The organism is Alicyclobacillus acidiphilus NBRC 100859, assembly GCF_001544355.1.
GTDB classification, from domain to species: Bacteria; Bacillota; Bacilli; order Alicyclobacillales; family Alicyclobacillaceae; genus Alicyclobacillus; species Alicyclobacillus acidiphilus.
The window spans coordinates 1-113404 of the sequence record NZ_BCQI01000002.1; the positions used below are offsets into that span (position 1 = coordinate 1).

The following is a 113404-nucleotide window of genomic DNA, read 5'->3' on the forward strand; positions in this document are numbered from 1 at the left end:
TGGGGTGGCGGCGCCAGCGGCCGGGTGCTCGCGCGGGCGTAAGGGAACTTTTGTCCGCTATGGTGGGGTGGCGGCGCCAGCAGCCGGGCGCTTTTGCGGGCGTAAGGGAACTTTTGTCCGCTACGCCGCCAAAGCCGCGCTTCTGCCCTCATAACGCCATAATGCCAGGAATCGGAAGATTCTGAACTCATCTTCCCATCCATCTTCTATCCGCTTTCCATCCATTTGCAGTCGGCGATTTGCAAATAAAAAAGGGATTTCGAGAAACCTCGAAATCCCTCATCTTGTACGCCCGGCATGGGCGGAATCTTTAGGGTGTAAGTCCCGAACGGGGGGTGGCGACATACCTACCGTTAGCCAAGAGCAAGGGTGTCCACCGTGAGGTGGAATCTGAAGGAAGCTGGAGGCAAACCCTCGACCTGAGGTACACGAATCGCATTTGAGGCTGTCATAGTCGGACGAGTTGCCAAGTCACAACGAAGTCCGAAGTCGCCAAGGGTTATGGCAGTAAACTGCGGCAGGTGCATGAGGGGAAAGAGTCCGTTCTTATCCGGGGAGACCTGTCCGATACGCTAGTAAAGCGAGCAACCGTCGATGAGAATCGGCGCTGAACGGGCAGGAGTCAGCAGACGCCATAGTACATAAGTGAGTACACACCTATGGAAGGGCTGAACATGAAGTGAGGTTGGACTGTATGCGTTCGTATGACGAACAACGACAGCAGAAAACTCCGCAAGGAGCCTCGAATCAGGAAGTAGCGGTGAAGCCGCAAGGGACTGACATGCGAGGGCTTAGTTCGTCGTCGGCACAAATAGAGACCCCAACCTGCGAAGGCACGACCTCATTGTTGGAGAGAGTGCTTGAGCGTGGAAACATGATACAAGCGCTGGACCGAGTCGAATCAAACAAGGGAGCGCCGGGTGTAGATGGCGTAGACGTAAAATCCTTACGAACCTACGTCATGGAACACTGGGTTGGTATACGCCAACAGCTGCTCACGGGAACCTACAAACCGCAACCGGTCAGACGGGTCGAAATCCCGAAACCCGGAGGCGGGAAGCGGGGACTGGGTATCCCAACCGTGATTGACCGACTCATCCAACAAGCATTACTCCAAGTACTGACACCCATCTTCGACCCGACATCCAGCGAATACAGTTATGGGTTTCGACCCGGGCGTAAAGCCCACGATGCCGTACTCCAAGCACAGATCTACATCCAAGCGGGATATCGATGGACAGTAGATATGGACTTGGAGAAGTTCTTTGACCGCGTGAACCACGACATGTTGATGTCGAGGGTGGCGCGCAAGGTGAAAGACAAGCGAGTGTTAAAGCTGATTCGAGCATACCTAAATGCCGGTGTCATGGTGAATGGAATTTCAACGAGGACGGAGCTTGGGACACCACAAGGTGGACCATTAAGTCCACTACTCGCGAATGTCCTGCTCGATGACTTTGACAAGGAATTGGTGCGACGCGGACATAAATTTGTCCGTTACGCCGATGATTGCAATATCTACGTCAAGAGTGGCCGTGCGGGAGAACGAGTAAAAGCGTCCCTAACGAAGTACTTGGAGAACAATCTGAAACTCAAGGTGAATCGGGACAAGAGTGCGGTGGATAGACCATGGAAACGAAAGTTTCTAGGGTACAGCTTTCTGTCACAGAAACGTGCACCAATACGACTTGCCGACAAGACCATTGAACGGTTCAAAGACCGCGTGAGAGAAATCACGAATCGAACACGAAGCATGTCCGTGCAAGAGAGAATACGACAACTCAATGCCTATCTGATGGGATGGGTTGCGTACTTTCGACTTGCGGAGATGAAAGGGCATTGCGAACGGTTTGATGAGTGGATTCGGCGACGCCTTCGTATGTGCATCTGGAAACAGTGGAAGAGGGCACGGACACGAATACGTGAATTGCGTGCGCTCAAACAGCCCGACTGGATAGCGTTTATGATGGCAAACTCACGGCGTGGATATTGGGAAATGGCGAAGAATCTGAACAACGCCATGAACAAAGTGTACTTTGAACAACTGGGTCTAAGGAGTATACAGGAGAGGTACTTGCAACTTCGTAGTGCTTCATGAACCGCCGTATGCGGACCCGCATGTACGGTGGTGTGAGAGGTCGGGGGCTAGCCGCCCCCTCCTACTCGATTTGTGGTGCGGCCAAGAGGACTTGAACCTCCACGGGGTTGCCCCCACTAGAACCTGAATCTAGCGCGTCTGCCAATTCCGCCATGGCCGCATGTCTTAACCGAATTTCGGCAACGAATGAATTATACAAGGAATCGCGAAGTAATGCAACGAATATTTTAGTAAGAGTGAACCTCAACTTTGCAGATGGTCGAGGAGGCCCCCTCATGAAGTTTACCAAGATGCATGGGTTAGGCAACAACTATATATATGTGTCGACAGCGGAGACGAAGTTGCCGGATATCGAATTGAGCGTATTGGCGCGCATGGTGAGTGATGTTCGTCGTGGTGTCGGATCGGACGGCCTTATTCTGATTGAGCCTTCGAGGGAAGCGGACGTGAAGATGCGCATTTTTAACGCCGACGGCTCGGAAGCCGAATCGTGCGGGAACGGCCTGCGCTGTGTCGCGAAATACGCGTATGAACATCGGTTGGTCCATGCTGGTACATTCCAAATCGAGACGAAGGCGGGTATTGTGGAAGCGCGTGTGCATATCGGTCCGGATGAAGTGGTTCGATCCGTCACGGTCGACATGGGGCCGCCGGCGTTCGGACCTGGGGCGGTTGCGTATGCGGGATCGTCTCGCGTGCCAGGGCGTGAGGCTGACGTGATTGTGGAGACGCCGTACGGGCCTGTGGAGGGGACGTTGGTCAGCATGGGCAATCCTCACTTCGTCTCGCACGTGGAGGCGGTCGACGACGCCTATGTCGAAAAAGTTGGGCCGACTATCGAGTCGCACAGCGACTTTCCGGAGCGGATCAATGCCGAGTTCGTGTCTGTCCTGTCGCCGACCGAGATCGACTTTCGCGTGTACGAGCGAGGCTCTGGGGTGACGTTTGCCTGCGGGACCGGCGCGTGTGCCAGTGTGGCCGCGCTGGCGAGCAAGGGACTCGTGTCGAAACGGGTGACTGTGCATCTGCTGGGAGGCGATCTCGATATCGAGATCGGGGAAGACGGGCATATTCTCATGACCGGTGAAGCCGTGACGGTTGCAAACGGGGAATTCGTGGTGTGAGTGGGTTTCTGGCGATGTGAGCGATCCGGTCCACATACCGGCCGCATCCGCCCGCACTAACATCCGCCGCGCGATGGGCAGCCGCCTTATCTGGCGGCCACCAGCGAGACTCCGACGAGGATGACGCCGACACCGACCCAGCGCAGCGGCGGAATGTGTTCATGGAATACGAAGAGAGAGACCAGGATGGCCCCGATGTACGCGAGACTCTGCAACGGGTAGAGCAGGCTCAGCGACATTTTGTTCAGCAGATAAATCCAGATGACCGTCGCGATGACGTAGAGGACTAGGCCCGCGATGACCCATGGCGTGAACATCGCGAAGATGATGCTTTTGACGTTGGTCAAATCGCGGTGCTGCAGGCCGTACTTCCACAGCGTCTGCCCTGCGACCAGAAGACAGACGTTCGACAAAATCATGATGACATACAACATCGAGACGCTTCCCTTCGCACTTTCGGTGCTCGCTTTTCCCATCTTCAATCCCTGTACGAATTCTGCAGCAGTTCATAGTTGTCGCGGTGATTGCGGACGATGGTATCCAAGATGACTCCGCACGTGATGGCGTTGGTCGCAAGCACCATCAGGCCCACCGCGAGAATGGCGGACGGCATCTTGGCGATCCGGCCCGTCGCGAAAAACTCCGTGATGACCGGGATGCCGACGGCAAGTCCGGCGAGAAACAGAATCAGCGCGATGGTGCCGAAGAACGCAAGCGGCTTGTAATCTTTGAAGATCCAGAAGACCGTCTTCAACACGCGCATGCCATCGCTGATGGTGTTTAACTTCGACTCGCTGCCCGGCGGCCGATCCCGGTATCGAATCGGGATTTCAACGATGCGAAACCGCTTGTCCAACGCGTGCAGCGTCATTTCCGTCTCAATTTCAAACCCTTCGCTCTTGATCGGCATAGTTTTCGCGAATCGCCGCGTGAAGACGCGATAGCCAGTCATGATGTCGCGAAGGCGCGATCGGAACAGGCGGTTGATCAGCCCTTTGACGAATTGATTGCCGAGATTGTGGAAGGGACGTTTGTTTTCGCTCTCGTACGATCCGTCCGAATGGCGATCGCCAATCGCCATGTCGGCCTCGCCGCGTTCGATGGGCCGAATCAGGTCGTGGACGAACTCGGCGGGGTACGTGTCGTCCCCATCGATCATCACGTACACATCCGCGTCGATGTCGCGGAACATGGAACGCACGACGTTGCCCTTGCCTTGGCGGTACTCCTTGCGGACGATGGCGCCGGCCGCTTCTGCGATCTCGGCCGTCTTGTCGCGCGAATTGTTGTCGTACACGTAAATGTCCGCGTCTGGCAACTGTTCGCGAAAATCCCGAACGACTTTGCCAATCGTCAATTCTTCGTTATAGCACGGAATCAACACTGCAATTCTCATCCAATACGAACCCCCGTCTATTCAAGTCACCATGCCGTTTCACGCAGTTCATCCGGACAAGGCCGATTTCCCGGTACGATCCTGAACGTATCGGTACCCTTCAACGACGAGAACCATGATGCCGAGGAAGAAGAAGGGCATGAGCGGAAAGACGTACCGATTGATTGGAATGAATGGCAACTGAACAATCACCAGGACTGCGACCAATGCGCTGATCCAGCGGAAATACGGGAGCCACGCCGAGATCAGGAGGCCAATCGCGCCGAGGATGACCCATGCGATGTGAACGTGCGCGAACGCGAACATGACTCTCGTCAGCAGCCCCGCGTTCTTGCTGAGAACCGGATCATACCAGGGAGAACCAAACAGCCAGCCAATTTTGTCGATGGTGTACCACTTCAGGTACATCCATGGATGGTTGTGAAATCCTTCGTGAATCCGCTGCAGCGCCAGTGCCTTCTGCTGGGCCTGGCTCAACCCTTTGCTCAGGTTCGTGTCGTGCGCAAAGTTGGGGTCAGAGCCGAACAAAAGCGGGTTGGCGGAATCGAGATCGGTCAAGATCAGTTGGTGCATCGCGACTAGGTTGCGGATCCACCAAGGGAGCATGACGACGACAAAGACGGCGAGATAGCTGAGCCAATTGACGATGTGCCGGCGCACCGCTTCCCGCGTCTGTCTCTGGAACAGCAGCAACAGCGGCGCAAACACCAGCGGCAACACGCTCGGTCGAACCAGCGTCATCAAGCCGAGCAACAAGCCGGCCAAGATGAATGACCGAACGGTCTTCAACCGAAGCGCGCGAAGAAACGACCAGGTAAACAGCATGAGGAAAAAGACGTACAAGGTTTCGGTCAGCAATTGATCCGCGCCGTAAATGACCGGTGGATAAATCATCCACAGCACGCAGCCCACTAGACTCGCCCAGACGGGAAGCCGGAATCGCATGATGTAGTAGAGAACGACCACCGTGATCGCGGCGACGATGTGCTGGATGAAGACTGCGACATGCATCTCGGTTTGGCGGTTGCTGGTGAAGAACATGGCGATCCGATAGGCGAACATCAGGAACACGGGATAACTTGGCGTCACCTGCGCCGCGGGTCCCCAGCTCCAATAGGTGTAGCGATGAAGCGCAATCAGCAGTGTCGCCGAGTGATCGTAATACACCGCGTCGCCAATCAGCAGTACGGGCGACTGCCATGCGCGGATTGCGAAGTAGATGTTGTACAGGAGCGCGACAATCAAAAGCCCCCATACCCATTTTTGTTCGGAGTAGCGTCGGTTCTCTGTGATCAAGTGAGGGATTCCTCCTCAAGGATTCGGTGGTACCTTGTCCGTAAATCGGGCGCGACGGTGCTCCGCCCAACGCTTCCTTGCTCTGATAGATGCTCCAAATGCGCGAAGATGGTTCGTTTCGCGAATTCGAGCGCGGGACCGAGTTCGCGTCCACGATACACGATGTCCACCAGTTCGTCGACTGTCAATGGGCCGTCGGCGAGCGCATCGACGATCTGCCGCTCGCGAAGCAGCCGCCGTTCCAGCAAGGCGCGGCTGGCCTGGGCAGGGTCGGAAATCGCGTCGCCATGTCCGGGCAGCGCGATTTCCGGCGCAAGCTCTTCCACCCGCTTCAACGAGGCGTAGTAATCGCCCATATGGCCGTCCGGCGGGCCAATCCAGACGCTGCCCGTGCCTGCCAGATGATCGCCGACCACAAGCGCGTTGTCCGGGAGCACCCAGACGTGCAGGTGGCCGCGGGTATGTCCAGGGCAGTGGAGCAGACGAATTTCGACGCCGCTGAGCTGGATGGCCGTCGGCGCCACACGTAAATCGACGGTGCCGTCCCGAACATGTTGCCTGGCGGCAGCGTGATCGAGCGGATGAATGTAAATGGGCGCAGGCATCGACGCGGATAAGAGACCGAGGCCGCGCGTATGATCGACATGATGATGCGTCGCGACATAGGCCGCGACGGATTGGATGCCAAGCCGCTGCAGTTCCGCAAGGACGTCGGCCGCCGCCTCCGGCGTTTCGGCGCCGCAGTCGATCACGACGGCCCGCCCACCGTCACAGACGACATATGTATTGGTTTCTCCAAATGGCGGGAGCGTCGGCGTTGGCACCGCCAGCTTCAGCACATTCGGGCTGACGCGCTTTGCGTGTAGAAGGCCCGGCAAGTCATCACATCCTCGATACGACGGCAATCCGCAAGATTCGCTAGCCTACGACCCGCCTGCGACTGTTGGACGGATAGTTTCATGTTAAGAGTTTCGCCAAGTATGGTCAATTTGTTTCTGAGCCGCGGCCCCATGTCGAACCGATTCGGCGTTGGACAGGGACTGGTGACCGATTCTCCTTCGCTGACATATGGATGTCAAAAAGCATTCGATGGAGGAAGTTTGCAATGGCGGAACATCCGAGCCCTACCGAGTACAACGCGCAAGTGGATCAGGCCTGGGACCTTCCGTTGCGGTATATTCGAAGATCGGTCTACGCAGATCAGGTCTGCGCCTCATTTGTCGAAGAGTGGAGCCAGCATTCGGGACTTCGCGAGTACGTCGCGCGCACGTCGCTCGGTCAGGCGCAGCGCGACGCGAATTTCTATCGGAACCTTGTCCTCGGCTATTGCATCCGACTGCATTTTATTCCTGATGACGGCACGCCGGAACGCGTCTCCATTTATCGATCGCTGATTCCATCGCTGTATTTGGCGCGCAACGCCGACGAACGCGCGCAAGAGGCGTTGTCGCACATGGCCGAATCCGCGCATTGGAACGAAGCTTGGTCCGATCCGACCGCGTTTTGGCACCGCGAGCGCATGCGCTGGCTGGCAAGGACGGCCTGGGCGGTTCGGCGCAACGTGCCAACCGAACTGTGGACCGAATTTCGCCGGTATGGGTTGAAGGCGCGGTAAGTACGACGCACCCATGGTACACTGAGGAATGCGGCAGGACCGCGATGGTATGAGAGGTGACGATGGGTGCAATCAAACGATACGAATCAGCGAGATAAACGAGATCCGGGGGCAGCTCAAGACGTTTCGCAGCCACGCGGGCGATATCGGCTGGCCTTGCTCGATCTCGATGGCACGCTCTGGCGGGGAACCGACGTGATACAGGGCGCTCCGGAGTTCGTCGAACGCCTTCGCGATGAGGGAATACGCCCCGTGTATTTCACCAACAACGCGTCGCGAACGCCGGAGCACGTCGCAGAGTTGCTGCGCGGGATGGGGTTTTCCGCCGAGCCCGACGAAGTCTGCACATCCGCCCAGGCCGCGGCGCACCTGCTGAAAAAGCGGGTCCCCGAGGCTGGCGTCGTCGCCTATGTCGGTGCTGAAGGTCTGCGCGAGGCGTTGCTCAGCGAAGGATTCGACGCGCGTCGGGCAGATGGCGAACAACTCCGCGAACCGTGGGTGAATGAGACCGTCGCCGCTGTCGTTGGCCTGGACCAAAAGGTGAACTACATGGATCTCGCCCTGGTCTCGCGCGTCGCCCGGCGCCTCGGCTGGTTTGTCCTCACCAACCCGGACGTTCGACTGCCTGTCGAAGACGGATTTTTGCCTGGCAACGGATCGATTGGCGCGTTCGTTGCAACCGCGAGCGGCACGGAGCCATTGGTGACCGGCAAGCCGGACCCGTCGTTTGTCGCGTATGCGCTGGAACGGTACGGCGTGCCTGCGGACTTTGCGGTGATTATCGGTGACAATCTCCAGACGGATATCCTGGCAGGCAAGCATGCAGGCATTCATTCGATTTTGGTGCGAACCGGGATCACGCCGGATCCTGGAGTCGGCGATCCGACGCCGGACGAAATCGTGGATTCGGTAGAAAATCTTTTTCGACATTGACCGTTGATTTTCGCGAAAAGCCCGCCGCGGTGGGCTTTTTCCTGTCTTTCCAGCTTCTTGTCACAAGTACATATAGCGTGTATAATGACCGTCGTGTACCGTTCGACACCACATATATGGATGGTTGTGGTGTGTCGTTGTGGACAAGCTGTCCTGGGTGAGGGGGGAGTTTCTATGAAATGTCCCTACTGCGATACGGAGAATACGCGCGTCGTTGAATCCCGTCCCGGTGAGGACGGAAATACGATTCGCCGCCGCCGCGAATGTGTCAACGAGTCGTGCGGACGGCGTTTTACGACGTACGAGCGGATGGAGCAACGGCCCTTGATGGTCGTGAAGAAAGATCAGGAGCGTGAGGAGTTTTCGGCTGAAAAACTCTATCGGGGATTGATGCGGGCGTGTGAGAAACGCCCCATCTCCGTGGAGCAGCTGGAAGCTGTGTGCAACGACATCGAGCGCGCCCTTCGCATGGAATACGAGCGGGAAGTGCCTTCGTCGGTGATCGGTGAGCGGGTGATGGACGCCCTTCGCGAGTTGGATGGCGTCGCATACGTGCGATTCGCTAGCGTGTATCGCGAATTTCGCGATGTCGAAACGTTGGCGAAGGAAGTTTTGACACTGCTCGGTGACAAGAAGAACTGACCGAATAGAGTCCTGAAGTTTGGATTTGAAGTTTTGGATGGGGGATAACAATGTCAAATATCACAGGCGAACACATGCTGCAATTCACCGCGGAGGACGTACTGAGTTCGACGGGCGAGAAAATTGTGGCGGATCGGTACTTGCAGAAGGATGTGCGCAAGGAAACGCTCAATGTGGGTTCGCTCGTCGTGGCGGTACTGGACAAGAAGCGGGCGTATCATGAATTGGCGCGTGTTGTCGAGATCGATCGCGATCACGGACAGGTGACCGTCGAGTTGCGCGACGGCGCGAGGGAGACGCTGCCGCTGCAACAGATCGACGTGCTGTTGGAAACGACGCCGCGCGAAATGTGGCGTCGCGTCGCGAAAGGTGCGGCGCAAGTGACGAACGATCCCGCGCGTTGGGAAGAGGCGTTTTACCAGTTGCAGAGCCGTTGGCGCTACGTGCCTGGCGGACGGATCAACGCGTCGATGGGCACGGGGATGCAAACGACGAGTTACAACTGCTTCGTCATTCCGAGTGTCGGCCCGACGCTTCGCGATTACGCCGTGTCGTTTGGCCAAACGCTGGAGATCCAGGCGCGCAGCGGCGGCGTTGGGATGAATCTGTCCAGGATTCCTCCACAGGGAACGCTTGTTCCGGTGTCGGACGCGGATCGGACGACGGAATTGTGTCTCGTTTTGGATGTCTGGCACAGCGACATCTTCGATTTCCTCGAAGCGAGTTATCCCCATGCGACCAAAGTCGTGCGGTTGAATACGGCGTTCATGCGCGCGGTCGACGAAGACGCGGAGTGGACGTTCCAATTCCCCGACACTTCGATAGACGGATACGATGAACTGTGGAACGGCAGACTCGAAGATTGGATTGCGGACGGCAGACCGACCGTGGAGTCGGAGTCTGTATCCGCAAGCGAACTGTACGACCGGATTTTGCAGAGCGACGCGAAAGTCTTGCCGGATCTCGTGGGTTCTGTGCTTTATCCGGGTGATCAGCGCAGCACCATCGCCTCGACGCTCGGCGATATGTGGGAACTGATGTATGAAGGCAAGCGCGTCAACATCGTTCTGTCGTCGCTGCGGCCGCGTTACAGCTATGTTCGGGGGGTCAACGGCCGCTCCTCCGGCGCGTACTCGTGGGGACAACTGTACGATAAGGGCAATCAGGTGTTCGGCGACGGCTTCGGTCCGGTGGGTGTGGGAGAAATCATGAGCGTCGGCTGCCAACTGACCCTGCAAGGCGGTTCTCGCCGCGGTGCCTTGATGTTGATTCTGAACGATCGCCATGCAGATATCCTGCGTTTTATCCGAGCCAAGCAAGTGGACGGCGTGATCACCGGGGCAAACATCAGCGTGGGCGTGTCCGAGCGTTTCATGGAAGCGAAAGCGGCCGATGAGATGTGGTCGATTGGCTTCGTCGGCGAGACGGATGTCGATTCGTTCGATGGCAACTTTGAACAGTGGATCGAAGCGGGGAATCGCTTCATCGCGACGGAGACGCTGCCGGCGAGGGAACTTTGGGATGAACTCTGCCTGTCGGCCTGGAAGTCGGCTGAACCAGGCGTCGTCTTCTTGGGACGGGCGAATCGGATGAGCAACTCGTGGTATTTCAATCCGCTGGTGGCGACCAACCCGTGCGGTGAACAACCGCTGCCTGCGAACGGCATTTGTAATTTGGGCGCCGTGGTGTTGAGTCGATTTGCGGTGGGATTTGAGGATTCGCCGGAACGAGTCGAGTTTCAGGACAAGGGCAAGGAAGAAGTGATCCGCGGCTGGCTTTCCAAACACTTCGACGTGGAGAAGACGGAATTTCTGCTCCACCACATCAAGTGGGAAGAACTCGAGGAGACGACGAGGAGCGGAATTCGCTTCCAGGACGCCGTGATTGACGCGACCTATTATCCGTTCGAGGAAAACCGCGTCAACCAGATGTCGGAACGGCGTGTCGGCCTCGGCATCATGGGCCTTCACGATCTGCTGCTGTACTGCGGCATTCGCTACGGTTCGGAAGAGTCCGTGAAGTTGATTGACGTACTCATCGGGATGATGGCGGAGTGGTCGTATCTGGAGTCCGTGGAATTGGCGAAGGAGAACGGCCCGTTCCCGAAATTCGACGCGAACTTGTTCCTGCAATCCGGATTTATGCAGCAGATGGCCAAGGAGCGCCCGCATGTGGTTGAGGCGATTCGCCAGCACGGCGTGCGCAACGTGACCACGATGACCATTGCGCCGACGGGAACCACGGGGACGATGGTCGGCTGCTCGACAGGATGCGAACCGTATTACGCGTGGACGTATTTCCGCAATTCCCGGCTGGGCATGTTTGAAGAGCACGCGGCCATCGTCGACGAGTACTTGCAGAAGCACGGCGCAAAGGCGGAGCTGCCAAGTTATTTTGTCACTGCGATGGAATTGAGCCCGGAAGAGCACGTGCGTGTGCAAGGGGCTTTGCAAAAGTGGATCGACAGTTCCATCTCGAAGACGTGCAACGCGCCAAACAACTACACCGTCGAAGACACGAAACAACTGTATGATCTCGCTTACGCCCTCGGTTGCAAGGGCATCACGATTTACCGGGATGGATCGAGATCGGAACAGGTCCTTTCGCTGAAGCAGGAGAAGAGCGACGACGGCGATTCGGCGGCGGACAGCGCAGACAAGGCGCCAGTTGTGGAAGCGACGTCACCGCAAGCCTCGGCAAGCACGGTTCCAACCGCGCCGGCGGCGAGCGCGCCTGCTGCTGGGTACGTCAAACGCAAGCGTCCTGAAGTGCTGTACGGTGCGACCTATCGCAAGGATACGCCGCTCGGGAAGGCGTTCATCACCATCAACGACGATCCGGAGACGCACGTAGCGACGGAAGTGTTTGTGAACATCGGCAAGGCGGGATCGGATGTGTACGCTGCGAACGAAGCCTTGGGCCGCGCAATCACGCTGTACCTCCGCGACTCGAACAATCCGAACCGCGAGGCCGAGCTTGTGAAGCATTTCTCCGGCATCGGCGGCTCCAATGCGGTCGGCTTTGGCACAAGGCGCATCACGTCGGTGCCCGATGCGATTGCGAAGGCGTTGATCGAGCATGCGGAAACGTTCCCGATGCGCCAAGTGGCGTATCGGGAATGGGCGAGTGGCCAGGAAACGGCATCGGTGGAATCGACGCCGACGCCTGAGCAGAATACGCTTCGTTCGTATTCCATCGCGAAGGACTGGTGTCCGGAATGTCACCAACATTCGCTGATCCGCACCGGCGGCTGCTACGAGTGCGAAGCGTGCGGATACAGCAAGTGTTAACGGTATAGCGCGTAGGTGGATCGACCGTGGTGGGAACTCGGTTGTGTCATGTGGAAGGGGCTGCCCATGCGAGTGCATTGCACTTGCGGGGCAGCCCCAGTTTGTTGTCCGTCAATTGCCGATTTCCAGATGGTCGCGTATCATTTTCCCAAAATGACGAAGTATTTTGGCACAAAGGGGCGTGTGGGCCATGGACATAGTGGTTGCAGCCAAGGCGACGTTGGGCGAAGGCCCGCACTGGGACGAGGGCAGCCAATACCTCTATTGGATGGATATCGAACAGGGCATCGTGCATCGGTACAAACCTGAGTCGAACACGGATGAGGCCGTTCGTCTAGGCGGATACGTCAGCTGTGTGGTTCCTCGGATCGCCGGGGGACTGGTGATCACGTTGCAGCATGGGATCTTCCGTTTCGATTGGAATGAAGCGCAGCTTGTGTCTCTCGCCGAAACGGAAGCGGATCCGCGATTGCGGTTCAATGATGGAAAATGCGATGCGCACGGACGCTTCTGGGCAGGTACAATGAGGTTGGCGGATGATGGGCCAACCGGGGCCTTGTATTGTCTGGATCCGGATGGCTCGCTTCGAACGGTGCTTCAAGGCATTTCGATTTCGAATGGCCTTGGCTGGAGTCCTGATCATCAAACGATGTATTTTATCGATACGCCGACGCGAACGGTGATGGCGTTCGATTACGATCTCGATTCGGGAACACCGTCCAATCCCCGCGTGTTCGCCACCATCGACGATGGTTCTCCCGATGGCATGTGCGTCGACAGCGACGGCTGTCTCTGGATAGCGCACTGGGGAGGGGCGAAGATTTCGCGGTGGCATCCGAGGTCTGGACAGCGTATCGAGGAATGGAAGCTGCCTGTTTCTCTCGTCACTTCTTGCGCGTTTGGTGGAGCCAATAGAGACGAACTATACGTGACGACGGCCCGTTCAGGGCTCTCTCCTCAGCAGCTGCGGAATGAGCCGGATGCTGGTTCATTGTTCGTCACCCGCGTCCCTGCGCAAGGACAGCCGAGTTACGCGTTTCAGGGATAGGTGGGTACAAGCGGACACTGTCAGACATTGCGATTGGAGGACGACGTGTTGAATGCCAAATGGACGGCGATCGCGGTGGGCAGCGCGGCAGTTGTATGCTCCGTGCTGTCTCCCAAGGTTACCGTAAATGCTGCAAACTTTGCGATGCAAACGAAGTCGATTCAACTGAACGGCGAGGTGCTGTCTCGGCCATCCGGATTCGTCTATCAAGGCACGACGTATCTTCCTGTGTTTTACGTGCAGCAATTGCTGAACTCTCTCAAATTGCAGAACAAGTGGAACGGCAGTGTGTGGCAGATCGCGACGCCGTTTGCCAATCAGCCTTCGTCGACGCTGAAGACCAAGAGCGGTTCCGTTGTGATTGAGATCAACCAGAAAGTATTTGCAGCCCATGTGCAGAAAGTGGTTACGGCTGACCCGTCGTCGCACAAGAACACGACGTTCATCCCGATTTGGTACATCATTCAGACGCTGCAGGCGATTGGGCTGCAGAGCACGTGGAACGGGGCGGCGTGGAACGTGAAAGTGAGCGATAGCGATTATACGAAGACGGGTACCTTGCTGGGATCGTTCTCCACCTTGGCCGACGCAAAGGCGGCCCTCGCACAGTATCCTGGGGGAACCGTGCGCGATGTGAACGGTCAGACGGTGTGGACGGAGCCTTCGTTTGTCGACGTCGACCTTCGTTATCCGGCTCCGTCCGATGTGACGGCCGCCGCGATCGACAAATATTTAACCGCGCACAATTCTCTGATGGCGGGCTTGGGATCGGTCTTCATGGAGGCCCAGGCGAAGTACGACGTGGACGCCAATTACCTGGTGTCGCACGCGCTCGAGGAGACGGGCAGCGGAGGCAGCGTGAGCGAGATTGCGCTGAAGAAAAACAATCTCTTTGGCTATGGCGCCTTCGACGCAAATGCGACGGCCGACGCGGGAACCTTTCCCAGCGAGGCGTACGCGATCCTGTTCCAAGCCTGGGAAGTCCGGAATGATTATTTGAATCCCGATTCGTCGCATTATACCAAGCCGACCTTGGCGGGCATGGCCGCGAATTACGCGTCGGATCCAGAATGGGCGAACAAGATCAACAATCTCATGGACCAGTTCGCCATCGACGTCGGCGATACGGTACAAAGCTATCATCCATACGATCCGTCCAATCAACCGCCTGTGCCCATTGGTGTCACGAGCCCGCCAGTGTATATCTTGAGCGGCATGTCGGCGACCGTGAAGGTGGATCCGTTCTACGGCGACCATGTTCCGGTTTACTCGAGTGCGGGTCTCGGCCACCAGCACATGTTTGGCCGCGTCCTGAAGCAGGGAGATCAAGGCGACGACGTGCAGACCTTGCAGCAGGCCTTGGGGATCACAGCGGATGGCCAGTTCGGCGCCCAAACGGCACAAGCGGTCGAGAGCTATCAATCGGCGCACAACCTGGGCGGCACGCCTGGACAGGTGGATCTTGCGATGTGGAACAGTCTCAACCTGACGCAGGCGCAGGCGACGGTCCAATCGGGGACGACTGTAGGGCCTGACGAGATCGTTCAAGGCATGGTCGGGGGGCAGGTCACCGAGTGGTACCACGTTCCGAGTCTCAACGCGTGGGTGAACGCCAACGACATCGTGCTGAACAACGTGTATCGGGTCGCTGTGAGCGGAACGCCGAAGGCGGCGAACGCGTCCATACCAGTGTTGAACGCGCAGGGGAAGAACATTGGCAGTCTTCATGTCGGCGACTACGTCGTGTCGGATGATCAATTCACCAGTGGGCGCGTCGCGGTTCAGTGGAACAATCAAGCGACTGGGGCGGCGGAAACAGGGTACATTTCCGCAGAGATCGCGAATTTGGTCAAAGTCGATGAGTGATTGGGTGGGGTAACCTTCGGAACGGATCTCATCACGGGGCCTTACACAAAATTGGATTTGGTATCGTGGCGCATGACGGCCACGATACCTGAGTGGTTTCTCTTCTCATCTGGGAACAGGAGTGGCGAAAAGGTGGAGGTCACTGTGTCGCCTTGGCGACAGCGTGATCCCATGAGGGAAAGTAATACAATGCGCGCCGGAGCAGTTCTGGGTAGTGTTTCTTGACGTGCTTTTTGTTCAACGTTCCGCCGTTTTGGGCGCACAATGCGCGGATTTCATCGAGTACACTGTCCGGGCTCGCAATCGGTTCTTCCACATCCATCTCACCTTTCGTCGAGCGCGGTGCGAGGTCAGCACGCCGGATGGCGCAGTTGACCGCGCCCGCCATTTGATCGTAATAGTTGTATTGTTTCCTTATCCTGCGATTTCAAACAGCAATCGCTACGCCAAGCGCGGAAGTAGGGTACAATTCGAATAGCCTGATGACTCCGGCGTCGGGACAATTCAAGGTAAGGGATGTCGCGGACATGTGGATTGTTCATTTGCTGTTTTACATCGTGTTTGCCATCGATGTTCTGACGGCGTCGGTTATCATCTTTGTCGAGCGCGAGAACGCGGCTGTTACTTGGGCATGGTTGATGGTGCTGTTGTTTGTGCCGATCGGCGGCTTTATTCTTTATCTGTTGTTTGGTCAACACGTGAGCCGATTTCGCTTATATCGTTTGCACTCCCGCAACTCCGATTTGGCGAGACAATTGGTAGAGGTACAGCGGGAGCGGCTCGAACAAGGGCACTTAAATTATCGCGATCCGGTGACAAAGGAATACGAAAATCTCATCCACATGAACTTGACGGCCGCCTCCTCCATCTACACGCAAGATAACGACGTTTCGGTCTACACGGATGGCAAGATGAAGTTTGAGGCGTTGCTGGCGGCCATCCGCGAGGCGGTTGACCACATTCACCTGGAGTACTACATTATTCGGGCGGATCGACTCGGCCAGCGGTTGATGGACGCTTTGGTTGAACGGGCGAAGGCAGGCGTTACGGTTCGCTTGTTGTACGATACCGTCGGTTGTGCTTGGACGCCGAGATCGTTCTTTCGTCAATTGGAAGACGCTGGAGGCGAAGTGGCGGCGTTCTTCCCTTCTCGGATCCCGTATGTCAATTTTCGGATGAATAACCGGAATCACCGCAAGGTCGTGATCATCGACGGCAAAATCGCGTTTATTGGCGGTTTCAACATTGGCGACGAATACTTGGGTGAGGTTGAGCGCTTCGGCTATTGGCGAGACACCCATTTGCGGATCGAGGGCAGCGCTGTCTTGGAATTGCAGGCTATTTTTCTCATCGACTGGAATTCCGCTTCGACGCGGCCGTTTGAACCCGACGAACGCTATTTCGCCTTACGGCGGCACTCCGGAAGCGTCGGCATGCAAGTGGTTTCGAGCGGGCCGGACAGCGACTGGGAACAGATTCGGAACACGTATATCCGCATGATCTATGCGGCAAAGCGCACCGTGTACATCCAAACGCCGTACTTCATTCCCGACGAGAGCCTGTTGACGGCACTGAAGACGGCGGTGTTGTCCGGTGTCGACGTTCACGTGATGCTGCCAGAGAAGCCGGATCATAGGTGGGTCTTTTGGGCGTCGCGATTTTACCTGGGTGAACTGCTGCGCATCGGAGTCAAGTGTTATCTCTACCGCAATGGGTTTCTCCACGCGAAAACCGTGGTGGTGGATCGCGCCATCGCGTCTGTGGGAACTGCCAATATCGACATTCGCAGCTTTAAGTTAAACTTTGAAGTGAACGCGATTTTGTACGATCAAGGCATAGCAGGTGAACTGGCGCGTGCGTTCGAACGAGATCTGGCGGTGTGCGACGTCATGACGTGGGACAAGTATCGCCGCCGATCTCGGATGACCAAGATCGCCGAATCCTGCGCGAGACTGCTATCGCCGATTCTGTAGCGAAGTCGGTGACAGCGCAAGAAACGAGGAGTGGCAGATAGATGGATAAAAAACAACTTGCGGGCGAAGCTGCGGTGAAGTATGTCGAAGACGGTATGGTCATTGGACTCGGCACGGGATCGACCGTGTATTACGCCTTGCTGAAGTTGGGCGAACGGGTCGCTGAGGGGTTGCGCATTCAAGGCATTCCAACGTCGGAGGCGACGGCGGAGCTGGCGAATCGACTGCACATTCCGCTGACGACATTCGCGCAGAATCCGAGGCTGGATTTGACGATCGACGGCGCCGACTCGGTCACCCCGGACTTCCATCTGATCAAGGGCGGCGGCGGCGCGCTGCTTCGTGAGAAACTGGTTGCGGCGGCATCGGATCGGCTGATTGTGATTGTGGACGACAGCAAATTGGCGCAGACGTTCGAGGGCGTCTCAATCCCGGTCGAAGTGGTTCCATTCGCATGGGAAACGACTGCCGCGCGACTGGCCGAGATCGGAGGCCGTTGGACGCTTCGGATGAAGGATGGGAAGCCGTTCGTGACAGACAACCACAATTACATTCTCGATACGGTGTTCGATCGCATTCCGTCGGTGCCGGATTTGGAGTCGACGTTGAAGCGCATGATTGGCGTGGTTGAATCGGGACTGTTCATCGGGATGACCAGCACTCTGATTGTTGGCTATGTGGATGGTGCTCGTATCGTCGAAGTACCGACGGCCTGACAAGCTGGGCTGAGGCTGGCCAATCCGCAGCCGGCCCGTGGGTATCGGACAGCCTCAGTTCCAACTAGATTCGCAGACTGGTTTGGTCTTGGTATCTTGCAACGACCTGGCGAACTTCCTCGATACCCTCGAGGGGCAGATGTTTGACGGCTTCCCCAAGTTGAACGGCTTCGCGCAACTGTTCCGCGGTCATCTGTCCGTTCATAAGGTTCATCAGGCGCCGCTTTTGATTGACCGTGTTGGCTGTCACGCCGTACATTTGGGCGATTTCCGCGTCTGACTTGCCGAGATCCTGCACGAGGTGGCGCAAGGTTTCCCGGCTGATGAGTGCAAACGATTCCGTCTGATGCACAGGGAATGCTCCTCCTTTACGGCAAACACATACGTGATCGTGTTTAGCATGTTCGTGTATAGCATGGAAGATCCGACCACCTCTTATTCGTTTTACTGCATACATAGGCCGCCGACAGCGGGGGACGGTAATGTCGACGAGGAGGGATGACTGATGCAAGGTCAGACGCATCGCAAACCGGGTCCGCCCATGCGCAACATCGACGAAGATCAGCTGCAAGCTTGGGACAAAGAGAACGTCGAGAAACTTGCCGTTCACCGCGACGCGTTGGATCGCAAACGCACACCGACGGCCGCGGATGCTGCGGACATCGGAGAGAAGCGGAACAGCCCGTTGCATTGACACAGGACAGGGAGAAGCGGGTTTGTCCGCAAGCAAATCCGCACGCACATGTGTTTGCCAACTCGGCGAAAACAGGCAGCTTGCCCCGGCTCCATGAGTTGGGGCGGCTTCTTGTGCGCAAGGTGCGGCTATCAGGAGTTTTGCTACGAAACGTTTGAAGCTTTACGTATAGTTTGATACTGTGAAGACAGAGTGGCAATGTGAGCGAGGAGTTAATGGCGTGACCGCATTTATGAAACAGGTACTCACCGACTGGCGGACCATCACCATGGTCGTTCTGGGCGCCGTCATGGTTGGTGTTGTATTGTACCTGGATAGAAATCACCGGATTTCGGACATTATCCAGTCCTGGGGCGTCCTCGGTGTCGCATGTGGCATTCTGATGATGGTCATCTGGTGTTTGACACCAATTCCCTCGGAAGGCTTGCTGATTATTTTCCTCAGGGTGTTCGGTCTTGTGGCTGGCACCGCGTACGCTTGGATTGGATCGACCATCAGCGCTATCATCATTTTTTACATCGCGCGCCACTTTACTCGAATCATGTTGCGACGCGTCACTTCGCACGAGCGGTTCGATCAAGTCAACACATGGGTCTTGAAGTGGGGAAGCGGCGGGCTGTTGCTTGCACGGCTCCTGCCCGTACCTGCGTTTATTGTGAACTACGTCGCGGGTATGATACCTGCAACGAGCCTCTGGTCCTACACCTGGACAGCGGTCGTGGCGATGACTCCGTACTATGTGGGCGTAGCCTTGGTCTATGCGGGTGTATTTGGCAACTGGATCTACGTCCTGATTGGGTGCATACCACTCGGGGCGATGGTCTGCGTAGGAGCCTTGCTTCGCAGGAAAAACGTTCGACCCGGCTCTATCGAAGAGCGCCATCGCATGACTAGGTGAGGGAAGTTGACGACGGCCGTTCGCCGCATGCTGGAATCGAGTAACCCGTTGGAGTGGATTGTTGTGAATGTGGATCGCCTTGATATCGTGCAGAGGCTGGACACCATCATGGAGCGTTTCGTGCGAGGAATGCGGGCGCATTTCTCGCACAACCAGTCGTTCGGACTCACGACGACACAGATTTTTGTCATGCGTTACCTGAGTTACGTGGAGCAGGCCAAGTCCTCCGAGATCGCGCGGATTGCCGGTCTGAGTCCTGGCGCCATCACGCAAGTGTGCGACGAGTTGGTGCGGCTGAACTATGTCGATCGCGTTCGATCCAGTGAGGATCGGCGAGTGGTCAACGTCGTGTTGACCGAGGCCGGGCGCCAAAAGCTGAAAGAACTGTCGATTGATCGGGCCCAAAAGCTTGGTGCCATCATGGACAAACTCGGTGCGGAAGACGCCCGGACATTCTTGACCTTGCTGGAACGGCTCGTGGAAATTCTCGATGACGACGCAAGTGCTTCTGGGTGGGGGTGCAAACATTGAATATTGGGTGGATCGGGCTAGGCAATATGGGTGTGCCGATGCTGTGCCACGTTGCACGGGAACATCGAGTGGACGCATACAACCGTACGCCGAAGCCGTTCAAGTTTGAGGATGGAGTCGACGTTTGCGTCGTTTCCGACATCCGACAGGCGGTAGCGGGCAAAGTGTGCGTATTCATCATGGTGTCGGACGCTTCTGCCGTGGAAGACGTCCTGTTTACATCGGGGGCTGCGGACGCGATGGACCGTGGCACGCTGATTGTCAACGCTAGCACCATTGGCGTCGATGAAACGCTCGAGTTCGCGAAGCGAGCGGCGGCGTTGGGACTGCGTTACATGGATGCTCCGGTGCTTGGATCGGTCAAACCAGCCAACGATGGAACGCTTGTCGTCGTTGCCGGCGGTGACCGCTCGGATTTCGATCGCGTAGAACCTGTTTTTGCCACGTTCTCCAAGCGCGCGTTCCATCTGGGGCCGATTGGACAGGGAGCGGCTATGAAGCTGCTGGTCAACGCGTATTTGGGGATGGCGGTGGAGGCGATGGCGGAGACGGTCAGCTTCGGCAACCGATGTGGGTTTGGAACAGAGGTCATCTTCGACGTCCTTGAAACAAGCGCAGTTTGGTCGCCGATGCTGGCAGGCAAGCGGCAATTGGTCATCGACAACGAGTACGCGGCGCAATTTGCCTTGAAACATCTGGACAAAGACCTTGGATTGACGCTGCGGCACGCTGCGGCGACCGGCGTATCGACCCCGGCCATTGCCGCAACCAAAGAGGCGTTTGCGAACGCGGTGCAAGAAGGTTTCGGCGATCTCGACATGTCCGCGATGGTGAAATTCCTGGTGTCGCAAACCAACGGGTGAGACTGGGCATACGTTGTAGGAGTCTTGTGCATTGGAGGACTTCTGCGATGAAAAGCAAGTCTTGCGCGAATCGCGCAGAGTGGTACCATTGGTACGAAATCACGGAGGAACCGCTTTGGTTTCAATCGACTTCCGGCTACGAAGATCTGTCCTGGTGGCTGCGGCGCGTGTCTGCCGAAGAAGTTCAGTGGTTCGTTCAGGCGTATCCCGCACTTGCACCGTACTATCCGGTAACTTCACTGGGAGAAGCGAACTGGCTGGATTCATATTATACGTATTGGTGGCCTTGATATCGAATCGTGGCAGTCCATTTAAAGGCATAGACACGTCTCGGTGTCGTCCATGGTGACCGAAGGAGTTGTCAGTTTGGACCTGAGCATCATCATCCCATCGTTCAACGAAAGAGAAAATATTCGACCTATCGTAAAGCGTATCCACGAGGCCGTTTCTCCGGTGGGAATCGACTATGAAATTTGGTTCGTCGACGACAGCAACGACGATACGGTCGAAGTATTAAACGAAGTAGCCGAATCGGACGAGCGGGTACATGTTCACCACCGGGTGAACGCGCGCGGGTTGGCGAGCGCCGTCGTGCAAGGATTTGAACTTGCAAGCGGACGGTATCTCGTCGTCATGGACGCCGATTTGCAGCATCCGCCCGAACTGCTTCCTGAGATTTACGATCGGCTCCAAAACGGGATCGATCTCGTCATTCCCAGCCGTTTCGTCGAAGGCGGCTCCGATGGCGGCTTGGGCCCGCTGCGCAAGTTCATCTCGTGGACCGCGCGGGTGATCGGCCAACTTGCCCTCCATCGGCTGCGAAAGATTTCGGACTGCACCAGCGGCTTTTTTGGGTTGCGCAGAGACGTTCTGCGAGGGGCGGACTTAAACCCGATTGGGTGGAAAATCCTCATTGAGATTCTTGTGAAGGGGAACTACCGAACGGTTCACGAATTGGGTTACGCGTTTCTTGCGAGGGATGCGGGCGAATCGAAAATGAGTTTGAAGGAACAGTGGAATTATTTTCGTCACCTTGTGCGACTGGTTTCGCAGAGTCCATTGGATCGGCGGTTTTTCCTGTTTTGTCTGATTGGGCTGAGTGGTGTGGTCGTCAACGAGATCGTTCTCATGATCCTTCTCTACGGTGTGCATTTGTCCGATATGAGAGCATCCGTCATCGCATCGTTGGTGGCGATGTTGAGCAACTACATTTGGAATGATCAGATCACCTGGCGCTCCAAAGGCGAAGGGCATAAGTGGAATGTGAAGTTGCCTTTGTTCGTCGGCATCTCGCTTGTCGGAATCGCCATTACGACGCTCGTCATGCACGTGCTGAAATTGGCGGGTGTGTCCGTGCCGATAGGACAGGCTGTTGGCATCCTGGTTTCGACGGTCTGGTCGTACTTGATGAACAACCGCGTGACGTGGCGCGAAGTCGACAAGGCCAAGCGATACGATATCGTCGTCACGCGGGAAGAGACATCCGCTTCAAGAGTCCGCTCCTGAGTTCAGGCTCACATCCGACGGTGCTTGCCACGTTTTTGTCACGATGGGATCCTGAATGGGGTTCTTCGGAACGATCCCGTCGACAAAAAATTGTTTGGCGACATATCGAGCTTCTTTGGGATTGACGATCCAATAGCTCAAATCGCCTGGGCTGTCTGACTGCGGGTCGTGGAACGAGCCGGGCAGCGTGGCGTGAATGGTCTGATACGCTTTGAGTCGATGCGACTGCGCAATCAACATGCCGAGATACAACGGCGGCGCGTCCGTATTGACGCTGTGGATGATGTCCATCGCGATGGCCGGCAACTTGGGCAAGGATTCCGGACGGAGCAACTGATCTTTGAGGGCGACCAGGAACGCTTGTTGGCGTTCGGTTCGTCCGATATCCCCCAGCGCGTCGTGGCGAAAACGAACGAAGCCCAGGGCTTGTTCGCCATTGACGTGCTGTTTGCCTTTGTGAAGCCGAATCACCCCGTGCACTTTGTCGCCTGTCCGATAGTACATGTTGCGCGGAACGTCGAGATCGAGTCCGCCCAATCGATTCACAATGTGAACCAAGCCGTCGAATTCCGTGACGGCGTAGTGATCGATGGGAATGCCGATCAGAGACTCGACGATTCGACAGGTCAAACTTGGACCGCCTGCCGCCAAGGCGTCGTTGATCTTGTGGTATCTGCCATCTGGAAACGCGACTTGTGTGTCGCGCGGGATGGACAACATTTCGATTCGCTTGTGCTCATGGTCCAGACTGACGACGCACAGGACGTCCGAATTGCCGCCTGCGGATTGAACCCGTTCGTCGCTTCCGATTAAAAGGAAGGTTTGGCGTCCTGGCAGCGTGGTTGGTACCTGTGTACGCACCGTTTCGGTCCTGTCGAATGGCGGGACGGTTTGCGCAGTCGCTTCGCGTCTTGGGAACAGTTTCGACTCGGTATGACTTTGGGAAAGAATGATGCCGGTGATGGTCGCGCCTGCTCCGAACAGGCATGCGGCGATTCGGAGCGCTTTGCTGCGTACCGTGGGTTTGGTCGTCCGTTTGGACATTGATGACACTCCCATCTCCTCGGTATCCTGCGTCCAATGTACAAGCCATTGTATTGTCTGAGGAGATGGGTGAATTTATACAGGGAGAATGGATGCAGCGGCTTATTTGTGCTCCAAGACCTGATTGCAGTTGACGCACACGTATTGATAGCGTTCCGACAAGGTGCGGGCGGCAAGAGGCAAGTCCTCGCGGATCACAACACTCGAGTCCAACTGAACTTGGCGTTCTTCGCGAAACCACGTATGATCACAATGAGGGCAGCGAATTGCGTGTTGGTTGTTTGCCATTGGGTTCACTCCAATATGGTAGGATTGTATGTGCAAGTGACAACCGTATTATAGCGACGAACCGAGATGTGGGTCAAAATTCGGCAGCCGCGTCTGCGGTTGGCGGTATGCAATACAGCGTCGAGGAGGACTGGCATTGGGCATGCGGATACGGGCGGGAACTTGCGCATTTGCAGATCACGAGTCCTTCTATCCGAAATCCCTTCCTCCACAGGAGCGACTCCGGTATTATGCCAGGTATTTTTCGGTCGTCGAGATCGACAGCACGTTTTACGGGTTCTTAAAAGAAGGAACCTGGCAGCGCTGGCTTGACATGGTGGACGAATCGTTCCTGTTTCATGTGAAGGCGCATGGAGCTATGACGATGCACGTACGGGGCCTGTCGCGCGATGAACGGCATCGGATGGCTTCGACATTTTTAGACAGTTTGCGACCCGTGTGCGAGCGAGGGCAATTGGCCGCCGTCCTGCTTCAGTTTCCGCCGTGGTTTGACGCGACGAGGCGCAACAGGGCCATCGTGGAACGCCTCGTCGAATTTTGCCGCGATATTCCTGTCGCGGTGGAGTTTCGCGAGCGCAGTTGGTTTGACGGCCCGGAACGCCAATCGAAGACGTTGAGCTGGCTTCGATCCATGCGCGCGACACACGTGGTGTGCGACGAACCAAACAAGGGGAACGGTTGTGTGCCTCTGGTGCCAGCCGTGACGAACGAGGCCCTCGGAATTCTGCGCATGCATGGAAGAAATGCCGAGACGTGGGACAAGCCGGGGCTGAAATCGTCAAAGGAACGTTTTGACTATCGATATTCGAAACACGAGATTCTGGACCTGCTGCCGACGGTCACCAAACTGGCCAGTGACGCCGCCGAGTTTCACGTGTTGATGAACAACAATTCAAACAATGACGCGGTCTGGAACGCGTTCGACTGGGCGGAACTGCTCGGGGTGTCGCGATTGGCCCGGCCGAATCTCGTTCATTCGACGCAACTGTCGCTCTTGGGTGAATTGGATGATTCGAATATCGCTTCACGGAGGTCACCATGAGATATGGTTTTCCAGATTGGATGTTTGCCGCCATCGCCATCGCGGCGTACGAATTGGCTTCCTGGCTGAATTCGAAGTTGCACATTTCGCAGTTGATGATCGGCGCATACTGCGTCGTCGCCGCGTGTGCCGTGATCGTCGGACTGCGGTGGATCGTGCGGAGAATTCGAGCGAGGCGTCGGCGCGATCACTCGCTCGACGAGGACGATTGGCGGAACTATTGACGCTTTTGGCGTCATTGGATAGGCGCCTTGCCGGCGGCGAGAATCGATTCCAGTTGCTTGGCAAAACTCGCGGACAGTCTGGTGTAGAAGGACACATGCGTCTGTTCGATCACGCCGTTGTCCGTCACATGATGCAGCAGGCTCGCGACAATTTTGTAGGCCCGTCCGAAACGGTCCGGCTCATATCCTATGCCTGGAGCCAAGTGCCGGGAAAATTCGCTGTCACTGCATTCAATGAAGCCGAGAATATTGTCGATGGCGATTCGATACGTGGTGCGTCCACGTTGCTGAATAAATTCTTTCGTCGTAAGCTGGTATCGAACACGATTGCGGATTTCAGTTCGTTTTAATTCGCCCCGCAAAGATTTGACTTTCGGAAATTGATACATTGGCGAGTGCCTCCCGTCGCAGCCGCTCGTGGATAGAATGGTTTCTGGTCATTGTACCACACTACGTAGGTGCACGATGATGATGATGGTGAGAATTCAGGCGAATTCTGTTAGCATCGTGGTACGATTGAAAAAGAGTAGGTGTCGGCCCGTTGAATCGCGTAATGACGATAGTCGCTGTCATTTTTGTAGCGTGCAGCATCGTGGTTCGATCCGCCACGGACAACGCGCTCCTTCAATTCTTTGCCGCTGCCGTTGCCATCATTCCACTGGCCGCGATGATGGGGCGTTCGACCGAAACCATCGCAGCCCACGCGGGTGCTCGTTTAGGTGGTCTTCTGTCGGCGACGTTCGGCAACGCAGTGGAGTTAATCATCGGCATCTTCTCGTTGCGCGAGGGGCTCACGACGCTCGTCAAGGCGTCGATCACGGGCTCCGTGATTGGAAACCTGCTGTTCGTCCTTGGATTGAGTTTTTTTATCGGCGGCATTCGCCATCCGATTCAGGAGTTCAATATTCGGGTCGCGCGCAGCAACTCGGGCATGCTGATGCTCGGCGTTGGTGTGGCGTTTGTGATTCCGACCATTTTTGCGCGTACGTCGCCGCACTCGTCGTCCATGACGCTTTCCTTCGGCGTGGCGACGGTGTCGTTGGTGATCTATTTGCTGGGCCTGTATTTCAGCCTGTTTACGCATCGCGATGTGCTGGCGTCCGTCCCCCCGCCGGAAGAGGGTGAGACAGACGCTCATGGCCGTCTGTGGTCATCGTTGCTGATGCTGTTGGCGGCGACGGTCATGGTCAGTTTGGAAAGCGACTGGTTGGTGGACAACGTCAGGGAGATTGCGACTCGCTTGGGCTGGAGCGAGGTGTTTATCGGTGTCGTTGTGGTCGCCATCATCGGCAATGCCGCCGAGCACGCGTCGTCTGTGTGGATGGCGTGGAAAGACCGCCTGGACCTGTCATTGGAGATTGCCGTGGGCAGCACGCTTCAAGTGGCGATGTTCATCGCGCCCGTGCTGTTCTTCCTCGGACTCGTCTTTGCCACACCGATGACCTTCGTCTTTTCGTGGCCCGAAGTGATCAGCATGGTCGTGGCCGTCATGCTGGTCATCGTCCTCATGTTGGACGGGGAATCGAATTGGTTGGAAGGCGCTATGGCAGTTGGCGCGTATGCCGTGCTCGCGGTCGGTTTTTACAGTCTGCCATGAAGGAGTGAATCCGATGAGATGGCTTGTTCGCGTGATTGGTCGGCATTTTGGGATCGGTTTGGCAACTGTCCTGCCATTCGCTTTCGCGATTTGGGTTGTTGTATTTGTCGTCAATCAAGTGGATGGGTTGGTTAGCTGGTACATTCCGTGGGTCTATTTGCACATCCCAGGCTTAGGTTTTGCCATCGTGCTGGTCGCCATTGTCTTTTTCGGATTTCTCTCGCGAATCTACATCAGCCGCGTGCTGTTCTCATGGGCGGATAAACTGTTCATGCGGATTCCCGTCATCAGCACCCTGTACACGACTGCCAAGGAATTGATCGACAATTTATTCAATCGCAAAAACGCGTTTCAAACGCCGGTGATCGTCGAATGGCCGGATGAGCGGGCGAGGGTTTTGGGATTTATCACATCCGAGCAATTGCCTGAGTCCATCGATCCCGATGGAACACATGTGTCCGTCTATTTGCCGAACGCGTTTCAGTTCGCTGGAACCACGGTGATTGTGCCGCGCGACAAAGTGAAGCGCTCAGGATTGACCGTCGAACAGACGTGGAAGTTTGCCTTGTCCGCTGGTTTGGGCCAGACAACCAAGTCCGGTGGGGACGCGCCCCCAAAGGCGGCGACGCCTCCGCAGCAGCCGTCGATTCGCGCGTGATCGAACGGAAACTTGGACTAGTCGAGGGGCGGCTGGTCATCTACAATAGATGGATAGGTTTTTGTGGGGGTGCGTTGGATTGTTCAACACGGGTCAGCAAGTTCGTCAAAATTTGAAAGACATCGAGCCATACAAGCCTGGTCTCAGCGACGAACAGTTGCGCAGGGAACTCGGCAATCGGCCGCTTGTGAAGCTGAATTCGAACGAAAATACGTTGGGACCGTCGCCGCTTGCCGTTCAAGCCATGCAGGCGGAATTGCCGAAATTGCATCTATATCCTGATGGTGGGAGCGATTTGGTTCGCGAAGCCATCGCGGCACACCACGGCGTGGCGCCTTCCAATGTGTTCGTTGGCAACGGATCGGACGATATTATCAAGCTGATCTCCGAGACATTTTTGGATGATTCGGATGAAATCGTGATGCCGTTTCCGTCGTTTTCGCAGTACGCGTTTGGTGCGCACATCATGAAGGCGAAGGTCGTTTCCGTGCCGTTGAAGGCCGATTTCACGTACGATGTCGAACGCATGCTGGCGGCGGTGACGCCGCGGACGAAACTGTTGTACCTGTGTACGCCGAACAACCCGACAGGCACGGTTTTGCGGCAGGCGGAGTTTTCGTGGTTGATGGAGCGTTTGCCGGAACACGTATTCGTCGTTGTCGACATGGCCTACGACAACTATGCGACGTCGGCTGATCGGTTTCAATTCGAGCCGAGGCTGCTGTCCCGACCGAATCTATGTTGTCTATATACGTTTTCGAAGCTGTATGGACTGGCTGGGCTGCGCGTTGGTTACGCCTTGGGCAACCCGGAAGTGTTTTCGTTCATGCATCGAGTGCGGGAGCCGTTTAACGTCAATCGAATCGCGCAGGTTGGGGCCATCGCCGCTTTGCAAGATGTCGAGCACGTGAAACGTTCAAAGCAGTTGGCCATGCAGAGCAGGAAGCAATATGAAGTTCTCAACGAGTATGGCATGCGCTGCGTGCCCACGGAGGCAAACTTCGTGTTGGTCGACGTCGGCGACGGTGTTCGCGTGTTCGAGGCCCTGCGTAAAGAGGGCATCTTGCTGCGCGCGGGTTACCCGGGACTCGACGCGTATGTGCGTATCACATTTGGCACGGAAGCGGAAAATGACCTATGTATCGAAGGGTTGAGGCGCACCGTTTGAGTGTATGCTCGGGTCATCTCGAGCGCATGATGGGAAGAAGCACGACGGCCCCCTTGGTAAACCAACCGGATTAGGGGGCCGCGCGCAATAAAGAATTGACTGTTCGTGTTATTATGTTACCTAGCCTGGTTATATCGGACAATAGGAGGTTGTTGGCAATGGTGTGAGCCATGATCCAGCAGCCATCCGTTGTTGTGAGCGGCTGAACCAGGCCGTCTCGCTGGCTCGAGGCTGGCGAGTTTTAGTTTTCGCTCTCCAGCGTGTTCTCTGGCGCATCGGATTCGGGTTCATGCAACGCGACATGTCGATCCGAGCGAATCATGTTGGCGTCGCGGTAACGCCCGGACACGGCTTGCCCTGGCAGCCAGTCCGAGCTCTTGCCTAAGCGGCTGGCGTTGGTCGCTGCTCCGTAAGGGCCGTCCGGAAATTCTTCGACGGCGAGATCGTATGTGGCGGATTGGGCTTCCCACAATTCGGCGGTGGGGTAGTCTGTTTCGCCTTCTTCGATTGGACCTGGGTCGTAGCTTCCCGAATTTGGGCTGTCTATGTCTCGATTTTGAACATCGGCGTCGCGCTTCAGACGTTTGGTCATTGGTTTCACCTCATTCGTATTGTGCGCTCACGATGACAGGGTATCCATGCAGGAGGTTTTGACGGGATGGGAAAGCAGATCAGAGTGCGTTTTGCGCCTAGCCCAACTGGCGCTTTGCATATTGGTGGGGCTCGGACTGCGTACTTCAATTGGTTGTTTGCTCGGCAGCAAAAAGGGACGTTTGTGTTGAGAATCGACGATACAGACCGTGCGAGATCGACAGAAGCGTCGTATCAACAGATTCTCGATTCGCTTCGTTGGCTCGGCATCGGTTGGGACGAGGGTCCCGATGTCGGCGGGACGTTTGGACCCTATCGGCAATCCGAGCGAATCGACGTGTACCGTACATACTTGGAGCAGCTCAAGGCGACCGATCACATCTACCCTTGCTTTTGTACGGCTGAACAGCTCCAGGCGGAGCGGGAGGAAGCGCAACGGAAGGGAAGGGCGCCTCGCTATTCGGGGCGTTGTCGGCATATTCCTCGGGAAGAGGCGGACCGCCGGATCGAAGCGGGAGAAGCGCACGTGTATCGCCTTCGTGTCTCGGAGGCGGGTGAGACCACGGTGCGCGATCTGATTCGCGGCGATGTTGTGTTTCAGAATTCCGAGATCGACGATTTTATCATCTGGAAGGCGGATGGCACGCCAACCTATCACTTTGCGTCGTGTGTAGACGACGCTGCGATGGAGATCTCGCACGTCATTCGGGCGGAGGAGCATCTGTCGAACACGCCGCGGCACGTCGCGCTGTTTCAAGCATTTGGTGTGGAAGTGCCGTTGTTTGCCCATGTGCCCATGATTCTGGCGCCGGATCGCAGCAAATTGAGCAAGCGGCATGGCGCCACGTCGGTTTCCGAATACCGCGAAGCGGGCATTTTACCCGAGGCTTTGGTCAATTATCTGCTGCTGCTGGGATTTTCGCCGGGAGAGGACAAGGAGATCGTCAGCCGGGATGAGGCCGTTCAACTGTTTCAGTTGGATCGCGTCACCAAGCACGCCGCGATTTACGATGTGAAGAAGCTGGAGTGGCTGAACGCGCACTATTTTCGATCCCAGTCGCCCGATGCGGTCGTGGCGAAACTCTGGCCGACATGGGTGGAGTCGGGGTATGTCCGGGCTGACGAGGTCGATCGATCAACCATCGCCTGGATTCGCACGGTGACGGAGTTCGTCCTGTCGCGCAGCCGCAATTGGACCGATGTGATGGATGGCGTCCGTCCTTATTTCGCAAAGGTCAACACGTACGACGCGAAGGGTGTTCAAAAGCAATTCAGCGGGCAGGACGTTCCGCATCGTTTGCGCTTGGTAGCCGACAGACTGCAGACTGTGGCGCCCTTTACGACGGTCGTGATCGAACGCGCGTTTCGCGAGTTGATTGAGGAGTTGCAGGTCAAGGGCGGGGAGTTAATTCATCCGACGCGCCTCGCGCTGACGGGTATGACCGTTGGTCCGGGATTGTTCGACGTGATGGCGCTGCTGGGCCGCGAAGCATCGGTGCAGCGGTTGAATGCGGCAGCGGATTTGATTGAGCGGGGCGAATTGGTCAACCTGCAAAAATAGATTCTCCGCGTGTTGACAAATGGGCTAAGGGCGAGTATATTTTAAGGCGTTGACACTCGTTCTGATGCCGAATGGTGTAATGGTAGCACGACTGACTCTGACTCAGTTAGTCTAGGTTCGAGTCCTAGTTCGGCAGCCATCAGGCCCTATCGTCTAATGGTTCAGGACGCCGCCCTCTCACGGCGGTAATAGGGGTTCGAATCCCCTTAGGGTCACCACCATGGATGATGAGGGTCATTAGCTCAATTGGTAGAGCATCCGACTCTTAATCGGCAGGTTGAAGGTTCGAGTCCTTCATGACCCACCAATGAATGATACGAAGTGACAGGGCTGCGCCAGACGCTGAAGCGGTTGGCCAGCCTTTTTTGCGGTCCAATGCTGCCCGATGCGGATCATCCCAGACTGGGAATCGGCCTGCGACTCCGTTATCATGATACAGAGATCTATTGACATGTGATGACATGTACATGCACGAAAGAGGCGGCGCGAATGCGCAAGAACCTGTCGGGTGGCGAGCGTAGAAACCTTGTCGACAAACTGTTGGAACGCTACGCCGCAGACGTGTGGAAGGCTGTACTGCGTCGGCACGACGACGCGTTGGAGGCGGAAGAGGCTTTTCTTCAGGTCTTTGTCGTTGCAATCCTCAAACTGACAAGGCCAGAAGCAGTCATTCTTTCGGACGGGTTTATCCAGAGTTGTATCGAGCAAGTGGAGAGCTCCTCGATACCGCATCGCTTGTTGGAAGGGCCGATTGAGGATGAGGTCGTGCCCATCGAGGAATTCGTCCGGAAAACTGCATCGGATGGCGATCCGTCTGCGGACGGAACGAGTGACGGCGCGATCGAGGGCGATGATGGTGCCGGTGGCGATCCGGAGAGTGACGAAGCGGAGCAGGTGCAAATTCCGGTTTCTCTGCTGTCGCGGACGGTTCAGGTGATGCGAGCCAATATCGCGATGCAGGAGGCCATGCGGCACCATCGTGGGCCAACATGGGCTCGAGTTGGTGTCGTCGCGCTCGCCATAGTGGGTGTAGGCGCGGCCATCTACGGCGGCAGTTCGGAACTCGCGTCCTACATGCATCCGAAGTTGCCGCAGAGTTCCTCCAAACAGTCGCAAGGGCCGAACTTGCCCCGCGACGTCGGCGATTTGCCGGTGACGCAAGCGGCCATTTATCAACTTCCCAAGGGAGAAAACGTCGATCTCGACCATGTCGCGATCGACGAAGGCGACGTGTATTTCGGCGTCTTACAGGAACCTGCCAACAGTTGGCCGCGAATCAGCGTGTATCACCACAGTTTTGCCATGGGCAGCTCCCTTCGCGTCGAGGACGGAAACGCGTACTCGTTTGAACTGGTGCCGCCCACAGCGCGCACGGGCTCCACGGACGACGCGTCGTGGTCGATTGCGCAATGGTCCATTTCCGCGATGCGTCAGTGGTTGGTTACAGTGGTCACTTGGACAGACCAAGGTCCTGGCCAAGATCAGATCGTCCAAATCTATGCGATGAATCGTTCAAACGGCAAGTACAGTATTGTCGACACGATCGCGCCGGAAAAAGGCGTTTCGAATCGTGCCGTCGTCGCCGTCGGCGACGGGGAGATCGCGGTGCAGCGAGGTTTGTCCACGGTTGCCGGCGAAGCGCCGCTCGGGTTGCCGATACAGCTGTATTCCCTGTCTGGCACGGATCCGTTGCGGGCATTGACGTACGAAAAATCGATTCCGGCGTCGTTTGGGTTGATGCAGTCGCCCATCGTGATTTCGAATGGTTTGATGTTCCAAGGCATTGCCGGAAAGGACACGACGTCCGACAACAATACGGCCGTTTGGTACTCGCTCTCGCAGGACGGATCACTCAACCGCTACTACGGACCTCCGGTCGATGGACAGGCGCACTGGGCGGTTGAAGGGGTTTCTGGATCATTGTGGTGGGTGGAAACGACGCCGGATTCGAGCGACAATGAAGAGATGCAGTTATTGATGGCTCCGCTCGCGACCACGAAGGCGTCGGTGGCGGCTGACAACCTGAACACGCCGATTGACGCGTTCGGCGTCAGCGGATCGTATTTGGCCTGGGTTGAACGCGTCGGCGGAGGCAGTGATTTGGTCATTGCAAGGGTTCAGTAGTGATGAGGTGAGCGACCGTGAATCAAATGCTTCAAGATAAGCTCGCTCTGCTTCCGACGAAGCCCGGTGTCTACCTGATGAAAGGAAGCGCCGGGGAGATTCTGTACGTCGGCAAGGCGAAAGTCCTTCGTAATCGGGTGAGGTCGTACTTTACGGGATCGCACGATCGCAAGACACAAGCGCTCGTCTCGAATATCTGCGACTTCGAATATATCGTCACCGATACGGTGGCGGAGGCGCTGGTGTTGGAGTGCAACCTGATCAAGCAGCACACGCCGCCTTACAACATCATGCTGCGAGATGACAAGACGTACCCGTACATCAAATTGACGCGCGAGCGCCATCCGCGGTTGCAGATTGTGCGGCGCGTGAAGAAGGACGGCGCGAAGTATTTTGGCCCTTATCCGAGCGCCTTCTCCGCGCAAGCGACGAAGCGCCTGCTGGATCGCCTGTACCCGCTGCGCAAGTGCAAGACGCTCAAGAAGCAAGTCTGTCTTTACTACCACATTCATCAGTGTTTGGCTCCGTGTGAATTTGAGGTGCCGGACGAAACGTATCAGCAAATGACCAAGGAAATCACCAGCTTCTTGAACGGCGGACATCGCGAGGTCGTGCGCGATTTGACCGCGAAGATGACGGAAGCCGCTGACGCGCTTGAGTTCGAACGCGCGTCGGAGTTGCGGGATCAAATTCGTCATATCGAACAGGTGATGGAAGATCAGAAGATGACGACGCCGGACGGGATCGATCGCGACGTGTTCGGCTTCGCCGAAGACAAAGGACTGCTCAGCATTCAGGTGTTCTATGTGCGCAGCGGCAAACTGATTGAACGCTCCGTCGTGATCATGCCGCATTACGACGATCCCGTCGTCGATTTCATGTCCTACGTCGAACAGTTCTACCACGAGCGCGCCGACGTGCCGAGCGAGATTCTGCTGCCTGAGGGCGTGCCGAGCGAAGCGTTGGAGATGGTGCTGGATGCGAAAGTGCTTCAGCCGAAGCGTGGACAGAAGCGGGATTTCGTCGCGTTGGCGACGGAAAACGCCCGGCAGGCACTCGAGGAAAAACTGCGGCTGATTGAGAAGAATATGGATCGTACGCTGGGGGCGATCATGGAACTCGGCGACGTCCTGGCGATCGCCCCGCCAAGGCGCATCGAGTCGTTCGACAACTCGAATATCCAAGGGGCCGACGCGGTGGCGGCGATGGTCGTCTTTATCGACGGAAAGCCGGCGAGATCGGAATACCGAAAGTACAAGATCAAATCGGTCACTGGGCCGGACGACTACAATTCGATGCGAGAGGTGATCCGGCGTCGCTACAGTCGTCTGCAGCGCGAGGGCAAAGCGTTGCCCGACCTCGTCGTGATCGACGGCGGCAAGGGCCAGTTGGCGGCGGCGCTCGAAGTGATTGAAGGTGAACTGGGACTCGACATTCCCGTCTGTGGTCTCGCCAAGGACGATCGACATCGGACGAGTCAGTTGTTCTTTATGGACGAGGACGCGCCTGTCCAAATTGGACGGCACTCGCAGGCTTTCTACTTGCTCGAGCGCATTCAGGACGAGGTTCACCGCTTCGCCGTCGACTTTCACAGGCAGACGCGCAAACGCACTGGGCTGACGTCGATCCTCGACGAGATACCCGGCGTTGGCCCTGAGCGGCGAAAGGCGTTGCTTCGTCATTTTGGCTCCGTGAAGGCGATCGCGGAGGCTTCCATGGACGATTTTCGCGGTCTCGGCATCGGCGACAAGCTGGCGTCATCGGTTCTCGATCACGTCCGGAGTTCGCTGGGCGTGTCGGAAGCCGCCGGCGGCTCAGATGCGCCTTCTGTGGAGCACGACATTTCTTGACCCGTTCGACACCAATCATTACAATTTAGTAGGTGCAAATACGAGTTCGTGATGCGACGTGATCGACAACTCCGTCACGCGCTTCTACGAACACAAGAAGTACCCTATCCGGTAGGTAGCCGTCCAGCGGCTACCGTTACATATGCAACGAGAACTGGCTAGGAGTCGAAAGGAGGAAACTTTGTGGCAGTGGCCCAAGCATCGCGCGGCAATCGGGAATTTCTGTGGCGGCGGTTACATACGTTGTCCGGTGTGATTCCGGTTGGGCTATTTTTGTTGGAGCACCTGTTCACCAATGCGACAGCGCTTGATGGCGCAGCTTCGTACAACAACGCTGTCGAAGCCATTCAATCTTTGCCGTTGCTTCACTTCATCGAATTCTTCTTTATCTTTCTACCCATCACCTATCACGGTGTCTTTGGGTTGTACGTGGCGTTCGTTTCCGGGTACAACGCGGGCCAGTATTCGTGGGCGAGAAATGTGTTGTTCACTGTGCAGCGGATCACGGGCGTGATTACGTTTGTGTTCATTATTTTCCACCTGTGGACCACGCGTTTTTCTGGCAATGCGCCGACCTTCGACATGGTTCACAACCTCGTATCCAATCCTGCGTACTTCTGGTTCATGGTGGTTGGCGTCGTCGCGGCGACGTTCCATTTTGCAAACGGCCTCTGGTCCTTTTGCATCCACTGGGGTATTACGGTTGGCGCCCGCGCTCAGAAGATCACAGCTTGGGTGACCATGATTGTGTTCGTCGTATTGGCAGGTATGGGCGTCGCGTCCCTTATCGCGTTTACACATTCGGCCTAAGGGTCTTCGCCCATTTGACCGATACAGGACAGGGAGCATGGGAGGGAACTTCATCGTGGCAGAACAGACGATCATCGTTGTCGGCGGCGGACTGGCTGGCCTTATGACGACGATCAAAATCGCTGAAGCAGGCGTTCCAGTTAAACTATTTTCACTTGTTCCCGTAAAACGTTCCCACTCCGTTTGCGCCCAAGGCGGCATCAACGGAGCGGTAAACACCAAGGGCGAGGGCGACTCGCCGTGGGAACACTTCGACGATACCATATACGGCGGCGACTTCCTGGCGAACCAGCGGCAGGTGCTTGGCATGTGCGAAGCTGCGCCTGCGATTATCCACCTGATGGACCGCATGGGCGTGATGTTCAACCGGACACCTGAAGGATTACTCGATTTTCGGCGTTTCGGCGGCACGAAACACCATCGGACGGCGTTTGCCGGCGCTTCGACGGGTCAGCAGTTGCTGTACGCGCTCGACGAGCAGGTTCGCCGCTACGAGGTAGCTGGTCTCGTAGAGAAATACGAGGGCTGGGATTTTCTTGGCGCGGTCCTCGACGACGAACAGATTTGCCGTGGGATTTGTGCGCAGGATTTGCGCTCGATGGAGATACACTATTTCAAGTCTGACGCGGTTGTCATGTGCACCGGCGGCAACGGTTTGATCTTCGGAAAGAGCACAAACTCCATGATCAACACCGGATCGGCCGGTTCGGAACTGTATCAGCAAGGCGTGAAGTACGCAAACGGCGAGATGATTCAGGTGCACCCAACCGCGATACCGGGAGACGACAAGCTTCGCCTGATGTCCGAGTCCGCGCGCGGCGAGGGTGGTCGCATCTGGACCTACAAGGACGGCAAGCCGTGGTACTTCCTTGAAGAAATGTATCCGGAATACGGAAACCTCGTGCCTCGCGACGTAGCGACTCGGGCCATTCACAAAGTGTGCGTCGAGATGGGGCTCGGGGTGAATGGAGAAAATCAGGTTTATCTCGATCTCTCCCACATTCCGGCCAATGTCCTCAACGTGAAACTCGGCAACATTCTGGACATCTACGAGAAGTTCGTCGGCGACGACCCGCGCAAGGTGCCCATGCGCATCTTCCCGGCCGTGCACTATACGATGGGCGGACTTTGGGTCGATATCGATCAGATGACCAATATTCCTGGGCTGTTTGCGGCCGGCGAAGCCGAGTATCAATACCACGGCGCAAACCGTCTCGGTGCAAACTCGCTTCTTTCATGTATTTATGGCGGCATGATCGCCGGACCCAATGCCGTTCGCTACGCCAAGAACGTGAAGAGGTCGGTCGACAGTCTGCCGGAATCGCTGTTTGAATCGTATCAGAAGAAATATCAGGACGAGTTTGAGGACATCCTCCGCATGGAGGGAGACGAAAACCCATACCAGTTGCACCGCGAACTGGGGCAGTGGATGAATGACAACGTCACTGTCGTCCGTGTGAACGAGCGGCTGCGCCAGACCGACGAAAAGATCCTCGAACTGCAGGAGCGGTTTAAACGGATCAACATGGCTGACAGGTCGCGTTGGGAAAATCAGATGGCGCAGTTCACGCGTCACTTGAAAAACATGCTGGTGATGGCCCGCGTCATCACGCTTGGCGCGCTCTATCGGGACGAGAGCCGCGGCGCCCACTACAAACCGGAATTTCCGGAACGCGACGACGAGCGGTTCCTGAAGACGACCATTGCGGAACACACGCCGGACGGCCCGAAGATTTCCTACGAGGACGTGGACGTGTCGCTGATTAAACCGCGGTTGCGCAACTATGCGGTCAGCAAGGAGGCCACCAAGGAATGAGCGTGAATATGGAAACAACAGCTCAAGACACGAGGACGGTCCACCTGATTATCGAACGTCAAAAGGACGCCGAATCACCGGCGTATACGGAAGAATTTGAAGTTCCGTACAGGCCTGGAATGAACGTGATTGCGTGTTTGATGGAGATTCAGCGCAATCCGGTCAACAAGAAGGGCGAGCCGATCGCCCCGGTCACATGGGAAATGAACTGTCTGGAAGAGATCTGCGGAGCGTGCACCATGGTCATCAACGGCAAGCCGCGCCAGGCGTGTTCGACTCTCGTGGACAAACTGGAGCAGCCCATTCGGCTGCGGCCGATGCGGACGTTCCCCGTGGTTCGTGATTTGGTCGTGGATCGCAGCCGCATGTTCGACGCGCTGAAGAAAGTGAAGGCGTGGGTGCCCATCGACGGGACGTACGATTTGGGGCCAGGGCCGCGGATGTCCGCGTCGGATCAGCAGATCGCCTACGAACTTTCGCGTTGCTTCACGTGCGGCGCGTGCGTGGAGGCCTGTCCGAATGTCAATGACAAGAATTCATTTATCGGACCCTTTGCGATTTCGCAAGCGAGACTGTTCAACATGCATCCGACGGGTGCCATGAACAAGGAAGACCGTTTGGAGGCTTTGATGGGCGAAGGCGGCATCCACGAGTGTGGAAATGCCCAAAACTGTGTCCAAGTTTGTCCAAAAGGCATTCCACTGACGACTTCCATCGCCGCGATGAACCGACAAGTTACGTATCGTGCGATTGGTGCATGGTTGCGAAAGTAAAGACGGCCGAGCCCTCTGTCCCAGCGTATCGGGCGCTGGCCGGAGGGCTTTGGCGTGGTCGATCTTTTTCTTGGAGGTTTGAGATTGAATACACAGACGCAACAGAGGCGCAGCCGCGCTCGGACGAATAGTTTCATCATTCTCGTCGTGTCAGTGCTCATATTGGGGTTTGGCTCATTCTTCTTATTGCGGTCCATCTTGAATGACCAACGAAGCAACACGCCGCTCAATACGGTGGAGCGCTTCATTGGCTTTGTCGAATTGCAGGAGTTTGATCAAGCGAAGAAATTGATGACGCCGACATTCCAAAACACGCCAGGTTGGCATGCTTCACTGTACAACTTGTATCTTTCGATGGATCCTGCTGAATCGTCCTTTGCATTGACCGGCGAACAAGGCGACTTGGCACAGGTTCAGTTTTCAAGTGAACAAGGCGGCGTTCTCTACGTCAAGAAAGTCGATGGCAAATGGCTCATCGCAAGTCCAAACGAAGTAAGCCAATCGAGCAGCGCGACAGGGAACTCGACCAGCAGCTAATGATTGTGCAAGGGCGAAGGGGGAAGCGACATGCTCGATTACGAGATTTTACTTTACTATAAATACGTGCAGATCGAAGATCCCGACGCGTTTGTTGCGGAACACCTCACGCTGTGCGAACAGCTTGGCCTCCGCGGCAGGATCATTGTGGCCAAGGAAGGAATCAACGGCACCGTTTCAGGGTTGAAACGCGCGACGGCGGCGTACATGCACTTCATGCATCAAGACCCGCGATTTGCCGATATGATCTTCAAGGTCGACGAAGCCTCTGAACACGCGTTCAGGCGGATGTCGGTTCGTCACAAGCGGGAAATTGTGTACTTCGGTGTCGAATCGGTCAATCCCAACGAGTTGACCGGCAAACGTCTGTCACCCGAGGAATTCCACGAGATGTTGCAGCGGGACGACGTGGTCGTTCTTGACGGTCGGAACGATTACGAGTACGAGATTGGCCACTTTCGCAAGGCGATTCGCCCGGATGTTCGCACTTTTCGGGAGTTTCCGGAGTGGATTCAAGCGCACCGCGATGAATTCCAAGGGAAAAAGGTTTTGACGTACTGTACGGGTGGCATTCGCTGTGAAAAACTCTCCGGATACCTGTTGAAGCAGGGTCTCGATGAAGTGTATCAATTGGACGGCGGCATTGTGACCTATGGGAAAGATCCAAAGGTCAAAGGCCATCTGTTCGACGGCAAGTGTTACGTGTTTGACGGTCGAATCGCGGTGCGAATCAATCACACGGATGAAGACACCGTGATCGCGCATTGCAGTCACTGCGGGCAGCCGAGTGATCGATATATCAATTGCGCTTACTTGGACTGTCACCGTCAGCACATTTGCTGTGAGCAGTGCGAGCAGATGACGGCTGGATTCTGCTCTGAAGAATGTGAAGTGTCGGCGAAGCGGGAAGGCCGAATCGATCCGCTGTTCATGCACTTGCAGGCGCAGCATTGACGCTCTTCCTGCCGTTGCCTGGACGGTGTTCCGACACTTAGACGACATATGATTTCGATACCGCGGTGTCTATGCGTATGCAGGCATCGCGTTTTTTTTCGCGCGGTCACGAATCGGTCTGCCGGAGCGACGGCGGAAGAAATCCGTCGCGGCTCAGAAAAATGTGCTCTTTCGGAAAGTACCTGGCGATTCTTTCGTAGGCTCGCTGGTCGGGACAACCGTCCCACCACACGGTTCGTTCTTCGTCCGTGTATCGTTCCTCGAGTCGAAAGCTTCGCGACCTGCGGCCATTCGCGCCGTCTCCAGTGAACAGGCTGTCGATCACGACGTCGTCCACCACGTCGGCGAGACGGCGGCCGAAGTCGTCGCTCATCGGCAGGACCGGTGCCACCGCCGCCTGCGTCCGTATTCCGGCTTCACGCAACGTGTAAAGTGCCCGAAGCCGCAGTGGAATCGGCGGCGCGGCTGGTGAGAAACGCTTGCGGACATCGTCCAGATCCGTCTCCACCGTGATCGAAACGAGCGCCTTGTCGCCGAGCGCCCGGATTCGCTCCAGGTCCGCGGTCACCAACGGGGACCTCGTTTGGATAAAGAGAAAATCGAATGCCTCTGGTTGTCGAATCAGTGCGTCGAGGACGCTGCGTGTCACGCGGAATCTGGCTTCCATGGGTTGGTACGGATCGGTCGCCGAAGACATGAAGATACGAACGCTGCCTCTGCGGCGGGCGGCGGCGAGTTCGCGATCCAATCGTCGTTCGACGGTCCGTTTGACGTCGACATACGTTCCCCATTCGCCAGCGTGGAATCTGGCCACCGGCATGGCCCGCACGTAACAGTAGTGGCAGCCGAACACACAGCCGACGTACGGATTCAGGGTATAGTCGTAGCCGTCGAGATAACCACCCGTGCGCGTCAGCAGCGTTCGCCCCTCCAATTCGGTCACGGTGATCCGGTCCACTCGCTGTCACTCCCAAAACATAGTCGGAACATAACTTGGGGAAGCCCAGAGGGGCTTCCCCAGATCATAACCATCGTTACCAACGATGGTTACCAGTTGCGGATGGGACCATCATCGATACATCCCGGACGCACGATACCTCGAAGGAAATTCTCGCTCATCGGAAGTGATACCAGATGGTTCAGCCAATGTTCTTGTTCGTTTTGCGGAATCTTGTAAACCCAAGCCTGCGCGGGAATGTGTATGTATGCGTCCCCGTCACCGCTGATGCCGAAGTCCACACTGAAGCCGCCAGGTTTGCTCACCCTGCCGGACGTGTCCGTGCGGATGATGCGATAACCTTCCGTCTCGCGATAGCGGTTCAGAACTTCGGAGCGGAAGAACAACTGAGCGAGTTCCGGTTGTTTCTTTTGCGTCATCGCTCCGAACAAGAGCTTCGCGTTCGGCTTCAGTTCTGTGGAAAACCCCATTGGATTATCGCTCAATGGGCACGCCTACCATGGAGCCCCATTCGGTCCAGGAGCCATCGTAGTTCTTGACGTTCTGGTAGCCAAGGAGTTCGCGAAGCACAAACCAGGTATGCGAGGAACGTTCACCGATCCGGCAGTACGCAATGACGTCCTTATCCGGCGTGACACCTACGGAGCTATAGAGCTCTTTGAGTTCTTCTTCGGATTTGAACGTGCCGTCTTCGTTGACCGCTTTTGCCCAAGGAACGTTGACCGCGCCTGGGATGTGGCCGCCGCGTTGAGCCGTTTCCGTCATGCCTGGAGGTGCAATCACTTCGCCCGTAAACTCTTGTGGACTCCGCACGTCGACGAGGGCGACGTTGCCTTTGCCAAGCGCGTTCAGCACGTCGATTTGACGAGCGCGGATGGATGTGTCGAGATCGCCAGCTGGCACCGGATAGTTGGTTGCCGGACGGTTTGGAACGGCGGTGACCAATTCACGGCCTTCGAGTTCCCACTTCTTGCGTCCGCCGTTCATCAATTTCACGTTCTCGTGTCCGAACAGCTTCAATTGCCAGTAGGCGAATGCGGCAAACCAGTTGTTGTTGTCCCCGTAGAGAACCAACAACGTGTCCGGGGTGACTCCGCTCTTGCTGAGCAGTTCAGCCCATTGCTCTTTGTTCAACACATCGCGGCGAACTTGGTCGTTCAATTGCGTCGTCCAGTTCCATGCGATCGCGCCTTCGATATGGCCGCTGTCGTATGCTGTGGTGTCCACGTCGACTTCAACCAGAACCACGTTCGCGTCGTTCTTGTGTTCGGCAACCCAATCGGTTGTAACAAGCACATCCTTTGCCATGTCATGCCCTCCTAGGCTTCTTGTTTCAAGTCGTCGGGGATAAAACCATGTTTTCCGACCCCTTAAATTAACATTAGTGAAACTCGCCCGAGATCGCAAGAGGGAAATGCGCCTTTGATTTGAATTTCGCGATTTTTACGAACGGCCGATGGTTCGCGCGGGCGTTCAATATGATAGATTAGAACACAGCATGTACGTCAACAGCATGGGGGGACACAAAGAATGCTAGAGGAATTTGACCTCGTGATTGATAGAGTGAACACAGCGACGTCCAAGTGGGACACGCTCGCGACGCGATTTGGCAGAGACGACGTGCTGCCGATGTGGGTGGCGGATATGGACTTTGCGTCGCCGCGAGCGGTTCAGGACGCTTTGCTGCGGCGAGTGCAGCACGGCGTGTACGGATACACCGTGAAGTCGCAGGCGTACACCGACAGTATCGTATCCTGGATGGGACGTCGTCACGGTTGGGCCATCGACGGTTCGTGGATAGTCCCTGCGCCCGGTGTCGTACCCGCCTTGGCTGTGATTGTCCAAGCGTTCACGCAGCCAGGGGACGGCGTGTTGATTCAACCGCCCGTGTACCACCCGTTCAAGCGCACCATCGAGAGCTGGGGACGCCGGGTCGTGGAAAATCCGCTCGTCGAACGCGACGGCCGATATGAAGTGGATTTTGACGATTTGGAACAGAAGGCGAGACAGGCGAAGGTGATGTTCCTGTGTTCGCCGCATAATCCGGTGGGCCGTGTTTGGCACGAAGACGAACTTCGGCGCATCGGCGAGATTTGTCTGCGCCATCAGGTGCTGGTCGTCGCCGATGAAATTCACGCCGATCTCGTCTTTGCTCCGCACCGCCACATCCCGTTTGCCTCCTTGAGCGAACGGTTTGCCGCCAATTCGATCACGTGCGCCGCTCCGAGCAAGACGTTCAACCTCGCCGGCCTCAACACGGCCTACGTTGTGGCGCCCAATGCCGCCATCCAAGCGAGGTACGCTGCCATGTCCGCAAAGGCGTCGATGGCGGAACTGAACGTCTTCGGATCGGAGGCGATGATCGCGGCGTACAACGAAGGGGAGGCCTGGCTGGACGCGCTGTTGCTGTACCTCAAAGAAAATTTCAACTACCTGCAGTCCTTTATCGAAACGGAAATTCCGGCGGTCAAGGTGTTTCCTTTGGAAGGCACGTATTTGGCCTGGCTGGACTTCCGCGGTTTGGAACTTGGCGTCCAGGAACTGGATCACTTGCTGGTCCACGAGGCGAGAGTCGGTCTCAACGAAGGACATTTGTTTGGCCGGGAAGGCGAAGGTTTCCAACGCATGAATATCGCTTGCCCAAGAAGTCTTTTGGCCGAGGGCTTGACTCGTTTGCGGGACGCCATCGTTCGCCCATCCGAGTGAAACGACGGAACGCTCCATGCGGCGGAGTCATACTATACCCTGACTGTATCCCGCTCTTGTATTGAAAGCGACAAGGAGGGATAAGGGGATGTCTTCTGCGAAGGACGCGCGCATGAAATCGCTGCTCACGAACCGGGAGAGGGAAGTCTTTGAACTTCTCGTACAGGATAAGACGACCAAAGAGATTGCCGGATTGTTGTTCGTCAGCGAAAAAACTGTCCGGAACCACATCTCTAAAGAGATATGGCTACTGCGCGAACCGCAGGCTGGAGAAATGGAGGTCATTGGATGAGCGACAAACTGCGGCTCGAAGTTGCCAAGTTGTTGCATGACAACGCCAAACTTTCGTTGGAGTCGATTGCGAAAATGCTGGGCGAGCCATTGGAGACGATCGCGCAGACGGTAACGGAACTGGAAGAGGAAAAGGTCATTTTGCGCTATTCGGCAGTCGTCAACTGGGACAAGCTCGAGACGAACCAGGTGACGGCCGTGATCGACGTGCGGGTCCTGCCGCAGCGCGAAGTCGGTTTTGACGCGATCGCCAAAAAAATCTACCGTTTCGACGAAGTGAAATCCGTTTCACTGATGTCCGGCGGGTTCGATTTGCAGGTGATCGTCGAGGGCCGCGACATTCGCGAAGTTTCCCGCTTCGTTTCGGAAAAACTGGCGACCATTGAAAATGTCACCGGCACCACGACGCACTTTTTGCTGAAAACCTACAAATCCGACGGCGTGATCTTCGACGACACGGACGGGGAAAGGCGACTGATGATTACGCCATGAGTTCCTTGTATGACCGTCTGTCGCCAGTCGTGGTGAATTTGCCTCCTTCGGGCATCCGCAGATTTTTCGATCTCGCCAATCAGATGCAGGACGTCATCTCGCTTGGCGTCGGCGAACCTGATTTCGTTACGCCGTGGCACATCCGCGAAGCGTGCATGTATTCGCTGGAGCAAGGCTATACCACGTACACGTCGAATCGCGGCTTGCCAGAGCTGTGTGCCGAGATTGCGAACTATTTGACCAAGTTCAACCTGGCATACGATCCAGCAAGCGAAATCATGGTCACGGTGGGCGGCAGCGAAGCCATTGACATCGCCTTGCGCATGTTGGTTTGCGCCGGGGACGAGGTATTGATACCTGCGCCAACTTATGTATCGTATCGGCCGTGTGCCCTGCTCGCTGGCGCCGTGCCCATCGATGTGCCGACCCACGCGGAGGATCAGTTTCGCTTGACCGCGGATGCGCTCGAGGGCGCGATCACGCCGAACAGCAAGGTACTCGTCCTGTGTTTCCCGAACAATCCAACCGGGGCCACGATGTCGAAGGAAGATCTGGAACGCATTGCGAACGTCGCGATCAAACACGACTTATTTGTGGTCTCCGACGAGATCTATGCCGAATTGACGTACGACGGAAAACACACGAGTATCGCGTCTCTCGAAGGCATGAAAGAACGCACCGTGGTCATCAGCGGCATGTCGAAAGCCTTCGCCATGACGGGATGGCGAATCGGTTACGTGGCGGCTCCGGCTCCGTTGTTGTCAGCGATGCTGAAGATCCACCAGTACACCATCATGTGCGCTTCGAATATGGCGCAGCGCGCCGCATTGGAGGCCTTGCGCAACGGCGAGTCGGAGATGGAGCGCATGGTCGAAAGCTACGATCGCCGCCGCCGGCTCATCGTCCAGGGCTTCAACGAGATTGGACTGACGTGCCATGAGCCAAAAGGCGCGTTCTACGCGTTTCCCGACATTCGCTCCTCCGGTTTGTCGTCGGAAGCGTTCGCGGAACGCCTCCTGCGCGAGCAAGGCGTCGCCGTCGTGCCAGGCAACGTGTTCGGCGAGACGGGCGAAGGCTTTGTTCGCTGTTCATACGCGACGTCGGTGGAATTGATTGAACAAGCGTTGGAGCGCATTCGGACGTTTCTGGAATCGCTGAGGTGATGGATGCCGGGCATGGCCTGAAGACATTGACCCTAAGACACTTGTACGCGCCTTCCGAGGCGCGTTTTTTGTTTGCGGCCGTCGATCGATGCGAATGGCATGTCAGGCAAACGGGAAAAGCCGTCCTGCATAGGCTCGAACGAGGGGTGTGAGGCAGATGCGACTCGAGGAGCGTCCAAGGCGCAAAATCGGCGAACGCGAACTGAAGAGCGGCGTCGTCGTGGAGTACTTCTGTGATGAGCGGGGGCCGACCGTTCAGGAATGCGTGGACCGATCCGCGGAAATCGCGGCGCAGGCACTGGCGAGCAAACTTGACTAGGCGGCGAATGGTTTAGCCTTACTTCGCCCTGCGAGGTGGTGGAATGCGCGCGGCTATCTACATTCGAGTGTCTACGGATCACGAGGAACAGAAACTTTCTCCGGACCATCAACTGATGACCTGCCGCGAATACATTGAGGACATTGGCTTGGAGACGGATGATCGGCTGATTTACAACGATGCGGGTTTGAGCGGAACGGAGATGGAGAATCGAACGGAGGTGCGGAGGCTTGTCGCGGACGCTCGAAACGGTCGATTCGACGCCGTTGTGTTCACCGCGATCTCTCGTTTTGCCCGCGATCTCTCCGACGCCCTGGCACTCAAAAAGCGACTGGAAACAGTCTACGGAATTCGCATTATCAGCGTCGAAGAAGGCTACGACACGGCGGTGGACGGACGCAACAGCGAGATGATTTTCACGGTTCACGCGATGGTCGCGGCTCACAAGAGCCACGAAATGAGCAAGGCGATTCGCCGCGGGCTTCGACAGTCCGCCGCAACGGGCAGGCACATCGGCAACGTCCCACCGTTCGGATACGTCAAGACGGCCGGCAAGCGGCTCGTTCCAGACGAACGGACGGCGCCCATCGTCCAGGAGATCTTTCGTCTCTACCTCGCCGGGGTGGGGAGCAAGGCGATCGCGGAAGAGTTGAATCGCCGCGGTGTGCCCACCGCAAGCAAGTCGCGCGGCAAGGGCGACACATGGTGGCAGGCCAGCACCATTCAGCGAATTCTCCGCAACCCAGTGTACGCGGGCGATCTGGTGGCGAACCGTTGGCGCAACGACGTGGACATCAGGTTGTCACGCCAGCTGGACTCGAAGGTGAAACGGCAGATGATGCGCGATCGGGACGAGTGGGTCGTCGTGCGGAACAATCATCCTGCCCTTGTCGATCGCGCCGCGTTCAACCTTGTCCAGGACACGATGGACATGAAGGCGAAGAACAAGGGCTTGCGCAGAACCAGCAACGTGTTGTCGGGCTTGATGAAGTGCGGCGCATGCGGCGGCGCAGTCGTCGTATCGGGACGAAGCGGGCGGAACGGACAGGCGTACAAGTATGTCGGATGCGCCGCCGTGAAGCGGATCGGCAAGCACGCTTGCGCAAATCACAGCTTGGTTCGCTACTCGGATGTTCTGGACGCCGTGTTGACGCCTCTGCGTGCCTTTGCAACCAATCCAGATACGGCGGATCGGCTCGTCGATTGGATACTGCAGTCCACGGTCGATCACGGCATCACCGAACGGCTAGCCCTGTTGCAGCGGCGATTGGAGCGAAATGAGCAGAGGCAGGAAAAGGCCCTGGCAGCCTATACGGAAGGCGGCTTCCCGCTGGACATGATCCAGAAACATCGGGCTGAATTGCTCGAAGAGAAGCGCCGCCTCCAGGACGAGATGGAACGGTTGGAACAACGACGGTTGTCGAAGGAGGCCTTGAGGAGTCAGCGTGATCGATGGATGGAGATGTTGAACGTGTTTCGCCACCTCGACGAGTACGATCCCGTCACCGCGCGGGCCGCGCTGTCGGCCGTCGTCGAATGTGTCGTTCTGACGCCGGATCGGCGCTTGCATGTGTTGTGGAAATGGTGCGCCTGCGATTGTACCTGTGTGAACGCACCTCAAATGTGATGAAAAAGCTCAATGTGAAAGGGCGGTCACAAGCGGTTGTGGAACTGGTTCGTCTCGGTGAGTTGGTGATTTGAGATCGAACACCCCTGCTGCGGGTAGGGGTGTTCTGCGTCTTTTCAGAAGACCTGTGTTGGACGCTTCGCGCAGTTTGGCAATTTGGTTGAATTTTGCTCGTTGACCGTACAATTTGTCGGATGGTACTATTTACGGGATGTGAGATCCGACTGGATGTGGGCGTTGCGTGAGTACATATGGCGAGTACGTCGAAGAGATTGAAAAGTCCCTGCGCTTGGTTGCCGGCACCGTTCGGCGAAGAGGGCGGGTTTTGTTGCGCAGCTACGACATCACTTCACCGCAGTTCGACGCGCTCATCGTGTTGAACAACGAGGGCGAATTGACCATCGGTGAATTGAGCAGCAAATTGTATCTGGCGTATTCCACGACAACGGATTTGGTGGATCGGTTGGAGCGCGCGGGATATGTGGCGCGTCAGCGGGATCATCTGGATCGCCGCGTCGTCCGTGTTCAATTGCGGGAAGCTGGCGTGAACGTGATCGAATCGGTGTTGGTAGCAAGACGAGCCTACTTGGACTCCGTTCTTGAAAATGTAGATATAGAGTCTCGGAAAAACATTCTCCATTCACTGGATTTGCTGTTGATGAATATGGGTAACCGGTAAGGGCCTGACGGAATGTTGAGACATCACGAGCGGCTGATACTCGTCAAGAGGAGCGGTACCCATGGAAAAGTCTATTGATCCGATTGGCATATTCGACTCTGGCATCGGCGGGCTGACCGTCGCGCAAGCTATTGCGAAGGCATTGCCGTTGGAAGCAATCACTTATTTAGGGGATCGGGCCAGGTGTCCGTACGGCGATCGTTCGTCCGCGGAAGTCGCGCGATTTTCGCTGGAGATTGGCGAGTATCTGGTTGGACTCGGCGTCAAGTGCCTCGTCGTCGCGTGCAACACCGCGACTGCGGTCGCGCTTCCTCTGCTGCGGGAGGCACTGCCGATCCCGGTCGTCGGCGTGATCGAACCCGGCGCCCGCGCCGCGGTGCAGGCGAGCGAAACGGGACGCATTGGCGTGATCGGAACGTCGGTGACCATCGCAAGCCACGCGTATCGCCAGTCCATACACGCGATATCGCCTGACGCGCATGTCGTTGAACACGCGTGTCCGGCTTTCGTGCCGTTGGTCGAAGCGGGACGATTCAACGGGCCCGAGGTGGAGCAAGCGGTCCGGGCTTCACTTCGCGTGTTTGAGTCGACAGGCATCGACTGCCTGGTGTTGGGATGCACGCATTACCCCTTGTTGTCCGAGGTCATTGAGCAGGTGGTTGGCCCGTCGGTGAAAGTCATCTCATCGGCCGACGCAACGGCCGCATACGTCGCCAATCTGCTTCAAGAGAAGCGGGTGGCCAACAGAGATGCTTCGGCTCGAAGGTATAGGTACTTGACGACGGGGGATAAACAAAGCATGAAAACCGCCCTGAACCAGTGGTTCGGGCAGGCGGTTGAAGAAGATGCCATCACGCACGTCGCATTGCCGGAAGCGGCGCAGAGGCTCACACAGTCCGTACGGCTATAGATGTATCCCGATGGGGGGTTCCCCTGTTGAACAGCACATGGGAGGTTCACATGAAGTTATTTGTCGCAACCAAGAATCAACACAAGGTGGACGAGCTGAAGCTCCTCTTGCACGAACCGACCATTGAACTCGTACGGTTGCCGGACGGCCTTCCGGACGCTGTGGAGGATGGCGTCACATTTGAAGAGAATGCCATGAAGAAGGCGGTGTTCTACTCGCAGCTCGTATCGGGAAAGGTTCTATCCGACGACTCCGGCCTCGTGGTGCCGATGCTCAATGGCGAACCTGGCGTGTTGTCGGCGCGCTATGCGGGCAAACACGGCGACGACGAGGCGAACAATGAACGACTCATCGAGCGGTTGCGCGAAGTTGGGGTTGTCGAGGTGCCTGCCTATTTCGCGTGCGCGCTCGCGATTGCGCAAGCGGGGCAGGTGCTCGTCACAGTCGAGGCGCGCGTGTCTGGCACCGTCTATACCGAGCGCAGGGGCACGCATGGCTTTGGATACGATCCGCTGTTTACGCCGTATGGGCACAAACACCGATACGCGGAAATGTCGCCGGAGGAGAAATCGCTCTTCTCTCACCGGGCCATGGCGGTTCGAATGCTGCGGGATCGAAAGTCGCAGTGGATGTCCCATGAATCGGTATCTTGATATCACCATGGTGATCGTCTAGAATATCATAGGTAACATTGCCGCTAAGCGGGTGTAGTTCAATGGTAGAACTCCAGCCTTCCAAGCTGGTAGCGTGGGTTCGATTCCCATCACCCGCTCCAGTGTCTCAGTAGCTCAGCAGGATAGAGCAACAGCCTTCTAAGCTGTGGGTCGGGGGTTCGAATCCCTCCTGGGACGCCACGGTGGACACGCTCGAGCATCCCTGTCGGGGTGCTCGATTCGCAAATGCGACGGTTTGGTTTTTCCGAAAGACCGTTTTGATATGCTTTCGTATCGTCGCGTTGTTTGAGCGAAATCCAGCGATCCTAAGAATAGTAAAGCGGTCCGACGGATGTGGACTATTGGGAGGAAATTTTGCATGACAGCTAAGTGGGAAAAAACCGAAGCGAATGTAGGCGTTCTGGAAGTGGAGGTCGCTTCGGATCGATTTGTACAAGCGTTGGATCAGGCGTTTAAAAAAGTCGTCAAGAACGTCAACGTGCCTGGTTTTCGCAAGGGAAAGGTGCCGCGCAAGCTGTTTGAGGCCCGCTTTGGTGTAGAGTCGCTGTATCAAGAAGCGGTTGACATCCTCTTGCCGCAAGCGTACTTGGAGGCTGTCGCTGAGACGGGGATTGAGCCGGTGGATCAACCGTCTGTCGACGTTGTGCAAGTCGAAAACGGCAAGCCATTTGTGTTCAAGGCGACTGTGACCGTGAAACCGGAAGTCAAGCTCGGCGAATACAAGGGACTCGAAGTAGAAGACAAATCGTTCGAAGTGACGGACGAGAAGGTCGAAGAAGAAATTGAAAACATCTTGAAGAGCCACGCTCAAATCGAAGTCGTCGAGGATGGCGCGGTGGAGCAGGGCGACACCGTAAGCATCGACTTCAAGGGCACAGTCGACGGCGAAGAATTCGAAGGCGGCGAAGCGGAAAACTTCCAGTTGGAAATCGGCAGCGGCACGTTCATCGCTGGCTTTGAAGACCAGTTGGTGGGCATGAAGCCTGGCGAAGAACGCGACATCGAAGTGACGTTCCCAGAGACGTACCACGTCAAGTCGCTGCAAGGCAAAGCGGCGAAGTTCCACGTCGTCCTTCACGACATCAAGCGGAAAGTCCTGCGTGAACTGAACGACGAATTCGTTCAGGAGATAAGCGACTTCGAAACCGTCGACGCGTTCAAGGAAGACCTGCGCAAGAACTTGGAGGTCCGCGCCGAACAGGAACACAAGGCCTACATCGAAGATCAAGTTGTGCAAAAGGCTGTCGAGAACGCGACCATCGATTTGCCGCAAGTGATGATTGAACACGAGATCGATCATCAAATCAATCATTTTGCGCAACAATTGCAAATGCAGCAGATTCCGTTCGACGCGTACTTGGAATTCACAGGGACGACGCTCGACGAACTGAAAGACCAGTTCCGCGAATCGGCTGAAAAGAATGTCCGCACGAGCCTGGTTTTGGAAGCATTGACGCAGGCGGAAAACGTCGAAGTTACGCAGGAAGACATCGACAACGAATTGCAGAAAGTCGCCGAATCGTCGGGCCTCGAACTGGATCGCGTGCGGCAGTTGATGAGCATGCGGGATCCCAATCTCGAAGGCTTCGCACGCGAATTGAAGACGCGCAAAACCATCGACTTGCTCGTGGAGCATAGCAAACTCGTGTAAAACACGGTACAATATGTTCAACTGAATGTCCGGTTGTCGTACACAAGACAAGGTGATTCACGCCTTGTCTTGTGACGCAAGTGGCATTGTAGGCGAGGAGGGAACGGCATGAGTCTGATTCCGTATGTGATTGAGCAGACCAGCCGCGGGGAGCGATCGTACGACATTTATTCAAGATTGCTCAAAGATCGCATTGTGTTGCTGGGTACTGCCATCGACGATAACGTCGCGAACGCGATTGTCGCTCAATTGCTGTTTTTAGCAGCGGACGATCCGGATAGGGATATTCAACTGTACATCAACAGTCCGGGGGGTTCTGTTACCGCAGGACTAGCCATATATGATACTATTCAACATATCCGGCCCGCGGTGTCGACCATGTGTGTGGGGATGGCGGCAAGCATGGGCGCGTTTCTCCTGGCGGCCGGTGAAAAGGGCAAGCGGTATGCCTTGCCAAATGCGGAAATCATGATTCACCAGCCGCTCGGCGGCGTACAAGGCCAGGCTTCCGACATTCAAATTCACGCGGAGTGGATGTTGAAGACGAAGGACAAACTGAACCGGATTCTTTCCGAGAGAACCGGCCAGCCTTTGGATGTCATCGTGCGGGACACGGATCGCGACAACTTTCTGTCCGCCGACGAAGCGAAGGCGTACGGACTGGTCGACGATGTGTTGCAAGGACCTGGAGTTCAGGTGTAATGCCCTCATTCCGGGACGAGTGGATCGATTTCACGTTTTGAGTTAGACAGCAGGTGTGGTAACCTCGACTTGGGGAGGGAACATGGATGTTCAAATTTAACGAGGAAAAGGGCCAACTCAAATGCTCCTTCTGCGGAAAGACGCAGGAACAGGTGCGCAAGTTGGTTGCTGGTCCTGGCGTATACATTTGCGATGAATGTATCGAACTGTGCAATGAAATCGTCGAGGAGCAACTCGGGGAAGAAGAAGATTTTGAACTGAAGGACGTGCCCAAACCGACTGAGATCAAGACGATTCTCGACCAGTACGTCATCGGCCAGGAGAAGGCCAAACGTTCACTGTCGGTCGCCGTATACAATCATTACAAGAGAATCAACGCTGGTTCGCAGAAGACCGATGAGGTCGAACTGGCGAAGAGCAACATTTTGTTGATTGGTCCTACCGGCAGCGGTAAGACCCTGTTGGCGCAAACGCTGGCGCGCATTTTGAATGTGCCTTTTGCGATTGCCGACGCGACGTCGCTCACGGAGGCTGGCTACGTCGGTGAAGATGTCGAAAACATTCTTTTGAAGTTGATCCAAGCGGCTGATTACGATATTGAAAAGGCCGAACGGGGTATTATTTATATCGACGAGATCGATAAAATTGCCCGGAAGTCGGAAAACCCGTCCATCACGAGAGACGTGTCTGGTGAAGGCGTACAGCAGGCGCTGCTGAAGATTCTTGAAGGAACGGTCGCGAGTGTTCCGCCTCAAGGTGGACGTAAGCATCCGCATCAAGAGTTTATTCAAATTGATACGACGAATATTCTCTTCATTTGCGGCGGTGCGTTCGACGGCATTGAACCTATCATCAAGCGCCGTCTCGGCAGCAAGGTGATTGGGTTCGGCAGCGGCAAGGATCAACCGGATACGAAGGACACGGCCATCATGCAGCACGTTCTTCCTGAAGATCTGCTGAAGTTTGGGCTGATTCCTGAGTTTATTGGACGCTTGCCGGTCGTGACCACCTTGGATGCGCTGGACGAAGAGGCGTTGAAGCGGATTCTTACGGAACCGAAGAATGCCCTTGTCAAACAATTCCAGAAATTGCTTGACATGGACAGTGTGGTTCTGGAGTTCCATGAAGACGCCCTTGCCACCATCGCCAAGGAAGCGATTCGTCGAGGAACGGGCGCGCGTGGTTTGCGCGCGATTATCGAGTCCATCATGCTGGACGTCATGTACGAATTGCCGTCTCGCGACGACATCCAAAAGTGCATTATCACGAAGGATGCGGCGCTTCGAGAGGCTGCGCCAATCGTCTTGAAGAAGGACGGAAGCTCGATACCGTTTACGCGGAAGTCGGAAGAGACCGCTTAACTGGGAGCGTGTTCCGCACAGTCCTATAGTTCTTTGAGTTGGGCGTTGATGCCGTTGCGGCGGTGTCAACGCCCTCTTCGTTTATGCCTTTCGGTCCGTGGCAATACTGCATAGAGCAGCATGGATTGGGAGGGATTGCGATGACTGCAACGATTTTGGCAGCGATACAAGTGTTTTTTGCGATTGTGATTGGGCTGTATTTTTGGAACTTGCTGAAGACCCAGAATCACAACAAGCATGCGATTGAACGGGAATCTCGCAAGGAGCTTGACAAACTTCGCAGGCTTCGGTCCGTTTCACTCTCGGAGCCGTTGGCAGAGCGTACACGTCCCGAGAGCATTGACGATATCATTGGTCAAGCCGATGGGATTCGCGCACTGCGCGCTGCCCTGTGCGGACCAAATCCGCAGCACGTCATCGTCTATGGGCCGCCTGGAGTCGGGAAGACCGCAGCGGCGCGCGTGATTTTGGAAGAAGCCAAGCGGACGGGTACGTCTCCATTTCGACCGGACGCGAAGTTCGTAGAATTGGACGCCACGACGGCGAGATTTGATGAGCGAGGTATCGCCGATCCGCTGATTGGGTCCGTGCACGATCCGATCTACCAGGGGGCCGGTGCGATGGGCATCGCCGGCATTCCCCAGCCGAAGCAAGGCGCTGTCACAAAGGCCCACGGAGGCGTGTTATTCATCGACGAGATCGGGGAATTGCACCCCATTCAGTTGAACAAGTTGCTGAAAGTGCTCGAAGATCGAAAAGTGTTTCTCGAGAGTGCGTACTATAGCAGCGAGGATAACAATATTCCGTTGCACGTGCACGACATTTTTCAAAACGGTCTGCCTGCGGACTTTCGCTTGATTGGCGCGACGACGCGATCGCCCGAAGAACTGCCGCCGGCCTTGCGATCGAGATGTGTCGAAGTGTTTTTCCGCCCGTTGTCGCGCGAGGAAATCCACAAGGTTTCGCTGGGCGCTGCCCAAAAGCTGGGCATGCCGCTTGGCGAAGGCGTCGCAGAAGCGATTATGGAGTATGCGACGAACGGCCGCGACGCGGTGAACCTGGTTCAAGTTGCGGGAAGCGTGGCGATATCGGAAGGACGAAGCGAGATTTCGATTGAGGACGTCGAATGGGTCATTCAGTTCAGCCGCCTGAATCCACGTCCCGAGCGAAAGATTGGCGAGCATCCGCAAGTTGGCGTGGTCAATGGATTGGCGGTGTTTGGTCCGCAGTTGGGCATGCTGCTTGAGATCGAGGTGACGGCGACACCCGCTTCGACCCACGGTGCCGGCAAGGTGACCATCACCGGGTTGGTCGAAGAGGAGACGATTGGCGGGCGGGATCGAAGCATGCGAAGGAAGAGCATGGCGATGGGGTCGCTGGACAATGTGATGACGACGCTCCGCCGCGTGATGGGCATTCGCGTGGAAGATTACGATCTTCACGTCAACTTCCCCGGCGGCATGCCCGTGGACGGCCCGAGTGCCGGAATTGCCATGGCTGTGGCGATGTATTCCGCGATTCGTCACCAACCCGTGTTGAATACGATCGCGATGACGGGGGAACTCTCCATCCTGGGCTCCGTTCGTCCGGTTGGCGGCGTTGCGGCAAAAGTGACTGCGGCTGCCGAAGCGGGCGCGAAGGTCGTCTTGGTGCCGAAGGCGAATTGGCAGGAGACGTTCCGGCACATGGACGGTATTCAGGTTGTTCCGGTCGAGCGCCTGGAGGACGTCCTGAAACTATCGCTCGTCGGCGGATTGGACGATTACGAGGCCCCGCGGGTGGGGGATATTGTGTCCAACTCGGCGCACAATTCGTATTCTTCCGCGCAATAGTCGAAACGACTGCGTAGACTGCCGCGGCGCGGGCCCATCGCCGTGAAAGTCGCAGTACGAATTAGACTTGGCCGAATCGATTCTGTACAATAAGGCCAATCCAATGGGAGAGTCGAAATCGGAGGTGGGGAAATGGCGGCACAGACAAACTCGAATGAATATGGCAAAACCACGTACCCGTTGTTGCCACTCCGCGGATTGCTCGTGTATCCCTCGATGGTGCTGCACTTTGACGTGGGCCGTCCCAAGTCGGTCAGCGCGCTGGAAGCGGCTATGGTGGAAGACCACTTGATTGTCTTGGCTTCTCAAGAAGACGGTCAAATCGACGAACCAGTTGTCGACGATCTCTACGGTGTCGGGACGCTGGCACGAGTCAAGCAAATGATGAAGCTGCCGAACGGTACAATCCGGGTCCTTGTCGAGGGCTTGGCGCGTGCCGAAATTCTGGAATATACCGGAGAACAGGACTATTTTCAGGTCGAAGTTCGCATTCACTCTGAACCTGACGATGTGCAAGCGACGCCGGAAATGCAGGCTATGATGCGATCCGTTTCACAACAGTTTGAGCAATACGTCAAGCTGTCCCGCAAATTGGATCAGGAGACGTACGCCGCTGTCGTGGACATCAATCATCCGGGCCGTTTCGCCGACATGGTCGCGTCGCACCTTCCGCTCAAAGTGCGCGAAAAGCAGGAGATTCTCGAGTGCTTCGACATTCAGGAGCGACTCGAACGTCTGTTGCAGATTTTGTCGGATGAACGCGAAGTATTGGAATTGGAGCGGAAAATTCATCAACGTGTCCGTAAACAGATGGAGAAGACGCAAAAAGAATACTATCTTCGCGAACAGATGAAGGCGATTCAGCGCGAACTTGGAGACAAGGAAGGCCGTATGGCCGAAATTGAAGAGTTGCGCGAAAAGCTTGAGGCGAAGCAGCTTCCGCCGCAGGTCTACGAAAAGGTTGAGAAAGAGATTGTTCGCCTGGAACGGATTCCTGCCTCCTCTGCCGAAGGAACCGTTGCGCGGACCTACATAGATTGGCTGTTGGAACTGCCATGGACGGAAGAGGCCCGGTCCACGCCGGACGTCGCACGGGCGGAGCGAATTTTGAACGAAGAGCACTATGGACTGGAGAAGGTGAAGGACCGCATCCTCGAATTCATCGCGGTTCAGGCCTTGACAAACCGTCAGTCGGGCCCAATCATCTGTCTCGCTGGCCCGCCAGGCGTAGGTAAGACGTCGCTGGCCCGCTCCATCGCGAAATCGTTAAACAGGCCGTTCGTGCGCGTGTCGCTCGGCGGCGTTCGCGACGACGCAGAGATTCGAGGCCACCGAAGAACGTATATCGGCGCCATGCCCGGACGGATTCTGCAAGGCATGAAGCAGGCGCAGGTCATCAATCCCGTGTTTTTGCTCGATGAGATCGACAAGATGGCGAGCGATTTCCGAGGCGATCCCGCCGCGGCCATGCTGGAGATTCTCGATCCGGAGCAAAATGAGACTTTTTCGGACCATTACATCGAAATACCGTACAATCTTTCGAACGTGCTGTTTATCACCACGGCGAACAATCTGTATGATATTCCGGGACCGCTTCGGGATCGGATGGAGATCATTCAGCTCGCGGGCTACACGGAGTTGGAGAAACTCCATATCGCGAAGGGCCATCTGCTGCCTAGACAGCGCGATCGACACGCGTTGAAGGGCGATCGGCTGCGGATGTCGGACGACGTCATTATGGAAATCATCCGCCATTATACGCGCGAATCGGGTGTGCGGAACCTGGATCGGCTGATCGCGAGCATTTGTCGGAAAGCGGCCCGCATCATCGCGTCCGGCGAGAGCAAGCGGGTGACGGTTACCTCGGCCTTGCTCACCACGTTCCTGGGCGCGCATCGGTTTGAGTACGGCCAGGTCGAAGAGACGGATCAGATTGGCGGCGTGGCGGGTCTCGCTTGGACCGAGATGGGCGGCGACATGTTGACGGTCGAAGTATCGGTCGTTCCAGGCACCGGCAAGGTGGTGTTGACGGGAAAACTGGGCGACGTGATGAAGGAAAGCGCGCAGACGGCGTTGTCCTATGTTCGATCCCGTGCGAAGTCGTTGCACATTCCGACGGATTTTCACGAAAAGGTCGACTTGCACATTCACGTGCCGGAAGGCGCGATTCCCAAGGACGGTCCTTCGGCCGGCATCACGATGGCGACGGCTGTCGCTTCAGCGCTCACCAATCGGCGCGTTCACCGCGAGATTGCGATGACCGGGGAGATCACCTTGCGGGGCCGGGTTCTGCCCATCGGCGGGCTCAAGGAGAAGAGCTTGGCCGCGCATCGGGCAGGCATTCAGACCATCATCATGCCGAAGGGCAATATCAAAGATTTGGAAGAAATCCCGTCGATCGTGCGCGAAGCCGTCCGCTTTGTGCCAGTGTCTCACATGGACGAAGTCCTGGAACTGGCGTTGGAAGAAGCGCCGCTGGTCGACGATTCGGAACAATCGAACCACGACGCTTGGTTTGCCGATCTCCTGTCGGAAGGCAAATACGGTGGAGGCGAGGCTCACCAGTGATTATTCGAAGCGCGGAATTTGAAATCAGTGCTGTCCGGCCAAATCAATGGCCGGAGGGCGGCTTGCCCGAATTTGCCTTTATCGGCCGCAGCAACGTCGGCAAATCGACGTTGCTGAATCGCCTTTTGAACCGCAAATCCCTGGCCAGGGTATCGGCGCAGCCGGGCAAGACGAGACAGATTAACTTTTTTCGGATCAACGACGCTTTTCGATTCGTCGATTTGCCTGGCTACGGGTATGCCGCCGTCAGCAAACGGGAACGAAGCGCGTTTGCCGACATGATCGACGAGTATTTGCTGAATCGGGAACCGCTTGCGCGCATCTTTCAGTTGGTGGATATTCGGCACGAACCTAGCAAAGACGATGTGGCGGTCCATGCGGCGCTGTTGGAGCTGGATGTGCCGGTCAGCGTGATCGCGACGAAATTGGATAAGATAGGGAAATCCCAAGTGCAGAAGCATTTGAAGATCATTCGGACCGCTTTGTCAACGCCTGTGCAAGTCTATCCTATCTCTGCGGAAAAACGAATTGGTCTCGACGACGTGTGGCAATTGATGGAGGCTGATTTGGAGGCGCCTGTGTATCGCGACGTGGAGCCGATCGACGGCGAAGACGCCAAGGACGGCAAAGATTCATAGACGTGTCACAGGCGTACCACGCCGCTTGTCGAAACGCGTGGTATACTATCGAAGGCGACATAAACCTGCGGCAAGAGGGCATCCGGTAGATTGAGCAGGGGAGGAGGACGAGCGTATGCACATCATCGTGGTAGGGATGAGTCACAAATCCGCATCCGTAGAATTGCGTGAGCGCGTGAGCTTTTCGGAAGAGGCGCTCGACGGCGTGTTGACGCAACTCTATGGAACGCGGACGGTACTAGAAAGTCTCGTGTTGTCGACGTGCAATCGAACAGAAATATACGCGTTGGTGAGCAGCGTGCGGGCAGGGCACGACTTCTTTGTGACCCTGATGGCGCAGCATGCGGGATGCTCGAAATCGGAGATCGAACAGCACACGTATATGCTTCAGGGGGAAGATGCCGTCGCCCACGCCATGAGAGTGGCCTCTGGCCTCGATTCCGTCGTGATCGGCGAGACGCAGATCTTGGGCCAAATGAGAGACGCGTTCACGAAGGCGTTCGAAGTGGGCAACACGGGCGCGATGTTCAACAGACTCTTTCGCGAGGTACTGCACGTCGGGAAACGGGCACAGACGGAAACGACGGTTGGACAGCACTCGGTTTCCGTCAGCTACGCGGCGGTTCAGCTGGCGTCGAAGGTGGTCGGCGGTTTATCCAACAAGTCGGCCCTCGTGATTGGCGCGGGCCAAATGGGGACGCTCGCGATTCGGCACCTTGCCGCGCAGGGGATTGGTCGTTTGATCGTCGCGAATCGCAGTGTGGATAAGGCGCGGAACGCAATTGGCGATCTCGCCGAGGTCGTGCCGCTCACGGCGATTCCCGATGTGATGCCGGATGTCGACGTCGTCTTCTCGGCGACCGGTGCGCCAGGGTACACCGTGTCCGTCGACGTCGTCAAGGCGTCGTTGGCGCAACGCAAGGCCCGTCCGGTGGCTATGCTCGACTTGGCGGTTCCGCGCGACATCGATCCGGCCATCGCGGCCTTGCCGATGGCGTACGTGTACGATGTGGACGATCTCGACGGCGTGATCGACGCCAACCTCAAGGAACGCGAACGCCAGGCCCAGGCGATTGAGGCGATGATCGCCGACGGCGTGCAGTCGTTCTCGAATTGGCTGACGGAACAAGAGGTTGTGCCGCTGATTGCGGCCCTGCGGAGCAAGGGAGAGGCGATTCAGCGCGAAGTGATGGCGAGCTTGCTGAACAAGCTGCCAAACCTCAGCGAACGGGAACAGAAGATCTTGAACAAGCACACGATGAGTATCGTGAACCAATTGTTGCGGGAGCCGATCCAAAACGTCAAGGAATTGGCCATTGCTTCCGGGGACGCGACGTACGCCTCGGTATTCGCGAAGCTGTTTGGCATCGATGTTGCAGAGGAGCGTGCGGAAACGTCGCTATCAGCGGCTGCCGGTCACACCGTTGCGGAGCTGTTCGGACGGTTGCTTGGGGAGCAGATGGAGCACAAGCCTCGGCTGCACCCTGTGCTTCGGTGATGCTCGATGATTTGGGTGCGTGTACTGTCGGACACGGCGATGAGCGCCTACGCGCTGAGTTTAACCTTGTTGTTCAGCGATGTGGTCGAACCGCGCCGACGGATCAACCGGGCGGCGGTTGTGCTCTTGTTCGTGGCCTTTGTTGCGATGACCGCGCTCCTGTTCGAACGGTTTGCCCGCCTTCCTGTGTTTCCGGCTTACTCGAAGTCTGACCTGCTGCTGTTCATCGCTTGGTTTATGCTGGCGATCACGCTGGTGCTGGATACCTTCTTTCAGATTGGGCTCGTCGTGTTCTTCGCCAACGTGGTCGGCTTCGGTCTGACGTTGTTCGCGGGCGGCGAACAATCGAGACATCCGTTCCCGTGGTTTCCGCACGGCGATCTGTTGTTCGTTCACATCGTGATGGCCACGATGAGTGAAATCGCGTTCGCTTTCGGATTTGTTTTCGCCCTGATGCACGTGGTGCAGGATCGGAATCTGCGAAGGCATCGGTTCAATCGCTGGTTTCTCCAATTGCCATCGCTTGCGGCCTTGGATCGGTGGGCATTGTTTTCGTCGGCATTGGGCTTCTTTCTCCTGTTCGTCGCGATGGCCATCGGTGAAGAATGGGCGCAGGTCGTTCTTCACCACTGGATTCTCGGTTCCCTGAAAACGGTTGTGACGCTGCTGACGTGGGCCATGTACGCCGTCTATTTGATTCAACGCGTGCGCCGCCAAGGGACGGGCAGGGGCCTGATGGCCTACCAAATGATCTGTTTTGTCGCCACGGTGGTCAACTTGGTGGCCGTTGCCGATCCGGCGCAGTTTCCGGTGCGCCCCTAGCCTGTGAGATGCTAGCCTGCGAGATGATAGATACGAAGATGACGGAGAGGATCGAACGTATGAACACTATCCGCGTTGCATCGCGTACCAGTCAATTGGCCATGACGCAGACCAACTGGGTCATCGACAGGTTGACTGAGATATTGCCAGGTACTTCATTCGAAGTTGTGCCGATCCGGACAAAGGGCGATCAAATTCTCGACGTCACCTTATCCAAGATCGGCGGAAAAGGTTTGTTCGTCTCCGAGATCGAACACGCCCTCCTCCACGGTGAGGCGGATATCGCGGTACATAGCATGAAAGACGTCCCGTACGAACTCGCACCGGGCCTGCAACTGGCTGGCATTCCGAAGCGCGAGGATCCCCGGGACGTTGTCATTTCCGCAAGTGGCCTGCCTTTGAACCAATTGCCAAACGGTGCGCGCGTGGGAACGTCAAGCCTTCGCCGCGTCACGCAACTGCGGATGGTCCGGCCGGACTTTCACATCGAGCCGTTGCGCGGCAACATCGATACCCGGCTGAGGCGCGTCCGCGAAGGCGAGTTTGACGCCATTGTGCTCGCCGCCGCGGGATTGCACCGCATGGGATGGCAAGGGCAAATCACGGAGTATTTGCCGCCTGACGTCTGTCTGCCTGCGATTGGACAAGGTGTGTTGGCGGTGGAATGCCGCGAGTCCGACGCTGATCTCGTCGCTGTGCTGCGGCGCTGGTCGGATCGGGAGACGGTGGAGGCGGTCACGGCGGAGCGCGCGTTGCTTCATGGGTTGCAAGGAAGCTGCCAAATTCCCATCGGCGGTTACGCGACCCTTGACGATAGCGGTGTCATTCATTTGACAGGCCTCGTCGCCGATCCGGATGGGGACGCCTGTGTGCGGGAATCCGCAGCCGGAACGGACCCAGTCCAACTTGGCAAGGCGTTGGCCGACAAACTGCTGAGCCTCGGGGCCGACGAGTGGATCGCGAAGGCGGAAGCTCGTCTGAAGCAAGATGAATGAGCCTGTCCCGGTCATCATCACGCAATCGGGACCGCGTGGAGCCTTGCTTCGAGAGATGCTTGCGGCAGAAGGGCGGATCGCCGTCCATGTCCCGCTGATCGAAACGCGTCCCGTCGAGATTCCTCGGGACGTATTGTCCGGTTTGTCGAGTCGATCATTCGCAGGGTGGATCTTCACGTCGATGCCTGCCGCGAAGTTTTGGTTGGAAGCGATGGAGACCTGCGGCGAAGCGTTGAATTGGCGCAGGGATTCCTTCGTCTGCTATTGTATTGGAGAGGCGACTGCCAACGTGCTGCGCCGCGCTGGCTTGCGCGCGCGCACATTTGACGGCGTGGGCGATGCCGAAGGGCTTGCCCAGGCACTGATCAAGCACGTGCAACCGCCAGCCGCGTTCTTGTTCTGCAAGGGCGCTCAAGCGTTAAGCACGTTGCCTGATCTGATGCGGGCACAATCGTACGAGATTGTGGAAGTGACGACGTATCACACCAGGCCGGCGGAGATCGCCGCCGATCAATTGACGAAACACGCGCCGGCCATCTTGACGTTGTTCAGTCCGTCGGGTGTACAAGCTTTGGTGTCCCATCCTGAGCTTCGCGTTTGGGTAGGCCGATCCGACGTCTGGGTGGTGCCATTTGGCGAGACGACGGCACTCGAAGCGGAGCGGTGCGGACTTCGGATTGCGGCGAAACCGACGCGCCCGACGCACGAAGCGCTTATTGCGGCCATCCATTCTATTTTGAACCTGTGGGAGTGAAGAACCATGTCGTTTACAAGACACCGTCGCTTGCGGAGTCATGCATCGTTGCGCGCGTTGGTGCGCGAACATGCGGTCGCGATCGACGATTTGGTATATCCGATGTTCGTGGAAGAGGACCTTTCCGGCGCGAGCGAGCTGCCGTCCATGCCGGGCGTGCACCACTACGGGATCGAGGCGTTCCGGCGCGAGATCGAACGCCTGTCGGAACTGGGCATCAAAGGGATCTTGTTGTTCGGACTTCCGGCGGAAAAGGACGAGCTGTCGACTTCGGCGTACGCGGAACACGGCATTGTGCAAGAGGCGATCCGTGCCGCAAAGGCGGAAAATCCGGACATGGTCGTGATGACGGACGTTTGTCTGTGCCAGTACAATCCAGCAGGGCATTGCGGACTTGTTCGCGACGGCAAAATTGTCAACGATCCGTCGCTTGAACTGATCGCGAAGACCGCCCTGTCGCATGCCGCGGCTGGCGCGGACGTCGTGGCGCCTTCCGACATGATGGACGGCCGCGTCGCGAAAATCCGCGAGATGCTTGACGATCACGGCTACCTCGACGTGTCGATTTTGTCGTACGCGGTCAAGTACGCGTCGGCGTTTTACGGACCTTTCCGGGAGGCGGCCAATTCCGCGCCCGCGTTCGGCGATCGGAAGACGTACCAGATGGACCCTGCCAACGCCCGCGAAGCCTTGCTTGAGGCACAGTCGGACATCGAGGAAGGCGCCGACATGCTGATGACCAAACCGGCCTTGTCCTATCTCGACGTGACATTGCGTTTGCGGCAAGCGTTCCATCTGCCCATTGCGACTTACAACGTGAGCGCGGAGTACAGCATGGTCAAAGCGGCCGCGCGCAACGGCTGGATCGACGAGCGCTCCACGGTGATGGAAATGATGACCTCGTTCAAGCGAGCGGGAGCAGACATCATTCTCACGTACCATGCTCCAGACGTCGCGACATGGATTCGCGAGGAACAAGGACGATAAGGGGGAGGTCGGACGATGGGATACGAGAAATCCGCCGCGGCGTTCGAACGCGCGCAGAAAGTCCTCGTCGGAGGCGTGAACAGCCCAGTGCGGGCGTTCAAGAGTGTGCAGGGGACACCGTATTTCGCGGACCACGGAAGCGGCCCGTATCTGTACGACATAGACGGCAATCGCTACATCGATTACTTGATGTCGTGGGGGCCGCTGATTTGGGGACATGCCCATCCAACAATTTTGGAAGCCATCTCGCAAGCCGCGGCCCGCGGCACGAGTTTTGGCGTGCCAACCGAGCTTGAGACGGAAGTCGCCGAAACGATGGCGAGGCTCATTCCATCTGTCGAGGTCGTTCGTATGGTGAACAGCGGCACAGAAGCCACGATGAGCGCCGTTCGGCTGGCGCGCGCGGCAACTGGGCGTACGTATGTGGTCAAGTGCATCGGCTGTTACCACGGCCACGCGGATCAGTTCCTGGTCAAGGCCGGATCGGGCGTCGCGTCGCTCGGCCTCCCGGATTCCCCTGGTGTGCCGCAGGCCATCGCTGAACGAACGCTGACTGTACCCTACAACGATCTCGACGCGATGCGGGCCTTGTTTTCCGAAATGGGACAGGACATCGCCGCCGTGATCCTCGAACCTGTGGCAGGCAACATGGGCTGCGTTCTCCCGCGGGAAGGCTATCTGCAGGGCGTTCGCGACATCACGCGGGAACACGGGGCACTGTTGATCTTCGATGAAGTGATCACCGGCTTTCGCGTAGGCCTTGGCGGGGCTCAAGTGCGTTTCGGCATCCAGCCTGACTTGACCACGTTTGGCAAGGTGATCGGCGCGGGCCTGCCCGTCGGAGCGTACGGCGGCCGCAGGGACCTCATGGACTTGGTGGCGCCGACCGGCCCGGTTTATCAGGGCGGTACGCTGTCCGGCAATCCGCTCGCAATGTCGGCGGGTCTAGCGTCGTTGAGGATGCTTGAGGCTGCGGCGGAACGCGGCATCTATGAGCAGATGGAGACGTATGGCAGAAAGATTGTCGAGCGGTTCGTGGAGCTCGGCGAACAGTATGGTATTCCCACTTGCGGCGATGCCATCGGCGGCATGTTTGGACTCTTCTTCCACAAAGGTCCTGTGACCGACTTCGCATCGGCGGCGGCGAGCGATACAAGGCGATACGCAAAATTTTTCCATGCCATGCTGCAAGAAGGTGTCACGTTCGCGCCTTCTCAGTTGGAGTCGGCGTTCATATCCTGTGTGCACACGGATGAAGAAGTCGACGCGACCATCGACGCCATGGAAAAGGCGTTCGCCGGTCTGGTCTAAATGCGTATTCACCGCCCCTCCTCGGGCATGGAATCCCACGCTGTGGTGCCTCTCTTCGACATATGTTGTGAGACGAGGTCATACATTGATGGTGGAATCTTGCCGTTTTGAGGAGGGGCTTTAATGTCTGAAGGAGGGCGTGAACCGCTCATTCGCCTCCCGGTAGATCAAGAGGTGTTTGTGGAGTCGGTGCAAACCGGAGACAGTGTGGAGGATGTGACGGTCGCCACGGAAGTGGTGTCGTTTGACAAGGCTGACGACGTGTTTCAGTTGGAAGGCGCCATTGTGTTCGCTGGCTTTTTGCGGCGGCCAAGCCAACAAACACAAGGTTCGGACGATTCCGATCCGAATACCATGGAAACGGTCCAACATGTACACTATCGCTTGCCGTTCACACTGCTCGTGCCCATCGCGGCGCAGCCGAAAGGGATTGTCAATGTCAAGAGTCGTTTATCTGGGTTTGCGCTCACCGTGTCGGCCGATCACTGGCTGAATGCGACGGGATGGTTGGAAGTGCACGGCCTGTCGGGCGAACAGGGCTATCATTTTCGCTGCGGTGGACAGGAGATCGATGAGAACGTTCAAACGTTGGCAGAACCTGAACTGCTCCTTCGCGGCACCGAAAGCGAGGCGGATTCGGAAGGGTTTGACGACTTTGAGCTGAAAGCCAATGTCGGCGCCGATACCGACGCGGACGTGGCGGCGGGTCCAACGGATGCCTACGACGGCGCTGTCGCAGGCGCAACGGGCGATTGGCGTCACACGCCGTCTGAAGATGAGGAGCCCAATCAGCGCGAATTTGAGTCCAACCAAGCCGACCAGGTCAGCGAAGCGCGTGGTGGACACGGCTGGGCGGAAGCTGAAGGTCAGTCCCAGTCTTTCCGTGCCGCGGAAGATCCTGCCGATGACCAGCCTGAGGCAGCGAAAGCTTCAACCACTTCCGACGTGCGAAACGAACTGACGAATCTGGATCGGTTTTTCACGCCAGCCCCAGAGGCCGAAACAGAGCCGCCGCACTTGCAATCAGCGCCTGAGCAGGCATTCCAGGCTGCAAGGCCGGAATCGACTGAACAGGAACCGAAGCCAATCGCCTCGTTTGAATTCGAACATCAAATCGACCTGGAAACGGCACAAACCGATGCCGTCGATCCTGCGCTTGGCGAGCTTCGAGCAGGCGGCAATGAACCTCCCATCGTCCATTTCTCGGCATCTGTCGTTCGCAGCGACGAGGAATCGGATTGGTCGGCGACCGACGGAGAAGAAGACGATGCGCGGCACGAGGCACCCGCCCCCTCCGTCACCGATCACCATCTGTGGTCGTTTGTCGATTTCAACGGTCCTGAGCCGCGTTACACGCTTCGCTACGTGATTGTGATGGAGGAAGAGACGCTTGAAACTGTGGCGGACCGCTGTGGGTGCCTGCCGAGCGAATTGCAGCGAGTGAATCCCTGGCTCGATGGTCCGATCGTCCCTGGCCAGGCGCTGTACATTCCCAACGCTCCGTTCACGTTGCCCAAGATCGCTGCGCTTTGAGTCGATCCGCCAAAGATCAACAAGACGGGAAGCAGCCCTGGCAGACAGGCTGTTTCCCGTCTTGTGTGTTCGCGCACGCACTCTAAGGTCCGCCGATGAACATGGCGACGAATACGATGAAGAGCATCATCAGTATCAAGAGATCGAGTGCGCTTGGCCACAGTATGGCTCGTAAAAACAAGAGAAAGATGCAAATGGCGAGAATCAGTTTGACAAAGCGGAGCAACCCGCCGAAAAAGCCCATGCGCCGACCTCCTTACCGACAGGACCTCTACATGTATATGCGAACAGGTTGCTCGAGTATTTGTCCTATCAAGCCGGCCCGCAATTTGATAAGATGATGGGAGCAGATTGGGCATTTGAGTTTGGAGGATATTCGATTGGATCAGGCGTTGAATTCAAATCAACAGGGTATATGGAGAGGGTGGTATTGGCGATTTGACAGTCTCCTGGTCATTGCCATCGCCATTCTTGAGGTGGCTGCCTATTATCTGTCAAAAGGCGCGTATTCCTTCATAGCCAGCGGTGAGCTTGGGATGTTTCTGGCTGCGCTCGTCATGGTCCAGAGAGCCAAAGTGCGCAAGCGGGCGAATGCCATCGCGGTGTCTGTCGCGAGCTACGTGATCGACATCATTTTTCAGTTGACGATCGCGCGGTCGTACACCTTGCAGCATGGTTGGGGCAACTTCGCGTCGCAGAATCTCATCATCATGGCGATTGGCGTGTTGTTTTCCGTGGTGTACGCGTGGAGCACAGAGATGTCGACGAAACGGCGTGCGAAGCTGGAGGCGGAGCGGGCGGCCAAGCGGCAGTCAGCGCCCGAACGCGACGATGACGCGCCGAAAGTTCGGGTACATAGGGTCAAGAAGCGGCGGGGACGGGGACGTCGCCCGAAATCTTGACAAACTTTGCTGGACTTGCGTACTATACAACCAGTTGCTATATGAGTTCTGTGACGCTTTTCAGACTCCCGGTGGTACCACCGCGGTATCACTAAGACAAAGAACGCTGCTGTATGAGCGGCCGCTAAACGGTAAGGCGACGAAGGGAAAGAGTAGGGCTGTGTCAATGGCGCAGAGAGGGTGAGCGTGGCTGAAACTCGCCCCGATTTGACCGCTTGAACGTCGTCCCTGAGCTGAATGATATCCGGGTCATCCCGTTATCGATGAAGAGTGTCCTGGCCGCGTCTTTCGGTCGGGAAATTCAGGTGGTACCGCGGAGCCCTCCGTCCTGAAGGACGGAGGGCTTTTCGCGCGCCAAGACGTTGAAGGAGGATGCTGTATGGGCTCAGAGCCAAACATGCTGTCGACGGTGTACGATCCTAAGAATGTCGAAGCCCGCATATACCAGGATTGGGAAACAAAAGGGTACTTTCAGGCCGGGCGGTATCCAGACCGCGAAGCCTACGCCATCGTCATGCCGCCGCCGAACGTGACAGGGGTGCTCCACCTGGGTCACGCGCTCGACAATACGCTGCAGGATATCATCATCCGTTTCAAACGGTTGCAGCATTTCGACGCGCTCTGGGTTCCAGGTACGGACCACGCAGGCATCGCCACGCAAACGCGCGTCGAGGCGGCGTTGAAGGAGTCTGAAGGCAAATCCCGGCACGATCTCGGCCGTGAAGCGTTCGTGGATCGGGTCTGGGCGTGGAAGCGCGAGTACGGCGGGACCATCACGCAGCAGATTCGCGCGCTGGGCTCGTCGTGTGACTGGTCGCGCGAGCGATTCACGATGGATCCAGGGCTTTCCGCGGCCGTTCGCGAAGTGTTCGTGACGTTGTACGAAGAGGGCCTCATCTACCGAGGAAACCGCATCATCAATTGGTGCCCGCGCTGCACGACCGCGTTGTCGGACATCGAAGTGGAGCACGAGGACGAGGTTGGCACGCTGTACCACGTACGGTACCCGCTGGCCGATGGCAGCGGTGACGTGATCATCGCGACGACCCGGCCCGAGACGATGTTCGCTGACGTGGCCGTCGCCGTCCATCCGGCGGACGACAGGTATCAATCGCTGGTGGGCAAGTCGATTCGTTTGCCGTTGACGGATCGGACCATTCCGATCATCGCCGACGACTACGTCGAGATGGAGTTTGGAACGGGCTGTCTGAAAATTACACCCGCGCACGATCCCAACGATTTCGAAGTCGGCTTGCGGCACGATCTCGAGATATTGCAGTGCATCGACAGCGACGGCCGCCTGAATGACCTGGCAGGCCCCTTTCAAGGCATGACTCGAGAAGAGGCGCGCGTCGCGGTGGCTCAGGCGTTGGAGGACGGCGGCTATCTTCAGAAGCGGGAGGAACATCCGCACGCGGTCGGGCATTGTGAACGCTGCGGCACGGTGGTGGAACCGTTCCTGTCGGACCAGTGGTTTGTTCACATGGAAGAATTGGCGCGGCCTGCGCTTGAGCGGGCGAAAGCTGGGGAACTGCGATTCGTGCCGGCGCGCTTCGAGCGGACGTTTGAGCAGTGGCTGGAGAATGTCCGCGATTGGTGTATTTCGCGCCAATTGTGGTGGGGCCATCGCATTCCCGCTTGGTACTGCGACGATTGCGGCCAGATTTCCGTATCTCGGCACGACGTCGAAGCGTGCCAACACTGCGGATCCACGCATGTCCACCAAGATGAAGACGTGCTCGACACGTGGTTCTCGTCCGCGTTGTGGCCGTTTTCGACGCTTGGCTGGCCGGACAAGGAAGCGGGCGACCTAACCCGTTATTATCCGACTGGCACACTCGTCACTGGATACGATATTATTTTCTTCTGGGTCGCGCGCATGGTCTTCATGGGTGTGCACTTCACGAATCAGATGCCGTTTCAAACCGTCGTCCTGCACGGTCTGGTGCGCGACGAACACGGTCAGAAGATGTCGAAGAGCAAGGGCAACGGCGTCGATCCCATGGACGTGATCGATCGCTACGGCGCAGACGCGCTGCGTTTCATGTTGGCGACAAGCACGTCGCCCGGCAACGATCAACGGTTCACGTGGGATAAGGTCGAAGGCGCGCGCAACTTCATCAACAAAATGTGGAACGCCTCCCGTTTTGTTCTGATGAATCTCGGAGACGACTTCGAGCCGCAAGCGGTGGATTCGCTCTCGTTGTCCGTCGCGGATCGCTGGATTTTGCACCGGTTGAACGAAGCTGTGGAAGCAGTGACTCGCCACCTGGAAGCCTACGATTTCGGCGAGGCGGCGCGGGCGATGTACGATTTCGCCTGGGATGATTTTTGCGACTGGTATATCGAGTTTTCCAAGCTGGCTCTGTACGGTGAGGATGAAACGCGCAAAGGCGCCGTCAAATCCGTGCTGTACACGGTATTGACGAACCTGTTAACCTTGTTGCATCCGTATATCCCATTTGTGACAGAGGAGATCTGGCAGGCGTTGCCGAAGACAACGGAAGCGTTGATCGTTTCTGCGTGGCCTGAGCCGGTCGCATCGTGGCGCGATCGCGACGCGGAACAGCAGATCCATTTGGTCATGGACGCGATTCGCGCGGTCCGGAACGTCCGCGCTGAACTCCAGGTTCCACCGAGTCAGAAGGTGTCGATGCAAATCCAATGCGACACAGAGGCGGACCTGCGGCTGTTTGAACAGGTGCGGGACTACGTCATACGCTTCTGCAACGCATCCGATCTCGAGCTTCGAGTGGGTGGGGAAGCTCCGCAGCAATCGGTCACGCAAGTGGTGACGGGCGCGAGAATCCATATCCCGCTGGAAGGGCTTGTCGACATCGAGGCCGAAAAGTCTCGCCTTCGCAAGGAGGAAGAGCGTCTCGTCGGAGAGGTCGAACGTATCGAAAAGAAACTTGCGAATGATCGATTCGTGGCCAAGGCGCCTCCGGAAGTTGTCGAATCAGAGCGAAATAAGTTGCGGGACTACGCCGCTAAACTCGGCGCGGTCCGCGATCGTATAAAGAGCTTGTAAGCGACAGGGAATTGACGGCTCGCGGCGCTTGTGCGTGCGGGCCGTGGGGTAAGGGCAGTTGGGTTCAGTCCCGAAATGAGGTTGGCAAGTTGAATGTAGAGGAATCTCGCGTCTGGATTTCATCGCTGCGGCGGTTTGGCATGAAGCCTGGACTCGAACGTGTGAATCGCGTCTTGGACCAATTGGATCACCCTGAATCCCGGCTGCGGTTCTATCACGTGGCCGGTACGAACGGCAAAGGATCGGTGTGCACGCTCCTTTGCCGATTGCTTGAAGCCTCGGATCAGCGCGTCGGCGTCTACACGTCGCCGGGTTTGGGCGGTTTCAACGGCAGAATTGTGGTGGCCGGTGAGGCGATTCCGGATGAGGCGTTTGCCCGGCACGCGAGCACGGTTCGCGCCGCACTTGAGCGAGGGTTGGACGCGGATCCGCTGACGGAGTTCGAAGTCCTGACGGTCATCGCACTCTTGTATTTTGCTGAACAGCGCGTCGACGCGGTGGTATGGGAGACTGGTCTTGGCGGTAGATTCGATGCAACGAATATTGTTACGCCGATAGTCACATCTATCACAAACGTTTCATATGATCACGTGGAGATTCTTGGCCCAACCCTAGTTGACATCGCTAGAGACAAGTCTGGGATCGTGAAACCGGGTATTCCGATGGTCACCGCAGCGACGGGAGATGCGTACCGTATCATAAATCGTCAAGCGATCACGGTGGGCGCACCCATCTTTCAAGTCGGGCGCCATCTCTCGTTTGTCCAGACGTCCGTGTGCGATACGCATCAAATCGGAAGCTATCGCGGTATCTACCGTGACGCTCACAACGTGCGGCTGTCCCTCTACGGACGTCATCAAACCGCCAATGCGGCTGTTGCGTTGGGGATGTATGAGGCGGGACTGGGTCGTGTGCCGGATGCCGTCTGGACCCGCGCTTTGCGATCGCTCGACGGTGCGCGTTGGCCGCTGCGATTCGAAGTGTTTCGCCGCGAACGGATGCCGGTCGTGATCGACGGCGCGCATAATCCGGACGCCGCGTATCAACTGTCGCGAACGCTGGCTGCCTTTGCCGAAACCGCGCGCTTGCCTGCGACCGGCAGGTGGCGTATGGTGATTGGCGTATTTGCGGATAAGGACGCGAAAACCATGTTGCAGCATGTCCTTCCGTTGGCACATGACGTGATTGTGTGTCGTCCGAATCATGTTCGGGGCGCACTTCCGCAAGATGTCGCGCAACTGATCGGCAGTATTCGCCGCGACCTGCCTGTACGTATCATCGACGACGTCGAAGCGGCAGTGGAGGCGGCGATGGATGGATCGTTGCCCATTGTTATCTGGGGCAACCTGCATATGGCAGAAGGCGCTAGGGAATGGATATTGAAAACGGGGTTGGACTATTGGACATAAGGACGGTGAGGCGCGTGCGTGGTTCAGAACACGTGCATTTTGTTGGCATCGGCGGTTACGGGATGAGCGCTATCGCTCGGGTCATGCTGGATTTGGGATATCAGGTCTCGGGATCGGACGTATCCAGACAGGAACTTACGGACAAACTTGTGGCTCGCGGCGCAAAGGTCTATTACGGTCACGCGAGAGAGCAAGTGGATGGGGCGGATATTGTCGTCCACAGCACGGCCGTGAACGGGGACAACGTCGAGATCGTCGAAGCGAAATCGCGCAATATCCCAGTGATACATCGGAGTGAAATGTTGGCTCGCTTGATGGCGGATCGAACGGGGATCGCTGTGACCGGTGCACATGGGAAGACGACGACGACCTCGATGATCGCGTATGTCATGGAACGCAATCACCTTGATCCAACGTTTGTCGTTGGCGGTGTCGTATCGAATATGGGTGACAACGCGAAGGCCGGAGGTGGCAAATTCGTCGTTGCGGAAGCTGACGAATCGGACGGCTCGTTCCTGCACTATCGTCCTTCCATTGCCGTTGTGACGAACGTCGAGGCGGATCACCTGGAGCACTACAACGGGGACTTCGAAAATCTTCGCCGCGCCTATCAGACGTTTATCAGTCAATTGCCTGAGGATGGACTCGCGGTGTTGTCTGCCGACGATGAGCATCTGAGAGAATTGAAAAAGCATGCCAAGGCTCGCGTCATCACCTACGGATTCGCTTCGGACGCCGATGTCCAAGCAAGGAATATTCAACTGTTGGATAGGACTTCATCGTCCGATGTATATATTCGCGGAGAGTTTATCGGTCGGCTCTTGCTGTCGCTGCCTGGCCGCCACAATGTGGCCAACGCGTTGGCAGCGGTCATCGTCGGGCTTGAGGCGTCGTTGTCGTTTGAGCAAATCGCTGCCGCGTTGCTCGAATTTCACGGGGCCAAAAGGCGTTTCCAAGTCATCGCGGAGAAAAACGACGTACTCGTGATTGACGACTACGCGCATCATCCAACGGAGATCAGCGCCACCATTTCCGCGGCGAAGGCGACCGGAAGACGCATCATCGCCGTGTTTCAGCCGCAGCGCTACACGCGCACGTACTTTTTGTTTGACGCCTTTGCAAAATCGTTTTCCGAAGCGGATGAGGTCATTATCTCGGAGATTTATTCGCCGGCAGGCGAGAAGCAGATTGAGGGTGTCTCTGCCGAAGCGCTTGCCAATGCAATTATCCGCCAGAGCAATCCGAATACGAAATACTTCGCGTCGAAAGACGATATTGTGACCTATCTGCGCCAGCGCGTCAGACCGGGCGATCTCGTGTTGACCATGGGCGCGGGCGACATTTGGAAGGTTGCGGAGCGTCTTGGAAGCGACTTGGAGTACACCATGAAACAAGCGCTCGTGTGACGTGGAGACTGGTACGGCAACGTGCCGGACACAGCGAAGGGGCTGTCCGACAAGCAGTGAATTGCTTGCGGCGCAGCCCCTTTCGTTTTATCGGTTGTCGGCTAGATGACACGTTTTATCGGTTGTATCGCCGCTCTCTTCTCGAGGCTCCATGGCGGTTCGCAAAATGGTAACGAGCACGTGCGTACAAATAATATACGCCCACAAGGATGAACGCGAGCAAGGCGAGCTTCAGTAGGAACGACAGGATGACGCCGAGCACGACGCAACCCAGCAGAACCAGCAGGAACACCCCAATATACGACATTGGACCGCGCATGATAAGAACCTCCTTCGGACGAATCGCCCTAGCAATATGATATCACAAATGAAATTCCGTAGGTTCGACATCGTGCCGGCTGACGGGTGTCCATATCGACCCATTTCGCGCGCGGATGAGGCGCGAAAGTCGACTGACGCCGATTGATTGGGCGAGATCGCCAAACTTGTCGGAATCTCTATCTCTGACCACGATATTCGCCGACATGTTTTTGCAACAATTGTCATAGGTTCTACAGTACAATCACACCATCTTGGTGGAACGAGAGAAGAGGCTGACAGAAGATGGTTTGCATTTCGGGAAGGGGATGGCTATACTGAGCGCAGCCTTGATCCCCCTATCAGCCTTCTTTCGCTCGCAAGAAGTTTGAAAGAGGTGATGGAGTGCGTCTACCTAAGTCGCGAACCGTGTACGCTTCCATAGCGGCTGTTCTGGTGATGTTCGGCAGCGCAGCGACCATCATGGGCAGCACCTATAAGACCGTCACGGTGAAAGACCGCGGGCAGCGCAAGGTATTGCGTGGATTTGCAACGGGCACTGTTGCTGATTTCTTACAGAAGCATCATATCCACGTAGCGAAGCGTGATCGCGTCAGCCCGGCGCTCGACAGTCCCGTTTCCAATCAGGAAACGATCGAGATTGTCAGTCCGAAGACAATCACGGTTAATTACGAAGGACATGTAAAACACGTTTGGACGTTCGCACATACTGTGGGCCAGCTCCTGAAGGGTGAAGGGATTTCCCTGAAGCCATCGGACCGGGTGAATGTGTCCACGAACAGTAAAGTATCGAACGGAGAAGCCATCGAAATTCATAGCGTGATCTCGAGAACGACGACCGAGACGCAGGAAATACCATTTCAGACCATACGTCGCAGTGCAGCCAATTTGCTGGTTGGACATCAAGAAGAAGTGACGCACGGTGTGAAAGGGTTGCTGAAGATACAGACAACATGCGTCTATCGTGACGGCCACCGAATTTCGCAGCACGTCACGAAAAAGGTCGTTCGCGACCCGGTGGATGCTGTCGTGGAAGTCGGAACGGAACGGCCGGCTCCAAAGCCCGCTGTTTCCACTCCGAGTCCAGTTCTTGCGACTCGTGGAACCGTGCCGGATTCAGGACTGATTAAGCAGAGTCTGACGGTACTGGCCACCGCGTATGTCGCAGGCGGAACGACGGCCTCGGGACTACCAGCTGAACCTGGCGTCATAGCGGTCGATCCGAGCGTCATTCCGCTCGGAACTCGGGTCTATATCCCAGGTATCGGCACTGTGGTCGCGGCTGACACAGGCGGCGCCATTGTCGGGGATCATATCGACATCTGTATGTCCTCAGAGGCAGCGGCGGACGACTGGGGGGCGCGAACCATTACGGTGTACTTGTTAGGGTAGAGTCAGGCGATGTATTTTAGACGGCGATAGGGTAAAAGGGCCGAGAGCGCAAAGCGATTGCTTTGCGCTCTCACTTTTGTGACAGTCATCGTAGATTGACAGGCTGGAGGACATTGCCTCCAGCCTGTTTGGCTTGCTGCGTCCCGTCGCAAATACAAACTAGCCTTTGCATATCATCTACCATTCGCTCATAGAGTAGAGCATCAGTACGGAGGCGAAGATCGGACTGTACGAAGCGGAGGCGATGTCTTTGGAGACGCAAATGTCATCGAAACGGGAGAGCGCGATGAGAAAGTCGTCTGCGATCCTTGTTCGACTGGGGGAAGAATCCTGGGAGGTCGAAGGCAACGCGTTGTCTGCCACGCGACGCGTCGAGCAGTCAGAACGACTGACGGTGCAACCGCGGACGAAGGCGCCGATTACGCTGCAGTCCATGCGAGAACGAATCGAGACCACGAGGTCTGTACAGGACACCCGAGCCAAATTTTCCGCGATCGCCTCGGAACCCGCTCGTCCCACCGCCGAGCCTGCGCCGTCCGAGACGACGAAGCTCGCGTTCTATCAAAAGGCCTGGGCATATATCGTAGATTTGATTGCTCCAAGCGGAGCGAAAAGCGCCGCTTCGACCTTGCGCGGAGGGCTCCTCGTCGGGATGATCTTTGGCTGCTTGTCCTTGTTGTTGTTTCATCAAATGTTGCGCATCAATCCGATGACTCAAAGCGAGCTTGTATCGGCAAAACGAACGGTTTCCGTCCCTGTTTGGAACCAACCGACACGCAGCAAGCCGCTGTCGCTGCCTGGCGTACAGATCGCCTTGCTGGAGTCCGGGCCGTTCTCTTCGGTTGACGCGCGAAACCGGGCCATATCGTCGTTGGCCAAAGAAGGCATCGACGGAATCGTGTCGTCGACGTCGGCAAACGAGGTTCTTTGGTCTGCCGGCCTGTCGGCGAGCGCGCTGGCCGGGGAGTTGTCCGAGCTCAAAGCCAAGGGCGTTCCGGCGTCTGCGAAAGTCGTCCAGGTCAAGGCGAGAACCGTGCCTGTGCCTGCGACGACGGACAATCAAAGCATCGATCGCACGCAGAACTGGATATCGACAACCATGGCTGCTCTGCTCGGGGTCACAGCATGGTTGTCGGACGACGGCCGTGTGACCGACGCGCAAACGAGCCTGCAGGCCGCGATTCACCTGTATCCGGGTCGAGAAGCCGTGGACAAAACCGGCATGGGACCGCAGTTGAGCGCAATCGAATCCAATCTCACCGCGATGCAAGCTTCCTTTTCGACAAAACACGAGAAAAAACTGATGCAACTGGTTGTGGCGTCTTTCGACGAATTCATGGCATTGCACGGGATCACAGGAGTTTCCTCGTGATAACACATTGACGAATCGGGGAGATCATGTTCACAATAGGAAGGACACGGATCGGCAAATTTCGTGTCCAACGATAAATAAATTCTTGCGGAAGTAACGACAAGAATACATATATAAAGGATTGGGTTTGTGAAGAGGTGACTCGCTCCGTAATCTTGATGAAAGATGAACGGAGAGGGTGTGCGTTTGGGTGTTGAAACAACATGCTGGTGGGGAACGCGCGGTCGAGGAAGCGCCGAGAGAAAGACTGTTGCGGTTAGGACCGGGGGCGCTTCGTGCGGACGAGCTTCTGGCTTGTATCATGCAGTCCGGGAATGGCAAACAAACGGTACACGAGATCGCGCGCGCGGTGGTGCAAGGCGTAGGGACCATTTACTCGCTGGCCGACATCGAGGTTGCCGAATTGTTGTCGATCCCGGGAATCGGACAAGCGAAGGCGATACAGATTGCCGCCGCGGTGGAACTTGGCAGGAGAATCGCGCAAAAGCCGCCGGCGCACAAGACGCAAATTCGGACTGCAAACGATGCAGCCGAGTATGTTATGGACAGGATGCGGTATCTTAAAAAGGAACATTTTGTTACTTTGCTACTCGACACAAAACATCACGTACTAGCCGAGGACACATCTTCCATCGGAAGTCTGGACGCGTCTATCGTTCACCCTCGTGAGATCTTCCGTCGCGCGATCCGTTGCAGCGCTTCAGGTATTCTCTGTATTCACAATCACCCGAGTGGAGATCCGTCGCCAAGTCCAGAGGACATTGCTGTGACGAAACGTTTGATGGATGCGGGAAAAGTGCTTGGCATCGATGTGCTGGATCACATTGTTATCGGCGATGGGCGTTTTGTGAGTCTTCGAGCGGGCGGGTACATGGAACATTGAGGAGAGGGGTTCTGGACTGAATGTTTTCGGTTCGCGATATGGGCGTCGATTTGGGTACAGCAAATACCCTAGTGTATGTAAAAGGAAAGGGCATCGTCGTACGCGAGCCGTCGGTCGTGGCGATGCGAACCGATAATGGGGCGATTGAGGCAGTGGGTCTCGACGCCAAGAAGATGATTGGCCGAACGCCGGGGAATATCGTTGCCGTGCGGCCGATGAAAGACGGAGTCATCGCGGATTTTCAAACGACGGCGACCATGCTGCGACACTTCATTCGGCAGGCGATGAAGGCGAAGTCGAATTTGTCCGGCAGACCGCGGGTGATGATCAGCGTGCCGTCGGGCATCACCGCCGTGGAACGGCGAGCGGTCGAAGACGCCGCGCTCGAAGCCGGCGCGAAAGACGCTCAAGTGATTGAGGAGCCGATGGCGGCCGCGATCGGAGCAGGGTTGCCTGTGGGTGAACCGACCGGGTCGATGGTTGTGGATATCGGCGGCGGGACGACCGAAGTGGCCATCATTTCCCTCGGCGGCATCGTCACGGCCAGATCCATCCGAGTTGCTGGAGATGAGATGGATGAAGCCATCATTCAATACATTAAGAAAGTCTATAACCTGATGATTGGCGAGCGGACAGCCGAAGAACTCAAGATTCAAATCGGCGCGGCCGAGGAACTCGAGGAAGCGAGATCGCTCGATATTCGGGGCCGTGATTTGTTGACTGGGCTGCCGAGGACATTCATGGTCACCTCGAAGGAAATCAGCGAAGCGTTGTCGGATACCGTCGGCAGCATCGTCGAAGCCGTCAAGGTGACGCTTGAAAAATCGCCTCCGGAACTGGCGGCGGACATTATGGACCGAGGCATCGTATTGACTGGCGGCGGCGCGCTGCTCAGGAATTTGGACAAGCGGCTCAGTCGAGAGACGGGTATGCCGGTGTTGGTGGCCGAAGATCCGCTTGACTGCGTCGCGGTGGGAACTGGCAAGGCATTGGACAATTACGATATTTACCGGAAGCGGACCATCGCGCTCCGAAAGGCGCAGGGCAGAAGTTAAGTTTGAAGGGGAAGAGGGATTCGGGTGTCCCGTTACCTAACGAGTCGGATGTTGTTCATTCTTCTCGGCAGCATCATTTTGCTGATGGTGATCGCTGGACTCACGCTATCGCAGGCGGGTCGCCGGGCGAGTCTGCCCGAACAGGTGGTCATGAGCGTTGAGAATACAGTGTCCGGCTGGATTTATCGGCCAATCAGCAAGGTGACCGCGTTTTTCGGTGGATTGAGCAACCTCCGCACGATGTATCAAGAAAACGCTGCGCTCAAGCATGAGATGCAGAATTACCAGGTGGTTGTCTCGCAATTGCGAGACGCGCAAGCCGAGAACGGACGACTTGAGCAAATGTTGTCCTTCTACAACCACTCGAAGAGCACGTTGCAAGAAATTCCTGCCCAAGTCGTTGGTCGTGAACCGTCGTTGTGGGATTCCGTCCTGACCATTGACGCCGGCTCGCGCGATGGCGTCAAGCCAAACATGGCGGTTGTGGCTCCCGATGGAAGTCTCGTCGGCCGGATTCAAACGGTCGCGGCACACAGTTCAAAAGTCGTACTCATTACCGACACGCAAATTGGCGATGGCGTGGCGGCGCTGGTGGAAGCGTCGTCGGTTCAGCCGTTTGGGGTGGTGTCGGGATCTACGCGCAGTGAAGGCACGTTGTCCTTTAGTTTCTTGGGCCAATTGGTGCAGTTGCCTGCTTCTCAACTGGTGGGCGATCCGGTCGTGACGTCAGGTTTGAGTGACGTCTTCCCGCGAGGTCTGATCATTGGCACCATCACCAAAGTGCAATTCGGGCCGCACAACACGGCCCAATCGGCCATCGTTCAGCCTTCTGCAGATTTGAACTACCTCCAAGACGTGTTCGTCGTTTCCCAGGCGAAATCTGGGGGGGAATAGGTTCATGCGGATGGTGTGGGCGTTTGCTCTGCTTTGGTTGGGACTGATTGTGGAGTCGACGATTTTTGAAATTCCTCCGATGAACGCGATACAACCGGACTTTGTCTTAGTCATCCTTATCCTGGTGGCCCTCATGCGAGGGCCGAATGCAGCAGTGTTGTTCGCGATAGCCATCGGTTTAATTCAAGATATCTGCTATGGTTCGTTCATTGGGTTAAACGCGTTTGCGTACGGCGTGGTGGCCTATTTTGCCGCCGCGGTGTTTGGTCAGTTCATGCAGCGAAATCTCGCGGTGACCTTTTTCACGACCATCGTTCTCACGTTTGTTCATTTGTGGATAGCCTACGGGCTCACGAGACTGTTCGCCGTAACAGCAGATTCGCCTTCGTACGTGCTTACTCAGTCGATGGTATCGATGATGATCAACGGTATCGTCGCACTGATGCTGTACCCGGCCTTTGTTCGGCTGCTGGCGCGGCCCCGTCACAGTCGCTACGACATGACGTCGAACGCCGAAGGGTAAACGAGTTTCCTCCGAGAACATGAAGGAATGGGGCCTATGGGCCCTTATTTTTTGATGAGGAAGGAAATTCAGCGCAGTACCTCGAATAGTGCCATCTGGGCATATGCCCACCTGGAGGGGAAGCGTCGTTGATTGTCAACAGTGAAGTGCTATCGGATAGTAAACCACTTGTAACTGTGAAGGGTACCCGAGATGGTCTCCTTTTTCTACTAGATGAACAGGCAGATGTGGACGAACTCTGCGCCTATATTGAAACGCTTGTGCATGGGCCGTCTGGGACATTGTTTGATGGTCCCGTGATGGACATTGTCGTAGATTATGGCAAGCGGGCACTTTCACCATCCGATAGTCGACGCATTCTCGACGTGTTCCATCGACGGGAGAACTTCGTGCTGAAGGCTTGGGGTGGAGGCACGACAACCCGTCAATCGCTGTTTCAGCGCAAAGCGAAGGCCGGAGTTGAAAATATCTACCATGGTTTGATTCGATCCGGTGAGCCAGTGACGTTTGACGGCGATGTGGTGATCATCGGCGACGTCAACCCGAGCGGGCACGTTCAAGCGACCGGCGATATCTTCGTATTCGGGCGCCTGCTCGGCATCGCTCATGCGGGGATTGAAGGCGACAGGTCGGCCGTGATCGCCGCGACCGAGTTCGCGCCGATGCAACTGAGGATTGCGGACGTCGTCGGACGTGCGCCAAATCTGCGCGCGACGATGGAGTACGCCTATTTAGAGGATAATCAACTCATGGTCTCCGAGATGAAGAATTTCGTGGTTTGGAATAAGAAAAGACGATTGAATCGAGATAGAGGGTGACTTGACATGGCCACAGCGATTGTCGTGACTTCCGGAAAGGGCGGCGTGGGCAAGACCACATCGACTGCGAATATTGCAACGGCCCTTGCCTTACTGGGAAAGAGTGTATGCATTGTCGACGCCGATATCGGTTTGCGCAATCTGGATGTCGTCATGGGCTTGGAAAACCGTATCATCTACGACATCGTCGACGTTGCAAATGGCGATTGCCGATTGGAGCAAGCGCTGATTCGCGACAAACGGTTTGAACATCTCTCGTTGCTGCCAGCAGCGCAGACGAAAGACAAACGCGCGCTGACCGAAGACAAAATGCGGGAGTTTGTCGCGAAGTTGAAAGAAACCTATGAATTTGTCGTGATCGACTGCCCCGCAGGTATCGAAGAAGGCTTCAAGGTCGCGGTGGCTGGCGCGGACGCGGCTATCGTGGTCACGACGCCGGAGAACACCGCCGTCCGAGACGCGGACAGGGTCATTGGGCTGTTGGAGCGGGACAAGCTGGGGCAGCCGCGGCTCATCGTGAACCGCATTCGCCCAGATATGGTCAAACGCGGCGAGATGTTGGACATCGACGAAATTGTTCAAATGCTGGGCTGCGACTTATTGGGGATTGTTCCGGACGACGAGGCGGTCATTCGCAATTCGAATCGCGGCGAGCCCATCGCGATGAATCCGGAGGCGCCGTCCGGCTTGGCGTATCGCAACATCGCCCGCAGAATTCTCGGCGATTCGGTGCCGCTGATGTCGCTTGAGAGCAAATCTGGTCTGTGGGGCCGAATGCGCAAATTGATTGGCGGAAGATAGGAAGATAAGAAGCGTACGTGGAACTTCAGCATACTTGTCCTCCCTCTCACATAACCATGTGATGTATGTGAGAGGAGGATACGCCGATGGCTAGTGTCAAACGGAAATGGCCATGGCAAGTGGGCAAGGCTCGGCATCCGGAATTGAAAGCGGCGGCCGATCCATTCACCACACGAGCGGTCGACGAGTCAGAAGCCCCGGTTGGTCCGGCGCGTTGGGTCGGAGAATCTGGAACAGATCCGTCTCGCGACGGGTCGAGCGTCGTGTCCAATCTGTCCCCATACGGATTTGCGGAAGACGACGCAAGTATGCGCCAGGTCGAAGGCGAAGTCTGGCGGCGGCCCATCGACGTAGAAACGTCTCGCTCGGCGTCCGCGCGCAGGCGTTTCGTGGCGACCACAAACGGAGGTCGCAGCAAAGAACCTCATTCAAATCCTTCCTCGAAGTCGACCCATTTTGTCGTGCAACTGTTTTTTGCCGCAGTATTGGTCGGCGTTGGCTACTTTGTGTCACACGACCCGCGCGTGCCACAAACCGTTGCGTCAGATGCCCAGTCCGTGTTTGCGACGGACTATACGGAGGACGTTCAACCGACCATCGATCACTGGTTCGCCAAATTGCATATCGCACAGCCCGTTTTCAACGTGGCGACCACGTCTTTGCACGAGCCGATTCACGGCACCATTGTCGACGATTACGGCGTGAATCATCCGGAAATCTGGTTGTCGGGCAATGCCAATCAGACCGTTCAGGCGGCGGGATCGGGCACCGTGATCACGGTGGTCAAGAGTGGGAATTCCGATCTCGTGAAATTGGATAACGGCGCGGTTGGGACGACGATCTACGACGGCCTTGGCAGTGTCAACGTGAAAGTGAATGAATACGTCAACGCGGGCGAGTCCATCGGCCGGCTTCCTTCATCGCCGAGTCATCCGATTCTTCGGTTCTCTGTCGTGAAAGACGGAAAATACGAAAATCCGCACGACTTGATCCGCTTCTCGGGGAGTTCTTCATGACCGTCGTTCGTCGCCTGGAGCAATCTGTGGGACGTGTGTTCGGCGTTGGGCGGGTGCGCGTGCATCCGCTCTTTTTGGCCTTGCTGGTCGGCGCATATTGCGTCCATTTGCTGAGCGAAGCCCTCGTCCTCTTTCTGTTTGTCGTTCTCCACGAGTTTGGTCACGCACTCGTCGCCCGATCTCTGGGGTATGAGGTCGAAGAGGTTGCGCTGCTGCCGTTCGGCGGCGTGGCCCAATTGTCGTACGTGCGTATCGGATTCGAGCCAAGGAATGAAGCCATCGTCGCGATCGCGGGGCCGTTCGTGAATCTTCTTTGCGTCTTTTGCATCTCGGTGTTGTACGGATTCGGGATGTTGCCGAACTCACTGTATCAGTCGTGCATGAACGTGAACATGTGGATTGCGACGTTCAACTTGCTGCCCGGACTGCCGCTCGATGGCGGGAGAATTTATCGAGCGGCGCGATCGCGTCATGTCGGGTACGAGCGGGCGACAAAGGAGGCGTATCACATGTCCATCGGCTTGTCGGCGGCGTTGATGTTCATGGGGTTGTTCGCGCTCTTCAGCGGCAGGCCGCATCTTGGGATGCTCGTCTTGGGACTCTTCCTGCTCATTGTGGCGTGGCGCGGAAGGCGGGACTTGCGGATGGAGACGATGCGGTTTCTCGACGCGAAACGCCGATTGGACAACCAGGGCGTGCAGCGGATGCGCACATTCGCCGTCGCGAGCTCAACCCCGATACGGGACGTGGTGGTGCAATTTGCGCCGGATCGGTATCACATTGTCTATTTGCTGAACGAAGACGGTGTCGTCGAAAGTTTAGTAGAGGAGACGGAACTGCTGGACGCCGTGTTCGAAGGTCGGTGGTTGGAGCCGGTGTCGACACTCAGATAGTTTTGGTTTGTGCGAAGTTCGTTTGCGCGAAGTTGCACACTGCCATAAGCCGTGTTATCATAGTTCGGTATATGTGCACTACAACCGCATGTGTTGGGTTTTGAAATGGACATGGTCCATACCCAGCTTAGCGAGTCTGAGTGAGGGAGACAAACGACTATGTATGCAATTGTTGAAACAGGCGGCAAGCAATTCAAAGTAAGCCAGGGCGACACCATTTACGTGGAGAAACTCGAAGGTGAAGTCGGTTCGAGCATCGTCCTCGACAAGGTGTTTCTTGTCCAGAACGACTCTGCGTTGAAGGTTGGCACGCCGTACGTTGAGGGCGCGCAAGTTGTCGCGAAAGTGCTTGAGCACGGCCGTGGCAAGAAGATTGTGGTATTTAAGTACAAGTCGAAGAAGAATTATCACAAGAAGCAAGGACATCGTCAGCCGTATACGAAGCTGTCGATTGAAGCAATCAACGGCTGATGATTCATTTCGATATTCTGCAGCGCGGCAGTGCGGTACTGGGATTTCGCGTCCGCGGCCATGCCGGGTTTTCCGAAGCTGGAACCGATATCGTTTGCGCTGCGGTGAGTGTGTTGGTCTATAATACGATCAATTCCTGTGAACGATTCGCGGGTGTGTCGCTTGAGGTGTCGGATGTCGGCGATACATTGAGTTGTCGGTTGCCGAGTCAACCGACGGACGGTGTTCGATTGCTTGTCAACAGCCTGTTTTACGGCGTCGAGCAGATTGCTGAACAATATCCGGAATATGTCCGCCTGCGTACGGTGAATGCGAAATAAGTCCTGAAAGGGTTGAGATGTATGTTGATGATGAACCTGCAACGTTTTGCTCATAAGAAGGGTGTCTCGTCCACCCGAAATGGCCGCGATTCTATCGCGAAGCGTCTTGGCGTAAAAGAGCCGGACGGCAAGGTAGTAACAGCTGGCAGCATCTTGGTTCGTCAGCGCGGTACGAAGATTCATCCAGGGCTCAACGTCGGCATCGGCAAGGACGACACGTTGTTTGCAAAAGTGGAAGGCCGTGTGCGGTTCGAGAAGTTCGGCGCTGATCGTAAGCGAGTGAGCATCTATCCGGTTGCCGCTGAAGTCGCAGCGCAATAATTTTTGGATAAGGCGGTTTTGTAACGCCAACAGCGGGGCTGCTCCAACGGCACGTCGAGTGCTCGATGGTCAGCCCTTTTTACATATCGGCACGTGTGGGAAGCAGTTCTGTTATTCACGGAGGGACGAAGCGGGAGGATGGATGAACACATATCAACGGCGGGAATCTTTCGCCGACATCGGCACGACGTGTTGAACGAGTTGCAAATCATTCGCGGATATATGCAAATTGGCCGTCATGATGAAGCGATGCGGGTTGTCGACCGAATGGCGAAATGGTTGCAGTCATTGACACAATGGCAGGTTAACGGCGGAGAGTTTGGCGAACAATTGATGTGGATAGCGTCGACATGTCCGCACGTGAAACTGGTTGACATTGAGATCGACGCGCCTGACGAATCATCGGTCAACGCGTTCGCGGCGTGGATGCGCGAAGCGAATGAGACGCTTGGCATGAGGGGGCTGCGAGGCGAGATTTCCGTTCGCCTGGCGGGGAACACCGGACGTGTGTCGTTCAGTCCTTCCGATGAAGTGGAACTCATTGAAGCGTGGCAAGCCGCTTATCCGAATATTGAATTTCTTGAGTAGGGTGGTTCATTCTCATGTTTACCGATCACGCGAGTATTTACGTGAAAGGCGGCGATGGAGGCAACGGGATCGTCTCCTATCGCAGAGAGAAGTACGTTCCTTTGGGCGGGCCTGCGGGCGGCGACGGTGGTAAGGGCGGCGACGTCGTCTTCGTGGTGGACGAAGGGCTGCGCACGTTGATTGATTTCCGCTATCAGCGCCACTTCAAAGCGTCACCGGGTGAACCAGGCGGGACGAAGAACAAGCATGGCGCCAACGCAGACGACATGTTGGTCAAGGTGCCGCCCGGCACGGTCGTTCGCGATGCGAAGACGGGCGAGTTTCTCGGCGACCTCACGAAACACGGGGATCGGCTGGTCGTCGCGCGCGGCGGTCGCGGCGGTCGCGGCAACACGCGGTTTGCGACATCTGTGAACAAGGCGCCGGACATGGCGGAAAAAGGTGAGCCAGGCGAGGAGCGGTGGCTCGATCTCGAGTTGCGCGTGTTGGCCGACGTCGGTCTGGTTGGTTTTCCATCCGTCGGCAAATCGACGCTTTTGGCTGCGGTCACGAGAGCCCGCCCCAAAGTCGGCGCGTATCACTTCACCACGCTGAATCCGGAACTTGGCGTCGTGGAGACTGCGGATGGCCGAGATTTCGTGATTGCTGATCTTCCCGGACTGATTGAAGGCGCACACGAGGGCCATGGACTGGGCCACGAATTCCTCCGACATGTGCAGCGGACGAAGGTCATTGTGCACGTGATCGACGCTGCGGCGGTGGACGGTCGCGATCCGGTGGAGGATTACCGCATCATCGAAGAGGAACTGCGAGCTTACGACCCTGCCCTGGCGGATCGTCCGCGGCTGGTCGCCGCGAACAAGATGGATCTTCCCGACGCCGAGGCTGGTCTCGAGCGGTTCCGTCAAGCGTATCCCGAGCTGGAAGTGTTCCCGATTTCGGGTGCCACCCATCAGGGATTGGACCCGCTGCTGCGCCGTCTTGCCACCATCCTTGACGAACTGCCGGACGTGTCCGAAAGCGTGATAAAGGAAGAGGCGGACGAGTCGTCGCACAAGGTGTATCGCCTGGAACGAAAAGAGCCGTTCGTCATCGAGCGGCAGGGCAACGAATTTGTGGTCAAGAGCGAGGAACTGGAGAAGCTCGTCAAGATGACGAACTTTCAACAATTCGACGCCGTTAAGCGTTTTCAGCGTATTTTGAAGCTGCGCGGCGTGGATGACGGACTGCGCAAACGCGGAGCGAAGGACGGCGACAGCATCCGCATTGGCGACATGGTGTTTGACTTTGTGGAATGAAAGTCGGTCTGTGTATCCCGCTGCGCTGCTGGCCGCGTTAGTGGACCACGCGATCGCGGCGTGGCCGAACGAGTGTGTCGGTCTGGTCGTGTCGCGAGGTGATCGGGCGTGGGCGATTCCGCTTCCGGCAGCCGCCTCGCCGACGCAGGTGTGGGCCTTGGAAGACTGGCTGATCTCCACGCTGTATTCCCTCGAAGACGCGGGTATCCCGATTCTTGCCGCGTATCACAGCCATCCGGGCGGTCTCGCCGCACCCAGCGAAGCGGACGTCCACTTTGCTGCGACAGCCCGGGACCATATCCTTTTGGTGAAAACGAACGGCACATTTATTCCGAAGGTATTTACCTGGACAGCAGATTTGAAATGAGTTTGTAAATATATCCAAAAGTGTATGAGGTTGCTGCTTCAGAGAACAGGCGACAAGGGCGATCAAGCGAACTCCTTTTCCAAGCGGAAAGGAGTTGTTTGTCATGGAAGCATTGACCACTGCACGCATGGTCCACGATATTCTCGACAGCGCAATCCAAATCGGCGGTACCGATGTCCACATGGTACTGCTGGGCTCCACTGTCACGGTGTCATGCCGAGTGAACGGAAAAGCGACATCCATTGCCCAATTTCTCCATTTAGGGGAAGAGTTGATCCGGCGTTTCAAGGCCTTGGCCCGCCTCGACGTCACGACGCGACACACGCCACAGGAAGGCAGCTTTGCTTGGGAGACCGCCACATCACGCGTTCGCATCCGGATCTCCTGTGTCCCGATCTACGGCGGCGAGTCGATTGTGCTGAGGATCCTGCCAAGCGGCGGCGAAGTGAAGGCGTTCGAAGATCTTGGCTTCACGCGAGACCAATTGGCCACGTTGGAACGGTGGATGTACTTGGAGTCCGGCATGATTGTGATCTCCGGAAGAACGGGAGTCGGCAAGACGACCACGTTGTACAGTTTTATGGAAGAATACGCCAGGCGGGGACGTCAAGTGTTCAGCATCGAGGATCCAGTCGAAATCCCGTTGCCGCATTGTCGGCAGATTGAGATCCACCAGCGTTCTGCGTTCGGCTACGCGGAAGCGCTGCGCGCGCTTCTGCGTCAAGACCCTGACGTTGTGATGATTGGAGAGATTCGCGACTTCGAGACGGCGCACGTGGCGTGCCAGGCCGCTCTCACGGGGAGGTTGGTGCTGGCGACCACACATGCAGATGGCCGAGAGGGGACCGTGCGTCGACTGGTCGACTTGGGCGTCGAACAAGTTCTCGTGCACGACGTACTGCGCGGCGTGATCGTGCAGCGACAACATGGTCGAAACGACGCCTTGCCCGTCGGCGGGAGCTACGTGTTGGAGTCGGCCGGTTGGCTGTCGGCGCAGCGGGCGTTGCCGCACAGCGACCGGCAACGGTCGCGGGAGCCGTTGTGGGCGCGCGACGCGTCACAAGGTTGGTTCGAGACATGAAGCAGCGGACGAAGCGGCCTTGGCTGCGCGCGCAGGGGCGTTTCCGGCGGGAACGGGCCTTGGCACGCATGCTGGACTACGCCGGGCAAATGCTGGACGCCGGGATCGATATTCGCAAGGCGTTTGAGATTGCGTCGGCCACAGGCGCGGACGAGGCACGTGAGATGGCGCAGGACGTTGTCCGGCGATTGGAGCAGGGACGCTTGCTGTCAGGCGCGTTCGCTTCGCATCTGAGTCCGTTTGATCACGCGATTCTCGTCAGCGCGGAGCATACTGGACAGTTCGCCAACGGCTTGCGCGAATGTGCGGGTCGGATGACCAGCAGGCACGCGTGGCTGGAGCGCACGGTGAAGACCGCAGCGTACCCATGCGCACTCTACGTCGGTTGCTGCTGTCTCGCCGTCTTCGTACGGCTTCGTGTGCTGCCCGAATTGCGCGGTTTGGAGTTGCAGTTGGCAACTGTCGGCGGCGGAGGCGCGATGTGGCACGCGGTGACCCTGTTGCCGCTCGTTTGTCTGTTTGGCTTGACTGGATTGCCTGTCGCGTATGTCCTGGCATACGGCATCCGCCGTCGCACGACGCTCACCATCCGACTTCCGCTCGATGGACTCCGACGTTTACTCGTCACAGAGCGGTTTGCGTATCAACTCGCCGTTCTGCTTGGGGCGGGTTTGACGCTGGTGGACGCGCTGCAAATCGCGGAACGTACGATTCCGACCGAGGTGCGAACCAGGGTGGGCGATACACGCCCGTATTCGGAGGCGATTTTGGCTGGCGAAGTGTTGTCCCGTCTGTTGGCTCGCTCACCGCATATCGACCGACTGCTGGTGGAACTGACGGAAATCGGCGAGCGTACAGGCGATCTCGCAGACAGCATGCAGCGGGCGGCGTCATTGATGCAGCAGCGAATCGAGGCGCAGCTTGAGACCCTGTCGAGATGGCTGGAGCCGTGTTTAACCGTCGTGATGGGAGGTGTTGTCGGCAGCACGGTCTTCAGTGTGTTCGGGCCCATGTACCAAACGATTGGACAACTAGGCAACAGTTGAGGAGGCATCGGCATGGATGGTGAACATCCGTACGTCAAAGCCGTCGGCGCGACGCGCGTCAAGCGGGTTGAAAGAAACGGATTCAGCTTGTTGGAATTGATGGTTGCCGTCGTCATCGTCGCAATCATGATCAGCCTCATCACGCCGCAGTTGATGAACGCGTCGACGAAGGCGCAGGATACGGCGTGTCAAGGGAATATTCGAACCATTTCGGCCGCGTTGGCAGAATACAACTTGCTGCATCAAGCGCTTCCAACCGGCAGTTCGGCGGAACAGTTGCAAACGTTGGTATCGGAGCAACTGCTGTCGAACGACGCCCTGTCCGGCGCTTACAACATCGTCGATCCGAGTCCGGACAATATTTCGGTGACGTGCGCCTCCGGAGGCTCCCAAAGTGGCTCGTAGCACAGGCTGGATGGTACAGGAACCACGTCGATCTCGTCAGCGCGGATTCACCTTGCTCGAAATCATGGTTGCCCTCGCCTTGTCCGGCATGCTGTTCGCAAGCGCCGCTTCGCTGGGGTTCGGCGTGGTTCGCGACGCCAATCTGGACGCGTCGGCGTTGAAACTGCTGGAACAGCTGAGGCTGGTCCAGAATTACGCGGCCACAAGCACCCAATATGCGTCTGTCTGGTTGGATCCGTTCGATTCGAACTACCACCTGACACATGGCACGACCACGATTGCCAATGACGGGTTTCTTCAGGGGACTCAATACGTGGACGGCTACTTGCAATTGCCGGAGCGAACCATCAACTACGACGACCTTGGAGACTCGCAGGTCGCGGGCACCATCAAGCTGACCAACGGCGTGATCGAGCGGGATATACACCTCTACATGGGGGCGGGACTCCAAATGGCGGGATGGTTGACCGGATGAACCTGTGGGAGTGCATTGTGTGCGTCGCTGTGGTTGTGATCGCGTTGCCGTTCGTCTATATGGCGGAGACCAACGCGTTGGCCGCGGTCGCGCGAGCGCAAGCCGTTGACGGAGCCGCCGTCGCGCTGGGCTCCGCCTCCGACGCTTGGCTCGCTGGACAGAACGTGCCCTCGCTGGTCGGCGAGGAAGGGGTGAGTTACCGTCTGCAGACCGTCAGCAAGCTCAATACCACGGATGTGTGCCCGAACGCGTTCGCCATTCAAATCGGGACTGCCGGGTCAGATGAAACGATGGACGAGGTGGACATCCCAGAGTGCCCAGTCGGCTTTCTCACTCATTGAGGTGGTCGTGGCGTGCGCCATTTCGACGGTCGTCCTTACAGTCATTGGCGCGATGTTCGTCAATTGCAGACTGGTCTACCTTCAGTTGAGCGACCAGCTGGAGTCGACATCGATGGTCGACAATCTTGTCCGAACGGTCGAGATGGACGTCCACGCCGCGAACGGTGGTTCAGTGTTTCTGTCGGAACTCGTGTTGCAAGAAATGTCCGGTGTCCAATACACCTACTTCGTCAACTCGAGCAATCAATTGATCCGCAGCCAGGCTGGCGGCGGCACCGCAGTGATATCGGCCCACGTGAAGTCCGTTCAGGCATCGGTCGACGATGGGATCGTGAACGTCACTGCGACATGGCTGAACGGGAAGGAAGTCACGGTTCGATGTTTGCTCGGAGAAGCGATGGGACAGTCTTGATTTACGTGATGTTGATTGTGGTCGCCGTCGCCGCCTTATGCACCGTTCTGGTCTACGTGGCGCGGCTGTCCTTCATCACTTCCGAGCGATCGATGTCCTATCAAAAGTGTTCGTCGGTTGCAAGGAGCGTCGCCAAGACTATTGTCGAGGGTTACGCGTCCGGGGCCTCTCCAACCGTCCAATCTTGGTCGTGGGACGGATACGACCTCGCGGTAGGATCCAGTATCAACGCAAAGGGGCTCGACGCGGTGCAGGTTCAGGCGCAACTTGGCGATGTCTCTGACACGATCTCCTTCACGTATGATACAATCGCTCATAAAGTGTCCGCATGGCAGGACAACGGACCTGGCATGACGAGGTGATTGACATCGCAGCGCACCGCAAGATCGCGTTGGTCGGCTTTATGGCGAGCGGCAAGTCGACGGTTGGACGAGCGCTTGCCAATACGCTCCACGTGGAGTTTGTCGATCTCGACCGCGAGATCGAACGCATGGCCAATTTCACCATACCTGAACTTTTTTCCAAGTTTGGCGAGACGGTGTTTCGTGATTGGGAATGCCGCGCGTTGACACATTGCGCGGACACGCGAGAGCCCATGGTTCTGTCAACGGGTGGAGGCGCCGTGATTCGATTGGCCAACCGCGACCTATTGAGGAAATCTTTTTTCACTGTCTATCTGCGCGCCAGTGTCGATACAATTATGGACAGGTTGAAACGGGACGGGACGGACCGTCCGCTTTTGCGAGGATCGAATCCGCGGCAGAACGTCGAACGCCTGCTCAAGGAACGTTCCGACTGGTATGAGGAAGTGGCTTCATGCCAGGTGGATGTGGACGACTTGACCGTTGACGAAATCGCCCAGTCTATTGTCGAGCGCACCGCGTCGATATGAGGAGGTGTTCCGAATGGATCACATTCAGAGCGTGTTTCCGAAGCGGTTCCAAGGACATGATCGAGCATACGATGTTCGCTATTTTCGAGATCGAATTCCGGAGCTCGACAATTTGAACCTCTCTGATGCTTATATCGAACGGCATCGCGCCATGCTTCTGGAGTACATCCGCCAAAAAGAGATTTGCCGCCGTTGCACAGGCTTCGCCACGTGCGGCAAACAGGGCGACATGAAAGGTTTCGTGCAAGTTTTGGAACCGACTCCGACCGGTGTGACCGTCGGTGTTGCCCGGTGCGAGCCTTTTCACGAGTTCATGGATCGGCACCGTCTGCAGCGACTGATGAACGCAATCGGGACGACGGAACTCGACGACGCGTTTCAATTCGCCAACTTCCCGGCGGAACAGGCGCGCCGTTATCCCAAAGTCCTGCGATACGCTCAACAGTTCGCCCGAGACTACCGCCCAAACTCGGATCGAAAGGATTCGGCTGGTCTTTATCTGTTTGGGCCGCCTGGGGTGGGCAAGACACACTTGATGTTCGCCGTGTTTCATCAACTGCGCGAACGCGGCGTCCCCAGTTTGGTCGTTCGTTCGGATTCGCTGTTCGATCAGATGCGGCACATGCTGGCCGACGGCAGGGACCTGGAGCCATTTTTGGAGACGTTATCGACCGTTCCTGTACTCGGCATCGATGAATTTGCGCAAGAACGCGCGAACGATTTTACCTTGGAGAAGTTGTTCCGGGTGATCAACCATCGCTTCCATGCGAAGCTTTCGACGTGGTTTACGAGCAATTACAGCCCCCCTGACGCGTATCGCAAGGGCGGGGAGGACGTCAATGACTCGGTTGCGCCGTTGCGATCGCGGGTGATGAATATGTCGATTTTGGTGAAGATGGACGGCGTCGACGCGCGACAGAATCACCTGAAGACACTCACCTGACCAGCGGCAGTCCGACGATCCCGATTTGCGACAACTGGATTGCGATGCGCGGCGTACTCTTGGCAATCAACTGTTCTCGTTTGCGCTGATGCTCTCGCTCCATCGCGGCCTGTCGCTCGGGATCGTCCTCATGCCGCATGCTGCTGTAGTAGGTGTCCAGTTGGGCCAAGTCGTCCATCAGCCGCTCGCGCGCTTCTTCCGCCCAGTGGTGGTCTTTCTGCGCGATTTGCTTCTCCAATGCCGCCTTGGCCCGCTGGACAGCTTCCGCCGCAGTGTGTTTCGCGCCGCCAAGTACACGGCTTGGCGCACACCCCCGCATCGGGATGTGGGCTATTTTGTCGTAGAAGTTGAATTCAACTTGCAGATTTGCGAGACAGATGCCGACCGAAAACCATTCTTCCGAGACCGAATCCGTCACTTGTTGAATCAGTCCGTTCAGCATCATCCATGGCACGTGGACAGCGCCTTCGGGAGCTTGGGCCGGACAGACAGAGACTGTCTTTCCGCGCTCTCGGACACTGTCGAACAGCTTTTCCAGGCGAAAGCAGCCTAGGTCGATTCGCTCCGTTTGCTTCGGTTTGCGAAAGAGAATGTCATAGCCGGTCGGCTGTTGCTGCGCCGCCAACATTTGTTGGTGTTCTTCCACCAGGCGGGCGTCTTCCCGCTGCTTCGCTTCGTCGCTGAAAGCGAGGCGCAGCGTGGTCGGCTCGACGTGCTGGTTGGTCCGCTCCACCCACAGCCAGTAAAAGGGACGGTCGGTCAGCTCCTTGTCCACATCCCGCGGCAGCACATACTCCCGATACATCGGACGTTCCACGGTCCGCTCGGCTCCAACGGCGTCAAAGTAGACATCGCAAAATTTGAGACGTTCCTCATCTGTTCGCAGCGGATGCTGCACATCCATCACCGTCCCTTGCCATTTGTCACGCTTGCCCAATCCAAGTTCTTCAGCTTGGTGCCAAGCTCTTGGTGGGAACTGCTGGTCATCGTCGCTTCGAACACCTTTTTCTCCCACGCGTCGTAGCGAACGTCGCTGACGATGTCGTCGAGTGTGCCGATCACGCTTTCGAACATCCTCACCTTTTCGTACAGGATATGGACAATGTGCTGTTCAATCGTGTCTTTGGTCGCAAGGTTGAACACGTGGCATTCGTTTGTCTGCCCCAAACGGTGAATGCGGCCGATCCGTTGTTCCAAGCGCATGGGATTCCATGGCAAGTCGTAATTGATCATATAATGGCAGAACTGCAGGTTGATACCTTCGCCGCCGGATTCGGTCGCGACAAGCACGCGCGTTTTGCGCGAGAACAGTTCTTTCATCCAGTCCTTCTTGCCGCGCTTGAACCCACCGCGAAAGGGAACGGCGGAGATGCCCCGCTTTTTCAGCATGTACATGATGAAATCCTGCGTCGCCCGGTACTCGGTGAAGATGATGCATTTGTCGTCAAACTGGTCGAGCAGTTCCATCACGCGCGTAATCTTCGTGTACTCCGGAATCTTGCTGCCGAGATCGATCAACTCGGCAAGTTGCTGCTGTCGATCCGCCCGCTGCGTTCGTTTCAACATCTTCTCAAGCGATATCAGCGCCGCGTAGGATGAACTGCAGATCTCGCGCTGCAGCGTCAACAGCGGCAGAATCGACACATGCATCGACATGCGCTCTTCGTATTCGCGTTTCAACAGCGATTGGACGCGATCGTAAAACACTCTCTCCGGTTCCGACAGCTCCAGCTCGACGACCTGGACATGGCGTTTTGGCAAACGCGCGCCGCCTTCCGATCGACGGTTGCGAATCATGATATCGGACACCGTTTCGCGCAGTTTGTTGGCATCTTTTGCCGTTCGTCGATCCGCCATGTGCTCAGCGGCGAACTGCGACGCGCTGCCGAGATGTCCCGGACGGAGCAAAGTGACCAGCGTGTGCAGCTCCTTGAGTTGATTTTGCATCGGAGTGGCGGTCAGCAGCAGCAGATATTTGCTTGGAATTTCGTTCGCCATCTGCCAGTTCTTGGTTCGTTGGTTTTTCAGCTTGTGCGCTTCATCGATGATCACCATGTCCCAGCTTTGGTTCAGTACCACCTCGCGGTGGGGCGGTCGTTTGGCGGTATCGAGCGAACCGACGACGATGTCGTTCTCCCAGGACCACTCGTCGCGCTGCGGGGTCGCATCGATTCGAAACTTGTCGTTCAATTCCTTCGTCCACTGCAAGACGAGGGACGCCGGCACCAAGATCAACGCTTTTTTCACCAGGCCGCGAAGCAGGTACTCCTTGAGGATGAGGCCGGCTTCGATGGTCTTTCCCAAGCCGACCTCATCAGCTAGGATGGCGCGCCCGCGCAGTTCCCGTACCACGCGTTTTGCCGTTTCCACCTGATGCGGCAGCGGTACGAAACCTTGAACGTGCTCGATGGCCAACATTTCCTCGAACGTCGGCGCCATTTTGGCCCTGGTCGCGATGGCGCACAACTGAAACAGGTGCCACGAGCGTTCGTCGAATTGCCTCCCGGCGTGGACCATCGACTCGATGCTTTCTTCGACAGGTATGCCAGTCCAGACGATTGGGACCTCCGAATCGCGGCGAACCAGCGACGATGCGGCGTTCACCGGCGACGCGATGGTGCTCTGCAACGGTTTGTTCACAAGGAATCCCCCTTGAGGCGCTTGTCTCTCTCTTCACGCGTCATGTAGTATGTGACAAGTAACGTGTAATCTTTCATCGCTCTATGGTTGTCACGAAGGAAAGCGGGGATTTGAATGGGCAAACGGACGCCGCTCTACGACAGTCATCTTCGGCTGGGCGCAAAAGTCATCGACTTCCACGGCTGGGAGATGCCTGTCCAATACGCAGGCATCGTGAAAGAACATCACGCTGTCCGCACACATGCAGGTGTCTTCGATGTTTCACACATGGGCGAGATCGAAATCAGCGGTCCGGATGCCCGTGCGTTTGTGCAATATGTAGTGACCAACGATGTGAACCGGTTGGGCGATCAGGACGCGATGTATACGCTGATGACGGACGATCGCGGCGGCATCGTGGACGATTTGCTAGTGTACCAATTGGCGCCGGAATTATACTGGCTCGTCGTCAACGCCAGCAATATCGCCGCCGACCTTGCCTGGGTGCAATCGCATGCGGAAGGATTTCAAGTGACCATCCGCGACTTGTCCGATGAAACCGCGTTGCTTGCGGTACAAGGTCCAGCCGCCGCGGAGATGGTAGAACAACTTACAAACAGGTCGCTGCAGGACGTCCGTCCGTTTTCGTTTGTCCGCGGTCACATCGACGGCGAGGGAGCGATCCTGTCGCGGACAGGCTATACCGGGGAGGACGGATTTGAAATCTATCTCCCTTCAGCCAGCGCCGCCAAGGTGTTTGACAGGCTGATCGCGCTTGGCGCCGAACCGTGCGGCCTGGGAGCCCGCGACACGCTTCGTTTGGAAGCGCGTCTGCCGTTGTACGGGAACGATCTGAGGCGCGACGTGACGCCCTTGGAAGCGGGACTCGGCATGTTTGTCAAACTGGACAAAGGCGACTTTGTCGGGCGGGCGGCACTTGCCGCGCAGAAGGAAAGCGGCGTTCCCCGCAAACTGGTTGGACTGGAGAGTGTCGGCCGCGGCATCGCGCGAACGGGTTATCCCGTGTTCCGCGGAGATCAGCAGGTGGGTGAAGTCACGTCGGGCACGATGTCCCCGACCCTGCAAAAACCTATCGCGCTTGCGCTTGTCGACAGCGACTGCGCAAGCATTGGCGAGACGCTCGAAGTCGAGATTCGCGGCAAGCGCCACCCGATGACGGTCGTCAAAACGCCTTTCTACAAACGCAACCTCGTGAAAAGAGGGGTCAATCATTGAATCGCTTCGGATACATTCCACATACGGACAAAGATCGTCAAGAGATGTTGCAAGCGCTTGGACTGACTGACACAGAAGCGCTGTTCTCCGATATTCCATCGCAAATTCGGCTTCAAGAACCGCTTGCGGTGCCGCCAGCGATGTCTGAACTGGCCTTGGGCAGGCATTTGGAGAGACTGGCGAATCGGAACGAACACATGGGAAAAGTGGTCAGCTTTCTCGGCGCCGGCGCCTATGAGCACTATCAGCCGAGCGTCGTCGACGCCATCATCAGCAGATCGGAGTTCTACACGTCGTACACGCCTTATCAGCCGGAAATGAGTCAGGGCCTTCTGCAAGCAACGTTTGAGTACCAAACGATGATCGCCGAACTGACCGGAACGGACTTGGCAAACGCCAGCATGTACGACGGCCCGACGGCGTTCGCGGAGGCTGGTCTCGTCGCGTGCGCTCACACCAAACGGAACCGTCTCGTTGTCGCGGACAGCGTCAATCCCGAGTACCGCCATGTCCTCGAGTCGTATGCGGACGGTCAGGGAATTGAGATTGTATACCTGCCGCAAAAGAATGGTCGATTGGATCTCGCCGCGTTGGCAGATTCCGTGGACGAGTCGACCGCTGGCGTCATGATTCAATACCCGAACTTTTTCGGTGTCATTGAGGACGTTCGCCACATTGCCGACGTCGCGCACCAGGTTTCGGCTCTGCTCGTGGTCAACACGTACCCCATCGCGCTTGGCCTGCTCGAGGCGCCTGGGCGTCTTGGCGCAGACATCGTCGTGGCCGAAGGGCAATCGCTTGGCAACAGCCTGTCCTACGGCGGACCTTATCTTGGCATCATGGCCGTGAAGGCGCCGCTGATGCGGAAGATGCCTGGTCGAATCGTGGGAGAGACGACGGACAACCAGGGCAGAAGGGGATTTGTTCTGACGCTGCAGGCCCGAGAACAACACATCCGCCGAGAAAAGGCGACGTCGAACATTTGTTCCAACCAATCGCTGTGCGCGATCGCGGCGACGGTGTTTTTGTCGTATATGGGCAAAGCCGGCATGCGCGAACTGGCGGAACAAAATCTCCACAAGGCGCGTTATCTGCAGACCCGTCTCTGTGAACTTCCCGGCGTGGAGCGGGTGTTCTCTTCGCCGTACTTCAACGAATTCGTCCTGCACTTGCCGAAACCTGTGGCGGATGTTCAGGATGCCTTGCTGGAACGGGGTTTTCTGTTCGGCTTTGATTTGTCGGCCGCGTATCCGCAGTTGGGCGACAGCGTTCTGGTGACCGTCACGGAAGTCCGGACTCGCAGTGAGTTGGATGACTTGGTGGCAGCATTAAGGGAGGTATTGGCGTGACCATCCAGAGAGAAGGCGTAGAACCATTCATTTTTGAGGTGAGCCGCCCCGGACGCCGCGCGTACGCCTTGCCGCCGCTCGACGTTCCGGAAGCGGATCTCGCCGATTTGCAAGGTTTCGTGCGCGAAGAAGCGCCACGGCTGCCGGAGGTGAGCGAACTCGACGTCGTCCGCCACTTCACCGCGCTGTCGCAAAAGAACCACGGGGTCGACAGCGGATTTTATCCGCTTGGCTCGTGCACGATGAAATACAATCCGAAGCGAAACGAGCGGGCGGCGAGGCTCGACGGCTTTGCCAGAATCCACCCGTTGCAGCCGGAAAAGACGGTGCAGGGCGCCCTCGAACTGCTGTATGAACTGCAGTCCGATCTCGCCGCCATCACAGGCATGGATGCCGTTAGTTTACAGCCTGCGGCTGGCGCCCAAGGCGAGTGGACAGGCCTGATGATGATTCGAGAGTACCATCAGCGCCAGGGGCAGACCGGACGCGATAAAGTGATTGTGCCGGACTCGGCGCATGGGACGAATCCCGCGAGCGTCAGTATGGCCGGACTGAAGGCCATCACGATCCCGTCCAAGGAAGACGGATCCGTCGATTTGGACGCGCTGCGCAGCGTCGTCGGCGACGATACAGCAGCGCTCATGTTGACGAATCCAAGTACGCTGGGCCTATTCGAGTCGCAAATCCTCGAAATTGCCGAGATCGTGCATGAAGCCGGAGGCCTCCTGTACTACGACGGGGCCAACATGAACGCGATTCTGGGATACGCCCGCCCGGGCGATATGGGATTCGACGTGGTTCACCTGAACCTGCACAAGACGTTTTCGACGCCGCATGGCGGCGGCGGACCAGGTGCCGGGCCCGTGGGCGTCAAGTCGTTCTTGGAACCGTATCTGCCGAAGCCGGTGTTGGAGCGCGTCAACAACCGGTACACGTGGAACTGGGATCGGCCTTTGTCGATCGGCAAAGTGAAGGGCTTTTTCGGCAATTTCGGGGTACTGGTCAGGGCCTACACGTATATCCGGACCATGGGGCCGGACGGGTTGAAACTCGTCTCGGAATCCGCTGTCCTCGCGGCAAACTACCTTCTGTCGCAGCTTCGCGGCACGTACGAAGCGCCGTTTGCGGGACCGTGCAAGCACGAATTTGTCCTGTCGGGATCGAAACAGAAGGCCTTGGGTGTGCGGACGCTGGATATCGCGAAGCGCTTGATCGATTTTGGCATTCATCCGCCGACCATCTATTTCCCGCTGATTGTCGACGAGTGTTTGATGATTGAGCCGACCGAATGCGAGAGCAAGGAAACGTTGGATCAGTTCATCGAGATCATGAAGCAGGTCGCCAGAGAGGCGGAGGAACGGCCGGAATACGTGAAAACCGCGCCGCACGAGACCATCGTCGGCCGTTTGGACGAGGTCAAGGCAGCGCGATCGCCAGTGTTACGATATGCCTTCGGCGGTTGATGGGGCGTCTGAATCGAGGTGGGGCGTTTCGTTCACGGCGATGACGCGGAACGTCCCGTCTTCGACGCCGAGTTTGGTAATGCTCGTGTTGTCGATGGGGCCGTCTTGCAGACCAAGCCAGCGCAGTGCGGCGCGTACGACACCGCCGTGCGTGGCGCAAACGATGAGTCCTTCGTGATGGGTCTGGCCGATGCCAGTCAAAAACGATGCCACTCGTTGCTCGATATCGTGCGACGATTCCGCATCCGGGGCGCCGTTGGGGAACCGTTTGTTGCTCTCGGTGCGCAACAGGCCCTCCGCTTGGCCGAAGTACTGTTCCCGCAGGTCGGGCGTCGTCGTGATGTCGGCGCCGGTCACGGCCGCGATGCACTTCGCCGTATCAAACGCTCGGGTCAAATCGCTGCTGTACATGTGATCCACAGGAACGCCGCGCAAACTTGCCGCCAGCCGTGCGGCTTGCTCTTTGCCGGTATCGTTCAACGGTACGTCCGTCCAGCCTTGGACGCGTCCTTCCACATTCCAATCTGTCTCTCCGTGACGAATGAGCCAGATTTCCATTGGCGTTCCTCCTTTCGTCCAGAGCCAGTATAGCAAGGATTTATGACGCTGTGATACAATGATTGCGGTTTTATGCCTAGAATGATTGGGACACATGGGAGGAATGGCCAGTGCCAAATCCCTATCTATTGTTGATCAACGGGCCAAACTTGAATCGGTTGGGCGTGCGCAAACCCGATACCTACGGGACGCGAACGCTTCAAGACGTGGTCGATCTCGTTCGCGAGACAGCACAGGGGTATGGCGTGGAGGTCTTAGATAAACAATCCAATCATGAGGGCGAGCTGATCGATTTCTTGCAGCAGCATGGACCAGAGGCGCTTGGGATCATCATCAATCCTGGGGCGTTTGGCCATTACGCGTACGCCTTGCGAGACTGTTTAGAGGATATCGACAGACCGACCATCGAGGTTCACATTTCAAACGTGCATAAGCGTGAAGCGTTTCGACACCAGCTCGTGTTGGCTGACGTCGTGCAAGGCCAGGTTGTCGGCTTGGGAACGGATGGTTATCGTTACGCAGCCATCGCGCTATGTCAATTGAATCCATGAAGGATATCGACTTTGGAGGGTAATGGATGATCTCAAGCAACGATTTTCGGACAGGCACCACCATTGAATACGACAATGCGATTTGGCGCGTGATCGAGTTCATGCACGTCAAGCCGGGAAAGGGCGCGGCGTTTGTTCGCACGAAGCTGAAGAACGTTCGTACCGGCGCCGTCAAAGAGCAGACGTTCCGAGCTGGCGAAAAAGTGGCGCGCGCGCGCATCGAGACGCGCGAGATGCAGTATCTGTACAACGACGGTGAAAACTACACGTTCATGGATACCGAAACGTTCGAGCAGATCAACATCAGCCGCGCTCAACTCGATTACGAAGTCAACTTTTTGAAAGAAAACATGAATTGCTACATCGTGATGTACCAGGGCGAATCCATCGGTATCGATCTCCCGAACACGGTTGAGCTCGAAGTCACCCAGACGGAACCGGGCGTCCGTGGCGATACGGCGACCGGCGGATCGAAACCGGCCACCGTGGAAACAGGTTATACCTTGCAAGTTCCGTTCTTCGTCAACGTCGGCGACAAACTGATTATCGACACGCGGTCGGGGCAGTACGTTTCCCGCGCGTAAGCCGCAGCGTCAGACCCGCCAACTTCAAAAAGGCTGTACCGATTTGCCCAACTGGCAGTCGGTACAGCCTTTTTTTGTGACATGGACGGCCTGCCGGAAGCATAGAGTACAAGCTAGAAGGCCAGGAGGCGATCCCCATGTTTCAAGTGGTCGACAAGTTGGTATACGCTATGGCGTCACTCCGGTTTTTGTCCGGAAGCCTCGAGATTTTGGGTGGTCTCTCGATGCTGTATTTGGGTACGGTCCCCCGCGCGTTGCAGGTGAATGGATTGTTGGCGCTTGTGGGGCCTTTCATTCTCATCTCGGTCACGGCAATCGGTCTCGCCGGGATTGCGGGCGAGGTGAAATTGTGGCGGATCGGTTTTATTTTGGTTGGCGTCGCCTTCATCCTGTACGGCTCGAAAGCCTAGTTCACCTCGCAAGGAATGCAATCCTCACGCCTTCTTCTTCATGAAGCTGAACACCAGCGCCATCAGGAGCACAAAGATGATGAGGAAGACGACAATCCAGCGGATCATGACGGATATGTCCACGACGAAACCTCCTCACGTCAAGCCTCTTAGCTAGTGAATGCGCTTGGGTGCGATTGCGTTCCGGCGGATCCGATTATTCGCATACCGTTCAATACATGTCCATATACATGCACTAGGCGAAGGAGGTGGACAGACTATGGCGATCCCGCCGAGTGCAGCCGATCCTTGGACCGGAAGTTGGCGCGAGTTGATGGCAATCCTGCCAACCGACGTCCGCGAATCGTTGCGTTGCATCGACAGCCGCCTGCAACAGGAGGTTGAGGAGATACGGCTGCGTGTCGGCCAACCAGTCGAGTTGCGCAGCAACCGCGGCAGTTTTCGGCTGGAGAGGGCCGGTTCGTCCGGCGCGTCCACACGGGAGCCAATCATCCTGTCCTCCATCCAACTTGACCACATTCTTCAGCAGGTCACGCAGTTTTCCATGTATGCGGTTGAGGAAGATATGCGCAGAGGGTTCATTACCATGCCTGGCGGGCATCGTGTTGGCGTCGCCGGACGGGTCGTGGTTGGGGAAGGGAACCGGGTGAAGGCAATCCGCAACGTGTCGTCGCTCAACATTCGCATTGCCCGCGAGTTTCCGGGCATTTCGGCGCCTTTGCGACGGGTGCTCGCCCATCCGAAGACTGGGCGGCCATACAGCACGTTGATTCTTTCGCCTCCGCGCTGTGGCAAGACGACCATGTTGCGCGACATCGTCAAGCAGTGGAGCGACAATCGCGTCGTGCCACGCGAATTTCCGGCTACTGTCGTCGTCGTCGACGAGCGTTCCGAAATCGCCGGCTGTATCGACGGCATTCCACAGTTCGACCTGGGTCCGCGAGTGGATGTGTTGGATGCTTGCCCCAAGGCCGACGGCATGTTGATGGCGATTCGGAGCCTTTCGCCTGAGTTGATTGTCACCGACGAGATCGGACGGCAGGAGGACGCTTTGGCGGTCCTCGAAGCACTGCATTCTGGTGTGTTTGTCATCGCGACGGCGCACGCCCACAGCGTGGAGGAATGGCGACGCAGGCCGCACATGGGCGAACTGTTTCAATCCGGGGCGTTTTCGCGTTACGTCGTGTTGAGTCGCAGGCGCGGTCCAGGCACCATCGAAGCCGTGTACGATGGCGATTTGCGGCCGATCGCACACTAGGAGGCCGGGTCCATGCTCAGACTGGTTGGATCGCTTCTGGTGTTGATGTCGACGACGGCCATTGGCTTCCGAATGGCCGCTGCCTATCGCGAACGACCGCGCGAAATCCGCCGCTTGTTGACCGCGCTCAATCATCTTCAGGCAGAGATCGAGTTTCAGGCCAGACCGCTGCCGAAGGCGTTGACGGAAGTCGGCCATCGGGGCGAAGGGACGTCCGGCAAACTGTTTCTCGCTGCCGCGGAACACCTTCGCCAGGACGGATCGAACGTGGGTCAGGCGTTCTCCAGCGCCATCTCGGATGTGCTCGGCCAGAGCGCGCTGCGCCCGTCGGATTTGGAACCTGTTCAAGCCATCGCCAATTCGCTTTCGACCATGGACGCGCGTCACCTCCGATCGCAATTTGGACTCGCCGCAGACACGCTCAGCCAAGCCGAGGAGGACGCGCGCGAAGAAGCCGCCAAGACGGCAAGGCTATGGCAATACCTCGGCATCCTGGCTGGTGTGATGCTCGTCATCTTATTGTATTGAGGTTCACGGGGTACCACAGACCATCCAGCTGACCGTCAGGCCGAGTGGTTCGGCAACGGGTGCGGATCGTTGTTGAGATTGGAGGCGACAGCGTGTCACCGGAGATTCGCGATATTTTTCGGATTTTTGCCGTTGGGTTCATTGCGGCCATCTTTCATACGGTTCTCAAACAGAGTGGCAAAGAGGACTTTGCGCACTGGGCCACGCTTGCTGGTTTTATCGCCGTCTTCGTGATCGTCATCGGCTATGTCGATCGCCTGTACAACGAAATCACCAGCGTCTTTCTGTTGCAGTAGGTGAGGACATGCACATCTTTCAAATGGTAGGCATCGGGTTGACCGCGACCATTCTGTCCTCGGTCATCCGCCAGCAATCGCCCCAGTTCGCAACCTTGATCAGCATTATGGCAGGCGCCGTTCTCCTGTGGATGGTTGTCCACTCGATGACCGGAGTGTTTCGGAGCCTTGACGGAATCGCCAGCATGGCGAAGCTGAACCAAACGTTTTTGTCGACCGTTCTCAAGATCATCGGCATTGCCTACGTCGTCGAATTCGCGGCGCAGGTGGCCCGCGACGCGGGTGAGGGCGCCCTCGGCGGAAAGATTGAACTCGCGGGCAAAGTGGGCATTGTCATACTCGCGCTGCCCATGATCACGGATGTTGTTCAGACGCTCGTCCACTTGCTGCCGTAGGGAGGAGGAAATGACGTGCGAAGGCGCATCATTCCCTTCGTGATCCTAGGAGCTGTGGTCTGTATCCTGTTGGGATTTGGAATCTCCACCGTGCACGCGGCGGACGCCGAGGGCGGGACGTGGAACAGCTCGAACGCCGTCGCGACAGCGAATTCGTCCGCGAGCGGAACATCGTCAACGGGATCCGCTGGTGTGTCGGGGATTGCAGGTGAGAACGCGACGCGAAGCGCCATTCAACAGGCCGCGCAAGCGCAGCTCGACACGTTGCCAACGAAAGATATCGATGAGTACTGGAAGGATTTGCAGAATGAGTACGGTGGCTATTTGCCGGACCTGTCCGGCGGCAGTCTGGTGAAGGCGTTGCTCGGCAACGGAGGGCCAAGCTTGTCGTCGATTGTCCATGGACTCACGGCGTACTTTTTTCACGAGTTGTTCGACGATGCCGGCTTGCTCGGGACGATTCTCATTCTCTCGGTCGTCGCGGCGATTCTCAAGTCGGTGCAGGGCGCCTTCGAGCGGCAATCCGTGAGCCAAATTGCCGATTTACTGGTCTTTTTCGCGCTGTTGGCCCTGGTCGCGCATTCGTTCATTGAAACGATCGGCGCCGCGCGTCACGCCATCGAGACGATGAACCACTTCATGCTCGCGACCGTTCCGCTGACCATCACGTTGTTGGCCGCGTCGGGTTCCATCGCGTCAGCCGCGTTCTTTCAGCCGATGCTGTTGTTTACCGTTCATTTTGTCAGCAATGTGGTCTTCTATCTCGTGTTTCCGCTCATCTTTTTCTCGGCGATCCTCGACTTGACCAGCACGCTGTCGGAACGGTACCAACTCACGCGGCTCGCTGGACTGTTCCGATCCGTCGGCGTCGCGACCTTGGGGTTTGCCTTGGCGGTGTTTATCGGGATCACGACGATTCAAGGGGCGGGCAAGGGCATCGCTGACGGGGTCGTTTTGCGCACGATGAAATTCGGGGTCCAGACGTTTGTGCCCGTGATCGGCAAGGCGATCTCGGATGCGGCTGAAACCGTGTTGAGCGCGTCGCTACTGGTCAAGAACGCGGTCGGTGTGGCAGGACTCATTGTCGTTTGCCTTATCGCCGTGTTTCCGGCCATCAAGATCCTGGCTGTTTCGCTCATGTATGGAGGCAGCGCCGCCTTGATGCAGCCGCTTGGCGAAACGCCGATGGTCGCGTGTCTGGGCACCCTCGGCAAGACGCTGGTGCTGGTCTTTGGATGCGTGGCCGCCGTGGCGATGATGTTCTTTATCGCGATTTGCATCCTGCTGGCGTCGGCCAATCTGGCGGTGATGACGGCGTGAGCGGATTGGGCCATTGGTTGGCGCAATTGATTGTCATCGTGGTCATCAGCATCGTCGCGGAAATGCTTCTGCCGACGCGCGCCACGGAGAAGTACGTGCGGGCAGTGCTTGGCGTGGCGATGATCGCGGCGATGATCAATCCCATCGTTCCGCTTTTGAAGGGACAGTCCGCGAAGGCGTTGGCCAGCACTGCGGCGAGCCTCTTTCAAGGTGCTCCCGCCGCGCCAGCGACGCCGTCGTCGGCGTCGCTTGAGACGAGCTACCAGCAGACGCTCGATCACGAGGAAGAAACGTCGGCGGATCGGCTCGTCGCGGCGTCGCTGCGCTCCACGCTGCCTGCCGCGCTGCGAAATGATATTTCGTCCATCGAGATCGAAAACGCCATGACGCCGTCCGACATGTTGATTCGAGTCAGGCTCGACGGCGGTGGAAAGACGACTGAGGACGATGTGACAGACGCGATTTGCGACCTGTTGGCGATCCGCCCGGCACAGGTGGTTGTCACAGTCGACGGAGGGACTTGACATGGATTGGCAGCGCTTGGCCAAACAGAAATGGCTCATTTTCCTCGCCGCCCTTGGCGTGATCCTATTGTCAGTCAGCACGTTGCTGCCGAAACGGGCGGATCCGGCCACGACGACGACCTTGGGCACGGGTGCGAACGTCGACGATTGGATGAACGGAACGACCAACGGCACAGGCGGCGGAGGGACGACGACACCGTTGCCTTCGGTTGCCGAGATCGAAACCTATTACGACTCGCAACTGGAGCGCATTCTATCAAAAATAGCGGGGATTCGTGCGGTCACGGTGATGGTGACGACCACCCCTTCGTCTGGGAAGACCAGTCAGCCGCAGGTGATCGGCGTGCTGGTGACCGTGAACGCCGATAATTTTTTCACGGCAAAATCGGAAATCGTGGAATCAATTACGAATGTGTTGGACGTGCCTGCATATAAGATTAGTGTAGAGCCTCAAAAGGGAAACTAGACGCTAGACTAGGAGGATGCATGAATGGTAAAGCGACAGACAGTTTGGCTATCAACGATGATGGTGCTATCGCTGATGTTAATTGGTTACTACACAATGAACAATCAAGCGAGTCCTGCGTCTACCACGGCGACCAACGCGTCATCACAGACATTGACGACGACCCCAGTCGAATCGAATGGAACGGATGCGAACAGCGCCAACTCGACGGCAAACTCGTCCAGCACGAACTCGGAAAGTGGACAAATGAGCAGCAGCGACAACTGGTATAACGAGTTGCAATCGCAGATCGACAATACCATCAGCCAGAAAATCAGCAATTATCAAGCGGTTATCGCCAACAACAACGCGTCGGCGGAACAGATCACAGCCGCCGAAAAGGAACTGGGCAAGGAAACAACGCTGTACAATGGGCTGCAGCAGGCCACGGCAGCGGTTGTCGCTGAAGGGTACAAGAACGCGGTGATTGAACCGGACAACAGTCAGACCACGTTCACGGTGTACGTCCAAGCGAAGTCGCTGTCTCCCGCGGACGCGGTGAAAGTGATGAACGTCGTCAGCCAGCAGTTGGATGTATCGATGATGAACATCGACGTGAAGGCGCACCAATAAGCCAAATTTCCTCGTGAGGCGGGGACAGCGAGGGTCGTGCCCGAAGTGGACGGCCCTTTTTTTCGCGTCTTTTCAGGGCCTGCCGCGAGCTCTTCCACATACTTTCTAGAGCGACCAGAGCAGGTATGATATACTTGGACGAGCGTTGTGATTCAGGTTGATCAAGGAGAGACCGTACATTGCTGAAACTGTCCGATATACATGAACTGATTCGCCTTTTGGACGACAGCTCATTGAGCGAACTGAGCTTGGAGTATGAAGATGTGAAGCTTCTCCTGAAAAAATCGTCAGGTGAAACGTACATCGCGCAGCCCGTGAGCGTGCAAGCGCAATCGGCGCCGCAGCCCGCGCCAGCGGCCGCTTCGGCACCCGCCGCGCCGCAACCGACTCCGGCGGCGGATGACGCCAATATGCACATCGTGACTTCACCGATGGTGGGAACATTTTATCGTGCGCCTTCGCCCGATGCGCCATCGTTTGTGGAGCTTGGATCGCAGGTGACGCCAAAGACGGTCATCTGTATCGTCGAGGCGATGAAGCTGATGAACGAGATCGAGGCCGAAGTGAGCGGCGAGATCGTCGAGGTCCTCGCGAAAAATGGAGACTTGGTCGAGTATGGACAGCCGCTGTTCAAAATCAAGCTTACATAAGGCCGAATTGAGACGCTTTGGAAGGAGCCAATTTGGTTCGTCCACGCGTTCTACAGATTTTTACGAGGGGCAGAACAACGATGTTTAAACGTGTACTCATCGCGAATCGTGGAGAGATTGCGGTTCGAGTGATTCGAGCGTGCCGTGAACTTGGAATCGAGACTGTCGCCATTTACTCGTCCGCGGACAAGGACGCCTTGCATGTGCAGCTCGCGGACGAGGCGTATTGTGTGGGGCCTGCTGCGGCAAAGCTGAGTTACCTGCACATTCCCAGCATCATGTCCGTCGCCACGCTGCGCGGCGTCGACGCGGTGCACCCCGGCTACGGTTTCCTGTCTGAAAACAGCGATTTTGCCGAGGCGTGCGACGCGTGCGGCATCACGTTCATTGGGCCCAGTCCGTCGGCCATCGAGCAGATGGGCGACAAGGCTGTCGCGAAGGAAACCATGCGGCGCGCAGGTGTGCCTGTCGTCCCTGGAAGCGACGGATTGGTCTCTGGCGTCGATGAGGCGGTCGAGATTGCACAGGCTATCGGCTATCCCGTGATCATCAAGGCCACTGCCGGTGGCGGCGGCCGCGGCATTCGCGTCGTCAACGACGAGAAGACGCTGCGCCAGGCCGTCGACGCGGCGAGCCGCGAAGCCGAGGCTTCATTCGGAAACGGCGGCATCTATATTGAGAAGTACATTGAGCGGATGCGCCACGTCGAGGTGCAAATTCTTGCGGATCGGCACGGCAACGTGATTCACTTAGGGGAACGCGACTGTTCCGTGCAGCGCCGGTTGCAAAAACTCGTCGAAGAAGCGCCGTGCCCTGTCCTCAGCGAGCGGATGCGCAAGCGCATGGGCGAGGCCGCCGTTGCCGCGGCGCGCGCGGTCGACTATGTCGGCGCGGGGACCATCGAATTCATTTACACTGACGATGAAGAGTTTTACTTCATGGAGATGAACACGCGCATTCAGGTCGAGCACCCCGTGACGGAGTGGGTGACCGGGGTCGATCTCGTTCGCGAGATGATTCTGGCAGCCGCAGGCGAACCGCTTTCCGTGTCGCAGGAGGATATCGTGATGCGCGGCCACGCCATCGAGTGCCGTATCAACGCGGAGGATCCGATGCGCCAATTCGCGCCGTCGCCTGGGACCATCACGTCCTACCTGGCGCCGAGCGGCAACGGGGTCCGGGTGGATTCCGCCTGCTATTCGGGTTACACCATTCCACCTTACTATGACTCGATGGTCGCCAAACTGATTGTGTGGGCGCCCAGTCGGGAACAGGCCATTGCGAGAATGCTCTCCGCGCTGACCGAGTTCAACATCGAAGGCGTCAAGACGACGATACCGTTCCATCTCGCCCTGCTTCAAAATGAAAAGTTCCGGCGTGCAGATGTAACGACTCGCTTTTTGGAGGAGAATCACATACTGTAGCCGAAGCTTGTCATATGATGCATAGACGACACTTGAGGAGGGTATGAACATGCCAAATATGGAGTATGAGCTTACGGAGCACGGTACCGTTCACATTGCGGACGAGGTCGTGCAAATTATCGCTGGCGTCGCGACGAGCGAGATCGAAGGCGTGGCGAGCATGAGCGGTTCGTTTGCAGGCGGACTGACCGAATCCATCACTGGCCGGCGAAATCTCGCGAAGGGCGTAAAAGTGCAATTTGCGGAAAATGATCGATCGTGCGCTATCGATATTTACGTCTCCCTTCGATTTGGCGTCAACATTCCCGACACAAGCTATCAGATCCAAGAGCGTGTGAAGGCTGCGGTGGAGAATATGACCGGATTGCGGGTGGATCACGTCAATGTACACGTTGTGGCGATATCTTTTGGAGCAGATGCCGACAATAAGGCGATGGACGCAGACCATATCATAGGTACGGAGCACAACCCTGTGCTGTAAGGGCTCCGTTCGGCTGATGGAGGGGTAGCATGAGCATTTTGGACCGAGTCCTGCTGTTTCTGTTTTCGTTAATCGGTATTGTGGGAGGGATCATGCTCGCGCTCGTGGGGGCGAATATTCTCTCATACAGCAACGTTTTCGTGTCGACGCCGGAGAATGTCGCAGCCATTATCGTGGGTGTGATCGTCATTCTGCTCTCGCTGCGGTTTCTCTTCTACCGCGTGGGTCGATCACAGTCGTTCGACTACGTTGCGATGACGGGCGATCACGGCCAAATTCGAATCTCGTATGAAACGCTACAGCAATTGGCGAATCGCCGGGGAAGCCAGGTGAAAGGCACAGAAGGATTCGACTCCCGCATTCGGCAGGGACAAGACGGCATCGTGATCTTGGTCAAAATGCAAGTGCTGCCCGACGTAGACATCGCTTCGCTCAGCAAAGAGGTGCAGACCGCGGTCAAGGAATACGTGGAGCACACGAGCGGCGTGATTGTTGAACGCGTATTGGTGCATGTCACGGAACTGTCGTCTGCGCCAAGACAAGGGAAGGCGTGGAATTCCGTATGACGGCCCTGCGGCGCGCCTTGGCCGCGTTTCTCGCGTGGCCGAGGCGATACCATGGACTCCTTGCCGGCGCCTTGTTGTGGGGATGTTGGATGCTCTTTGGATTTTGGCGAACCCTATTGTTGGCGGTGCTCGCCACAGTGGGTTATATCGTCGGCCGCATTCTCGAGGAGAACCAATCGTGGAGAGCACTGGTGGACAAATTACTATCTGATCGATATACGGAGTGAATGGATTGACTCGACACGAAGCCAGAGAATGTGCCGTACAGGCGTTGTATCAAATCGACGCGAGCGATAGTACGGTGATGGACGCAATTTCATTTGTTCTCGAGGAGAAATCGTTCTCTGACAAAGATCTCGAGTATATCTCGCGGCTTACGCAAGGCGTTCTCGAACACATGGACGATACGGACAAACTGTTGTCATCGGTCATGGACCGATGGTCCCCTGAGCGGATCGGCCGAGTCGAGCGCTCCATCCTGCGCTTGGCGGTGTACGAATTGATGTACGAGAAGGACATCGCGGCGGCGACGGTGGTCGATGAAGCGGTTCGGTTGGCCAAAGGATTCGCTTCCGAAGCGTCGGGCAAGTTTGTCAACGGTGTGCTTGCGAAGGTCCTGGCAGCCATGCCGTTTCCCGCGCAAGATCCGGAAACAACAGATGGAGCCGAACAGCGATGACCGCCTGTGTATTGGGTGTCGACACGAGCAATTACACAACTTCTCTATGTGTCATATCGGCGGAGACAGGACAATTGCTTGCCGAGACGAGACAGTTGCTGCCGGTTGACGCTGGGGAAAGAGGGCTTCGTCAAAGCGAGGCGCTCTTTTTTCATGTTCAGCACCTGCCTGTTCTGATGAGCGAATTGATGGGCAGGCTGCAGAGCCAATCCATCCGCCCCGAATGGTCGGCGGTGGGCGTATCCGTGCGGCCGCGGCCCTTTGCGGCTTCCTATATGCCCGTCTTCCACGCTGGCGCAGCCTTTGCGGAGAGTTTCGCGCTGGCCGTCGGGATTCCGCTCACGAGGACATCGCACCAAGAGGGGCATATCGCCGCCGCTGAATACGAGCATCCGATGCACGGACGTCCGTTCGTCGCTGTGCATATTTCGGGAGGGACCTGCGATGTCGTCCTGGCTGTGGAGACGCCGTTCGGTTATCGGATTCAGACCATCGGGACAGGCAGCGATTTGCATGTCGGCCAGTTTGTCGATCGCGTCGGCGTTGCGCTTGGCCTGCCCTTTCCGGCGGGCCCGTCGCTCGAGCGGTTGAGTTTGTCGTGGCGCCCGTCACAAGGGTCGATTGAGCTTCCGGCGCCTGTGAAAGGGGCGGATATGAGTTTTTCCGGCCCGCTCAGCGCCGCGTTGCGGGCGATTGCCGACGGACATCCGCCGGAAGCGATTGCACGGGCGGTCGAAGCATGTGTCGCGCGGGCGGTTAGCAAATCGGTTGAATACGCGTTGCGCCAGAGCGCGCGCGATGTGGCGGACGTGCTGATTGTCGGCGGCGTCGCCTCGAACGCCGCCATTCGGCGCGCCGTGACGGAGCGCGTGCAGCACCGGCTTCGGGGCGTCCGGGTTTGTTTCGCTCCCGCTCCGTTCGCGCGCGACAACGCCCTCGGCGTGGCGCGCATCGCCTTTCGCCGCCTGTCTGGAGGGCCCGAGACGATCGGCGCCAAGTGATATCGGCAAGGCTGTGGGGCAAAGGACGAAAGTTTCATAAATTACTGACAAAACACATAGGGTTTCGTAGTTTTTTTCGAGAACGTCCTGTATAATGAGCGAAAAAAGTTCCCTATGGGTAGGTTCTGAGGAGGTTGCACATTGTCAGAGGCGATGGTTCAAGAGCAGGTCACGGATATGCTGATCATCGGAGGGGGACCAACAGGTCTCTTTGCCGCATTCTACTGCGGCATGAGAAACTGCTCTTGCAAAATTATCGATAGTCTTCCCGAATTGGGCGGACAGTTGGCGACGCTGTATCCGGAAAAATTTATTTTTGACGTTGCCGGGTTCCCCAAGATTCGGGCGAAACAACTGGTCGATCAATTGGTCGAACAGGCTATGGAACGCAATCCTGGCATTCATTTGAACGAATCCGTTCAGAAACTCGTCCGCCGTGACGACGGCTTGTTTGAATTGCATACGGACAAGTCGGTTCACCTAGGAAGAGCTGTGATCATTTGCGCAGGGATCGGCGCGTTTTCACCGCGGCCGCTTCCAGCCGCGTCGGCGAAAAACTTCGAGGGCCGAGGCCTTGCGTATTATATCGATAAAGTCGAAAACTATCGCGGCAAGCGCGTGTTGGTCGTCGGCGGCGGCGACTCGGCGGTCGATTATGCGCTCATGCTCGACGAAGTGGCGGCATCTGTCACGTTGATTCACCGCCGGGATCAATTCCGGGCGCACGAGGAAAGCGTACGGCAGTTGTACGATTCGAAGGTCCAGATCAAGACGTTCTATGAACTGGAAGATGTTCAAGGTGGCAACTGGATTGAACGGGCCGTGATCGTCAACAACCAGACGAAGCAGAAAGAGACCATCGAAATCGACGCGCTCGTCAGCGGCCTCGGGTTCACAGCCTCGCTCGGCCCTATCAAAGAGTGGGGACTGGAAATCGAGAAGAACGATATTGTCGTCAACACGAAGATGGAGACGAACATTCCGGGCGTCTATGCCGCAGGAGATGTCGTGACGTATCCAGGCAAACTCAAATTGATTGCGACGGGATTCGGTGAAGCGCCGACGGCGGTCAACAACGCAAAGACGTTCATCGATCCGCAAGCAAAGCTGTTCCCTGGCCACAGCACCAGCATGAATGCCTAATGGATGCGGGCTGCGCACAGTCAAATCAGGTTCGATTTGACCTTGGCGCAGCTTTTTCGCGCCTGTGATTCGTCGGCTCATCGCGTCAAGGGGGAAACGCCGTTGATGAACGAAATGCCGACCACCGTGGAACAGCAGCAAGCGACGGTGGTCACCGTGACGGAACTGAATCTGATGATCAAACGCCGCATCGAATCGGATCCCTCGTTTGTACAATGCCATGTCTCCGGCGAAATTTCGAATTTCAAGCACCATACCAGCGGCCACATGTACTTTACGCTCAAAGACGAGACAAGCCGCATTCGCGCGGTCATGTTCGCGGGTCGCAACCGGAGGCTGCGGTTTCGGCCGGAGGACGGGATGCGGGTGATCGTGATCGGCAGCGTGAGCGTGTTCGATCGCGACGGCCAGTACCAGCTCTACGTCGACGACATGCAACCCGACGGCATTGGCGCGTTGTATGTTCGGTTTGAGCAGCTTCGCAACCAGCTGCAGTCGGAAGGGCTGTTTCGGGCGGATCGCAAACGTCCATTGCCCGCGTTCCCGAGACGCATCGGCGTGGTGACATCGCCGACAGGCGCCGTGATTCGGGATATTTGCACGACCGTCGAGCGGCGGTATCCTCTGGCCAAAGTCATCCTGGCGCCGGCTCAGGTTCAGGGTCCGGAGGCCGCAAAGACGTTGGTGCGCGGACTTCGGCAGCTTTGGTCGCTCGAGGAGCCGGTGGACGTCATCATCATCGGACGCGGAGGTGGCTCGCTGGAGGAACTGTGGCCGTTCAACGAAGAGGCGGTCGCACGGGCCATCGCCCAGTCGCCGGTTCCTGTCGTATCGGCGGTCGGACACGAAACCGACGTCACCATTTGCGACTACGTCGCGGATGTCCGGGCCGCGACCCCAACCGCCGCAGCCGAGCTCGTCGTGCCGCATCGCCGCGATCTCGCCTTGCAGTTGAGCCAGGCAAACATGCGGGCGCAATCCGCGGTGTACGCGTTGGTGCGCACGTATGGGCAAGCGCTGTCGCGCATCGAGCAACGCCCTGTGCTGGAATCTCCGCTGCGACTCGTCGCGGTGCAGCGCCAGAGTGTCGATTATCTCGAAAGTCGCCTCCGTGAAGCCTTGCGACGGCCGACCCGGCTGGCGGACAAGCGTCTCCAAATGTTTGAGTCGCGCTTGGCCCGGATCGATCTCCATCAGCATGTCGTCCGATCGCGCCACAGAATGGACGGCCTCGAAGGTCGCGTTCGCGAATCGCTTCGGCGCACGGTCATTCGGATGAACGGCCAACTTGACAAACACATTGGCAAGCTCGAAGCGTTGAACCCGCTCGGCGTGTTGCGACGGGGATATGGCGTTGTCTACGACGCAAACGGGGTGAAAATCCTGTCCAAAGTAAAGGATTTGCCTGCAGGAACGCGAATTCAGATTCGGGTGGAGGACGGCACGGTGAAAGCGGAGGTGATTTCCGATGGAACAGACGACAGAGTCGGAGAACAAATTCGACTTGACATTTGAAGGGGCCATGGCGAGGTTGGAAGAGATTGTTCGCAAGCTGGAATCCGGCGAACTTCCGCTCGACGAATCGATTCGGCAATATCAGGAGTCGATGCAGTTGGTGAAA

Annotated in this window: 122 protein-coding genes, 6 tRNA genes, 1 pseudogene and 2 other annotated features (1 of these 131 cut by a window edge); of the genes and pseudogenes, 110 read left to right on the forward strand and 19 right to left on the reverse strand. The window is 56.9% G+C overall.

What is annotated here, in order from left to right; all coding sequences use genetic code 11:
* Positions 1 to 694 precede the first annotated feature (694 nt).
* Positions 695 to 2098 carry a group II intron reverse transcriptase/maturase gene (gene ltrA / locus AAC01S_RS00935; RefSeq protein ID WP_083511405.1) on the forward strand — a complete coding sequence of 468 codons (1404 nt, stop codon included), beginning with the start codon at positions 695 to 697 and terminating at the stop codon, positions 2096 to 2098.
* Positions 2099 to 2171: 73 nt separating this feature from the next.
* Here ltrA and AAC01S_RS00940 read toward each other — a convergent pair.
* Positions 2172 to 2258 (reverse strand) — tRNA-Leu (locus tag AAC01S_RS00940).
* A gap of 115 nt (positions 2259 to 2373) precedes the next feature.
* On the opposite strand from AAC01S_RS00940, the gene dapF reads away from it, so the two are divergent.
* Positions 2374 to 3222, forward strand: coding sequence for a diaminopimelate epimerase (gene dapF / locus AAC01S_RS00945; protein WP_067617379.1), 849 nt, complete (start codon positions 2374 to 2376; stop codon positions 3220 to 3222).
* A gap of 86 nt (positions 3223 to 3308) precedes the next feature.
* On the opposite strand, the gene AAC01S_RS00950 is transcribed toward dapF, so the two are convergent.
* From AAC01S_RS00950 to AAC01S_RS00965, 4 genes are read right to left on the reverse strand one after another with little or no spacing between them, the layout of a single operon-like run.
* Positions 3309 to 3656 carry an EamA family transporter gene (locus tag AAC01S_RS00950; RefSeq protein WP_245630000.1) on the reverse strand — a complete coding sequence of 116 codons (348 nt, stop codon included), beginning with the start codon at positions 3654 to 3656 and terminating at the stop codon, positions 3309 to 3311.
* A gap of 44 nt (positions 3657 to 3700) precedes the next feature.
* Complete coding sequence (locus tag AAC01S_RS00955; protein ID WP_067617385.1) at positions 3701 to 4618, reverse strand: glycosyltransferase; 918 nt, start codon at positions 4616 to 4618, stop codon at positions 3701 to 3703.
* Positions 4619 to 4666: 48 nt separating this feature from the next.
* Positions 4667 to 5914, reverse strand: a complete 1248-nt coding sequence (locus AAC01S_RS00960) for a glycosyltransferase family 39 protein (RefSeq protein WP_245630001.1) — start codon at positions 5912 to 5914, stop codon at positions 4667 to 4669.
* Positions 5911 to 6792: an MBL fold metallo-hydrolase gene (locus AAC01S_RS00965; RefSeq protein WP_067617387.1), complete on the reverse strand. Its 882-nt coding sequence runs from the start codon at positions 6790 to 6792 to the stop codon at positions 5911 to 5913. The genes AAC01S_RS00960 and AAC01S_RS00965 overlap by 4 nt, the downstream gene beginning before the upstream one ends.
* A gap of 227 nt (positions 6793 to 7019) precedes the next feature.
* Here AAC01S_RS00965 and AAC01S_RS00970 point away from each other — a divergent pair, with 227 nt between their 5' ends.
* The 6 genes from AAC01S_RS00970 (at position 7020) to AAC01S_RS00995 (ending at position 15308) form a co-directional block, all read left to right on the forward strand.
* On the forward strand, positions 7020 to 7529 hold the full coding sequence (locus tag AAC01S_RS00970) for a hypothetical protein (RefSeq protein WP_067617389.1): 510 nt from the start codon (positions 7020 to 7022) through the stop codon (positions 7527 to 7529).
* A gap of 66 nt (positions 7530 to 7595) precedes the next feature.
* A complete protein-coding gene (locus AAC01S_RS00975; RefSeq protein ID WP_083511407.1) occupies positions 7596 to 8462 on the forward strand; it encodes an HAD-IIA family hydrolase in 867 nt (288 codons plus the stop codon).
* Between the two features lie 174 nt (positions 8463 to 8636).
* Positions 8637 to 9104, forward strand: coding sequence for a transcriptional regulator NrdR (gene nrdR, locus AAC01S_RS00980; protein WP_067617392.1), 468 nt, complete (start codon positions 8637 to 8639; stop codon positions 9102 to 9104).
* 50 nt (positions 9105 to 9154) lie between these two features.
* Positions 9155 to 12394, forward strand: coding sequence for an adenosylcobalamin-dependent ribonucleoside-diphosphate reductase (locus AAC01S_RS00985; protein ID WP_067617395.1), 3240 nt, complete (start codon positions 9155 to 9157; stop codon positions 12392 to 12394).
* 190 nt (positions 12395 to 12584) lie between these two features.
* Positions 12585 to 13442, forward strand: coding sequence for an SMP-30/gluconolactonase/LRE family protein (locus AAC01S_RS00990; RefSeq protein WP_067617398.1), 858 nt, complete (start codon positions 12585 to 12587; stop codon positions 13440 to 13442).
* Positions 13443 to 13490: 48 nt separating this feature from the next.
* On the forward strand, positions 13491 to 15308 hold the full coding sequence (locus AAC01S_RS00995; protein WP_067617401.1) for a glucosaminidase domain-containing protein: 1818 nt from the start codon (positions 13491 to 13493) through the stop codon (positions 15306 to 15308).
* Positions 15309 to 15447: 139 nt separating this feature from the next.
* Here AAC01S_RS00995 and AAC01S_RS01000 read toward each other — a convergent pair whose 3' ends face one another.
* Entirely contained in the window at positions 15448 to 15624 is a 177-nt protein-coding gene (locus AAC01S_RS01000; protein ID WP_157070991.1) for a hypothetical protein, read from the reverse strand.
* 211 nt (positions 15625 to 15835) lie between these two features.
* On the opposite strand from AAC01S_RS01000, the gene cls reads away from it, so the two are divergent.
* Both cls and rpiA read left to right on the forward strand, forming a co-directional pair.
* Positions 15836 to 17281: a cardiolipin synthase gene (cls, locus tag AAC01S_RS01005; protein WP_067617404.1), complete on the forward strand. Its 1446-nt coding sequence runs from the start codon at positions 15836 to 15838 to the stop codon at positions 17279 to 17281.
* A 41-nt stretch (positions 17282 to 17322) separates the two neighbouring features.
* Complete coding sequence (gene rpiA, locus AAC01S_RS01010; protein ID WP_067617407.1) at positions 17323 to 17997, forward strand: ribose-5-phosphate isomerase RpiA; 675 nt, start codon at positions 17323 to 17325, stop codon at positions 17995 to 17997.
* Between the two features lie 64 nt (positions 17998 to 18061).
* Here the strand turns inward: rpiA and AAC01S_RS01015 are convergent, their stop codons facing one another.
* Positions 18062 to 18349, reverse strand: a complete 288-nt coding sequence (locus AAC01S_RS01015; protein ID WP_067617410.1) for a TnsD family Tn7-like transposition protein — start codon at positions 18347 to 18349, stop codon at positions 18062 to 18064.
* Between the two features lie 153 nt (positions 18350 to 18502).
* On the opposite strand from AAC01S_RS01015, the gene AAC01S_RS01020 reads away from it, so the two are divergent.
* The 6 genes from AAC01S_RS01020 (at position 18503) to AAC01S_RS01045 (ending at position 22489) form a co-directional block, all read left to right on the forward strand.
* Entirely contained in the window at positions 18503 to 18691 is a 189-nt protein-coding gene (locus tag AAC01S_RS01020; protein WP_067617413.1) for a hypothetical protein, read from the forward strand.
* 220 nt (positions 18692 to 18911) lie between these two features.
* Positions 18912 to 19589 (forward strand): TVP38/TMEM64 family protein, encoded by a 678-nt coding sequence (locus AAC01S_RS01025; protein ID WP_245630002.1) that lies wholly within the window; start codon positions 18912 to 18914, stop codon positions 19587 to 19589.
* A gap of 6 nt (positions 19590 to 19595) precedes the next feature.
* Positions 19596 to 20120 (forward strand): MarR family winged helix-turn-helix transcriptional regulator, encoded by a 525-nt coding sequence (locus AAC01S_RS01030; protein ID WP_245630003.1) that lies wholly within the window; start codon positions 19596 to 19598, stop codon positions 20118 to 20120.
* Positions 20117 to 20983 carry an NAD(P)-dependent oxidoreductase gene (locus tag AAC01S_RS01035; RefSeq protein WP_067617416.1) on the forward strand — a complete coding sequence of 289 codons (867 nt, stop codon included), beginning with the start codon at positions 20117 to 20119 and terminating at the stop codon, positions 20981 to 20983. The genes AAC01S_RS01030 and AAC01S_RS01035 overlap by 4 nt, the downstream gene beginning before the upstream one ends.
* A 47-nt stretch (positions 20984 to 21030) precedes the next feature.
* Entirely contained in the window at positions 21031 to 21273 is a 243-nt protein-coding gene (locus tag AAC01S_RS01040; RefSeq protein ID WP_067617419.1) for a hypothetical protein, read from the forward strand.
* Between the two features lie 76 nt (positions 21274 to 21349).
* Entirely contained in the window at positions 21350 to 22489 is a 1140-nt protein-coding gene (locus AAC01S_RS01045; protein WP_067617422.1) for a glycosyltransferase, read from the forward strand.
* On the opposite strand, the gene AAC01S_RS01050 is transcribed toward AAC01S_RS01045, so the two are convergent.
* Together AAC01S_RS01050 and AAC01S_RS01055 are read right to left on the reverse strand one after the other, a co-directional pair.
* Positions 22472 to 23533: an LCP family protein gene (locus tag AAC01S_RS01050; RefSeq protein WP_083511408.1), complete on the reverse strand. Its 1062-nt coding sequence runs from the start codon at positions 23531 to 23533 to the stop codon at positions 22472 to 22474. The genes AAC01S_RS01045 and AAC01S_RS01050 overlap by 18 nt on opposite strands.
* 102 nt (positions 23534 to 23635) lie before the next feature.
* Positions 23636 to 23821, reverse strand: a complete 186-nt coding sequence (locus AAC01S_RS01055) for a hypothetical protein (RefSeq protein ID WP_067617426.1) — start codon at positions 23819 to 23821, stop codon at positions 23636 to 23638.
* Positions 23822 to 23963: 142 nt separating this feature from the next.
* Between AAC01S_RS01055 and AAC01S_RS01060 the strand changes: the two genes are divergently transcribed.
* Together AAC01S_RS01060 and AAC01S_RS01065 are read left to right on the forward strand one after the other, a co-directional pair.
* Positions 23964 to 24863, forward strand: coding sequence for a DUF72 domain-containing protein (locus tag AAC01S_RS01060; protein ID WP_067617823.1), 900 nt, complete (start codon positions 23964 to 23966; stop codon positions 24861 to 24863).
* Positions 24860 to 25087 (forward strand): hypothetical protein, encoded by a 228-nt coding sequence (locus AAC01S_RS01065; RefSeq protein ID WP_067617429.1) that lies wholly within the window; start codon positions 24860 to 24862, stop codon positions 25085 to 25087. The genes AAC01S_RS01060 and AAC01S_RS01065 overlap by 4 nt, the downstream gene beginning before the upstream one ends.
* 11 nt (positions 25088 to 25098) lie before the next feature.
* On the opposite strand, the gene AAC01S_RS01070 is transcribed toward AAC01S_RS01065, so the two are convergent.
* The gene (locus AAC01S_RS01070) at positions 25099 to 25476 is read right to left on the reverse strand and encodes a hypothetical protein (RefSeq protein WP_067617431.1); all 378 of its coding nucleotides are present in this window, start codon (positions 25474 to 25476) and stop codon (positions 25099 to 25101) included.
* Between the two features lie 152 nt (positions 25477 to 25628).
* Here AAC01S_RS01070 and cax point away from each other — a divergent pair, with 152 nt between their 5' ends.
* The 3 genes from cax (at position 25629) to hisC (ending at position 28510) form a co-directional block, all read left to right on the forward strand.
* Complete coding sequence (cax, locus tag AAC01S_RS01075; RefSeq protein WP_067617434.1) at positions 25629 to 26684, forward strand: calcium/proton exchanger; 1056 nt, start codon at positions 25629 to 25631, stop codon at positions 26682 to 26684.
* Positions 26685 to 26697: 13 nt separating this feature from the next.
* On the forward strand, positions 26698 to 27342 hold the full coding sequence (locus AAC01S_RS01080) for a DUF502 domain-containing protein (protein WP_067617437.1): 645 nt from the start codon (positions 26698 to 26700) through the stop codon (positions 27340 to 27342).
* A 79-nt stretch (positions 27343 to 27421) separates the two neighbouring features.
* Positions 27422 to 28510, forward strand: a complete 1089-nt coding sequence (gene hisC, locus AAC01S_RS01085; protein ID WP_245630004.1) for a histidinol-phosphate transaminase — start codon at positions 27422 to 27424, stop codon at positions 28508 to 28510.
* A 241-nt stretch (positions 28511 to 28751) separates the two neighbouring features.
* Here hisC and AAC01S_RS01090 read toward each other — a convergent pair whose 3' ends face one another.
* On the reverse strand, positions 28752 to 29102 hold the full coding sequence (locus AAC01S_RS01090; protein WP_067617443.1) for a hypothetical protein: 351 nt from the start codon (positions 29100 to 29102) through the stop codon (positions 28752 to 28754).
* 66 nt (positions 29103 to 29168) lie between these two features.
* Here AAC01S_RS01090 and gltX point away from each other — a divergent pair, with 66 nt between their 5' ends.
* From gltX to trhO, 11 genes are all read left to right on the forward strand, one after another.
* Positions 29169 to 30662, forward strand: a complete 1494-nt coding sequence (gene gltX, locus AAC01S_RS01095; protein WP_067617446.1) for a glutamate--tRNA ligase — start codon at positions 29169 to 29171, stop codon at positions 30660 to 30662.
* Between the two features lie 65 nt (positions 30663 to 30727).
* Positions 30728 to 30801 (forward strand) — tRNA-Gln (locus tag AAC01S_RS01100).
* A gap of 3 nt (positions 30802 to 30804) precedes the next feature.
* Positions 30805 to 30880 (forward strand) — tRNA-Glu (locus tag AAC01S_RS01105).
* Positions 30881 to 30893: 13 nt separating this feature from the next.
* A tRNA-Lys gene (locus AAC01S_RS01110) sits at positions 30894 to 30969 on the forward strand.
* Between the two features lie 182 nt (positions 30970 to 31151).
* Positions 31152 to 32786 (forward strand): hypothetical protein, encoded by a 1635-nt coding sequence (locus tag AAC01S_RS01115; protein ID WP_067617449.1) that lies wholly within the window; start codon positions 31152 to 31154, stop codon positions 32784 to 32786.
* 17 nt (positions 32787 to 32803) lie between these two features.
* Positions 32804 to 34636: an excinuclease ABC subunit UvrC gene (uvrC, locus tag AAC01S_RS01120; RefSeq protein WP_067617452.1), complete on the forward strand. Its 1833-nt coding sequence runs from the start codon at positions 32804 to 32806 to the stop codon at positions 34634 to 34636.
* A 183-nt stretch (positions 34637 to 34819) separates the two neighbouring features.
* Positions 34820 to 35446: a succinate dehydrogenase cytochrome b558 subunit gene (locus tag AAC01S_RS01125; protein ID WP_067617453.1), complete on the forward strand. Its 627-nt coding sequence runs from the start codon at positions 34820 to 34822 to the stop codon at positions 35444 to 35446.
* Positions 35447 to 35501: 55 nt separating this feature from the next.
* Entirely contained in the window at positions 35502 to 37262 is a 1761-nt protein-coding gene (sdhA, locus tag AAC01S_RS01130; protein WP_067617456.1) for a succinate dehydrogenase flavoprotein subunit, read from the forward strand.
* Between the two features lie 8 nt (positions 37263 to 37270).
* Complete coding sequence (sdhB, locus tag AAC01S_RS01135) at positions 37271 to 38035, forward strand: succinate dehydrogenase iron-sulfur subunit (protein WP_174520808.1); 765 nt, start codon at positions 37271 to 37273, stop codon at positions 38033 to 38035.
* Between the two features lie 84 nt (positions 38036 to 38119).
* Positions 38120 to 38572 carry a hypothetical protein gene (locus tag AAC01S_RS01140; protein ID WP_067617826.1) on the forward strand — a complete coding sequence of 151 codons (453 nt, stop codon included), beginning with the start codon at positions 38120 to 38122 and terminating at the stop codon, positions 38570 to 38572.
* Between the two features lie 30 nt (positions 38573 to 38602).
* Positions 38603 to 39526 carry an oxygen-dependent tRNA uridine(34) hydroxylase TrhO gene (trhO, locus tag AAC01S_RS01145; protein WP_067617462.1) on the forward strand — a complete coding sequence of 308 codons (924 nt, stop codon included), beginning with the start codon at positions 38603 to 38605 and terminating at the stop codon, positions 39524 to 39526.
* 106 nt (positions 39527 to 39632) lie between these two features.
* Here trhO and AAC01S_RS01150 read toward each other — a convergent pair whose 3' ends face one another.
* The 3 genes from AAC01S_RS01150 to AAC01S_RS01160 form a co-directional block, all read right to left on the reverse strand.
* A complete protein-coding gene (locus tag AAC01S_RS01150) occupies positions 39633 to 40484 on the reverse strand; it encodes an SPL family radical SAM protein (protein ID WP_245630005.1) in 852 nt (283 codons plus the stop codon).
* 89 nt (positions 40485 to 40573) lie between these two features.
* Complete coding sequence (locus AAC01S_RS01155) at positions 40574 to 40954, reverse strand: hypothetical protein (RefSeq protein ID WP_067617465.1); 381 nt, start codon at positions 40952 to 40954, stop codon at positions 40574 to 40576.
* A 4-nt stretch (positions 40955 to 40958) separates the two neighbouring features.
* Positions 40959 to 41792: a sulfurtransferase gene (locus tag AAC01S_RS01160; protein WP_067617468.1), complete on the reverse strand. Its 834-nt coding sequence runs from the start codon at positions 41790 to 41792 to the stop codon at positions 40959 to 40961.
* Positions 41793 to 42014: 222 nt separating this feature from the next.
* Here AAC01S_RS01160 and AAC01S_RS01165 point away from each other — a divergent pair, with 222 nt between their 5' ends.
* The 25 genes and pseudogenes from AAC01S_RS01165 to AAC01S_RS01275 all read left to right on the forward strand — a co-directional run bounded on the left by AAC01S_RS01165 (position 42015) and on the right by AAC01S_RS01275 (position 65997).
* The gene (locus tag AAC01S_RS01165) at positions 42015 to 43190 is read left to right on the forward strand and encodes a MalY/PatB family protein (protein WP_067617471.1); all 1176 of its coding nucleotides are present in this window, start codon (positions 42015 to 42017) and stop codon (positions 43188 to 43190) included.
* A gap of 88 nt (positions 43191 to 43278) precedes the next feature.
* Positions 43279 to 43482, forward strand: a complete 204-nt coding sequence (locus AAC01S_RS01170; protein WP_067617474.1) for a LuxR C-terminal-related transcriptional regulator — start codon at positions 43279 to 43281, stop codon at positions 43480 to 43482.
* The gene (locus AAC01S_RS01175; RefSeq protein ID WP_067617477.1) at positions 43479 to 43973 is read left to right on the forward strand and encodes an Lrp/AsnC family transcriptional regulator; all 495 of its coding nucleotides are present in this window, start codon (positions 43479 to 43481) and stop codon (positions 43971 to 43973) included. Before AAC01S_RS01170 ends, AAC01S_RS01175 begins: the two co-directional genes overlap by 4 nt.
* The gene (locus AAC01S_RS01180) at positions 43970 to 45136 is read left to right on the forward strand and encodes an aminotransferase class I/II-fold pyridoxal phosphate-dependent enzyme (RefSeq protein WP_067617480.1); all 1167 of its coding nucleotides are present in this window, start codon (positions 43970 to 43972) and stop codon (positions 45134 to 45136) included. Before AAC01S_RS01175 ends, AAC01S_RS01180 begins: the two co-directional genes overlap by 4 nt.
* Positions 45137 to 45293: 157 nt before the next feature.
* Positions 45294 to 45455, forward strand: a complete 162-nt coding sequence (locus AAC01S_RS19120; RefSeq protein WP_157070994.1) for a hypothetical protein — start codon at positions 45294 to 45296, stop codon at positions 45453 to 45455.
* Positions 45456 to 45498: 43 nt separating this feature from the next.
* Complete coding sequence (locus AAC01S_RS01185; RefSeq protein WP_067617483.1) at positions 45499 to 47082, forward strand: recombinase family protein; 1584 nt, start codon at positions 45499 to 45501, stop codon at positions 47080 to 47082.
* Positions 47073 to 47156, forward strand: a pseudogene (locus tag AAC01S_RS19125) (helix-turn-helix domain-containing protein); the annotation flags it as partial. The gene AAC01S_RS01185 and the pseudogene AAC01S_RS19125, both read left to right, overlap by 10 nt.
* Positions 47157 to 47323: 167 nt before the next feature.
* The gene (locus tag AAC01S_RS01190; protein ID WP_067617486.1) at positions 47324 to 47761 is read left to right on the forward strand and encodes a MarR family winged helix-turn-helix transcriptional regulator; all 438 of its coding nucleotides are present in this window, start codon (positions 47324 to 47326) and stop codon (positions 47759 to 47761) included.
* Positions 47762 to 47822: 61 nt separating this feature from the next.
* Positions 47823 to 48671, forward strand: a complete 849-nt coding sequence (gene murI, locus AAC01S_RS01195; protein WP_067617488.1) for a glutamate racemase — start codon at positions 47823 to 47825, stop codon at positions 48669 to 48671.
* A gap of 50 nt (positions 48672 to 48721) precedes the next feature.
* On the forward strand, positions 48722 to 49324 hold the full coding sequence (rdgB, locus tag AAC01S_RS01200; RefSeq protein ID WP_067617490.1) for an RdgB/HAM1 family non-canonical purine NTP pyrophosphatase: 603 nt from the start codon (positions 48722 to 48724) through the stop codon (positions 49322 to 49324).
* 48 nt (positions 49325 to 49372) lie between these two features.
* Positions 49373 to 49446, forward strand: a tRNA-Gly gene (locus tag AAC01S_RS01205).
* 2 nt (positions 49447 to 49448) lie between these two features.
* A tRNA-Arg gene (locus AAC01S_RS01210) sits at positions 49449 to 49525 on the forward strand.
* 178 nt (positions 49526 to 49703) lie between these two features.
* Positions 49704 to 50996, forward strand: a complete 1293-nt coding sequence (gene tig / locus AAC01S_RS01215) for a trigger factor (RefSeq protein ID WP_067617492.1) — start codon at positions 49704 to 49706, stop codon at positions 50994 to 50996.
* A 108-nt stretch (positions 50997 to 51104) separates the two neighbouring features.
* A complete protein-coding gene (clpP, locus tag AAC01S_RS01220) occupies positions 51105 to 51698 on the forward strand; it encodes an ATP-dependent Clp endopeptidase proteolytic subunit ClpP (protein WP_067617495.1) in 594 nt (197 codons plus the stop codon).
* An 86-nt stretch (positions 51699 to 51784) separates the two neighbouring features.
* Positions 51785 to 53059, forward strand: coding sequence for an ATP-dependent protease ATP-binding subunit ClpX (gene clpX / locus AAC01S_RS01225; protein WP_067617498.1), 1275 nt, complete (start codon positions 51785 to 51787; stop codon positions 53057 to 53059).
* A 140-nt stretch (positions 53060 to 53199) separates the two neighbouring features.
* A complete protein-coding gene (gene lonB, locus AAC01S_RS01230) occupies positions 53200 to 54891 on the forward strand; it encodes an ATP-dependent protease LonB (protein WP_067617501.1) in 1692 nt (563 codons plus the stop codon).
* A 132-nt stretch (positions 54892 to 55023) separates the two neighbouring features.
* Entirely contained in the window at positions 55024 to 57459 is a 2436-nt protein-coding gene (gene lon, locus AAC01S_RS01235; protein ID WP_067617504.1) for an endopeptidase La, read from the forward strand.
* A complete protein-coding gene (gene yihA / locus AAC01S_RS01240; protein WP_083511409.1) occupies positions 57456 to 58097 on the forward strand; it encodes a ribosome biogenesis GTP-binding protein YihA/YsxC in 642 nt (213 codons plus the stop codon). Before lon ends, yihA begins: the two co-directional genes overlap by 4 nt.
* Before the next feature lie 115 nt (positions 58098 to 58212).
* Positions 58213 to 59595 carry a glutamyl-tRNA reductase gene (gene hemA, locus AAC01S_RS01245; protein ID WP_083511410.1) on the forward strand — a complete coding sequence of 461 codons (1383 nt, stop codon included), beginning with the start codon at positions 58213 to 58215 and terminating at the stop codon, positions 59593 to 59595.
* Positions 59596 to 59601: 6 nt separating this feature from the next.
* Entirely contained in the window at positions 59602 to 60417 is an 816-nt protein-coding gene (ccsA, locus tag AAC01S_RS01250) for a cytochrome c biogenesis protein CcsA (protein WP_245630006.1), read from the forward strand.
* A 59-nt stretch (positions 60418 to 60476) separates the two neighbouring features.
* Positions 60477 to 61412: a hydroxymethylbilane synthase gene (hemC, locus tag AAC01S_RS01255; protein ID WP_067617507.1), complete on the forward strand. Its 936-nt coding sequence runs from the start codon at positions 60477 to 60479 to the stop codon at positions 61410 to 61412.
* Positions 61405 to 62166: a uroporphyrinogen-III synthase gene (locus AAC01S_RS01260; protein WP_067617510.1), complete on the forward strand. Its 762-nt coding sequence runs from the start codon at positions 61405 to 61407 to the stop codon at positions 62164 to 62166. The genes hemC and AAC01S_RS01260 overlap by 8 nt, the downstream gene beginning before the upstream one ends.
* A 6-nt stretch (positions 62167 to 62172) precedes the next feature.
* Positions 62173 to 63153: a porphobilinogen synthase gene (gene hemB / locus AAC01S_RS01265; RefSeq protein ID WP_067617513.1), complete on the forward strand. Its 981-nt coding sequence runs from the start codon at positions 62173 to 62175 to the stop codon at positions 63151 to 63153.
* Positions 63154 to 63168: 15 nt separating this feature from the next.
* Positions 63169 to 64464: a glutamate-1-semialdehyde 2,1-aminomutase gene (gene hemL, locus AAC01S_RS01270; RefSeq protein ID WP_067617516.1), complete on the forward strand. Its 1296-nt coding sequence runs from the start codon at positions 63169 to 63171 to the stop codon at positions 64462 to 64464.
* Positions 64465 to 64587: 123 nt separating this feature from the next.
* A complete protein-coding gene (locus AAC01S_RS01275) occupies positions 64588 to 65997 on the forward strand; it encodes a hypothetical protein (RefSeq protein WP_067617519.1) in 1410 nt (469 codons plus the stop codon).
* Between the two features lie 82 nt (positions 65998 to 66079).
* Here AAC01S_RS01275 and AAC01S_RS19505 read toward each other — a convergent pair whose 3' ends face one another.
* Positions 66080 to 66241, reverse strand: a complete 162-nt coding sequence (locus AAC01S_RS19505) for a hypothetical protein (protein ID WP_169793986.1) — start codon at positions 66239 to 66241, stop codon at positions 66080 to 66082.
* A gap of 136 nt (positions 66242 to 66377) precedes the next feature.
* Here AAC01S_RS19505 and AAC01S_RS01280 point away from each other — a divergent pair, with 136 nt between their 5' ends.
* The 4 genes from AAC01S_RS01280 to murC all read left to right on the forward strand — a co-directional run bounded on the left by AAC01S_RS01280 (position 66378) and on the right by murC (position 72745).
* A complete protein-coding gene (locus AAC01S_RS01280) occupies positions 66378 to 66899 on the forward strand; it encodes a hypothetical protein (RefSeq protein ID WP_245630007.1) in 522 nt (173 codons plus the stop codon).
* Between the two features lie 130 nt (positions 66900 to 67029).
* Positions 67030 to 67233 (forward strand) — a binding site (T-box leader).
* A gap of 45 nt (positions 67234 to 67278) precedes the next feature.
* On the forward strand, positions 67279 to 69930 hold the full coding sequence (locus tag AAC01S_RS01285; RefSeq protein ID WP_067617522.1) for a valine--tRNA ligase: 2652 nt from the start codon (positions 67279 to 67281) through the stop codon (positions 69928 to 69930).
* 89 nt (positions 69931 to 70019) lie between these two features.
* On the forward strand, positions 70020 to 71339 hold the full coding sequence (locus AAC01S_RS01290) for a bifunctional folylpolyglutamate synthase/dihydrofolate synthase (RefSeq protein ID WP_157070995.1): 1320 nt from the start codon (positions 70020 to 70022) through the stop codon (positions 71337 to 71339).
* 14 nt (positions 71340 to 71353) lie between these two features.
* On the forward strand, positions 71354 to 72745 hold the full coding sequence (murC, locus tag AAC01S_RS01295; RefSeq protein ID WP_083511422.1) for a UDP-N-acetylmuramate--L-alanine ligase: 1392 nt from the start codon (positions 71354 to 71356) through the stop codon (positions 72743 to 72745).
* 115 nt (positions 72746 to 72860) lie between these two features.
* Here the strand turns inward: murC and AAC01S_RS01300 are convergent, their stop codons facing one another.
* Positions 72861 to 73064, reverse strand: a complete 204-nt coding sequence (locus tag AAC01S_RS01300) for a hypothetical protein (protein WP_067617529.1) — start codon at positions 73062 to 73064, stop codon at positions 72861 to 72863.
* Positions 73065 to 73447: 383 nt separating this feature from the next.
* Between AAC01S_RS01300 and AAC01S_RS01305 the strand changes: the two genes are divergently transcribed.
* The 25 genes from AAC01S_RS01305 (at position 73448) to zapE (ending at position 91670) form a co-directional block, all read left to right on the forward strand.
* On the forward strand, positions 73448 to 74455 hold the full coding sequence (locus AAC01S_RS01305; RefSeq protein WP_067617532.1) for a resuscitation-promoting factor: 1008 nt from the start codon (positions 73448 to 73450) through the stop codon (positions 74453 to 74455).
* Between the two features lie 250 nt (positions 74456 to 74705).
* The gene (locus AAC01S_RS01310) at positions 74706 to 75827 is read left to right on the forward strand and encodes a hypothetical protein (RefSeq protein WP_067617535.1); all 1122 of its coding nucleotides are present in this window, start codon (positions 74706 to 74708) and stop codon (positions 75825 to 75827) included.
* Positions 75828 to 76017: 190 nt separating this feature from the next.
* Positions 76018 to 76710 carry a RadC family protein gene (gene radC, locus AAC01S_RS01315; protein ID WP_067617538.1) on the forward strand — a complete coding sequence of 231 codons (693 nt, stop codon included), beginning with the start codon at positions 76018 to 76020 and terminating at the stop codon, positions 76708 to 76710.
* 20 nt (positions 76711 to 76730) lie between these two features.
* Complete coding sequence (locus AAC01S_RS01320; RefSeq protein ID WP_067617541.1) at positions 76731 to 77765, forward strand: rod shape-determining protein; 1035 nt, start codon at positions 76731 to 76733, stop codon at positions 77763 to 77765.
* Between the two features lie 24 nt (positions 77766 to 77789).
* Positions 77790 to 78659 (forward strand): rod shape-determining protein MreC, encoded by an 870-nt coding sequence (gene mreC / locus AAC01S_RS01325; protein ID WP_067617544.1) that lies wholly within the window; start codon positions 77790 to 77792, stop codon positions 78657 to 78659.
* Between the two features lie 4 nt (positions 78660 to 78663).
* A complete protein-coding gene (gene mreD / locus AAC01S_RS01330) occupies positions 78664 to 79182 on the forward strand; it encodes a rod shape-determining protein MreD (protein WP_067617547.1) in 519 nt (172 codons plus the stop codon).
* 128 nt (positions 79183 to 79310) lie between these two features.
* Positions 79311 to 80000 carry a septum site-determining protein MinC gene (locus AAC01S_RS01335; protein WP_067617550.1) on the forward strand — a complete coding sequence of 230 codons (690 nt, stop codon included), beginning with the start codon at positions 79311 to 79313 and terminating at the stop codon, positions 79998 to 80000.
* A 6-nt stretch (positions 80001 to 80006) separates the two neighbouring features.
* A complete protein-coding gene (gene minD, locus AAC01S_RS01340; RefSeq protein ID WP_067617553.1) occupies positions 80007 to 80801 on the forward strand; it encodes a septum site-determining protein MinD in 795 nt (264 codons plus the stop codon).
* Positions 80802 to 80887: 86 nt separating this feature from the next.
* Positions 80888 to 81817 (forward strand): M23 family metallopeptidase, encoded by a 930-nt coding sequence (locus tag AAC01S_RS01345; protein ID WP_067617556.1) that lies wholly within the window; start codon positions 80888 to 80890, stop codon positions 81815 to 81817.
* Entirely contained in the window at positions 81814 to 82710 is an 897-nt protein-coding gene (locus AAC01S_RS01350; RefSeq protein ID WP_067617559.1) for a M50 family metallopeptidase, read from the forward strand. Before AAC01S_RS01345 ends, AAC01S_RS01350 begins: the two co-directional genes overlap by 4 nt.
* A gap of 72 nt (positions 82711 to 82782) precedes the next feature.
* Positions 82783 to 82858: a sequence feature (ribosomal protein L21 leader region), on the forward strand.
* Positions 82859 to 82869: 11 nt separating this feature from the next.
* Positions 82870 to 83181, forward strand: coding sequence for a 50S ribosomal protein L21 (rplU, locus tag AAC01S_RS01355; RefSeq protein ID WP_067617561.1), 312 nt, complete (start codon positions 82870 to 82872; stop codon positions 83179 to 83181).
* Positions 83181 to 83501 (forward strand): ribosomal-processing cysteine protease Prp, encoded by a 321-nt coding sequence (locus tag AAC01S_RS01360; RefSeq protein ID WP_067617564.1) that lies wholly within the window; start codon positions 83181 to 83183, stop codon positions 83499 to 83501. The genes rplU and AAC01S_RS01360 overlap by 1 nt, the downstream gene beginning before the upstream one ends.
* 21 nt (positions 83502 to 83522) lie before the next feature.
* A complete protein-coding gene (gene rpmA / locus AAC01S_RS01365) occupies positions 83523 to 83822 on the forward strand; it encodes a 50S ribosomal protein L27 (RefSeq protein ID WP_067617567.1) in 300 nt (99 codons plus the stop codon).
* 138 nt (positions 83823 to 83960) lie between these two features.
* Positions 83961 to 84410: a Spo0B domain-containing protein gene (locus AAC01S_RS01370; RefSeq protein WP_067617570.1), complete on the forward strand. Its 450-nt coding sequence runs from the start codon at positions 83961 to 83963 to the stop codon at positions 84408 to 84410.
* Between the two features lie 14 nt (positions 84411 to 84424).
* Positions 84425 to 85708, forward strand: a complete 1284-nt coding sequence (gene obgE / locus AAC01S_RS01375) for a GTPase ObgE (RefSeq protein WP_067617573.1) — start codon at positions 84425 to 84427, stop codon at positions 85706 to 85708.
* On the forward strand, positions 85698 to 86075 hold the full coding sequence (locus AAC01S_RS01380) for a M67 family metallopeptidase (protein WP_067617576.1): 378 nt from the start codon (positions 85698 to 85700) through the stop codon (positions 86073 to 86075). The genes obgE and AAC01S_RS01380 overlap by 11 nt, the downstream gene beginning before the upstream one ends.
* A 103-nt stretch (positions 86076 to 86178) precedes the next feature.
* Complete coding sequence (locus AAC01S_RS01385) at positions 86179 to 87156, forward strand: GspE/PulE family protein (RefSeq protein WP_067617579.1); 978 nt, start codon at positions 86179 to 86181, stop codon at positions 87154 to 87156.
* The gene (locus AAC01S_RS01390; RefSeq protein WP_067617582.1) at positions 87153 to 88202 is read left to right on the forward strand and encodes a type II secretion system F family protein; all 1050 of its coding nucleotides are present in this window, start codon (positions 87153 to 87155) and stop codon (positions 88200 to 88202) included. The genes AAC01S_RS01385 and AAC01S_RS01390 overlap by 4 nt, the downstream gene beginning before the upstream one ends.
* A gap of 12 nt (positions 88203 to 88214) precedes the next feature.
* Positions 88215 to 88607: a type II secretion system protein gene (locus AAC01S_RS01395; RefSeq protein WP_083511412.1), complete on the forward strand. Its 393-nt coding sequence runs from the start codon at positions 88215 to 88217 to the stop codon at positions 88605 to 88607.
* Complete coding sequence (locus tag AAC01S_RS01400; protein WP_245630008.1) at positions 88597 to 89082, forward strand: type II secretion system protein; 486 nt, start codon at positions 88597 to 88599, stop codon at positions 89080 to 89082. The genes AAC01S_RS01395 and AAC01S_RS01400 overlap by 11 nt, the downstream gene beginning before the upstream one ends.
* Positions 89079 to 89423: a hypothetical protein gene (locus AAC01S_RS19130; protein WP_067617585.1), complete on the forward strand. Its 345-nt coding sequence runs from the start codon at positions 89079 to 89081 to the stop codon at positions 89421 to 89423. The genes AAC01S_RS01400 and AAC01S_RS19130 overlap by 4 nt, the downstream gene beginning before the upstream one ends.
* Positions 89365 to 89835, forward strand: a complete 471-nt coding sequence (locus tag AAC01S_RS01410) for a prepilin-type N-terminal cleavage/methylation domain-containing protein (protein ID WP_502685978.1) — start codon at positions 89365 to 89367, stop codon at positions 89833 to 89835. Before AAC01S_RS19130 ends, AAC01S_RS01410 begins: the two co-directional genes overlap by 59 nt.
* Positions 89832 to 90197, forward strand: coding sequence for a hypothetical protein (locus AAC01S_RS01415; protein ID WP_067617592.1), 366 nt, complete (start codon positions 89832 to 89834; stop codon positions 90195 to 90197). Before AAC01S_RS01410 ends, AAC01S_RS01415 begins: the two co-directional genes overlap by 4 nt.
* Positions 90164 to 90727 carry a shikimate kinase gene (locus tag AAC01S_RS01420; protein ID WP_245630009.1) on the forward strand — a complete coding sequence of 188 codons (564 nt, stop codon included), beginning with the start codon at positions 90164 to 90166 and terminating at the stop codon, positions 90725 to 90727. The genes AAC01S_RS01415 and AAC01S_RS01420 overlap by 34 nt, the downstream gene beginning before the upstream one ends.
* Positions 90728 to 90740: 13 nt before the next feature.
* Positions 90741 to 91670 carry an AFG1/ZapE family ATPase gene (zapE, locus tag AAC01S_RS01425; protein ID WP_067617595.1) on the forward strand — a complete coding sequence of 310 codons (930 nt, stop codon included), beginning with the start codon at positions 90741 to 90743 and terminating at the stop codon, positions 91668 to 91670.
* On the opposite strand, the gene AAC01S_RS01430 is transcribed toward zapE, so the two are convergent.
* Together AAC01S_RS01430 and AAC01S_RS01435 are read right to left on the reverse strand one after the other, a co-directional pair.
* A complete protein-coding gene (locus tag AAC01S_RS01430) occupies positions 91663 to 92607 on the reverse strand; it encodes a YqhG family protein (RefSeq protein WP_067617598.1) in 945 nt (314 codons plus the stop codon). The genes zapE and AAC01S_RS01430 overlap by 8 nt on opposite strands.
* Complete coding sequence (locus tag AAC01S_RS01435; protein WP_245630010.1) at positions 92574 to 94310, reverse strand: DEAD/DEAH box helicase; 1737 nt, start codon at positions 94308 to 94310, stop codon at positions 92574 to 92576. Before AAC01S_RS01435 ends, AAC01S_RS01430 begins: the two co-directional genes overlap by 34 nt.
* Before the next feature lie 114 nt (positions 94311 to 94424).
* Between AAC01S_RS01435 and gcvT the strand changes: the two genes are divergently transcribed.
* The 3 genes from gcvT to gcvPB are packed head-to-tail and all read left to right on the forward strand — an operon-like array spanning position 94425 to position 98337.
* The gene (gcvT, locus tag AAC01S_RS01440; RefSeq protein ID WP_067617600.1) at positions 94425 to 95525 is read left to right on the forward strand and encodes a glycine cleavage system aminomethyltransferase GcvT; all 1101 of its coding nucleotides are present in this window, start codon (positions 94425 to 94427) and stop codon (positions 95523 to 95525) included.
* The gene (gcvPA, locus tag AAC01S_RS01445; protein ID WP_067617603.1) at positions 95522 to 96874 is read left to right on the forward strand and encodes an aminomethyl-transferring glycine dehydrogenase subunit GcvPA; all 1353 of its coding nucleotides are present in this window, start codon (positions 95522 to 95524) and stop codon (positions 96872 to 96874) included. The genes gcvT and gcvPA overlap by 4 nt, the downstream gene beginning before the upstream one ends.
* The gene (gcvPB, locus tag AAC01S_RS01450) at positions 96871 to 98337 is read left to right on the forward strand and encodes an aminomethyl-transferring glycine dehydrogenase subunit GcvPB (RefSeq protein ID WP_067617606.1); all 1467 of its coding nucleotides are present in this window, start codon (positions 96871 to 96873) and stop codon (positions 98335 to 98337) included. Before gcvPA ends, gcvPB begins: the two co-directional genes overlap by 4 nt.
* Here gcvPB and AAC01S_RS01455 read toward each other — a convergent pair.
* Positions 98314 to 98895, reverse strand: coding sequence for a histidine phosphatase family protein (locus AAC01S_RS01455; protein WP_067617609.1), 582 nt, complete (start codon positions 98893 to 98895; stop codon positions 98314 to 98316). The genes gcvPB and AAC01S_RS01455 overlap by 24 nt on opposite strands.
* Before the next feature lie 110 nt (positions 98896 to 99005).
* Between AAC01S_RS01455 and AAC01S_RS01460 the strand changes: the two genes are divergently transcribed.
* The 21 genes from AAC01S_RS01460 to xseB form a co-directional block, all read left to right on the forward strand.
* A complete protein-coding gene (locus AAC01S_RS01460; protein ID WP_067617612.1) occupies positions 99006 to 99446 on the forward strand; it encodes a type II 3-dehydroquinate dehydratase in 441 nt (146 codons plus the stop codon).
* Between the two features lie 26 nt (positions 99447 to 99472).
* Complete coding sequence (gene efp, locus AAC01S_RS01465) at positions 99473 to 100030, forward strand: elongation factor P (RefSeq protein WP_067617620.1); 558 nt, start codon at positions 99473 to 99475, stop codon at positions 100028 to 100030.
* Positions 100031 to 100167: 137 nt separating this feature from the next.
* On the forward strand, positions 100168 to 100440 hold the full coding sequence (locus AAC01S_RS01470) for a YqhV family protein (RefSeq protein WP_245630011.1): 273 nt from the start codon (positions 100168 to 100170) through the stop codon (positions 100438 to 100440).
* Between the two features lie 259 nt (positions 100441 to 100699).
* Positions 100700 to 101698: a stage III sporulation protein AA gene (gene spoIIIAA, locus AAC01S_RS01475; protein WP_067617623.1), complete on the forward strand. Its 999-nt coding sequence runs from the start codon at positions 100700 to 100702 to the stop codon at positions 101696 to 101698.
* Positions 101699 to 101710: 12 nt separating this feature from the next.
* Positions 101711 to 102226, forward strand: a complete 516-nt coding sequence (gene spoIIIAB / locus AAC01S_RS01480; protein ID WP_067617626.1) for a stage III sporulation protein SpoIIIAB — start codon at positions 101711 to 101713, stop codon at positions 102224 to 102226.
* A 92-nt stretch (positions 102227 to 102318) separates the two neighbouring features.
* Entirely contained in the window at positions 102319 to 102522 is a 204-nt protein-coding gene (gene spoIIIAC / locus AAC01S_RS01485; RefSeq protein WP_067617629.1) for a stage III sporulation protein AC, read from the forward strand.
* Positions 102523 to 102530: 8 nt separating this feature from the next.
* The gene (spoIIIAD, locus tag AAC01S_RS01490) at positions 102531 to 102917 is read left to right on the forward strand and encodes a stage III sporulation protein AD (protein ID WP_067617632.1); all 387 of its coding nucleotides are present in this window, start codon (positions 102531 to 102533) and stop codon (positions 102915 to 102917) included.
* A 15-nt stretch (positions 102918 to 102932) separates the two neighbouring features.
* Positions 102933 to 104237 carry a stage III sporulation protein AE gene (spoIIIAE, locus tag AAC01S_RS01495; RefSeq protein ID WP_245630012.1) on the forward strand — a complete coding sequence of 435 codons (1305 nt, stop codon included), beginning with the start codon at positions 102933 to 102935 and terminating at the stop codon, positions 104235 to 104237.
* Positions 104234 to 104761: a stage III sporulation protein AF gene (locus AAC01S_RS01500; protein ID WP_067617635.1), complete on the forward strand. Its 528-nt coding sequence runs from the start codon at positions 104234 to 104236 to the stop codon at positions 104759 to 104761. The genes spoIIIAE and AAC01S_RS01500 overlap by 4 nt, the downstream gene beginning before the upstream one ends.
* Position 104762: 1 nt before the next feature.
* Positions 104763 to 105227 carry a SpoIIIAG-related protein gene (locus AAC01S_RS01505; protein ID WP_067617638.1) on the forward strand — a complete coding sequence of 155 codons (465 nt, stop codon included), beginning with the start codon at positions 104763 to 104765 and terminating at the stop codon, positions 105225 to 105227.
* Between the two features lie 24 nt (positions 105228 to 105251).
* Complete coding sequence (locus AAC01S_RS01510) at positions 105252 to 105839, forward strand: SpoIIIAH-like family protein (RefSeq protein ID WP_067617641.1); 588 nt, start codon at positions 105252 to 105254, stop codon at positions 105837 to 105839.
* Between the two features lie 179 nt (positions 105840 to 106018).
* Positions 106019 to 106489, forward strand: coding sequence for an acetyl-CoA carboxylase biotin carboxyl carrier protein (gene accB / locus AAC01S_RS01515; RefSeq protein WP_067617643.1), 471 nt, complete (start codon positions 106019 to 106021; stop codon positions 106487 to 106489).
* A gap of 80 nt (positions 106490 to 106569) precedes the next feature.
* Positions 106570 to 107913, forward strand: a complete 1344-nt coding sequence (gene accC, locus AAC01S_RS01520) for an acetyl-CoA carboxylase biotin carboxylase subunit (RefSeq protein WP_067617646.1) — start codon at positions 106570 to 106572, stop codon at positions 107911 to 107913.
* 49 nt (positions 107914 to 107962) lie between these two features.
* The gene (locus AAC01S_RS01525; RefSeq protein WP_067617649.1) at positions 107963 to 108394 is read left to right on the forward strand and encodes an Asp23/Gls24 family envelope stress response protein; all 432 of its coding nucleotides are present in this window, start codon (positions 107963 to 107965) and stop codon (positions 108392 to 108394) included.
* Between the two features lie 29 nt (positions 108395 to 108423).
* On the forward strand, positions 108424 to 108960 hold the full coding sequence (gene amaP, locus AAC01S_RS01530) for an alkaline shock response membrane anchor protein AmaP (protein WP_067617652.1): 537 nt from the start codon (positions 108424 to 108426) through the stop codon (positions 108958 to 108960).
* Entirely contained in the window at positions 108945 to 109187 is a 243-nt protein-coding gene (locus AAC01S_RS01535) for a DUF2273 domain-containing protein (RefSeq protein WP_245630013.1), read from the forward strand. Before amaP ends, AAC01S_RS01535 begins: the two co-directional genes overlap by 16 nt.
* A gap of 5 nt (positions 109188 to 109192) precedes the next feature.
* Complete coding sequence (nusB, locus tag AAC01S_RS01540) at positions 109193 to 109639, forward strand: transcription antitermination factor NusB (RefSeq protein ID WP_083511425.1); 447 nt, start codon at positions 109193 to 109195, stop codon at positions 109637 to 109639.
* Positions 109636 to 110640, forward strand: a complete 1005-nt coding sequence (locus AAC01S_RS01545; protein ID WP_067617661.1) for a tRNA (adenosine(37)-N6)-threonylcarbamoyltransferase complex transferase subunit TsaD — start codon at positions 109636 to 109638, stop codon at positions 110638 to 110640. The genes nusB and AAC01S_RS01545 overlap by 4 nt, the downstream gene beginning before the upstream one ends.
* 141 nt (positions 110641 to 110781) lie before the next feature.
* Positions 110782 to 111783, forward strand: a complete 1002-nt coding sequence (locus AAC01S_RS01550) for an NAD(P)/FAD-dependent oxidoreductase (RefSeq protein WP_067617664.1) — start codon at positions 110782 to 110784, stop codon at positions 111781 to 111783.
* Between the two features lie 105 nt (positions 111784 to 111888).
* Complete coding sequence (gene xseA, locus AAC01S_RS01555) at positions 111889 to 113298, forward strand: exodeoxyribonuclease VII large subunit (RefSeq protein WP_067617863.1); 1410 nt, start codon at positions 111889 to 111891, stop codon at positions 113296 to 113298.
* Positions 113252 to 113404, forward strand: the 5' portion of a protein-coding gene (xseB, locus tag AAC01S_RS01560; RefSeq protein WP_067617667.1) for an exodeoxyribonuclease VII small subunit. It continues 105 nt past the right edge of the window; the window shows 153 of its 258 coding nt (coding positions 1-153); its start codon is at positions 113252 to 113254; its stop codon lies off the right edge, out of view. The genes xseA and xseB overlap by 47 nt, the downstream gene beginning before the upstream one ends.

Bases quoted from the DNA above. Each gene is read 5' to 3' on its own strand.
- ltrA (WP_083511405.1), top strand. From the start codon at position 695: ATGCGTTCGTATGACGAACAACGACAGCAGAAAACTCCGCAAGGAGCC.
- dapF (WP_067617379.1), top strand. From the start codon at position 2,374: ATGAAGTTTACCAAGATGCATGGGTTAGGCAACAACTATATATATGTG.
- AAC01S_RS00950 (WP_245630000.1), bottom strand. From the start codon at position 3,656: ATGTTGTATGTCATCATGATTTTGTCGAACGTCTGTCTTCTGGTCGCA.
- AAC01S_RS00955 (WP_067617385.1), bottom strand. From the start codon at position 4,618: ATGAGAATTGCAGTGTTGATTCCGTGCTATAACGAAGAATTGACGATT.
- AAC01S_RS00970 (WP_067617389.1), top strand. From the start codon at position 7,020: ATGGCGGAACATCCGAGCCCTACCGAGTACAACGCGCAAGTGGATCAG.
- nrdR (WP_067617392.1), top strand. From the start codon at position 8,637: ATGAAATGTCCCTACTGCGATACGGAGAATACGCGCGTCGTTGAATCC.
- AAC01S_RS00985 (WP_067617395.1), top strand. From the start codon at position 9,155: ATGTCAAATATCACAGGCGAACACATGCTGCAATTCACCGCGGAGGAC.
- AAC01S_RS00990 (WP_067617398.1), top strand. From the start codon at position 12,585: ATGGACATAGTGGTTGCAGCCAAGGCGACGTTGGGCGAAGGCCCGCAC.
- cls (WP_067617404.1), top strand. From the start codon at position 15,836: ATGTGGATTGTTCATTTGCTGTTTTACATCGTGTTTGCCATCGATGTT.
- rpiA (WP_067617407.1), top strand. From the start codon at position 17,323: ATGGATAAAAAACAACTTGCGGGCGAAGCTGCGGTGAAGTATGTCGAA.
- AAC01S_RS01020 (WP_067617413.1), top strand. From the start codon at position 18,503: ATGCAAGGTCAGACGCATCGCAAACCGGGTCCGCCCATGCGCAACATC.
- AAC01S_RS01040 (WP_067617419.1), top strand. From the start codon at position 21,031: ATGAAAAGCAAGTCTTGCGCGAATCGCGCAGAGTGGTACCATTGGTAC.
- AAC01S_RS01050 (WP_083511408.1), bottom strand. From the start codon at position 23,533: ATGTCCAAACGGACGACCAAACCCACGGTACGCAGCAAAGCGCTCCGA.
- AAC01S_RS01055 (WP_067617426.1), bottom strand. From the start codon at position 23,821: ATGGCAAACAACCAACACGCAATTCGCTGCCCTCATTGTGATCATACG.
- AAC01S_RS01060 (WP_067617823.1), top strand. From the start codon at position 23,964: ATGCGGATACGGGCGGGAACTTGCGCATTTGCAGATCACGAGTCCTTC.
- AAC01S_RS01065 (WP_067617429.1), top strand. From the start codon at position 24,860: ATGAGATATGGTTTTCCAGATTGGATGTTTGCCGCCATCGCCATCGCG.
- AAC01S_RS01070 (WP_067617431.1), bottom strand. From the start codon at position 25,476: ATGTATCAATTTCCGAAAGTCAAATCTTTGCGGGGCGAATTAAAACGA.
- AAC01S_RS01080 (WP_067617437.1), top strand. From the start codon at position 26,698: ATGAGATGGCTTGTTCGCGTGATTGGTCGGCATTTTGGGATCGGTTTG.
- AAC01S_RS01090 (WP_067617443.1), bottom strand. From the start codon at position 29,102: ATGACCAAACGTCTGAAGCGCGACGCCGATGTTCAAAATCGAGACATA.
- gltX (WP_067617446.1), top strand. From the start codon at position 29,169: ATGGGAAAGCAGATCAGAGTGCGTTTTGCGCCTAGCCCAACTGGCGCT.
- AAC01S_RS01115 (WP_067617449.1), top strand. From the start codon at position 31,152: ATGCGCAAGAACCTGTCGGGTGGCGAGCGTAGAAACCTTGTCGACAAA.
- sdhB (WP_174520808.1), top strand. From the start codon at position 37,271: ATGGAAACAACAGCTCAAGACACGAGGACGGTCCACCTGATTATCGAA.
- trhO (WP_067617462.1), top strand. From the start codon at position 38,603: ATGCTCGATTACGAGATTTTACTTTACTATAAATACGTGCAGATCGAA.
- AAC01S_RS01155 (WP_067617465.1), bottom strand. From the start codon at position 40,954: ATGGGGTTTTCCACAGAACTGAAGCCGAACGCGAAGCTCTTGTTCGGA.
- AAC01S_RS01160 (WP_067617468.1), bottom strand. From the start codon at position 41,792: ATGGCAAAGGATGTGCTTGTTACAACCGATTGGGTTGCCGAACACAAG.
- AAC01S_RS01165 (WP_067617471.1), top strand. From the start codon at position 42,015: ATGCTAGAGGAATTTGACCTCGTGATTGATAGAGTGAACACAGCGACG.
- AAC01S_RS01170 (WP_067617474.1), top strand. From the start codon at position 43,279: ATGTCTTCTGCGAAGGACGCGCGCATGAAATCGCTGCTCACGAACCGG.
- AAC01S_RS01175 (WP_067617477.1), top strand. From the start codon at position 43,479: ATGAGCGACAAACTGCGGCTCGAAGTTGCCAAGTTGTTGCATGACAAC.
- AAC01S_RS01180 (WP_067617480.1), top strand. From the start codon at position 43,970: ATGAGTTCCTTGTATGACCGTCTGTCGCCAGTCGTGGTGAATTTGCCT.
- AAC01S_RS19120 (WP_157070994.1), top strand. From the start codon at position 45,294: ATGCGACTCGAGGAGCGTCCAAGGCGCAAAATCGGCGAACGCGAACTG.
- AAC01S_RS01185 (WP_067617483.1), top strand. From the start codon at position 45,499: ATGCGCGCGGCTATCTACATTCGAGTGTCTACGGATCACGAGGAACAG.
- murI (WP_067617488.1), top strand. From the start codon at position 47,823: ATGGAAAAGTCTATTGATCCGATTGGCATATTCGACTCTGGCATCGGC.
- rdgB (WP_067617490.1), top strand. From the start codon at position 48,722: ATGAAGTTATTTGTCGCAACCAAGAATCAACACAAGGTGGACGAGCTG.
- tig (WP_067617492.1), top strand. From the start codon at position 49,704: ATGACAGCTAAGTGGGAAAAAACCGAAGCGAATGTAGGCGTTCTGGAA.
- clpP (WP_067617495.1), top strand. From the start codon at position 51,105: ATGAGTCTGATTCCGTATGTGATTGAGCAGACCAGCCGCGGGGAGCGA.
- clpX (WP_067617498.1), top strand. From the start codon at position 51,785: ATGTTCAAATTTAACGAGGAAAAGGGCCAACTCAAATGCTCCTTCTGC.
- lonB (WP_067617501.1), top strand. From the start codon at position 53,200: ATGACTGCAACGATTTTGGCAGCGATACAAGTGTTTTTTGCGATTGTG.
- lon (WP_067617504.1), top strand. From the start codon at position 55,024: ATGGCGGCACAGACAAACTCGAATGAATATGGCAAAACCACGTACCCG.
- hemA (WP_083511410.1), top strand. From the start codon at position 58,213: ATGCACATCATCGTGGTAGGGATGAGTCACAAATCCGCATCCGTAGAA.
- ccsA (WP_245630006.1), top strand. From the start codon at position 59,602: ATGATTTGGGTGCGTGTACTGTCGGACACGGCGATGAGCGCCTACGCG.
- hemC (WP_067617507.1), top strand. From the start codon at position 60,477: ATGAACACTATCCGCGTTGCATCGCGTACCAGTCAATTGGCCATGACG.
- AAC01S_RS01260 (WP_067617510.1), top strand. From the start codon at position 61,405: ATGAATGAGCCTGTCCCGGTCATCATCACGCAATCGGGACCGCGTGGA.
- hemB (WP_067617513.1), top strand. From the start codon at position 62,173: ATGTCGTTTACAAGACACCGTCGCTTGCGGAGTCATGCATCGTTGCGC.
- hemL (WP_067617516.1), top strand. From the start codon at position 63,169: ATGGGATACGAGAAATCCGCCGCGGCGTTCGAACGCGCGCAGAAAGTC.
- AAC01S_RS01275 (WP_067617519.1), top strand. From the start codon at position 64,588: ATGTCTGAAGGAGGGCGTGAACCGCTCATTCGCCTCCCGGTAGATCAA.
- AAC01S_RS19505 (WP_169793986.1), bottom strand. From the start codon at position 66,241: ATGGGCTTTTTCGGCGGGTTGCTCCGCTTTGTCAAACTGATTCTCGCC.
- AAC01S_RS01285 (WP_067617522.1), top strand. From the start codon at position 67,279: ATGGGCTCAGAGCCAAACATGCTGTCGACGGTGTACGATCCTAAGAAT.
- AAC01S_RS01300 (WP_067617529.1), bottom strand. From the start codon at position 73,064: ATGCGCGGTCCAATGTCGTATATTGGGGTGTTCCTGCTGGTTCTGCTG.
- AAC01S_RS01320 (WP_067617541.1), top strand. From the start codon at position 76,731: ATGTTTTCGGTTCGCGATATGGGCGTCGATTTGGGTACAGCAAATACC.
- mreD (WP_067617547.1), top strand. From the start codon at position 78,664: ATGCGGATGGTGTGGGCGTTTGCTCTGCTTTGGTTGGGACTGATTGTG.
- minD (WP_067617553.1), top strand. From the start codon at position 80,007: ATGGCCACAGCGATTGTCGTGACTTCCGGAAAGGGCGGCGTGGGCAAG.
- AAC01S_RS01345 (WP_067617556.1), top strand. From the start codon at position 80,888: ATGGCTAGTGTCAAACGGAAATGGCCATGGCAAGTGGGCAAGGCTCGG.
- AAC01S_RS01350 (WP_067617559.1), top strand. From the start codon at position 81,814: ATGACCGTCGTTCGTCGCCTGGAGCAATCTGTGGGACGTGTGTTCGGC.
- rplU (WP_067617561.1), top strand. From the start codon at position 82,870: ATGTATGCAATTGTTGAAACAGGCGGCAAGCAATTCAAAGTAAGCCAG.
- AAC01S_RS01360 (WP_067617564.1), top strand. From the start codon at position 83,181: ATGATTCATTTCGATATTCTGCAGCGCGGCAGTGCGGTACTGGGATTT.
- rpmA (WP_067617567.1), top strand. From the start codon at position 83,523: ATGTTGATGATGAACCTGCAACGTTTTGCTCATAAGAAGGGTGTCTCG.
- AAC01S_RS01370 (WP_067617570.1), top strand. From the start codon at position 83,961: ATGGATGAACACATATCAACGGCGGGAATCTTTCGCCGACATCGGCAC.
- obgE (WP_067617573.1), top strand. From the start codon at position 84,425: ATGTTTACCGATCACGCGAGTATTTACGTGAAAGGCGGCGATGGAGGC.
- AAC01S_RS01385 (WP_067617579.1), top strand. From the start codon at position 86,179: ATGGAAGCATTGACCACTGCACGCATGGTCCACGATATTCTCGACAGC.
- AAC01S_RS01390 (WP_067617582.1), top strand. From the start codon at position 87,153: ATGAAGCAGCGGACGAAGCGGCCTTGGCTGCGCGCGCAGGGGCGTTTC.
- AAC01S_RS01395 (WP_083511412.1), top strand. From the start codon at position 88,215: ATGGATGGTGAACATCCGTACGTCAAAGCCGTCGGCGCGACGCGCGTC.
- AAC01S_RS19130 (WP_067617585.1), top strand. From the start codon at position 89,079: ATGAACCTGTGGGAGTGCATTGTGTGCGTCGCTGTGGTTGTGATCGCG.
- AAC01S_RS01410 (WP_502685978.1), top strand. From the start codon at position 89,365: ATGAAACGATGGACGAGGTGGACATCCCAGAGTGCCCAGTCGGCTTTC.
- AAC01S_RS01420 (WP_245630009.1), top strand. From the start codon at position 90,164: ATGGCAGGACAACGGACCTGGCATGACGAGGTGATTGACATCGCAGCG.
- zapE (WP_067617595.1), top strand. From the start codon at position 90,741: ATGGATCACATTCAGAGCGTGTTTCCGAAGCGGTTCCAAGGACATGAT.
- gcvT (WP_067617600.1), top strand. From the start codon at position 94,425: ATGGGCAAACGGACGCCGCTCTACGACAGTCATCTTCGGCTGGGCGCA.
- AAC01S_RS01455 (WP_067617609.1), bottom strand. From the start codon at position 98,895: ATGGAAATCTGGCTCATTCGTCACGGAGAGACAGATTGGAATGTGGAA.
- efp (WP_067617620.1), top strand. From the start codon at position 99,473: ATGATCTCAAGCAACGATTTTCGGACAGGCACCACCATTGAATACGAC.
- AAC01S_RS01470 (WP_245630011.1), top strand. From the start codon at position 100,168: ATGTTTCAAGTGGTCGACAAGTTGGTATACGCTATGGCGTCACTCCGG.
- spoIIIAA (WP_067617623.1), top strand. From the start codon at position 100,700: ATGGCGATCCCGCCGAGTGCAGCCGATCCTTGGACCGGAAGTTGGCGC.
- spoIIIAB (WP_067617626.1), top strand. From the start codon at position 101,711: ATGCTCAGACTGGTTGGATCGCTTCTGGTGTTGATGTCGACGACGGCC.
- spoIIIAD (WP_067617632.1), top strand. From the start codon at position 102,531: ATGCACATCTTTCAAATGGTAGGCATCGGGTTGACCGCGACCATTCTG.
- AAC01S_RS01505 (WP_067617638.1), top strand. From the start codon at position 104,763: ATGGATTGGCAGCGCTTGGCCAAACAGAAATGGCTCATTTTCCTCGCC.
- AAC01S_RS01510 (WP_067617641.1), top strand. From the start codon at position 105,252: ATGGTAAAGCGACAGACAGTTTGGCTATCAACGATGATGGTGCTATCG.
- accC (WP_067617646.1), top strand. From the start codon at position 106,570: ATGTTTAAACGTGTACTCATCGCGAATCGTGGAGAGATTGCGGTTCGA.
- AAC01S_RS01525 (WP_067617649.1), top strand. From the start codon at position 107,963: ATGCCAAATATGGAGTATGAGCTTACGGAGCACGGTACCGTTCACATT.
- amaP (WP_067617652.1), top strand. From the start codon at position 108,424: ATGAGCATTTTGGACCGAGTCCTGCTGTTTCTGTTTTCGTTAATCGGT.
- AAC01S_RS01545 (WP_067617661.1), top strand. From the start codon at position 109,636: ATGACCGCCTGTGTATTGGGTGTCGACACGAGCAATTACACAACTTCT.
- xseA (WP_067617863.1), top strand. From the start codon at position 111,889: ATGAACGAAATGCCGACCACCGTGGAACAGCAGCAAGCGACGGTGGTC.